General features: G+C 72.4%; 96 protein-coding genes and 3 pseudogenes (2 of these 99 running past the window's edge). 55 read left to right on the top strand and 44 right to left on the bottom strand.

Annotated elements, in window-relative coordinates; translation table 11 throughout:
* Window positions 1–865 carry the 3' portion of an allantoicase gene (gene alc, locus ASC60_RS10835; RefSeq protein WP_055549355.1) on the top strand. 266 nt of this gene lie to the left of the window's left edge, so 865 of the gene's 1,131 nt are visible here — the last part of the coding sequence; its start codon lies off the left edge, out of view; it ends in the stop codon at window positions 863–865.
* A 23-nt stretch (window positions 866–888) separates the two neighbouring features.
* On the opposite strand, the gene ASC60_RS10830 is transcribed toward alc, so the two are convergent.
* Window positions 889–1,683: an SDR family NAD(P)-dependent oxidoreductase gene (locus ASC60_RS10830; protein WP_055549353.1), complete on the bottom strand. Its 795-nt coding sequence runs from the start codon at window positions 1,681–1,683 to the stop codon at window positions 889–891.
* An 87-nt stretch (window positions 1,684–1,770) separates the two neighbouring features.
* On the opposite strand from ASC60_RS10830, the gene ASC60_RS10825 reads away from it, so the two are divergent.
* A complete protein-coding gene (locus ASC60_RS10825; RefSeq protein WP_055549351.1) occupies window positions 1,771–2,622 on the top strand; it encodes a helix-turn-helix transcriptional regulator in 852 nt (283 codons plus the stop codon).
* 52 nt (window positions 2,623–2,674) lie between these two features.
* Entirely contained in the window at window positions 2,675–3,934 is a 1,260-nt protein-coding gene (locus ASC60_RS10820) for an APC family permease (RefSeq protein ID WP_055549349.1), read from the top strand.
* Between the two features lie 102 nt (window positions 3,935–4,036).
* Here the strand turns inward: ASC60_RS10820 and ASC60_RS10815 are convergent, their stop codons facing one another.
* The 4 genes from ASC60_RS10815 to ASC60_RS10800 form a co-directional block, all read right to left on the bottom strand.
* Window positions 4,037–4,510 (bottom strand): carboxymuconolactone decarboxylase family protein, encoded by a 474-nt coding sequence (locus ASC60_RS10815; protein ID WP_055549347.1) that lies wholly within the window; start codon window positions 4,508–4,510, stop codon window positions 4,037–4,039.
* An 88-nt stretch (window positions 4,511–4,598) separates the two neighbouring features.
* Complete coding sequence (locus ASC60_RS10810; protein WP_055549344.1) at window positions 4,599–5,459, bottom strand: hypothetical protein; 861 nt, start codon at window positions 5,457–5,459, stop codon at window positions 4,599–4,601.
* Window positions 5,460–5,541: 82 nt separating this feature from the next.
* Window positions 5,542–5,727 (bottom strand): DUF6126 family protein, encoded by a 186-nt coding sequence (locus ASC60_RS10805; protein ID WP_055549342.1) that lies wholly within the window; start codon window positions 5,725–5,727, stop codon window positions 5,542–5,544.
* A complete protein-coding gene (locus ASC60_RS10800) occupies window positions 5,724–6,380 on the bottom strand; it encodes a helix-turn-helix domain-containing protein (protein WP_055549340.1) in 657 nt (218 codons plus the stop codon). Before ASC60_RS10800 ends, ASC60_RS10805 begins: the two co-directional genes overlap by 4 nt.
* A gap of 167 nt (window positions 6,381–6,547) precedes the next feature.
* Here ASC60_RS10800 and ASC60_RS10795 point away from each other — a divergent pair, with 167 nt between their 5' ends.
* The 6 genes from ASC60_RS10795 to ASC60_RS10770 all read left to right on the top strand — a co-directional run bounded on the left by ASC60_RS10795 (window position 6,548) and on the right by ASC60_RS10770 (window position 12,076).
* Window positions 6,548–6,973, top strand: a complete 426-nt coding sequence (locus tag ASC60_RS10795; protein ID WP_055550031.1) for a ribonuclease — start codon at window positions 6,548–6,550, stop codon at window positions 6,971–6,973.
* Between the two features lie 228 nt (window positions 6,974–7,201).
* A complete protein-coding gene (locus ASC60_RS10790; RefSeq protein ID WP_079038312.1) occupies window positions 7,202–8,167 on the top strand; it encodes a sugar kinase in 966 nt (321 codons plus the stop codon).
* 241 nt (window positions 8,168–8,408) lie between these two features.
* A complete protein-coding gene (locus ASC60_RS10785) occupies window positions 8,409–9,065 on the top strand; it encodes a bifunctional 4-hydroxy-2-oxoglutarate aldolase/2-dehydro-3-deoxy-phosphogluconate aldolase (RefSeq protein ID WP_055549338.1) in 657 nt (218 codons plus the stop codon).
* Window positions 9,066–9,189: 124 nt separating this feature from the next.
* On the top strand, window positions 9,190–10,038 hold the full coding sequence (locus ASC60_RS10780) for a transporter substrate-binding domain-containing protein (RefSeq protein WP_055549336.1): 849 nt from the start codon (window positions 9,190–9,192) through the stop codon (window positions 10,036–10,038).
* A gap of 92 nt (window positions 10,039–10,130) precedes the next feature.
* Window positions 10,131–10,616 carry a hypothetical protein gene (locus tag ASC60_RS10775; protein ID WP_159043233.1) on the top strand — a complete coding sequence of 162 codons (486 nt, stop codon included), beginning with the start codon at window positions 10,131–10,133 and terminating at the stop codon, window positions 10,614–10,616.
* A 173-nt stretch (window positions 10,617–10,789) separates the two neighbouring features.
* Window positions 10,790–12,076: a cytochrome P450 gene (locus ASC60_RS10770; RefSeq protein WP_234356884.1), complete on the top strand. Its 1,287-nt coding sequence runs from the start codon at window positions 10,790–10,792 to the stop codon at window positions 12,074–12,076.
* Here the strand turns inward: ASC60_RS10770 and ASC60_RS10765 are convergent.
* Window positions 12,048–14,036: a cellulase family glycosylhydrolase gene (locus tag ASC60_RS10765; RefSeq protein WP_055549332.1), complete on the bottom strand. Its 1,989-nt coding sequence runs from the start codon at window positions 14,034–14,036 to the stop codon at window positions 12,048–12,050. The two genes, ASC60_RS10770 and ASC60_RS10765, sit on opposite strands and share 29 nt — an antisense overlap.
* Window positions 14,037–14,340: 304 nt before the next feature.
* Here ASC60_RS10765 and ASC60_RS10760 point away from each other — a divergent pair, with 304 nt between their 5' ends.
* The 14 genes from ASC60_RS10760 (at window position 14,341) to ASC60_RS10695 (ending at window position 28,633) form a co-directional block, all read left to right on the top strand.
* Window positions 14,341–16,011 carry an ABC transporter substrate-binding protein gene (locus ASC60_RS10760; RefSeq protein WP_234356883.1) on the top strand — a complete coding sequence of 557 codons (1,671 nt, stop codon included), beginning with the start codon at window positions 14,341–14,343 and terminating at the stop codon, window positions 16,009–16,011.
* 17 nt (window positions 16,012–16,028) lie between these two features.
* The gene (locus tag ASC60_RS10755; RefSeq protein ID WP_055549330.1) at window positions 16,029–17,012 is read left to right on the top strand and encodes an ABC transporter permease; all 984 of its coding nucleotides are present in this window, start codon (window positions 16,029–16,031) and stop codon (window positions 17,010–17,012) included.
* Window positions 17,009–17,890 (top strand): ABC transporter permease, encoded by an 882-nt coding sequence (locus tag ASC60_RS10750; protein ID WP_055549329.1) that lies wholly within the window; start codon window positions 17,009–17,011, stop codon window positions 17,888–17,890. The genes ASC60_RS10755 and ASC60_RS10750 overlap by 4 nt, the downstream gene beginning before the upstream one ends.
* A complete protein-coding gene (locus tag ASC60_RS10745) occupies window positions 17,887–18,981 on the top strand; it encodes an ABC transporter ATP-binding protein (RefSeq protein ID WP_079038311.1) in 1,095 nt (364 codons plus the stop codon). The genes ASC60_RS10750 and ASC60_RS10745 overlap by 4 nt, the downstream gene beginning before the upstream one ends.
* Entirely contained in the window at window positions 18,978–19,973 is a 996-nt protein-coding gene (locus ASC60_RS10740) for an ABC transporter ATP-binding protein (protein WP_055549326.1), read from the top strand. The genes ASC60_RS10745 and ASC60_RS10740 overlap by 4 nt, the downstream gene beginning before the upstream one ends.
* Window positions 19,974–20,035: 62 nt before the next feature.
* A complete protein-coding gene (locus ASC60_RS10735; RefSeq protein ID WP_055549324.1) occupies window positions 20,036–20,809 on the top strand; it encodes a GntR family transcriptional regulator in 774 nt (257 codons plus the stop codon).
* 127 nt (window positions 20,810–20,936) lie between these two features.
* Window positions 20,937–21,950, top strand: coding sequence for a sugar ABC transporter substrate-binding protein (locus ASC60_RS10730; protein ID WP_199830922.1), 1,014 nt, complete (start codon window positions 20,937–20,939; stop codon window positions 21,948–21,950).
* Complete coding sequence (locus ASC60_RS10725; RefSeq protein WP_055549321.1) at window positions 21,947–22,999, top strand: ABC transporter permease; 1,053 nt, start codon at window positions 21,947–21,949, stop codon at window positions 22,997–22,999. Before ASC60_RS10730 ends, ASC60_RS10725 begins: the two co-directional genes overlap by 4 nt.
* Window positions 22,996–23,781, top strand: coding sequence for an ATP-binding cassette domain-containing protein (locus ASC60_RS10720; protein ID WP_055549319.1), 786 nt, complete (start codon window positions 22,996–22,998; stop codon window positions 23,779–23,781). Before ASC60_RS10725 ends, ASC60_RS10720 begins: the two co-directional genes overlap by 4 nt.
* 213 nt (window positions 23,782–23,994) lie before the next feature.
* Window positions 23,995–25,149 (top strand): ROK family glucokinase, encoded by a 1,155-nt coding sequence (locus ASC60_RS10715; RefSeq protein ID WP_055549317.1) that lies wholly within the window; start codon window positions 23,995–23,997, stop codon window positions 25,147–25,149.
* A gap of 32 nt (window positions 25,150–25,181) precedes the next feature.
* Window positions 25,182–25,772: a hypothetical protein gene (locus ASC60_RS10710; RefSeq protein WP_234356882.1), complete on the top strand. Its 591-nt coding sequence runs from the start codon at window positions 25,182–25,184 to the stop codon at window positions 25,770–25,772.
* A gap of 33 nt (window positions 25,773–25,805) precedes the next feature.
* Window positions 25,806–27,143, top strand: a complete 1,338-nt coding sequence (pcaC, locus tag ASC60_RS10705; protein WP_055549315.1) for a 4-carboxymuconolactone decarboxylase — start codon at window positions 25,806–25,808, stop codon at window positions 27,141–27,143.
* A 29-nt stretch (window positions 27,144–27,172) separates the two neighbouring features.
* Complete coding sequence (locus ASC60_RS10700) at window positions 27,173–27,817, top strand: MBL fold metallo-hydrolase (protein WP_055550021.1); 645 nt, start codon at window positions 27,173–27,175, stop codon at window positions 27,815–27,817.
* A gap of 36 nt (window positions 27,818–27,853) precedes the next feature.
* Window positions 27,854–28,633, top strand: a complete 780-nt coding sequence (locus ASC60_RS10695; RefSeq protein WP_055549313.1) for an exodeoxyribonuclease III — start codon at window positions 27,854–27,856, stop codon at window positions 28,631–28,633.
* Between the two features lie 37 nt (window positions 28,634–28,670).
* On the opposite strand, the gene ASC60_RS10690 is transcribed toward ASC60_RS10695, so the two are convergent.
* A complete protein-coding gene (locus ASC60_RS10690; RefSeq protein ID WP_055549312.1) occupies window positions 28,671–30,512 on the bottom strand; it encodes an SGNH/GDSL hydrolase family protein in 1,842 nt (613 codons plus the stop codon).
* 153 nt (window positions 30,513–30,665) lie between these two features.
* On the opposite strand from ASC60_RS10690, the gene ASC60_RS10685 reads away from it, so the two are divergent.
* From ASC60_RS10685 to ASC60_RS10665, 5 genes are all read left to right on the top strand, one after another.
* Window positions 30,666–31,106, top strand: coding sequence for a DUF6278 family protein (locus tag ASC60_RS10685; protein WP_055549309.1), 441 nt, complete (start codon window positions 30,666–30,668; stop codon window positions 31,104–31,106).
* Window positions 31,107–31,187: 81 nt separating this feature from the next.
* Window positions 31,188–31,934: an amino acid ABC transporter ATP-binding protein gene (locus ASC60_RS10680; RefSeq protein WP_055549308.1), complete on the top strand. Its 747-nt coding sequence runs from the start codon at window positions 31,188–31,190 to the stop codon at window positions 31,932–31,934.
* A gap of 17 nt (window positions 31,935–31,951) precedes the next feature.
* Window positions 31,952–32,860, top strand: a complete 909-nt coding sequence (locus ASC60_RS10675; protein ID WP_055549306.1) for a glutamate ABC transporter substrate-binding protein — start codon at window positions 31,952–31,954, stop codon at window positions 32,858–32,860.
* Between the two features lie 13 nt (window positions 32,861–32,873).
* Window positions 32,874–33,518, top strand: coding sequence for an amino acid ABC transporter permease (locus ASC60_RS10670; protein ID WP_055549304.1), 645 nt, complete (start codon window positions 32,874–32,876; stop codon window positions 33,516–33,518).
* Window positions 33,515–34,375 carry an amino acid ABC transporter permease gene (locus ASC60_RS10665; protein WP_055549302.1) on the top strand — a complete coding sequence of 287 codons (861 nt, stop codon included), beginning with the start codon at window positions 33,515–33,517 and terminating at the stop codon, window positions 34,373–34,375. Before ASC60_RS10670 ends, ASC60_RS10665 begins: the two co-directional genes overlap by 4 nt.
* A gap of 167 nt (window positions 34,376–34,542) precedes the next feature.
* Here the strand turns inward: ASC60_RS10665 and ASC60_RS10660 are convergent, their stop codons facing one another.
* Both ASC60_RS10660 and ASC60_RS10655 read right to left on the bottom strand, forming a co-directional pair.
* Window positions 34,543–36,132 (bottom strand): alpha/beta fold hydrolase, encoded by a 1,590-nt coding sequence (locus tag ASC60_RS10660; protein ID WP_055549300.1) that lies wholly within the window; start codon window positions 36,130–36,132, stop codon window positions 34,543–34,545.
* Between the two features lie 171 nt (window positions 36,133–36,303).
* A complete protein-coding gene (locus tag ASC60_RS10655; protein ID WP_055549298.1) occupies window positions 36,304–37,056 on the bottom strand; it encodes a hypothetical protein in 753 nt (250 codons plus the stop codon).
* A gap of 127 nt (window positions 37,057–37,183) precedes the next feature.
* Here ASC60_RS10655 and ggt point away from each other — a divergent pair, with 127 nt between their 5' ends.
* From ggt to ASC60_RS10625, 6 genes are all read left to right on the top strand, one after another.
* Window positions 37,184–39,055: a gamma-glutamyltransferase gene (gene ggt, locus ASC60_RS10650; RefSeq protein WP_079038310.1), complete on the top strand. Its 1,872-nt coding sequence runs from the start codon at window positions 37,184–37,186 to the stop codon at window positions 39,053–39,055.
* 144 nt (window positions 39,056–39,199) lie between these two features.
* Window positions 39,200–40,726, top strand: coding sequence for a hypothetical protein (locus ASC60_RS10645; RefSeq protein WP_370592904.1), 1,527 nt, complete (start codon window positions 39,200–39,202; stop codon window positions 40,724–40,726).
* Window positions 40,727–40,932: 206 nt separating this feature from the next.
* On the top strand, window positions 40,933–41,775 hold the full coding sequence (locus ASC60_RS10640) for a nitrilase-related carbon-nitrogen hydrolase (protein WP_055550019.1): 843 nt from the start codon (window positions 40,933–40,935) through the stop codon (window positions 41,773–41,775).
* On the top strand, window positions 41,772–43,142 hold the full coding sequence (locus ASC60_RS10635) for an aspartate aminotransferase family protein (RefSeq protein WP_055549291.1): 1,371 nt from the start codon (window positions 41,772–41,774) through the stop codon (window positions 43,140–43,142). The genes ASC60_RS10640 and ASC60_RS10635 overlap by 4 nt, the downstream gene beginning before the upstream one ends.
* Window positions 43,142–44,542, top strand: coding sequence for a dihydropyrimidinase (gene hydA / locus ASC60_RS10630; RefSeq protein WP_055549289.1), 1,401 nt, complete (start codon window positions 43,142–43,144; stop codon window positions 44,540–44,542). The genes ASC60_RS10635 and hydA overlap by 1 nt, the downstream gene beginning before the upstream one ends.
* Before the next feature lie 183 nt (window positions 44,543–44,725).
* On the top strand, window positions 44,726–45,727 hold the full coding sequence (locus tag ASC60_RS10625; protein WP_055549287.1) for a TIGR03842 family LLM class F420-dependent oxidoreductase: 1,002 nt from the start codon (window positions 44,726–44,728) through the stop codon (window positions 45,725–45,727).
* 61 nt (window positions 45,728–45,788) lie between these two features.
* On the opposite strand, the gene rph is transcribed toward ASC60_RS10625, so the two are convergent.
* The 6 genes from rph to ASC60_RS10595 form a co-directional block, all read right to left on the bottom strand.
* Window positions 45,789–48,443: a rifamycin-inactivating phosphotransferase gene (rph, locus tag ASC60_RS10620; protein ID WP_055549285.1), complete on the bottom strand. Its 2,655-nt coding sequence runs from the start codon at window positions 48,441–48,443 to the stop codon at window positions 45,789–45,791.
* Between the two features lie 476 nt (window positions 48,444–48,919).
* Complete coding sequence (locus tag ASC60_RS10615; protein WP_055549283.1) at window positions 48,920–49,348, bottom strand: hypothetical protein; 429 nt, start codon at window positions 49,346–49,348, stop codon at window positions 48,920–48,922.
* Window positions 49,349–49,485: 137 nt separating this feature from the next.
* Window positions 49,486–50,295: a hypothetical protein gene (locus ASC60_RS10610; RefSeq protein ID WP_055549281.1), complete on the bottom strand. Its 810-nt coding sequence runs from the start codon at window positions 50,293–50,295 to the stop codon at window positions 49,486–49,488.
* A 106-nt stretch (window positions 50,296–50,401) separates the two neighbouring features.
* Window positions 50,402–51,031 (bottom strand): bifunctional 2-polyprenyl-6-hydroxyphenol methylase/3-demethylubiquinol 3-O-methyltransferase UbiG, encoded by a 630-nt coding sequence (locus tag ASC60_RS10605; RefSeq protein WP_055549279.1) that lies wholly within the window; start codon window positions 51,029–51,031, stop codon window positions 50,402–50,404.
* Between the two features lie 122 nt (window positions 51,032–51,153).
* Window positions 51,154–52,269: a Gfo/Idh/MocA family protein gene (locus tag ASC60_RS10600; protein ID WP_055549277.1), complete on the bottom strand. Its 1,116-nt coding sequence runs from the start codon at window positions 52,267–52,269 to the stop codon at window positions 51,154–51,156.
* Between the two features lie 171 nt (window positions 52,270–52,440).
* Window positions 52,441–53,718, bottom strand: coding sequence for an ROK family protein (locus ASC60_RS10595; protein ID WP_055549275.1), 1,278 nt, complete (start codon window positions 53,716–53,718; stop codon window positions 52,441–52,443).
* Between the two features lie 174 nt (window positions 53,719–53,892).
* Between ASC60_RS10595 and ASC60_RS10590 the strand changes: the two genes are divergently transcribed.
* Genes ASC60_RS10590 through ASC60_RS10580 form a run of 3 tightly spaced genes read left to right on the top strand, consistent with a single transcriptional unit; the run spans window position 53,893 to window position 56,816 of the window.
* The gene (locus ASC60_RS10590; protein WP_370592907.1) at window positions 53,893–55,050 is read left to right on the top strand and encodes a Gfo/Idh/MocA family protein; all 1,158 of its coding nucleotides are present in this window, start codon (window positions 53,893–53,895) and stop codon (window positions 55,048–55,050) included.
* Between the two features lie 4 nt (window positions 55,051–55,054).
* Complete coding sequence (locus ASC60_RS10585; RefSeq protein ID WP_055549271.1) at window positions 55,055–55,975, top strand: sugar phosphate isomerase/epimerase; 921 nt, start codon at window positions 55,055–55,057, stop codon at window positions 55,973–55,975.
* Between the two features lie 25 nt (window positions 55,976–56,000).
* The gene (locus ASC60_RS10580) at window positions 56,001–56,816 is read left to right on the top strand and encodes a sugar phosphate isomerase/epimerase (protein ID WP_055549269.1); all 816 of its coding nucleotides are present in this window, start codon (window positions 56,001–56,003) and stop codon (window positions 56,814–56,816) included.
* 54 nt (window positions 56,817–56,870) lie between these two features.
* On the opposite strand, the gene ASC60_RS10575 is transcribed toward ASC60_RS10580, so the two are convergent.
* The 9 genes from ASC60_RS10575 to ASC60_RS10535 form a co-directional block, all read right to left on the bottom strand.
* Window positions 56,871–57,638, bottom strand: a complete 768-nt coding sequence (locus ASC60_RS10575; protein ID WP_055549267.1) for an SDR family oxidoreductase — start codon at window positions 57,636–57,638, stop codon at window positions 56,871–56,873.
* Between the two features lie 41 nt (window positions 57,639–57,679).
* Entirely contained in the window at window positions 57,680–58,711 is a 1,032-nt protein-coding gene (locus ASC60_RS10570; protein ID WP_079038307.1) for a sugar-binding transcriptional regulator, read from the bottom strand.
* A 7-nt stretch (window positions 58,712–58,718) separates the two neighbouring features.
* Window positions 58,719–60,200 carry a sugar ABC transporter ATP-binding protein gene (locus tag ASC60_RS10565; RefSeq protein ID WP_107097039.1) on the bottom strand — a complete coding sequence of 494 codons (1,482 nt, stop codon included), beginning with the start codon at window positions 60,198–60,200 and terminating at the stop codon, window positions 58,719–58,721.
* A gap of 35 nt (window positions 60,201–60,235) precedes the next feature.
* The gene (locus ASC60_RS10560) at window positions 60,236–61,213 is read right to left on the bottom strand and encodes a sugar ABC transporter substrate-binding protein (RefSeq protein WP_234356881.1); all 978 of its coding nucleotides are present in this window, start codon (window positions 61,211–61,213) and stop codon (window positions 60,236–60,238) included.
* A gap of 127 nt (window positions 61,214–61,340) precedes the next feature.
* The gene (locus ASC60_RS10555; RefSeq protein ID WP_055549265.1) at window positions 61,341–62,363 is read right to left on the bottom strand and encodes an ABC transporter permease; all 1,023 of its coding nucleotides are present in this window, start codon (window positions 62,361–62,363) and stop codon (window positions 61,341–61,343) included.
* Between the two features lie 35 nt (window positions 62,364–62,398).
* Complete coding sequence (locus ASC60_RS10550) at window positions 62,399–63,187, bottom strand: glucose 1-dehydrogenase (protein WP_055549263.1); 789 nt, start codon at window positions 63,185–63,187, stop codon at window positions 62,399–62,401.
* On the bottom strand, window positions 63,184–64,788 hold the full coding sequence (locus tag ASC60_RS10545) for an FGGY family carbohydrate kinase (RefSeq protein ID WP_055549261.1): 1,605 nt from the start codon (window positions 64,786–64,788) through the stop codon (window positions 63,184–63,186). Before ASC60_RS10545 ends, ASC60_RS10550 begins: the two co-directional genes overlap by 4 nt.
* On the bottom strand, window positions 64,775–65,746 hold the full coding sequence (locus tag ASC60_RS10540; RefSeq protein WP_055549259.1) for a transketolase family protein: 972 nt from the start codon (window positions 65,744–65,746) through the stop codon (window positions 64,775–64,777). The genes ASC60_RS10545 and ASC60_RS10540 overlap by 14 nt, the downstream gene beginning before the upstream one ends.
* Window positions 65,743–66,624, bottom strand: a complete 882-nt coding sequence (locus ASC60_RS10535; protein WP_055549256.1) for a transketolase — start codon at window positions 66,622–66,624, stop codon at window positions 65,743–65,745. Before ASC60_RS10535 ends, ASC60_RS10540 begins: the two co-directional genes overlap by 4 nt.
* Window positions 66,625–66,814: 190 nt before the next feature.
* On the opposite strand from ASC60_RS10535, the gene ASC60_RS10530 reads away from it, so the two are divergent.
* The 3 genes from ASC60_RS10530 to ASC60_RS10520 all read left to right on the top strand — a co-directional run bounded on the left by ASC60_RS10530 (window position 66,815) and on the right by ASC60_RS10520 (window position 70,151).
* Window positions 66,815–67,642, top strand: coding sequence for an inositol monophosphatase family protein (locus ASC60_RS10530; protein WP_055549254.1), 828 nt, complete (start codon window positions 66,815–66,817; stop codon window positions 67,640–67,642).
* 62 nt (window positions 67,643–67,704) lie between these two features.
* On the top strand, window positions 67,705–69,111 hold the full coding sequence (locus tag ASC60_RS10525) for an NAD(P)/FAD-dependent oxidoreductase (protein ID WP_199830935.1): 1,407 nt from the start codon (window positions 67,705–67,707) through the stop codon (window positions 69,109–69,111).
* Between the two features lie 242 nt (window positions 69,112–69,353).
* Window positions 69,354–70,151 (top strand): CPBP family intramembrane glutamic endopeptidase, encoded by a 798-nt coding sequence (locus ASC60_RS10520; protein WP_234356880.1) that lies wholly within the window; start codon window positions 69,354–69,356, stop codon window positions 70,149–70,151.
* 72 nt (window positions 70,152–70,223) lie between these two features.
* On the opposite strand, the gene hemC is transcribed toward ASC60_RS10520, so the two are convergent.
* The 5 genes and pseudogenes from hemC to ASC60_RS10490 form a co-directional block, all read right to left on the bottom strand.
* The gene (hemC, locus tag ASC60_RS10515) at window positions 70,224–71,159 is read right to left on the bottom strand and encodes a hydroxymethylbilane synthase (RefSeq protein ID WP_055549248.1); all 936 of its coding nucleotides are present in this window, start codon (window positions 71,157–71,159) and stop codon (window positions 70,224–70,226) included.
* A 30-nt stretch (window positions 71,160–71,189) separates the two neighbouring features.
* The gene (locus tag ASC60_RS40695; RefSeq protein ID WP_267892787.1) at window positions 71,190–75,500 is read right to left on the bottom strand and encodes an SAV_2336 N-terminal domain-related protein; all 4,311 of its coding nucleotides are present in this window, start codon (window positions 75,498–75,500) and stop codon (window positions 71,190–71,192) included.
* 36 nt (window positions 75,501–75,536) lie between these two features.
* Window positions 75,537–76,532 (bottom strand): MoxR family ATPase, encoded by a 996-nt coding sequence (locus tag ASC60_RS10505; RefSeq protein ID WP_055549246.1) that lies wholly within the window; start codon window positions 76,530–76,532, stop codon window positions 75,537–75,539.
* Window positions 76,533–76,604: 72 nt separating this feature from the next.
* Window positions 76,605–78,751 (bottom strand): annotated as a pseudogene (locus ASC60_RS10495) (trypsin-like peptidase domain-containing protein).
* A 3-nt stretch (window positions 78,752–78,754) separates the two neighbouring features.
* Window positions 78,755–79,147, bottom strand: coding sequence for a CU044_2847 family protein (locus ASC60_RS10490; protein WP_055549240.1), 393 nt, complete (start codon window positions 79,145–79,147; stop codon window positions 78,755–78,757).
* A 151-nt stretch (window positions 79,148–79,298) separates the two neighbouring features.
* On the opposite strand from ASC60_RS10490, the gene ASC60_RS10485 reads away from it, so the two are divergent.
* Together ASC60_RS10485 and ASC60_RS10480 are read left to right on the top strand one after the other, a co-directional pair.
* Window positions 79,299–80,771 (top strand): AlkA N-terminal domain-containing protein, encoded by a 1,473-nt coding sequence (locus tag ASC60_RS10485; protein ID WP_055549238.1) that lies wholly within the window; start codon window positions 79,299–79,301, stop codon window positions 80,769–80,771.
* 49 nt (window positions 80,772–80,820) lie between these two features.
* A complete protein-coding gene (locus tag ASC60_RS10480; protein WP_055549236.1) occupies window positions 80,821–81,327 on the top strand; it encodes a methylated-DNA--[protein]-cysteine S-methyltransferase in 507 nt (168 codons plus the stop codon).
* 71 nt (window positions 81,328–81,398) lie between these two features.
* On the opposite strand, the pseudogene ASC60_RS10475 reads toward ASC60_RS10480, so the two are convergent.
* Window positions 81,399–81,839: pseudogene (locus ASC60_RS10475) on the bottom strand (NAD-dependent deacetylase); the annotation flags it as partial.
* A 36-nt stretch (window positions 81,840–81,875) separates the two neighbouring features.
* Window positions 81,876–82,736, bottom strand: a complete 861-nt coding sequence (locus ASC60_RS10470) for an amidohydrolase (protein ID WP_055549234.1) — start codon at window positions 82,734–82,736, stop codon at window positions 81,876–81,878.
* A 64-nt stretch (window positions 82,737–82,800) separates the two neighbouring features.
* Between ASC60_RS10470 and ASC60_RS10465 the strand changes: the two genes are divergently transcribed.
* The 5 genes and pseudogenes from ASC60_RS10465 to ASC60_RS44000 all read left to right on the top strand — a co-directional run.
* Window positions 82,801–83,583 carry a GntR family transcriptional regulator gene (locus ASC60_RS10465; protein ID WP_079038304.1) on the top strand — a complete coding sequence of 261 codons (783 nt, stop codon included), beginning with the start codon at window positions 82,801–82,803 and terminating at the stop codon, window positions 83,581–83,583.
* A gap of 43 nt (window positions 83,584–83,626) precedes the next feature.
* Complete coding sequence (locus ASC60_RS10460) at window positions 83,627–84,910, top strand: MFS transporter (RefSeq protein ID WP_055549232.1); 1,284 nt, start codon at window positions 83,627–83,629, stop codon at window positions 84,908–84,910.
* Window positions 84,907–86,349 carry a GntP family permease gene (locus ASC60_RS10455; protein ID WP_055549230.1) on the top strand — a complete coding sequence of 481 codons (1,443 nt, stop codon included), beginning with the start codon at window positions 84,907–84,909 and terminating at the stop codon, window positions 86,347–86,349. Before ASC60_RS10460 ends, ASC60_RS10455 begins: the two co-directional genes overlap by 4 nt.
* 76 nt (window positions 86,350–86,425) lie before the next feature.
* Window positions 86,426–87,136, top strand: a complete 711-nt coding sequence (locus ASC60_RS42735; protein WP_107097038.1) for a hypothetical protein — start codon at window positions 86,426–86,428, stop codon at window positions 87,134–87,136.
* Window positions 87,137–87,299: 163 nt separating this feature from the next.
* Window positions 87,300–88,334 (top strand): annotated as a pseudogene (locus ASC60_RS44000) (PQQ-binding-like beta-propeller repeat protein); the annotation flags it as partial.
* A gap of 66 nt (window positions 88,335–88,400) precedes the next feature.
* Here the strand turns inward: ASC60_RS44000 and ASC60_RS10435 are convergent.
* Window positions 88,401–89,468, bottom strand: coding sequence for an ADP-ribosylglycohydrolase family protein (locus ASC60_RS10435; protein ID WP_055549224.1), 1,068 nt, complete (start codon window positions 89,466–89,468; stop codon window positions 88,401–88,403).
* A 180-nt stretch (window positions 89,469–89,648) separates the two neighbouring features.
* On the opposite strand from ASC60_RS10435, the gene ASC60_RS10430 reads away from it, so the two are divergent.
* From ASC60_RS10430 to ASC60_RS10420, 3 genes are all read left to right on the top strand, one after another.
* Window positions 89,649–90,782 (top strand): glycerate kinase, encoded by a 1,134-nt coding sequence (locus ASC60_RS10430; protein WP_055550004.1) that lies wholly within the window; start codon window positions 89,649–89,651, stop codon window positions 90,780–90,782.
* An 80-nt stretch (window positions 90,783–90,862) separates the two neighbouring features.
* The gene (locus ASC60_RS10425) at window positions 90,863–91,120 is read left to right on the top strand and encodes a hypothetical protein (protein ID WP_055549223.1); all 258 of its coding nucleotides are present in this window, start codon (window positions 90,863–90,865) and stop codon (window positions 91,118–91,120) included.
* Window positions 91,117–91,500, top strand: coding sequence for a hypothetical protein (locus ASC60_RS10420; protein ID WP_199830918.1), 384 nt, complete (start codon window positions 91,117–91,119; stop codon window positions 91,498–91,500). Before ASC60_RS10425 ends, ASC60_RS10420 begins: the two co-directional genes overlap by 4 nt.
* Before the next feature lie 84 nt (window positions 91,501–91,584).
* Here the strand turns inward: ASC60_RS10420 and pssA are convergent, their stop codons facing one another.
* The 8 genes from pssA to ASC60_RS10380 form a co-directional block, all read right to left on the bottom strand.
* On the bottom strand, window positions 91,585–92,445 hold the full coding sequence (gene pssA / locus ASC60_RS10415) for a CDP-diacylglycerol--serine O-phosphatidyltransferase (protein ID WP_199830917.1): 861 nt from the start codon (window positions 92,443–92,445) through the stop codon (window positions 91,585–91,587).
* Window positions 92,432–93,079, bottom strand: a complete 648-nt coding sequence (locus tag ASC60_RS10410; protein WP_009714172.1) for a phosphatidylserine decarboxylase — start codon at window positions 93,077–93,079, stop codon at window positions 92,432–92,434. Before ASC60_RS10410 ends, pssA begins: the two co-directional genes overlap by 14 nt.
* A 180-nt stretch (window positions 93,080–93,259) precedes the next feature.
* A complete protein-coding gene (locus ASC60_RS10405; RefSeq protein WP_055549219.1) occupies window positions 93,260–94,462 on the bottom strand; it encodes an acyl-CoA dehydrogenase family protein in 1,203 nt (400 codons plus the stop codon).
* A 1-nt stretch (window position 94,463) separates the two neighbouring features.
* On the bottom strand, window positions 94,464–94,970 hold the full coding sequence (locus ASC60_RS10400) for a MaoC family dehydratase (protein WP_055549999.1): 507 nt from the start codon (window positions 94,968–94,970) through the stop codon (window positions 94,464–94,466).
* Window positions 94,971–94,975: 5 nt separating this feature from the next.
* A complete protein-coding gene (locus tag ASC60_RS10395) occupies window positions 94,976–95,953 on the bottom strand; it encodes a CoA ester lyase (protein ID WP_055549217.1) in 978 nt (325 codons plus the stop codon).
* A complete protein-coding gene (locus ASC60_RS10390; RefSeq protein ID WP_055549215.1) occupies window positions 95,950–97,968 on the bottom strand; it encodes a protein meaA in 2,019 nt (672 codons plus the stop codon). The genes ASC60_RS10395 and ASC60_RS10390 overlap by 4 nt, the downstream gene beginning before the upstream one ends.
* Window positions 97,968–99,305: a crotonyl-CoA carboxylase/reductase gene (gene ccrA, locus ASC60_RS10385; RefSeq protein ID WP_055549213.1), complete on the bottom strand. Its 1,338-nt coding sequence runs from the start codon at window positions 99,303–99,305 to the stop codon at window positions 97,968–97,970. The genes ASC60_RS10390 and ccrA overlap by 1 nt, the downstream gene beginning before the upstream one ends.
* Before the next feature lie 389 nt (window positions 99,306–99,694).
* Entirely contained in the window at window positions 99,695–102,571 is a 2,877-nt protein-coding gene (locus tag ASC60_RS10380) for a Tat pathway signal sequence domain protein (RefSeq protein WP_079038303.1), read from the bottom strand.
* 171 nt (window positions 102,572–102,742) lie between these two features.
* Here ASC60_RS10380 and ASC60_RS10375 point away from each other — a divergent pair, with 171 nt between their 5' ends.
* Complete coding sequence (locus ASC60_RS10375) at window positions 102,743–104,602, top strand: glycoside hydrolase family 97 protein (protein WP_055549205.1); 1,860 nt, start codon at window positions 102,743–102,745, stop codon at window positions 104,600–104,602.
* 50 nt (window positions 104,603–104,652) lie between these two features.
* Here ASC60_RS10375 and ASC60_RS10370 read toward each other — a convergent pair whose 3' ends face one another.
* Window positions 104,653–105,474: a TetR family transcriptional regulator gene (locus ASC60_RS10370; RefSeq protein WP_055549203.1), complete on the bottom strand. Its 822-nt coding sequence runs from the start codon at window positions 105,472–105,474 to the stop codon at window positions 104,653–104,655.
* An 85-nt stretch (window positions 105,475–105,559) separates the two neighbouring features.
* A complete protein-coding gene (locus ASC60_RS10365) occupies window positions 105,560–107,398 on the bottom strand; it encodes a 3-hydroxyacyl-CoA dehydrogenase family protein (RefSeq protein ID WP_079038302.1) in 1,839 nt (612 codons plus the stop codon).
* Between the two features lie 409 nt (window positions 107,399–107,807).
* Here ASC60_RS10365 and ASC60_RS10360 point away from each other — a divergent pair, with 409 nt between their 5' ends.
* Entirely contained in the window at window positions 107,808–108,461 is a 654-nt protein-coding gene (locus tag ASC60_RS10360) for a PBS lyase (protein WP_055549201.1), read from the top strand.
* Between the two features lie 548 nt (window positions 108,462–109,009).
* On the opposite strand, the gene ASC60_RS10355 is transcribed toward ASC60_RS10360, so the two are convergent.
* Both ASC60_RS10355 and ASC60_RS10350 read right to left on the bottom strand, forming a co-directional pair.
* Window positions 109,010–109,516: a GNAT family N-acetyltransferase gene (locus ASC60_RS10355; RefSeq protein ID WP_107097037.1), complete on the bottom strand. Its 507-nt coding sequence runs from the start codon at window positions 109,514–109,516 to the stop codon at window positions 109,010–109,012.
* A 277-nt stretch (window positions 109,517–109,793) separates the two neighbouring features.
* Window positions 109,794–110,822, bottom strand: coding sequence for an Rv2578c family radical SAM protein (locus ASC60_RS10350; RefSeq protein ID WP_055549994.1), 1,029 nt, complete (start codon window positions 110,820–110,822; stop codon window positions 109,794–109,796).
* A gap of 146 nt (window positions 110,823–110,968) precedes the next feature.
* Here ASC60_RS10350 and ASC60_RS10345 point away from each other — a divergent pair, with 146 nt between their 5' ends.
* The 3 genes from ASC60_RS10345 to ASC60_RS10335 all read left to right on the top strand — a co-directional run.
* Entirely contained in the window at window positions 110,969–111,424 is a 456-nt protein-coding gene (locus ASC60_RS10345) for an SRPBCC family protein (RefSeq protein ID WP_055549197.1), read from the top strand.
* 193 nt (window positions 111,425–111,617) lie between these two features.
* A complete protein-coding gene (locus tag ASC60_RS10340; protein WP_079038301.1) occupies window positions 111,618–114,185 on the top strand; it encodes an MFS transporter in 2,568 nt (855 codons plus the stop codon).
* Window positions 114,186–114,361: 176 nt separating this feature from the next.
* On the top strand, window positions 114,362–115,080 hold the 5' portion of the coding sequence (locus ASC60_RS10335; RefSeq protein ID WP_199830916.1) for a SpoIIE family protein phosphatase. Its footprint extends 1,750 nt past the window's final position; only the first 719 of its 2,469 coding nucleotides appear in the window; it begins with the start codon at window positions 114,362–114,364; its stop codon lies beyond the right edge, outside the window.

Raw genomic sequence — 115,080 nt, 5'->3', positions numbered from 1 at the left:
CGGGGCCTCCGCCGCCACCCCGCACCCCACGGACGAGGACCACGACTGGGCCCTGATCAAGCTGGGCGCACCCGGCGTCATCCACGGCATCGTGGTCGACACCGCCCACTTCCGCGGCAACTACCCGCAGGCCGTGAGCGTGGAGGGCACCTCGGTTCCGGGCACCCCGTCCCCGGCGGACCTGCTCGCCGACGACACCGAGTGGACGACCCTCGTCCCCCGTACGCCCGTCGGCGGCCACGCGGCCAACGGCTTCGAGGTCACCCCCGGCCGCCGCTTCACCCACCTGCGCCTCAAGCAGCACCCCGACGGCGGCATCGCCCGCCTCCGCGTGTACGGCGAGGTCGTCCCCGACCCGGCCTGGCTCACCGTCCTCGGCACCTTCGACCTGGCCGCCCTGGAGAACGGCGGCGCCGCCGAGGACGCCTCGGACCGCTTCTACTCCCCGCCCGCCAACTCGATCAAGCCGGGCCGCTCCCAGAAGATGGACGAGGGCTGGGAGACCCGCCGCCGCCGCGACCAGGGCAACGACTGGGTCCGCTACCGCCTCACCGCCCAGGCCCTGATCCGCGCCGTCGAGATCGACACCGGCTGCTACAAGGGCAACTCGCCCGGCTGGGCCGCCCTGTACGGCCGGGACGCCACCGTGGACGCGGACGCCCCGTGGACCGAGCTGCTGCCCCGCAGCCCCCTCCAGCCGGACACCGTCCACCGCTTCCTCCTCGGCCAGGTCCCGCCGGTCACCCACGTCCGCATCGACATCTACCCGGACGGCGGCATAGCCCGCCTGCGCCTCCACGGCTCCCTGACGGCCGACGGCGCGCAGCGGCTGGCCGCGCGGTACGCCGAGCTGGGCGGCGCGTAGGGCGGCGGGCCGCGCGGGGTCCGTCAGGCCCACGCGCCGCCGTCGACCCGGAGGACCGTGCCGGTCACATACGAGGCCCGGTCGCTGAGCAGCCAGGCGGCGGCCTCGGCGACCTCTTCGGGGTCGGCCGCGCGGCCCAGCGGGGTCCGCGCCGTGAGCCGGTCCAGGAGACCGGGCGAATCCGCTTCCCAGGTGCGGATCATCTCGGTCAGCGTGGAGCCGGGGGCGATGGCGTTGACCCGGATGCCCTCCGGGCCGTAGGTGACGGCGGCCGACTCGGTGAGGCTGTTGACCGCCCGCTTCATCGCCCCGTAGGCGGGCAGTTCGGGGTTGCCCCGCAGGCTGCCGACGCTGGAGTTGTTGACGATGGCCCCCGTTCCGGCGGTGGCCCGGATGGCGGCGACCTCGGCGGCCATGGCCAGCCACGAGCCCTTGAGGTTCACGGCGTAGAGGTGGTCGAAGTCGGCCTCCGGGACGTGCTCCAGCGGGCCGGGCGGAGTGACCGTCGCGCCGTTGTTGAAGGCGACGTCGAGCCGGCCGTACAGCTCCACGGCCCGGTCCACGGCGGCGCGCACGCTCGCCGCGTCGGCCAGGTCGCACACCACGTGCTCCGCGACGCCGCCCGCCGCCCGGATCTCCTCGGTCACCGCCTTGAGCTGGGCCTTCGTCCGGGCCGCGAGCAGCACCCGGGCGCCCTCCCGGGCGAACAGCCGCGCCGCGGCGGCGCCGATACCGCGCCCGGCGCCGGTGACGAAGGCGACCTTGCCGGCCAGCAGGCCCGGTGCGGCGGTTGTCTCCATGGTCGATGTGTTGTCCATGGCAGCGAGCCTGCGCCCGGCCGCGGAACCCATCCAGGCACCGGCGGTACCTGGATACGCCTCGCGGCCCCGCGCACACTGGGGGCCGTGGACAGACGAGAACTGGCGGCCTTCCTGCGCAGCAGGCGCGAGCGGATCACCCCCGCCGAGGTGGGGCTGCCCGCCGGGCCGCGGCGCCGCACCCCGGGGCTGCGCCGCGAGGAAGCGGCGCAGCTGGCGTTCATCTCGACCGAGTACTACACGCGGCTGGAGCAGGCCCGCGGCCCGCGCCCCTCGCGCGAGGTGCTGGCCGGGCTGGCCCGTGCCCTGCGCCTGCCGGACGCCGAGCGCGCCCACCTCCACCACCTCGCCGGCGCCCCGCCGGCCCCTCCGTCCGGGCCCTCGCGCGAGGTGCGGCAGAGCATCCTCGACCTGCTGCACCGGCTGCCGCAGGCCGCCGCGATCGTGACGTCCGCGACGCTTGAGGTGCTCGCCTGGAACGATCTCGCGGCCGCCCTCATGGAGGACTTCTCCGCCCTGCCGCGGCGCGACCGCAACCTCGTGCGCCGTGCCTTCCTCGGGCCGCATCCGCACGGGCGGCGGCTGTACGGAGTCTCGGACGCGGACGCTTTCGCCCGTACCTCGGCCCAGCGGCTGCGCGCCACCGCCGCCCGCTACCCCGACGACCCCGAGGTGGCCGAACTGATCGCCGAACTCCTCGCCGGGAGCGAGGAGTTCGCCCGGCTGTGGGCCTCCCACGACGTGTGCGTCGAGCCGACCCTGTGCAAGACCTTCCGGCACCCGACGGTCGGCCCCATCAGCGTCAACTGCGATTCCCTCGACATCGCCGACCGCGACCAGCGGGTCGTGATCTACACCGCGACGCCCGGCTCGTCCTCCGAGGAGGCGCTGCGGCTGCTCTCGGTCATCGGCACACAGCGCATGGACGTGAGCAGCTGACCCTCCCCTATCGTGTGCGGACCGACGCCCGGCCGTGCTGAGGAGCCATGCGATGCGAACGCCGACCGAACCCGCCGCTCCCCGGGAGCTGCGGCGCCACCTCGGACTGTTCGACGCGGTGGTGATCGGCCTCGGGGCGATGATCGGCGCGGGCGTCTTCGCCGCGCTCGGACCGGCCGCCGCGGCGGCCGGGTCCGGACTGCTGCCGGGGCTGGCACTGGCCGCCGTGGTGGCGTACTGCAACGCGACCTCCTCCGCCCGGCTGGCCGCCCGCTACCCGCGCTCCGGCGGCACCTATGTCTACGGGCGCGAGCGGCTGGGGGACTTCTGGGGCTATCTGGCCGGGTGGGGTTTCGTCGTGGGCAAGACCGCCTCCTGCGCGGCGATGGCCCTCACGGTGGGGTCCTACGTATGGCCCGGGCAGGCACACGCGGTCGCCGTCGCGGCCGTGGTGGCGCTGACCGCGGTGAACTACGCGGGCGTGCGGAAGGCCGCCTGGCTCACCCGGCTGATCGTCGCCCTCGTGCTGGCCGTGCTCGCCGCCGTGGTCGTCGCCTCCCTGACCGGCGGCACCGCCGAGCCCGCCCGCCTCGACATCGGCGCCGACGCCACCGTCGGCGGCATCCTCCAGGCCGCCGGGCTGCTGTTCTTCGCCTTCGCCGGGTACGCGCGCGTCGCGACCCTCGGCGAGGAGGTGCGCGACCCGGAGCGCACCATCCCCCGCGCGATCCCCCTCGCCCTCGGCATCACGCTGGTCACGTACGCGGCCGTCGCCCTCGCGGCCCTCGCCGTCCTCGGGCCGGACCGGCTGGCCCACACCACCGCGCCGCTCGCCGAGGCGGTCCGCGCCGCGGGCGCCCCCGGGCTCGCCCCCGTCGTCCGGACCGGCGCGGCGGTCGCCGCGCTCGGCTCCCTGCTCGCCCTCATCCTCGGCGTCTCCCGCACCACCCTCGCGATGGCCCGCGACCGCCATCTGCCGCCCGCCCTCGCCGCCGTCCACCCCCGCTTCCACGTCCCGCACCGCGCCGAACTGGCCGTCGGCACGGTCGTCGCCGTCCTCGCCGCCACCACGGACGTCCGCGGCGCGATCGGCTTCTCCTCGTTCGGCGTGCTCGTCTACTACGCCGTCGCTAACGCCTCCGCCCGGCCCCTCACCCCCGCCGAGGGCCGTCCCGTCCGCGCCGTCCCCGCCGTGGGCCTGATCGGCTGCGCGGTCCTGGCCTTCGCGCTGCCGCTCACCTCCGTCGTGGCGGGAGCGGCGGTGATGGCGGCGGGCGCGGTGGCGTACGGCGTGCGGCGGGCCGTCACTTAGGCGCCGCGAGCGCGGCGTCGTCCCCGTCCTCGCCGAATCCGCGGCCCACTACGGCAGGAACGACGCCCCGGGCCCCGTGAGAGGGGCCAGGGGCGGGCGCCGCTACCCGAACTGGCCGACCCGGTACTCACCGGCGGGCTGCCGCACGATGACGTTCAGGCGGTTGTAGGCGTTGATCAGGGCGATGAGGGACACCAGGGCGGCGAGCTGGTCCTCGTCGTAGTGCTTGGCGGCGTCTGCCCAGGCCTCGTCCGTGACGCCACCGGCCGCGTCGGCGATGCGGGTACCCTGCTCGGTCAGCTCCAGCGCGGCGCGCTCGGCGTCGGTGAAGACCGTGGCCTCGCGCCAGGCCGCGACCAGATGGAGGCGCACCGAGGTCTCCCCGGCGTGGGCGGCCTCCTTGCTGTGCATGTCGGTGCAGAAGCCGCAGCCGTTGATCTGGCTGGCGCGGAGCTTGACCAGCTCCTGCGTCGCGGCCGGCAGGGGCGAGTCCGAGACGGCCCGGCCCGCCGCGTTGACGCGCTTGAGGAACGCGGCCGCGGTCTGGTTGCCGAACAGGTTCAAGCGAGCGTCCATGGTGTGCTCCTCGGGTCCTCGTAGGTCGTTACACCTCCTTGACGGAACGGAGCGGCGAAGTGTGACAGGGGCGGGTGTGGCGCGCGTCTCACCCGCCGCCCGGGTTCGGCAGGCCGATCGGGTTCGGGAAGCGGAGTGCCGTGGCGCAGGCGCGGGAGACGGGGGTGAGGAGGGCGGTCAGGTCCTGGACCGCGTCCGGGGTGAGGGCGCGCCAGGGGCGTTCGGCCGCGCGGTCGGTGGCCGACTCGACGGCGCGCAGCAGGTCGCGCCCGTCCCGGCTCGCGGTGCCGTCGGGGAGGAGCAGGCCGCGTTCGGTGAGGTGGAGGCGGGCCGTCTCCCACGCCTGGTCGGTCCAGCCGCGGTAGGGCTGGAGTTCGGCGCGCGGGATGTCGGTGCCCGCACGGAGGGCGAGGGCTTCGCAGCCGTCGAGCCCGGCGGCGACGAGGGCGGCGACATGGCCGTCGCCGCGGTGTTCGCGCAGCAGGGTGGCGGCGTGCCACAGGCGGTCCAGGGGCTGGTCGGGGAAGTCCAGCGAGGCGTGGGCGGCGGCCAGGACGCGCCCGGAGGTGTCGAGCCCGGCGGCCCGGGGGACCAGGGCCTCGGCCGCCCGTTCGGCCTCGCGCTCAAGGCCGGTGAGCAGGCGCCGCAGGGCGGCCACGGTGCCCGCGCGGCGTACCTCCAGGGCGCGTTCGGGGGCGGTCAGCTGCCATGCGTCGGGCAGGGCGCGGGCGACCATGGCGGGCGCGAAGGAGAAGAAGGCGGCGGCGACGGGCTCCGGCCCGACCGGGCCCAGCGGCGCGGCACGGCACGCGAAGTAGCCGCGCCAGAAGCCGCGCAGGCCCGCGTCCTCGTACGCCGCCAGGGCCTCGGGGGCGAAGTAGGTGACGGCGTGGATGGGCTCGAACAGCGTCCACATCGTGCGGGCGGTCGACGCCGCGCGGTCCTCCATGGGTGGGCTCCCTTCCCGGGCGGGGTGGTCACGGGACCGTATGCCCGGCGTACGCCCGGACCCCTCACGACGGGTCGGCGGACTACTTGGAGGCGCCCAGGTAGAACAGCAGGTAGAGGAAGCCGGCGAAGACGTGCACGCCGATGACGTAGATGAAGACCCGCACGGCGACCGGGATGGGCGCCCGGTCCTGCTCCCGCGTCGTCCTCGGGGGCGTGCTGCGGGCCGGGTCCGCGGGGGAGTGGTTCGGGGTCGGGTGGTCGTTCATGGCATTCCGGGCCTTCCTCCGCGGCGGGCGGCGTCGCCGAGGCACAGCTCGGCGGCCCCGCTCTGCAGCAGGGTGTGGACGAAGAGCAGATCCGTTCCGCCCGGCGAGGCGGCGGCGATGCGGTGCGGGGTGAGCGAATCGAAGTGGGCCGCGTCGCCGGGGGCGAGCAGATGGACGGCGTCGCCGAGGGTCAGCCGCAGCCGCCCGTTGACGACGTACAGCCACTCCTCGCCCGGGTGGACGCGCACCAGTTGGTCCTGGGCGCCCGAGCCCTCCGGTACGTGCAGCCGCAGGGCCTGCATCGCGCGGCCGGAGCCGCCGGCCGGCCAGTAGGTCCAGCCGCCCGCCTCCTGCGCCTCCATCCGGTCGGCGCGGACGATGGGGTCCTGGCTCGGCGGCACCTCGCCGAGGAGGTCGGATACCGTTGTTCCGTAGGTACGGGCCAGGGTCAGCAGCATGGGCAGCGACGGCTGGCGGCGGCCGGTCTCCAGCCGGGACAGATGCGCGGGGGAGAGTCCGACGCGGTGCGCCGCCGCCTCCAGGGTCAGACCGCTGCCGCGCCGCAGGTCCCGCAGGCGGGGAGCGACGGTGGGCAGCTCGCCGGAGGGTTGGGCGGGCGGCTGCGCGGGGTCCCCCTCGGGGAACGGGTTCATGCATCCGGTATACGAGGCCCTCGCCTCTGAGGCAAAAAGCTTGCCTCAGAGGCAAATAACGGTCCGGTCACGCCCCCTCGGGCTTCATCCGCATCATGTGAACTCGGCGAAAACTCCCGTGACTTGGCATTGACATGCCATGGTCTACGCGCGTCATGCTGGATGCCATGAAAATCCCCCCACGGATTGCCCGCATCGGCGCCCTCGGCGCCCTCGCCGCGTCGCTGGTCATCGGCGGTACGGCCGTCACGGCCACCGCGACCCCGGCCGCGCCCGCGACCGTCGCGTCGGTCCGGGCCCTCGCGGACGTCGGCGACATCTGTTACTCGAAGCTGCCGTCCCAGGCCGATGACACCCTCGACCTGATCGAGAAAGGAGGCCCGTACCCGTTCCCGCAGGACGGCACGGTCTTCCAGAACCGCGAGGGCATCCTCCCGGCCCAGTCCTCCGGCTACTACCACGAGTACACCGTCATCACCCCCGGCTCCGACGACCGCGGTGCCCGCCGCGTCGTCACCGGGAAGAAGACGGACGAGGACTACTACACCGCGGACCACTACGAGTCGTTCGACCTGGTGGACCGCGGCTGCTGAACCGCCGTCACCACCGCCGCCCGGTCGTACGGGCGGTACCCCGCGAGACCCGCCACCCCCCACGCACAGCGGCCGCCGCCCCACCGGGCAGCGGCCGTTGTGCTGTGCCGACGCGCCGGTCCGGACAAGATCCCGGTCTCTTCGCGAACGATCTCCGCCCCCCGCCCCGCCATTTGTCGGTGGTTGCCGATACCGTTCCGGTAGAAGTGGACGCGCGGGGAGGCAGCGGTGGCGAACGGTCCGGAAGTGGTCACGTGCGGCGAGGCGATGCTGCTGCTGCTCGCAGAGCCGGGAATCCCGCTCGACAGGGCCGTGCACTTCCGCCGCTCCGTGGCGGGTGCCGAGTCCAACGTGGCCGCCGGGCTGGCCCGGCTCGGCCACGGTGTGCGCTGGCTCGGCCGGGTCGGCGCGGACCCGGCGGGCGAGGCGGTGCTGCGCGAGCTGCGCGCCGACGGGGTCGACGTCTCGCAGGCCGTCGTGGACGAGCAGGCGCCCACCGGGCTGCTGCTGCGCGACAGCCATCCGCACCGCGCGATCGACGTGCAGTACTACCGCATGGGATCGGCCGCGTCCCGGCTCACCCCCGACGAGATCAGCCCGGACGCGCTGGACGGCGCCCGGCTGCTGCACATATCCGGGATCACGCCGATGCTCTCGCCGACCGCCGCGGCCGCCAGCCGCCGCCTGGTGGAGCTGGCCCGGGAGGCGGGCGCGAAGGTGTCGTTCGACCCCAACGTCCGGAGCAAGCTGGGCGGCGCCGCCCAGTGGGCGCAGACGGCGGGGCCGCTGCTGCGCGAGGCGGACCTCGTCCTGGCGGGGGAGGACGAGCTGGAGCTGCTCACCGCGCAGCCGGCCGACGAGGCCGCGCAGGAGCTGCTGGAGGGCGGCACCCAGGAGGTCGTGATCAAGCGCGCCGATCACTCCGCCACCGTCATCACCTCGGACGGCCGCTGGCAGCAGGCGCCGTACGCGGTCCCGCTGGTCGACCCGATCGGCGCGGGGGACGGGTTCGCCGCGGGGTACCTGTCGGCGAGGCTGCGCGGGCTCTCCGAGCCCCGGGCGCTGGCCGAGGCCGCGTGCGTGGCCGCCCTGGTCGTCCAGGCCGCCTCCGACACGGACGGGCTGCCGTCCGCGCTCGCGCGGGACCGGGCGCTCGCCGAGCTGGTCAACGGCGGCGGCGGGGTACACCGCTGAAAACGGGACCCCGCCGAAAACGGGACCCGCTCATCGGGACTCGCTGAGAACGGGACCGCTGAAAACGGGACCCGCGTGCCGGGCCTGACGGCCCGGCGCGCGCGTCCGGTTCGGAACGAATCAAGATCATCAACCACAGCACCACACCGCACCCACCCCGCACACCGCCGCATATCCCGGAGGCACAGGGGTGCGGCACGATCAGGCAGTAGACCCTAGGAGAGGAAAGGCGGCGACTGCCGTGTACCGCTGGGAGATCACCCGGGCCGCTCTCGCGCAGCGCGTCCTCGCCATCGTCCGCAGCGACACCTACGACCACGCCACGGCGACGGCGGACAGCCTGCTCTCCGCGGGCATCGCCAGCCTGGAGATCTCGCTGACCACGCCCTTCGCGCTGGAGGCGGTCACCACCCTGATCCGGGAGGTCGGCGACGACGCGGTGATCGGCGCGGGCACGGTGCTCGACGGCGCGTCGGCCCGGATGGCCGTCGACGCGGGCGCCCGCTTCCTCGTCTCCCCGAGCCTGGACCCCGAGGTCATCCGCACCGGCCACCGTTACGGCCTGCCGGTCTTCCCCGGCGTCTCCACCCCCACCGAGGCGGTGCGCGCGATGGAGCTGGGCGCGGACGCGCTGAAGCTGTTCCCCGCCGCGGCGTACGGGCCGCGCTGGATCAAGGACGTACGGGCCGCCCTGCCGCAGGCCGCCTTCGTGCCGACCGGCGGGGTGACCGTGGCCGACGCGCCGGACTGGATCGCCGCCGGGGCGGTCGCCTGCGGGATGGGCTCGGCGCTGTCCGAGGGCGACCGGGACACCGTGTCCAAGCGCGCCTCCGAGCTGCTGGCCCGCCTCGCCGAGGTCGGCCCGCCGCTGGACGACCCGGGCCCGGAGCGGTACTGACGGCGGCTCGGCCCGGCGGATCGTCACGTTCGGCCGATCCCAGCAGGTGGTCGGCGGGTTCACCTGAACGGCGTCTTCTGCCACTCTGAGCGCGCCGTGATCATGCCGCTGCCGAGGAGTCCCCATGAGACGCGCCGCCACGCTCGCCACCGTCGCCGCCGTGCTCGCCGCCACCGCCACGGGGTCGGCCCTGGCCGACGCCACGGCGGCCCGGCCCACCGCCCGCTCCGCGGCCGGCTCCGCCGCGGGGCAGGGCACCGCGCTGGACCGGGTGCCCCGGCGCGGGGTGCTGCGCGTGTGCACCACGGGCGACTACCGGCCGTTCAGCCATCGGGACGCCAAGACCGGCGCCTACACCGGGATCGACATCGCGATGGCGGGCGACCTGGCGAAGAGCCTCGACGCCAAGCCGGAGTTCGTCGCCACGACCTGGGCGAAGCTGGTCGACGACCTCGCCGCCGGGCGCTGCGACATCGGCATGGGCGGGGTGTCGGTGACGCTGGCCCGGGCCCGTAAGGCGGCCTTCAGCGAGCCGTATCTCACCGACGGCAAGACGCCGATCGTGCGCTGCGAGGACGAGAAGAAGTACCAGACGCTGGAGGACATCGACCGGCCGGGCGTCCGCGTGGTGGTCAACCCGGGCGGTACCAACGAGGAGTTCGCCCGCGCCCACATCAAGCGCGCCACCCTCACCGTCCATCCCGACAACACCACGATCTTCGACGAGATCATCGACGGCCGCGCCGATGTGATGATGACGGACGCCAGCGAGACGCGTTACCAGTCGAAGCTCCACCCCGAACTGTGCGCGGTCCACCCGGACAAGCCGTTCTCGTTCTCGGAGAAGGCGTACGCGCTGCCCCGCGCCGACGCGCAGTTCAAGGGTTACGTCGACCAGTGGGTGCACCTGGCGACGCACGACGGGACGTACCGGAAGTACGCGGACCAGTGGCTGGCGCGCCCAGTTGAGTGAAAACGTGAGCCCGTCCGACCGAATTCATATTTTTCCGGGTAAGCCTCCGTTGCCAGGTTACGAACCGCTTTCTCCAAAGAGGAGCGAATCGAATGAGGCAGAAGCGAAAGCTTGCCATAGCCATGACCGTCGCGGCCCTCGCGACGGCCATCGGAACCAGCGCGGCCGCGACCGAGCCGCAGCCCGAGCCGGACAACACGACGCAGTCCGTCCGCACCGGGCACGACGGGCACGAGAAGCCGAAGGGCTGCACCGACGTCGACTCCGCGGGTAACGAAGGTGTCATTACGGCCGGAGTCGGCGCGAAGTACATTTCGACTGTGTGCAACGGCCGTGTCTACGTCCTGTCGGTCGACGAGTCGACGAATCCGGGTACCCCGGTCGGCGGATGGGTGGCCGTGGGCGGCCCCCGTGACGTCCTCGAAGCCACGCTGGCCTCCAACACCGACGATGTCCAGGGCGGCCCGGTGTTCGTCACCGTGCTGACCCGGTCGCAAGAGGTGTGGGAGGGCCGCTGCCCCAACACCCGGCCGATCGGGACCTGCACCTTCACCCAGCTGCCCGATCCGCCTCAGTAACCGGGCACCCCGTTTCGTGCCAGAACCCCGGCGCGCTTCGTCTCGCGCCGGGGTTCGCCGTGTCCGGACAGCGGGCGCTGCCTGGAAGAATCGTTGCTGTCCAGGCTCATGAGTGGCTTATGCAATCTATTCTGGCCAGGCTCATGTCCGCTCGTGCACAAGGATCCCGATCGATGACAGCCAGCCCCGCATCGCCCTCCGAGAACGCCGCGGCCACCTCCGCCGCACCGCCGCCCGGATGCCCCGCCCACCAGGGCGCGCGGCCGCTGAGCGGGCCCGGCTTCCAGACCAACCCCTTCGGGGTGTACGGGGAGATGCGGGGCGAGCACGGGCCGGTGGCGCCGGTGCTGCTGGACGGGGACATACCCGGCTGGCTGGTGCTCGGCTACCGCGAACTGCACCAGGTCACCAGCGACGCCGAACTGTTCACCCGGGACGCGAACCAGTGGAACCAGTGGGCCAACATCCCCGAGAACTGGCCGCTCGCGCCCATGATCAGCCGCGATCAGACGTCCGTGGTGTACGCGACCGGCGAGGACCACCAGCGGCGCGCCGAGGCCATCGCGGAAGCCCTTGTCACAGTGGACCCGTACGAACTGCGCCGCCATGCCGAGCACATCGGCGACGGGCTGGTGGACGAGTTCTGCCACCAGGGCGAGGCCGAGCTGATCGCCGACTACGCCCGGCTGCTGCCGCAGCTGGTCCTCGCCCGCATCTACGGCATCCCCGACGGCGAGGGCCCGGCCCTCGTGCAGGCGACGAACGACGCGGTCGACGGCACGGGGAACCCCGTCGAGGCCTACCAGTACGTCTACAGGGTGATGAATCAGCTGGCGTCGGCGAAGCGGAAGGAGCCCGCGCCGGACGTGGCGTCCCGGCTGGTCGCCGCGTACCAGGGGTACCCGGACGAACTCGTCGTCCATGACCTGATCGTCATCATGACGGCGGGTCACCAGCCGACGGCCGACTGGATCGGCAACACCCTGCGGCTGCTGCTCACCGACGAGCGGTTCGCGCTCTCGCTCTCCGGCGGCCGTCACAGCGTCGGGCAGGCGATGAACGAGGTGCTGTGGGAGGACACGCCGGTCGCCAACCTCGCCGCCCGCTGGGCGACGAGGGACACCACGCTGGCGGAGAAGCACATCCGCAAGGGCGATCTGCTGATCCTCGGCTTCCACGGCGCGAACACCGACCCCCTGATCCGCCCGGACACCCATGCCTTCACCGAGGGCAACAACGCCTTCCTCTCCTTCGGCCACGGTGAGCACCGCTGCCCGCACCCGGCCCAGGAGATCGCCGAGACGATCGCGAAGACGGCCGTGGAAGTGCTCCTGGACCGGCTGCCGGATGTGCGTCTCGCCGTGTCGCGCGACACGCTGCTCTGGCGGCCCTCGGCCTGGGTGCGCGGACTGTCCGCGCTGCCCGTGACCTTCAGCCCGGCGCCCCGGGGCGGCCGGTGAGCCGGCCGGTCTGCCCCTGAGCCGTGCCCAGCCGCAGCACCCGCACCCCGTACGGCGGCAGGGTGACGGTGTCGGCCGGGCCGCCGGCCAGGTCCAGCAGGGGCGCGCCGCCGGTGACGGACGGTTTGACGGTCAGCTCCTCGGCGGCCTGGCTGACCAGCCAGACGAAGGTGCGGCCGTCCTCGTGGTCGAGGCGGTCGACCGCGACGCGCGGATCGCCGACGGTGACCGGGCGGTGGACTCCGGCGTGGGCGGCGAGGGCGTCGTACAGGGTGGCGGTGGCCTCGGGGTTGACGCGCGGGGTGACCGCGGCCATGTGCTCGACCGGGTAGACGCAGAAGACGACGGAGCCCTCGCCCACCGTGCGCAGCAGCAGCGCCGGGCGGCCACGGCCGTCGACGGCCAGGACCTCGGCGCCGTCGGGTTCGACGGGGAGGAACGCCCGGGCGCCCGCGGCGCGGAAGGTGAGCCCGGCCCCCTCGGGGAGGGTGCCGAAGGGGCGGGTGAGGGTGAGGGTGACCTCGTCGTCCTCGATGGGGTCGAGCAGCCCGTACTCCAGCTGGTGGCGGACGCCGAAGAGCTGGTTCAGATGGGCGTACCAGGGGCCGCGCTGCTCGTCGTGGGCGCCGGGGGAGTACGAGACGTAGACGGTCGCGCCCTCGCGGGCCAGCCGCTCCAGTTCGTACCAGGTGGGGGAGAGCAGCTGCTTGGTGGAGGGGACGAGCCACAGCCGTACACCGGCGGGCAGCGGGCCGTCGCTTTCGCGCACCACCGCCGCCGGGGTGTCCGCGAGGCGGGCGGCGACCCACGCCTGACGGCAGGTCTGCTGGACGTAGCCGCGGTCCTCGGCGCGGGTGAAGGGGTAGAGCGTGTCGAGGTAGGAGGAGACCAGCAGTGCCGTGTCGGTGGGGCCGCGGTGGCAGCGGGGGAAGTCCACCTCCTCCAGGACCCGGGCGAACTCCCTCAGTTCGAGGAGCTGCGGTTTGGGGGCGCCCTCCGAGGTGGTCAGGCCGAAGTGCATCTCGAAGGCGTGGTGGCGGTACGGGTCCTGGCCGCGCAGCCCGTCGTAGTCGCTGTTGTTCCAGGCGATCCAGCCGGTGGCCCCGGCCAGCAGGCTGTTGTGCAGGGTCTGCCGGTAGTAGCGGGCCGCGCCCGGTCCTGAGGCGAAGTCGGAGCTGACGCCGAACTCCTCCAGGATCACGGGCCGTCGATAGGTGCCGGTCAGCTCGCACACCCAGGCCGCCGCGTAGTGCTGGCGCACCGGGTCGTCCTCCATGCGGTAGACGTGCGGGCCGAGGAAGTCGCACAGGTCGGCGGTGTCGCGGACCCGGAAGCCGTTGTCGTAGCCGGAGTTCTCCAGTCCCCAGGCGCCGTCGCCGAGCGAGACGGGCTGGGTGCCGCCCCCGGCGCGGACCGCGTCCACGACGAGCTGGGCCCAGGCGGCGACGGTCTCGCGGGGCGCGGGCGGGGCGGCGGTGCCGGGCTCGCGCCCGTAGATCGGCATCTCGTTGGAGACCAGCCATCCGGCGACGGCCGGATGCGCGGCGAAGCGGCGCACCGTCTCGCGGGCGAACCACGCCTGCCGGGCGACCAGCCAGACGTCGCCGTACAGGTCGCGTTCGCCGCGCCAGGACGGGTCCCAGTTCTCGCCGGACATGTGGCCGACCAGGAAGGTGGGGACGGTGGTCATGCCGAGGGCACGGTGCCGGTCGAGGAAGTCGGCGAAGCGCGCGCACATGTCTTCGTCGAGCCGGTCGGGCGCGGGATGGAAGTCGGGCCAGTAGAAGAACGAGCGGGTCATGGTCAGCCCGTGGTCCCGCAGCACCCGCAGCTCGGCGTCGATCACCTCGCCGTCGTAACTCCGCCACATCAGCGGGCCGCCGGTCCTGGACCAGAAGTTGGCGCCGAGCCAGGTGACGGGGCGGTCGTGGACGGTGAGCCGGGTGGAGGGGCGCTGCATCGACGGACTCTCCCTTGGCCGATGGGGAAGCGGGCAGTGCCGCGCTACTCAAGCAGTGAAGGGCTAAACCGGTTTAGCGTCAAGGGCTCCGACGAGGGTCGTACGAGGGCCGATTCCGCCGTTCAGATCACCCCAACACGGCTCTGTACGGCCGGACCTGGGTATTCGACGGATTCGACGGGGGTGCCACTAAGCCGGTTCAGCCGAAAGGCGCTGCCGGCTCTATTGACACCCTCTGACGGAGCCCCTTAATTTCACGGCGCCGGGGGTGCGCGGGCATACCGAGGGGGACACCATGACGTTGATGAGCACGAGCCGTCCGCGCCGCGCGATCACCGCGGCGGCCGCATGCGCACTCTCCGGCACGCTGGCCGCCTGTGGCGGTGGCGGCGGTGGCGGAGGCGGGGCCGGCGAGGTGCTGACCGTGTCCTCCGGGGCCGGCGGCAACTTCGTCCGCAACTTCAATCCGTACGCGCCGCAGCCGCTCCAGGCGACCAACGGAATGATCTACGAGCCGCTGTTCCACTTCAACGCCGCGAGAACCGGCGAGGTCGACCCCTGGCTGGCCACCAAGTACACCTGGGCGGACGGCGGGAAATCCATCCGCATCCAGTTACGGACGAATGTCACCTGGAACGACGGAAAGCCCTTCACCGCCGAGGACGTCGCCTACACCTTCCGGATGACGAAGGACAACAAGGCGCTCAACATGTACGCCCTCCCGGTGGCCTCCGCGACCGCCGAGGGCAAGCACACCGTGGTCGTCACCTTCACCAAGTCCGCCTACACCAAGGAGTACTTCCTCCTGGGCAAGATGAAGATGCTGCCCCGGCACATCTGGTCCCAGCTCTCCGCCAAGGAGAAGGCGACCACGCTGAATCCCAACCCGGTGGGCACCGGGCCCTGGAAGGTGAAATCCGTCAAGGGCACGACCCTCGATCTCGTCGCCCGCAAGGACTACTACATCAAGGGCCTTCCACACTTCAAGATCTTGCGGTATCGCGCCTTCACCGGGAACAACGCCGCCAACGCCGCGGTCACCTCCGGGCAGATCGACTGGGCGGGCGGCTTCATTCCCGACATCAAGAAGAACTACCTCGCGAAGAACAAGAAGTTCGACCTGGTCAACATTCCGCTGGCCACCACGTCCTTCGTGCCCAACGCCCAGCGCGGCCCCACCGCGGACGTCAGGGTCCGCAAGGCGATCAGCGCCGCCCTCGACCGCGACTTCATGAACAAGAGCGTGTACGACGGCCAGGCGCCCGCGGCCAACCCCATGGCGCTGCTGCTCCCCAACTACCAGTCCGTCCTGGACCCGTCGCTGAAGGACGCGACGGTGGAGACCGGGCAGGAGAGGGTCGACGGCTATCTCACCGACTCCGGCTACACCCGGGGGCCGGACGGCATGTGGCGGAAGAACGGGAAGAAGCTGTCCGTGTCGGTCGAACTCGTCTCCGGCTGGACGGACTACGTCAGCGTCGCCCAGATGGCGAAGGACCAGCTGAAGAAGGCCGGTATCGACCTCGTCGTCAAGGCCGAGTCGTACAGCCAGTGGTCCAACAACCGCGCCCGGGGCCAGTTCCAGATGCTGCTGGACAACGCCGGATACACCCCCGACCCGCGCGCCTACTACGCCCAGATGCTGGACAGCTCCATCCCGCCGAAGATCGGTGAGACCACCAACGTCGGCAATTTCGGCCGCTACGCCAACGCCACGATCGACCACGCCCTCGACAAGATCGGCGAAACCACCGACCTGGCGAAACAGAAGCCCTGGTACTACACGATCCAGCGGGAATTCATCAAGGACATGCCGCTGATCCCGCTCTTCTCCGCGCAGAACGAGCAGGAATTCAACGGCAACCGGGTCACCGGCTATCCCACCGAGGCCGATCTGTACGCCGCGCCCTCCATCTGGCTCGACCCCGACGGCGGCTGGGTCGCCGCCCGTATCAAACCGGCCGCGGGCAAGTAGCGGCGGGGGCGGGACGCGTGCGCTACCTCCTGCGCAAGCTCGGCTTCTACGCCATCGCCGCCTGGATGGCGGTCACCGTCAACTTCTTCCTCCCGCGTCTCATTCCCGGCGACCCGGTGCAGCTGATGCTCGCCCGCCAGGCCCAGTCCGGGCCCGTCGAACCCGGCCAGGAAGAGGCCCTGGCCGCCATGCTGGGCCTCGGCCACGGCAATCTCCTCGTCCAGTACGGCGACTATCTGCGCGCGCTGGCCCACCTCGACTTCGGGCTCTCCGTCACGTACTTCCCGAGCCCGGTCACCGAGGTCGTCGGCGACGCCGTGCCCTGGACCCTCGTCCTGGTCGGCGCCGCCACCCTCCTCAGCGTCGCCCTCGGCCTCACCCTCGGCACCCTGGCCGGGTGGCGGCGCGGCAGCTGGTTCGACTCCCTCGTCCCGTCCACCACCTTCCTCGCCGCGATCCCCTACTTCTGGCTCGCGCTGCTGCTCCTGTACCTCTTCGGCCAGGTGTGGGGCGTGCTGCCGCTGGGCGGCGGCTACGACGAGACGCTGGACATCGGCCTCAGCGGCGCCTTCCTGACCTCCGCCGCCGAACACGCCGTGCTGCCCGCCGCCACCATCGTGCTCAGCTCGGTCGGCGGCTGGATGCTCGGCATGCGCAACATGATGGTCTCCACCCTGGCCGAGGACTACGTGGTCGCCGCCGAGGCCAAGGGGCTTCCGCCGCGCACGATCATGGTCGGCTACGCGGCCCGCAACGCCGTGCTGCCCTCGGTCGCCGGATTCGCCATCTCGCTCGGCTTCATCGTCAGCGGCTCGCTCGTGATGGAGATCGTCTTCTCCTACCCCGGCATGGGCTTCACCCTGCTCCAGGCCGTCCAGAACACCGACTACCCGCTCATGCAGGCGGTCTTCCTCGTCATCACCTTCGGCGTCCTCGCCGCCAACTTCCTGGTGGACCTGGTGTACGGCTTCGTCGACCCCCGCACCAGGCAGGCCCGATGACGCCCCCTGTGATCACCCCGCGCGCGGGCGGCCGCGGCTGGCTTCGTCCCGCGCTGCGCTCCCGCCGCTTCGCCACCGGCCTCGCCCTGCTCGCCGTCTTCGTCCTCACCGCGCTCCTGGGCCCGTGGCTGATCCACGACCCGAACGCCTTCACCACCGACCTCGGCCAGGCCCCCTCCGGGGCGCACTGGCTCGGCACCACCCAGACCGGGCAGGACGTCTTCGCCCAGCTGGTGGTCTCCGCCCGCGGCACGCTCGTGATCGGCGTCGCCTCCGCCCTCATCGCGACCGTCGTCTCCGTCGTCGTCGGGATCGGCGGCGGCTTCCTCGGCGGGCTCGCGGACGAGGCGCTGTCCCTGATCAGCAACGTCTTCCTGGTCATCCCCGGGCTGCCGCTGGTCATCGTCGTCTCCGCGTACGTCAAGGGCGGCGGCTCCTGGTCCACCATCCTCGTCATCGCCCTCACCAGCTGGGCCGCATCCGCCCGGGTGCTGCGCGCGCAGACGCTGTCGCTGCGCAGCCGCGACTATGTGCTGGCGGCGCGGGTGTACGGGGAGAAGCGGTGGCGGATCGTGCTGGTGGAGATCCTGCCAGGCGAACTGGCGATCATCGTCTCCCAGTTCATCTTCGCGGTGATCTTCGCGATCCTCACCCAGGCCGGTCTTGCCTTCCTCGGCCTGGCCGATCCGTCCCATCTCACCTGGGGCACGATGCTCTACTTCGCCCAGAACGCGGAAGCGCTCACCAGTGGGGCCTGGTGGTGGTTCATCCCGCCCGGGCTGTGCATCGCCGCGCTCGGCACGGCCCTGTCCCTGATCAGCTTCGGCCTGGACGAGGTCCTCGACCCGCGGCTGCGCGTACGAAAGGCGGGACGATGACGGAAGACGTGGTGCTGCGCGCCGAGCACATCAGCGTGACGTACGAGGGCGACCGCCCCACCCGTGCCGTCCGCGACGTCGGCTTCGAGCTGCGGCGCGGCGAACTCCTCGGCATCGCGGGCGAGTCCGGCTGCGGCAAGTCGACCCTCGCGTACGCCGTCGCCCGCATGCTCGGGCCACCGGCGCGGCTCACCGAGGGGCGGGTCGTGCACCGCGACCGCACCGGCACGGAAACGGATCTGCTCGCGCTCCGGGGGGAGGCGCTGCGGGCGTTCCGCTGGTCCCGGCTGTCGGTGGTCTTCCAGAGCGCCATGAACGCGCTCAACCCGGTGACCACCGTCGGCAAGCAGTTCGACGACATCTTCCGCGCCCACCGCCCCCGCATGCGCGGCCCCGAGCGGTACGAGCGCGCCCGCGCCCTCCTGGACATGGTCGGCATCGACCCGGCCCGGGTGCGGGCGTATCCGCACGAGCTGTCGGGCGGCATGCGGCAGCGCGTCGTCATCGCCATGGCGCTCGCGCTCGAACCGGAGATCGTCATCATGGACGAGCCGACCACCGCGCTCGACGTCGTCGTCCAGCGCGAAATCCTGGACGAGGTGCAGCGGCTCCGCGACGAACTGGGCTTCAGCGTCGTCTTCATCACCCACGACCTGTCGCTGCTGCTGGAGATCAGCGACCGGCTGGCGGTGATGTACGCGGGCTCGATCGTCGAGTACGGCCCCGCGGAGCGCGTCGCCGCCGCCCCCGCCCACCCCTACACCCAGGGCCTGCTGCGCTCCTTCCCCGACCTGGCGGGCGAACGCCGCGCCCTGCGCGGCATCCCCGGCTCCCCGCCGGACCTGCGCGAGGCCCTGCCCGGCTGCCCCTTCGCCGCCCGCTGCGAGCACGCCTTCGACCCCTGCGCCACGACGACGCCTCCCCTTCTCCCCCTCGCCCCGGGCACCTCGGCCGCCTGCCACCTGCACACGGTGGCGCGGACCGGGGCGGCCCCCCGGGCCCCTCAGGCCCCTGAGTCCCCTCAGGCCCCTCAGGCCCCCCGGGCCCCTCAGGCCCCTCAGGCTCCTCGACCGGAAGGGCGGCAGCCGTGACCGCACTGGAGGTAACCGGCCTCACCGTCGACTTCCCGCAGCGCGGCCGGGTGCCGTTCCGGGCCGTGGACCGGGTGTCGTTCGCGCTGCACGCCGGGCGGACGCTCGCGCTCGTGGGCGAGTCCGGGAGCGGCAAGTCGACCGTCGTCCGCGCCCTGTCGCGGCTGGTTGTGCCCACCGACGGGGAGGTGCGGCTGGGCGGGGCGCGGCGGACCCGGGGCAAGGACTACCGGCGGGCCGTGCAGATGGTGTTCCAGGACCCGTTCGCCTCGCTCAACCCCGCGCACACCGTGGGCCACCACCTCACCCGTCCGCTGATCGTCAACGGCCGGGCGCGGCGCGGGGCGGACGCCGAGGAGCAGGCGCGGGAGCTGCTGCATTCGGTGAACCTCACCCCCGCCGCCGACATGGCGCACAAGCGCCCCCACGAGCTGTCCGGCGGGCAGCGGCAGCGCGTCGCGATCGCCCGCGCGCTGGCGCCGGGGCCGGAGGTGCTGCTGGCCGACGAGCCGGTGTCGATGCTGGACGTGTCGATCCGGCTGGAGATCCTGGGGCTGCTGGACCGGCTGAAGGACGAGCGCGGGCTCGCCCTGCTGTACGTCACGCACGATCTGGCCACCGCCCGGCACTTCGCCTCCGAGGTGATGGTCATGTACCGGGGGGAGATCGTGGAGCGCGGCCCCAGCGACGAGGTGATCCTCGCGCCCCGCCACCCCTACACCCAGGCGCTGGCCGCCGCCGCGCCCAGCTCGGCCGCGGGCCGTGAGCGGGCGCGGGCGGCCCGCGCGGAGCGGCTGGCGGCGCGTGCGCGGCGGGACGCGGAGCGGCGGGAGGTGGTGGTGGGGGACGGCTGCCGGTTCCGGCCGCGCTGCCCGTACGCCATGGACGCCTGTACGCGGCGGCCGCCCGAGACGGAGGTGGGACCGGGCCACCGGTCGCTCTGCTGGTTACGGACGGAGACGAACGACAGCGTTGTCGACTCCTCTGCGTAGTTTGTCCGGACAACCGAACTTCACGACTTCCCGTCATCTGTTCATCCGGCTACGCTCGCCCCGTGGCTAAGCAGGAAGAAGACTCCTCCGGCGGGGCGGATGCGCTCCAGTTCAGCGTCGACCGCAGCAGCCCGGTCCCGCTCTACTTCCAGCTGTCCCAGCAGCTGGAGTCGGCGATCGAAAAGGGACGGCTGGCACCGGGGAGCCTGCTCGGCAACGAGATCGAGCTGGCCGGGCGGCTCGGGCTGTCCCGCCCCACCGTCCGCCAGGCCATCCAGTCGCTGGTCGACAAGGGCCTGCTGGTGCGGCGCCGCGGCGTGGGCACCCAGGTGGTGCACAGCCAGGTCAAGCGCCCCCTGGAGCTGAGCAGCCTCTACGACGACCTGGAGGCCGCGGGCCAGCGCCCCGCCACCCGGGTGCTGCTGAACACCACCGAGCCCGCCACCGCCGAGGTCGCCGCCGCGCTCGGCATCGCGGAGGGCACCGAGGTGGTGCTGATCGAGCGGCTGCGGCTGGCGCACGGCGAGCCCATGGCGCACCTGTCCAACCGGCTCCCGGCCGGGCTGCTCAAGCTGGACAGCGCGGAGCTGGAGGACACCGGCCTCTACCGGCTGATGCGCGCCGCGGGCATCACCCTGCACAGCGCCCGCCAGGCGGTCGGCGCCCGCGCGGCCACCGCCGACGAGGGCAAGCAGCTCGGCGAGCCCGAGGGCGCGCCGCTGCTGACCATGGAGCGGACGACCTACGACGACACGGGCCGGGCCGTCGAGTTCGGCTCGCACACCTATCGCGCCTCGCGCTACGCGTTCGAGTTCCAGCTGCTCGTACGCCCCTGAGCCACCCCCTGGCCCCCCCACCACCACCCCGGCCGCGCCCGGTGACGGATACTTGGCGGCGGCCGGGGCCGAACATGTCGCTCCCGGCCGCGGACATGAAACGGGACGAGAGGGACGAGGCTTCTTCGTGGCCAGAGTTGGGACAGGGGCACGCGCGCTGACCGCCGCCGTGCTGGCGACACTGCTGGGCGCGGCCCTGGCCGGGTGCAGCAGTACCGGCGGGCTGCGGGCCGAGAAGCGGGCCGCGCAGGCGGCCTCGGGGCACGCCGCGGTCAACACCCCACGGATGACCTTCGCCATGGTCACCCACTCCGGCGACGGCGACACCTTCTGGGACATCGTGCAGAACGGCGCCGAACAGGCCGCCGTCAAGGACAACGTCAAGTTCCTCTACGCCCACAACGAGGAGGGCAAGGAACAGGCCCAGCTGGTCCAGTCGTACATCGACCAGAAGGTCGACGGCCTGATCGTCACCCTCGCCAAGCCCGACGCCATGAAGGCCGTCGTCAAGCGCGCCGAGAAGGCCGGAATACCGGTCATCACGGTCAACTCCGGGTCCGCGGAGTCCAAGAAGTTCGGCGCGCTCACCCACGTCGGCCAGGACGAGACCATCGCGGGCGAGGCCGTCGGCGACGAGCTGAACAAGCGCGGCCGAAAGAAGGCCCTGTGCGTCCTGCACGAGCAGGGCAACGTGGGCCATGAGCAGCGCTGCGACGGCGCCGCCAAGACCTTCGACGGAAAGCTGGAGAAGATCTACGTCGAGGGCACCAACATGCCCGACGTGCAGTCCTCCATCGAGGCCAAGCTCCAGTCCGACCACGGCATCGACACCGTCCTCACCCTCGGCGCGCCGTTCGCCGACACCGCCGCCCAGGCCGCCGACCAGGCGGGCAGCAACGCGGAGATCGACACCTTCGACCTCAACCCGAAGGTCGCGGCCGGGCTGCAGGACGGCACGCTCGGCTTCGCCGTCGACCAGCAGCCGTACCTCCAGGGCTACGAGGCCGTGGACCTGCTCTGGCTCCAGCGCTACAACGCCGACGTGCTCGGCGGCGGCAGGCCGGTCCTCACCGGCCCGCAGATCGTCACCAAGGACGACGCCAGGAAGCTGGCCGCGTTCGCGAAGCGGGGCACCCGATGAGCGCGGACACGCTGCCGCGGAAGGACGAGACCGACGCGCGCCCGGTGGCGCGCACCCCGCTGCTGCGCCGCCTGGCGGGCCGCCCGGAGCTGGGCGCGGTCGTCGGCGCCGCCGCCGTCTTCGTCTTCTTCTCGATCGCCGCCGACGCCTTCCTCCAGTGGTCCAGCTTCAGCACCGTGCTGTACGCCTCGTCCACCATCGGGATCATGGCGGTGCCGGTCGCGCTGCTGATGATCGGCGGCGAGTTCGACCTGTCGACCGGCGTCCTGGTCACCTCCTCCGCGCTGATCTCGTCGATGTTCTCGTACCAGATGACGGCGAACGTCTGGGTCGGCGCCGGGGTGTCCCTGCTGGTCACCCTCGCCATCGGCTTCTTCAACGGCTATCTGCTGGTGCGCACCAACCTGCCGAGCTTCATCATCACGCTCGGCACCTTCCTGATCCTCCAGGGCTGCAACCTCGGCTTCACCAAGCTGATCAGCGAGACCGTCTCCACCAAGAGCATCGCCGACATGGAGGGCTTCCCCTCCGCCCGCCAGGTCTTCGCCTCCCAGCTGACCATCGGCGATGTGGAGCTGCAGATCACCGTGGTGTGGTGGCTCGCCCTGATCGCGCTCGCCACCTGGATCCTGCTGCGCACCCGAGCCGGGAACTGGATCTTCGCGGTGGGCGGCGCCAAGGAGGCGGCCCGCGCGGTCGGCGTGCCCGTGGACCGCACCAAGATCGGGCTCTATATGGGGGTCGCGCTGGCGGCCTGGATCTCCGGCCAGCACCTGCTGTTCAAGTACGACACGGTGCAGTCCGGTGAGGGCGTCGGCAACGAACTGCTGTACATCATCGCGGCCGTCATCGGCGGCTGCCTGCTGACCGGCGGCTACGGCTCGGCGGTCGGCGCCGCCGTCGGCGCGTTCATCTTCGGCATGACCAACAAGGGCATCGTGTACGCGCAGTGGGGCGCGGACTGGTTCAAGTTCTTCCTCGGGGCGATGCTGCTGCTCGCCACGCTGCTCAACTGGTGGGTCCGCAAGCGGGCGGAGGCAAGCGCATGAGCACCACACCGGACGTGCCGTTGATCGCGCTGCGCGGCATCGGCAAGTACTACGGCAACGTCAAGGCCCTGGAGGACGTCTCGCTCGACGTCCACGCCGGGCAGATCACCTGCGTCCTCGGCGACAACGGCGCGGGCAAGTCCACCCTCATCAAGATCGTCGCCGGGCTGCACCAGCACGACGAGGGCACCTTCGCCGTCGAGGGGGAGGACACCCGGCTCGGCTCGCCGCGCGAGGCCCTGGACCGCGGCATCGCCACGGTCTACCAGGACCTCGCCGTCGTCCCGCTGATGCCGGTGTGGCGGAACTTCTTCCTCGGCTCCGAGATCCGCAAGGGCCGCGGCCCCTTCAGCCGCCTCGACGTGCCCGCCATGCGCGAGACCACCCACCGCGAGCTGCTGCGCATGGGCATCGACCTGCGCGACGTCGACCAGCCCATCGGCACCCTCTCCGGCGGACAGCGCCAGTGCGTGGCGATCGCCCGCGCCGTCCACTTCGGCGCCAGGGTCCTCGTGCTGGACGAGCCGACGGCGGCGCTGGGCGTCAAGCAGTCCGGGGTGGTGCTCAAGTACGTCGCCGCCGCACGTGACGCCGGGCTCGGCGTGGTCCTCATCACGCACAACCCGCACCACGCCTACCTGGTCGGCGACCGCTTCGTCCTCCTCAAGCGCGGTGCGATGGCGGGCAGCCACGCCAAGGACGAGATCGCGCTGGACGACCTGACCCGCCAGATGGCGGGCGGCAGCGAGCTGGAACAGCTCACCCACGAGCTGGCCCGCTGAGGGCGGCCGGGCCCGGCTCACCATGCACCGTGAGGGGCGGTTGAGGCACAATCGCACGGCGGGCTCCACCCGCATCGCACGGCGGGCCCCACCCGCGTCATGACCACCGCACGCCGAGGCCCCGGCCTCCCGAGACCCCCGCAGGGACGACGAACTCTTGCGAGCACGCACCCGCAGCGACCGCATCCCCCGCACCGGTGAAGGGGCCGGCCGATGAGCATCTACCGCGAAAGAGTGCACCGCGGCTCGGCCCGGGCCACCGTGCTGCGGACCGTCGGCACGCGTGAGCGCCGCTCGCACCTGAGCGCGCCCAGGGTCCCCACGGTCGGCATCGACATCGGCGGCACGAAGGTGATGGCCGGGGTCGTCGACGCCGACGGCAACATCCTGGAGAGCAAGCGCACCGAGACGCCCGACAAGTCCAAGAGCCCCAAGGTCGTCGAGGACACCATCACCGAACTCGTCCTGGACCTGTCCGACCGGCACGATGTGCACGCCGTCGGCATCGGGGCGGCGGGCTGGGTGGACGCGGACCGCAACCGGGTCCTGTTCGCGCCGCACCTGTCCTGGCGCAACGAGCCGCTGCGCGACCGGCTCGCCGACCGGCTCGCCGTGCCGGTCATGGTCGACAACGACGCGAACGCGGCCGCGTGGGCCGAGTGGCGGTTCGGCGCCGGACGCGGCGAGGACCATCTCGTCATGATCACGCTCGGTACCGGTATCGGTGGCGCGATCCTGGAGGACGGCCAGGTCAAGCGCGGCAAGTACGGGGTCGCCGGCGAGTTCGGCCATATGCAGGTCGTGCCCGCCGGACACCGTTGCCCCTGCGGCAACCGGGGCTGCTGGGAGCAGTACAGCTCCGGCAACGCGCTGGTCCGGGAGGCCCGTGAGCTGGCCGCCGCCGAGTCGCCGGTGGCGTACGGGATCACCGACCGGGTCGGCGGCAACATCCACGAGATCACCGGGCCGCTGATCACCGAGCTGGCCCGGGACGGCGATGCCATGTGCATCGAACTCCTCCAGGACATCGGCCAGTGGCTCGGGGTCGGCATCGCCAACCTCGCCGCCGCCCTCGACCCCTCCTGCTTCGTGATCGGGGGCGGCGTCAGCGCCGCCGACGACCTGCTGATCGTCCCGGCCCGGGACGCCTTCCGGCGCACCCTGACCGGGCGCGGCTACCGGCCGGAGGCCCGTATCGTCAAGGCGCAGCTGGGGCCCGAGGCGGGGATGGTCGGCGCCGCCGACCTCGCCCGGCTCGTGGCCCGCCGCTTCCGCCGCGCCACCCGCCGCCGGGTCGAGCGGTACGAGCGCGCCGGGTCCTCCTCCCCGCTGCGGCTGGCGCCGCGCGGTCAGGCAGGCCGCGAGTGACCGCCGCCGAGCAGCGCCCCGGAGGTGCCCCCGTGTCCGAACGCCCCGTCGGGTCCGGTACATCCGGTACGTCCGCCGCGACCGGTGTGTCCGGCGGGCCCGGCGGTGGCCGTCCGCGGCGCCGCTGGCTCAAGGCCGTGATCGTCTTCCTGCTGATCACGATCCCGGCCGGCTATCTGGCGATCTCTGCGGCGCAGAGCCGCGACGGCGGCGAGGAGAAGGCGGAGGCCGCCAAGGCCAAGGGCCTCTCCGCCGGCTATCCGTCCCGGGTGCAGCGGCGCATCTACGACGTGCCGGTCCCGCAGCACTCGCGGAAGGTCGCCTCGTACGAGACGAACTCCTGGAAGGTCAGCTCGCTGTACGTGCAGTTCGTCACCTCCCGCGACGGACTCGACGGCTTCCTGGCCAAGCTCGGCACCCGCCGCTCCGCGCTGGAGAAGGACGCGGTGACCATCACGCGCGAGCAGGCGAAGAAGGTCGGCTGGCAGGTCGGAGCCGCCGGTCACGACTGGTCCGGAATGGTGATCAAGCAGAAGGATCCGCAGCCCAAGCTGAGAATCACGGTCAGAAACGACAACCCGGCCCGTCCGAAGGTGTACGTGGTCTCCACCATTACGCCCTAGGGACCGCTACGACCTTCGGGATACCGTTTCCGGGTGAGCGAGACCAAGACACTTCAGTACCGGACCGACGGCCCCGAGGACGGGCCCGTACTCGTCCTCGGCCCGTCGCTGGGCACGACCTGGCATATGTGGGACCGCCAGATACCCGAGCTGTCCCGCCACTGGCGCGTCCTCCGTTTCGACCTGCCGGGCCACGGCGGCTCGCCGGCCCACCCCGCCCCCTCCGTCGCGGAACTCGCCGCCCGGCTGCTGGCCACCCTCGACATGCTGGGCATCGACCGCTTCGGCTACGCGGGCTGCTCCATTGGCGGGGCCATCGGCGCCGAACTGGCGCTGCGACATCCCCTGAGAGTGGGCTCACTCGCGCTCGTCTCCGCCTCCCCGCGCTTCGGCACCGCCGACTCCTTCCGGCAGCGCGGCGTCGTGGTCCGCACCAACGGCCTCGACCCGATCGCCCACGCCACCCCCGAGCGCTGGTTCACCCCCGTCTTCGCCGCCGCCCAGCCCGCCATCGTCGACTGGGCCGTGCAGATGGTCCGCACCACCGACCCCGGCTGCTACATCGCCGCGTGCGAGGCGCTGGCCGCCTTCGACATCCGCCCCGAGCTGGGCCGGATCGGCGTCCCCACGCTCGTCCTGGCCGGGGCCGAGGACCAGGTCACCCCGGCCGCCGACGCCCGCGTCCTGGTCGCGGGCATACCCGACGCGCGGCTCGCGCTCGTCCCCGGTACCTCGCACCTGGCGCCCGTCGAGCAGCCCGCCGCCGTCACCGACCTGCTGGTACGCCACTTCTCCAGCTCGTGGCGGTCCTCGGACCACCCGACCGGGATGACCGCGGTCTCCGCCCCGCCCGTCAAGCCCGTGCTGACACCGGTGCCGCCGCCGGCCACCGCCCCGGCCCCGCCGCGTACCGCCCCGACCGCCGCGCCCGCAGGTCCGCCCGTCGAGATCGGCTACACCCGGCCGCCCGAGCCGGGTCCTGACGGCCGCGCCGACACCTACGCCCAGGGCATGAAGGTCCGGCGCGAGGTGCTGGGCGACGCCCATGTGGACCGCGCGGAGTCCCAGGTCGACGACTTCACCGGCGACTTCCAGGACTTCATCACCCGCTATGTGTGGGGCGAGGTGTGGACCCGGCCCGGTATCGACCGCCGCACCCGCAGCGTGATCACCCTCACCGCCATGGCCGCCCGCGGCCACCTCGACGAACTCGCCTTCCACACCCGGGCCGCGCTGCGCAACGGGCTGACGCCGGCCGAGATCAAGGAAGTGCTGCTGCACACCGGGATCTACTGCGGGGTGCCCGCCGCGAACTCCGCCTTCGCCGTCGCCCAGCGGGTCATCCGCGAGGAGACCAGCCCCGAGGAGTGACGCGGGCAAAAGGGAGGACAATGATCCTCATGAAGCTCACGAAGAAGGGCCACGCCTGCGTCCGGCTGGAGAAGGACGGACAGCTGCTGGTCATCGACCCCGGAGGTCTCGGCGAAGAGGACGCCGCGGTCGGCGCGGACGCGATCCTCGTCACCCACGAGCACTTCGACCACTTCAACGAGGAGCGGCTGCGGGCGGCGCTCGACGCCAACCCCGCCGCCCATATCTGGACCCTCGCCAGCGTCGCCGGCCAGATCTCGGCGGCGTTCCCCGGCCGGGTCCATACCGTCGGCGAGGGCGACACCTTCACCGCGGCCGGATTCGACATCGAGGTGCACGGACAGCTGCACGCCGTCATCCACCCCGACATCCCGCGCATCACCAACGTCGGTTACGTGGTCGACGGCGCGGTCTTCCACCCGGGCGACGCCCTCACCGTCCCGGACCGCCCCGTGGAGACCCTGCTGCTGCCGCTGCACGCCCCCTGGAACAAGTTCTCCGAGATCCTCGACTACGTGCGCGAGGTCGCCCCGCGGCGCGCGGTCGACATCCACGACGCCCTGCTGTCCGACCTGGGCCCCATGGTGTACGGCCGGATGCTGGGCCCGGAAGGACCGGGGACCGGCGGCACGGAACACATCCGGCTGACCCCCGGCGAGACCCTCCCGCTCTGAGCGGGCCTGTCCGACCCGGGAGGTAAGTTGTCCCCCATGCGCATCGCGACCTGGAACGTCAATTCGATCACCGCCCGGCTGCCCCGGCTGCTCGCCTGGCTGGAGAGCAGCGGCACGGACGTGCTGTGCGTCCAGGAGACCAAGTGCGCCGAGACGGCCTTCCCCTTCGAGCCCCTGCGCGAGCTGGGCTACGAGGCCGCGGTCAACGCCACCGGCCGGTGGAACGGGGTGGCCGTCGTCTCCCGGGTCGGCCTCGGCGACGTGGTCTCCGGCCTCCCCGGCGGCCCCGATTACGACGGCGGCCAGGAGCCCCGCGCGATAGCCGCCACCTGCGGCCCCGCCCGCGTCTGGTCGGTCTACGTGCCCAACGGCCGCGAGGTCGGCCACCCCCACTACGACTACAAGCTGCGCTGGCTGGACGCCCTGCGGGAGGCCGTGACCGAGGACGCGAAGGGCTCCCGGCCCTTCGCCGTCCTCGGCGACTTCAACGTGGCCCCGACCGACGACGACGTCTGGGACCGCACCCGCTTCGACGGCCTCACCCACGTCACCGACAAGGAGCGCGAGGCCCTGGCCGCCCTGCGCGAGGCCGGCCTGTCGGACGTCGTCCCCCGCCCCCTGAAGTACGAGCACCCCTTCACGTACTGGGACTACCGGGAGCTGTGCTTCCCCAAGAACCGCGGCATGCGGATCGACCTGGTCTACGGCAACGCTTCGTTCGCCGGTGCCGTCGGCGACGCCTACGTGGACCGCGAGGAACGCAAGGGCAAGGGCGCGTCCGACCACGCCCCGGTGGTGGTGGACCTCCAGCCGTGACGGTGCCCCCGGTCTCGGGAGGGGGCGGGGTGGGGGATCAGCCCGCCACCAGCGACCGCAGCGGCACGGCGTCCGCCATCGCCTTCAACCCCGCGTCCCCCGGGTGCAGATGGTCGCCGCTGTCGTAGGCCGGGAGGATGCGCGACGGGTGCGCGGGGTCGCGCAGGACCGCGTCGAAGTCCACGACCGCGTCGAACACCCCGCCGCCCGCGCGGATGAAGGCGTTCACCACGGAACGCCGGGCGTCCGCGTCGGCGGTGCACAGCGACTCGCCCTCGCAGGGCGTGATCGTCCCGCCCAGCACCCGCAGCCCCCGCGCGTGCGCCCGGGCGGCGATGGCCTTCAGGCCCGCGATGACGTCCTCGGCCGAGGTGCCCCAGCGCAGGTCGTTGATGCCCTGGAAGACGACGACCGTACGGGCGGAGGTCTGGGCCAGGACGTCCCGCTCCAGGCGGCTGCCCGCGCTCACCCCGCTGGTGACCGTGGAGACCCCGTCGCCGGGGTAGACGTCCGTGACCACGCGGTTGGCGGAGATGCCGCTGTTGACGACGCCGTACGCGGGCACACCGGACTCACCGGACTCACCGGACTGGGCGCGCAGCCGGCGCGCGAGGACGTCGGGCCAGCGCCGGTTGGCGTCCATGGTGGACTTGGTGCCGTCGGTGATGGAGTCGCCGAGGGCGACCACCGACCCCGGGCCGCCCCGGACATCGACGCCGGTGAGGAACGGCCAGGTGGTGAGGGTGCCGGTGTACGCGTCGGCGCCCGTCTCGCCCGTACGGTCACCGCTGCCCGGCGCGCTCAGATAGGAACGCTGGGTGGCCTGGGTGTGCACCGGCACCGCCGCGACGGGCCCGGGAAGGTGAATGCTGACCAAAAGGTTCGCGTCGGCGGGGACGGCGAAGTCCACAGGATCGCTGAAGGCCTGCGCGCCCGCCGGGATCGATGTACCGGCCCGGCCCCGGAAGGTCAGCGGCACCGGGGTGCCGCTCGCCGCCGCGCCGCTGCCCTGGAGGGCGACCGTGGCGTGGCCGATCCCGACGGGGGCGGCGGCGAAGGTGTTCTCCAGCCGGATCCGGGCGCCCGGCCCGCCCGCGCTGGTGTGCACGACGAGCCGCAGCGTCTGGTCGGTCCACGGCCCGACCTTGGTGTACCCGGCGGTGCTCGCCGCCCAGCTGCCGGTCCAGCCCCGCGCGGGCTGCCGCAGCGAGGCGGCGAAGACGTGCAGATCGGACCCCGGGCCCGGGTCCTTCGGCAGGGTCACCGACGCGACCTGCCGGTCGCCGCGCAGGGGCACCGTCACCGCGTACAGCCGGGCCGCCTCCGCCCGCTGCCCGTCGGCGGTGTTGACGTGCGGGAGGCCGACCGCCTTGGTGGCGGCGGGGCCCGCGCGCCAGTCGGGGGCGCTCAGGGTGTACGTACCGTACGAACCGTCCCGGTAGCGGATGCGGCCGGTGCCGCTCGCCCCGGCGCCGGGGCCGCCCGGGGAACTGCTCGCGACCAGGAAGGTGAGCGCGTCGCCGCGTCCCCGCAGCCGCACCGACTGCCCGTCGGCGATCACGTTGTCGGGCCGGACGGGCCGGGACCCGGCGCTGCGCGGCCAGGTGAGCCGCGCCGCGTCGAGGGCGATGGCGCGGCCGGGGGTCCAGCCCGCGGCCCGCAGGTCCTGCGCGGAGAGGGAGTTGCCCGCCCCGTCGAAGTCCGCCGTGCCCGGCGTGGTGTCGTCACCGACCGCCCGGTTGTCGAAAAGCCGCTCCAAAGGGAGCGGCTCGGAGGGGGCGGCGTCTTGCGCCACCGAGGGTGCGGCCGGTGCGAGGAGTACGAGGGTGGCACCTCCCGCGACGATCCCGGCCACCGACCATGGTCTGCCGACGCGCATAGGTGTCCCCTCTCGTAACCGACCCGACCGGCGATTCGACAGGTGCATGGCGAACGTAGGGAGACGGCCGGGTGTCGTCAAGACAAGCAACGGGTCACGGACGCCGCCGCGCGCCCTGTGGTGTGCCCGTGCACTTGGTGCGACGCTGGCGGTATGAACATCCCCTTCCTGGACAACTGGCGCAAGCGGCACGGTGCGGCCTCCGGTACGGCTCTGATGAGCGCCCAGGAGGCGGACCCCCAAGGCGTGGCGCAACTCCTCTCCGAATGCGAACTGCTGCGGGCCCGGGCCGCGCGGGCGGGCATCGTGCTGGACGACTCGGCCGGCTCCCTGGAGGCGCTGGACCAGCTGGTACCGCGCTGGCGCGACGACCCGGAGGAGCTGCCCTGGCTCGGTAACGACGCCGGGCTGTATCTGGGAACGGTCATCGTCCGCACCGTGCCGGGTGCCGTCTGGCAGGTGTGGCCCAATGGCCGCCCCGTGGTCCGGCTCGACTCCGGCCGGGAGGTCGACGTGGTCGAGGCGGGCCACCAATGGGCCACCGACGGCGCCCCCGAGCTGTCCCAGCTGTACGCGGAGGTCTCGGAGGGCTGAGCGGGCCACTATCGGGCGTTATCCACCCATTGGTGCGTGTCCTGACCGAAGTGCCGCTTTGGTGTGGATAGTTTGCGCGGCATGGCCGTGGGTGAACCGCTGATCGAGCTGCGCAACGTCAACAAGTACTTCGGCGCGCTCCACGTCCTCCAGGACATCGACCTCACCGTCGGCCGCGGGGAGGTCGTGGTGGTCATCGGGCCGTCCGGGTCCGGGAAGTCGACGCTGTGCCGGACGATCAACCGGCTGGAGACCATCGAGTCCGGTTCGATCGTGGTGGACGGGCGGCCGCTGCCCGAGGAGGGCAGGGAACTGGCGCGGCTGCGGGCCGAAGTGGGGATGGTCTTCCAGTCGTTCAATCTGTTCGCCCACCGGACCGTGCTGGACAACCTGACGCTCGCGCAGGTGAAGGTCCGCAGACGCGGCAAGGCGGAGGCCGGGCGGCGGGCCCGGGAACTGCTGGACCGGGTGGGCCTCGCGGACCAGGCGGACAAATACCCCGCGCAGCTCTCCGGCGGCCAGCAGCAGCGGGTGGCCATCGCCCGCGCGCTGGCCATGGACCCGAAGGTGATGCTCTTCGACGAGCCGACCTCGGCCCTCGACCCGGAGATGATCAACGAGGTGCTGGAGGTCATGCGGCAGCTCGCCCGGGACGGGATGACGATGACCGTCGTCACCCATGAGATGGGCTTCGCCCGGTACGCCGCGAACCGCGTGGTCTTCATGGCCGACGGCCGCATCGTGGAGGACCGCAGCCCGGAGGAGTTCTTCAAGGCGCCTCAGTCCGCCCGGGCCAGGGACTTCCTCTCCAAGATCCTCAAGCACTGAGCCGGGTGACGACGCACATGAGGCGCATCCTCACCGCCGTCCTCGCGCTGCTCCTCGCCCTCACCGGCGGCGCCCTCGCCGGCTGCGGCAGACAGGGCAGCCCGCCCGCCAAGGGCCCCGAGCCCGAGGCGCTGCCGCGCTACCGGGTGGCCACCGGCTTCCGGCTGCCGTCCTCGCCGACCTGGCGGAAGGCGAAGCGGCGCGGATACCTGATCGTCGGGGTCAAGGAGGACCAGCCGTATCTGGGCGAGAAGGACCCGGCCACCGGCCGCTACTCCGGCTTCGACATCGAGATCGCGAAGATGATGGCCGCCTCCCTCGGCTTCCCGCCCCGGACCATCCGGTTCCGGACCATCGCCTCCGTCAACCGGGAAACCGCGCTCCAGAACGGGCAGATCGACATCTACGTCGGCACCTACACCATCAATCCGCTGCGCAAGAGGCTGGTCGGCTTCGCCGGTCCGTACTACATGGCCGGGCAGTCGCTGCTGGTGCGCACCGATACGGACGACATTCACGGCCCCCGCGACCTGGAGGGCAAGACCGTCTGCTCGGTGGCCGGTTCCACCCCGCTGCAGCGCATCCAGCACGACTACCCGGGGGCCCACGCGGTCGCGTACGACACGTACTCGGTGTGCGTCGACAACCTGCTCAGCTACCAGGTCGACGCCGTCACCACGGACAACGTCATCCTGCTCGGCTACGCGGCCAAGGCGCCCAAGGAGCTGAAGGTGGTGGGCAGGCCGTTCTCCAAGGAGCCGTACGGCATCGGCGTGCCCAAGCGGGATGTCGCGCTGCGCTTCGCGCTGGACGATGCCATCGAGGCCCATGAGCGCGACGGCGACTGGAGACGGGCGTACAACGCGACCCTCGGCCTGTCCGGTGTGCCCGCCCCGAAACCGCCCGCCGTCGACCGCTACCACTGAAGGCCCCGCGCTCATGGACGTGCTCACCCAGAACTTCTCCCTCTACGGCCGCGGTCTGCTCGGCACCGTCGAGCTGACCGTCTACGCCTCACTGCTCGCCCTCGCCCTCGGCGTCCTGATGGCGGCCTTCCGGGTCGCGCCGGTCGCCGGCCTGCGTGCCTTCGGCACCGCCTGGGTGACGGTGCTCCGCAACACCCCGCTGACGCTGCTGTTCTTCGCGGTGATGCTGGGTCTGCCGCGCTTCGGGCTGATCCTGCCGTTCACCGTCTTCGCGGTGCTCGCCCTCGGCTGCTACACCTCGGCGTTCATCTGCGAGGCGGTGCGCTCGGGCATCAACACGGTGCCGGTCGGGCAGGGCGAGGCCGCCCGCAGCCTGGGCATGACCTTCGAGCAGACGCTGGGGGCGGTGGTGCTGCCGCAGGCGTTCCGCGCCGTCATCCCGCCGATCGGCTCGACGCTGATCGCGCTCGCCAAGAACTCGGCCATCGCCGGGTCGTTCAGCGTCACCGAACTGCTCGGCACGTACAAGCCGCTGGGTGAGATGGGCTACAGCATCGTCTGGTCCTTCGTCTGGATCGCCGTGGGCTATCTGCTCGTGACCCTGACCATCAGCGCGATCTTCACCGTGCTGGAGAAGCGCTGGGGAGTGCCGCGTTGACCGCCACCGCCGTCCTCTACGACGTCCCCGGGCCCCGCACCGTCCGCCGCCACCGCCTCTACGGGCTGATCGCCACGCTGGCGCTGCTGGCCCTGATCGCCTGGGTGATCTATCTCCTTGTCGATACGGGGCAGTTCGCGTACCGCAAGTGGATGCCCTTCGAGTACGTCGGCATCCAGGAGCTGCTGCTGCGCGGGCTGGGCAACACGCTCAAGGCGTTCGGGCTCGCCGCCGTCCTCTCGCTGGCGCTGGGCGGGGTGCTGGCCGCCGGGCGGCTGTCCGACCACCGCCCGGTGCGCCGGCTCGCCACGCTGATCGTGGAGTTCTTCCGCGCGATGCCCGTGCTGGTGATGATCTTCTTCGTCTTCGTGGCCCTGAAGGCGCAGCCGCTGACCGCCCTGGTCACCGGGCTGACCCTGTACAACGGCTCGGTGCTCGCCGAGGTGTTCCGCGCGGGCGTGGCGGCGGTGGACCGCGGGCAGCGGGAGGCGGCGTACTCCCTGGGGCTGCGCAAGACGCAGGTCATGACGTACGTCCTGATGCCGCAGGGGCTACGGGCGATGCTGCCCGCGATCATCAGCCAGCTGGTGGTGGCCCTGAAGGACACCTCGCTCGGCTTCCTCATCACCTACGAGGAGTTCCTGCACGCGGGCAAGCTCATCGCGTCCAACCTCGACTACGACCTGCCGTTCATCCCGGTCGTGATGGTCATCTCACCGGTCTACATCGGGATGTGCATGCTGCTGTCGTGGTGTGCGAACTGGGTGGCCAGGCGCGAGCGGCGCAGCGTGAAGACGGAGAAGGTGCGGGTGGCGCCGCCCGGCCCGGTCGCGCCGCTGCCGGGCGACACCCGCTAGCGCGCTAGTGCCGCGTCAGCCAAGGTTCACCCCGCTCGCCGCCCTGGCACGGCCATCTGCGGCGTTGCCGAATCGACCGAGTAGGCCCACTACGAGGCCGATCCGGCGCCTTGCATCTGACCGCACCAGGACGCCTCGCTACCGGGCAAACCTTGACTGACGCGGCACTAGTCGCGCACCGGGACCGACAGGTACGAGGGGTCGGCGTCCGGTGAGGAGAAGGTGAGGTGGGCGCCGTCCGGGTTGTGCTCGATGTAGAGCGGGTCGACGGTGTCGACCACCAGCGCGAGCTTGTGCCCGGCCGGGACGTCGTACGCCGTCGAGAACAGGTCCAGGTCGACGGGGAAGGGCTTGCCCGGGGTGCGGTCGTGGAAGGTGACGGGGGCGTTGGTGATGAGCTTGCCGACGCCGAGCGGGCCCACGTCGTAGAGGTAGGCGACCGCGGTGCCGTCGGGCTTGTCGCTGGTGAGGGTGGTGTGCAGGGACACCGTGCCGCGGACGCGCTGCTCGGTGGCGTACGCCCCGGTCTGCCAGACCGCGGCGTACGAGCGCGGCAGCAGCGGGATCGAGGCGAGCGGCGGGAGCCTCAGGAACTGGTCGAGCGCGCCGGTCAGCATGACGGTTCCGGCGTTGGCGCCCGAGTCGTGGTTCGCGGTGACCGTCTCGGCCCGGTCGAGCGCCACCCGGCGTCGCTCCGAGGGCACCGCGGACCAGCTGGCGTAGCCCTCGTAGCCGCCGCCGGTGCGGGACATGAGCTGCACCGGCCGCTCTTGGTCGATGCCGTTGCGCTCGCCCTTGAGGTAGCGGTCGAGCCAGCGCCTGCTGTGCTCCCAGGTGTCGTTCGGCAGCCCGAAGAGCCCGCCGAACTCGGCGGTGGCGTGGTCGCCCGGCCGGAACTCCAGCCGCTTGGGGCCGGTCAGCTTGTCGTAGAAGTCGGCGTAGCTGTTGGGCGGGAAGATGGAGTCGCCCCAGGCGTTGCCCAGCATGATGGCCGCGCCATTGGCGTTGATCTTGTCGAGATAGGTGGCCGCCGAGCGCTTGCGGCCCCACTCGATCATCTCCGGTTCCTTGGCCAGGTTGGAGCCGAGGAAGTCCTCCAGGGTCTGCTTGAGTTCGTCGCTGGGGCGGCCGGTGAGCGCTCCGGCGCCGCCGAGCAGCCCGGCGGCCTGGGCGTGCTGGGTGCGGCCGCTGTAGATGGACCCGATGAGATCCGCCCAGCCGCTCATCGAGACGACGGCCTTGACGCGCTTGTCGGAACCGGCGGCGAGCAGGCTGATCCCGGCGCCGTACGACACCCCCGCCATGCCGATGTGGCCGGGGTCGGCGGCGGTGTGGGCCAGGGCCCAGTCGATGACCTTGGAGGCGTCGGCGACGTCGGGCGGCCCGGCCGTCTCGATGCGGCCGCCCGACTGCCAGAAGCCGCGGGTGTTGTAAGTGACCACCACATAGCCGGAGTCGGCGAGCTTCCTGGCCTGCGCGAGGTATTCGACCTGCGGCATGGACCAGCTGGTGGGCAGCACGACGAGGGGGAGGCGGCGCGAGGTGTCCGCGGGGGCGACGACGTTGGCGGCCAGGGTGACGCCCCCGTCGCCCGGGATGTCGACGAACCGTACGGAGGTGTCGGCGGCGGCTGCGGACGCGGGGGCGGCGGGCGCGGCCTGGGCGCCGGGGGCGAGGACGAAGGTCGCACCGGCCAGGACGGTCGCCGAAAGGGAGGCGGCGGCGGTCGTACGCAGTGCTCGGCGGGCAGGGGTCACTGTCGCTCCAGACGTGGATGCCGTGGGGGGCTGGGGAGCACCGGTGCAGGCCTAAGTGACCTGACGGTAACTCGACGCCCTACCGCTGGTAATAGGGCGGTAAGTTACGCCTGGGTAACGATGCGGGTGCGGAGGACCCGGACACCGTCCGCGATGCGATATCCGGCCCGCTCACCCCTCCTTGAGGAGCGTCTTCGTGGCCGCCCGGCCGCTTCCCGTGGTGGCGGGCTTGGTGACGTCCGCGACCAGTTCGACCACATCCGGGCCGTACGCCTGGGAATTGATCACCTTCAGCAGCAGACAGAACGAGCCCTGCGCCCCGTACTTGCGGGCCAGCTTGGCGCGGTTGCGCACCAGATGGCGTACGGCGGCCCGGTGGGTGACCGGGCGCTGCCCGGCGGCCAGGAAGACCGGACGGCCGCCGTCGCCCGCCGTCAGCCGGGCCACCAGGACGTGCTCGACCGCGCCCGGCTCCGGGCGGTACTCGGTGCCGCCGATGGTGAACGCGCCCCGGTTCGCGCCGGACTCGTCGCCCTGGTCCACGGTCACGCCCGGCAGCAGGTTCGCCATGTGCGCGGACAGCCTGCGGTGCGCGATCGGATCGCCCACGCAGAACTCGGTGCGCGCGCCGAAGCCCTGCAGCCCCGTGTCGTGCGGGGCCACCTCCGCGTGCGCCCCGCAGTTCTCCACCACGGAGGCGAGCCCCAGCAGCGCGAGGGCGTCATGGCGCGGGATGGACCAGTGCGCCGTGGCGCTGTCCCGGTGGGTGACCAGCACACATTCCGAGCCCTCCGGCAGGCCGAAGAAGCGCTGCTCACGGGCGCGCCCCCGGCGTCCGGCGGCCGCGTGCACGGCCCAGCCCAGCGCCACGCCCACGATCAGGGCCGCTCCGGAAGCGATCAGGTCCTGCACGGTGTCACTCATGGCCGCGCATCGTAGCCGCCATCCGGAGCCGTGTTCGAGCGAATGTGGAAGGGCACTCGCCCCCCTGTCGTGAACATGAGCGTCGCGGGTAGGCTCCGCTCTCTCTGTCGCCTGCTTGGAGGTCCGGATGGGGCACGCCGCACGACCAGCCGCAGCAACGAGGTCCACGGCACGAGCCGCCCGGCGCGCGCTGCCCGCGCTCGCCGCCGCGGCCGGCATGGTCGCCGTGCTCGGCATCGCCCCGGCCGGTGCGCACGCCTCCAGTGGCGCCGAGACCGCCGCTGGTACGCCCGCCAAGACCCCCGTGGCCACCGGCTACGGCGGCGCGGTCTCCAGCGTCGACCCGGACGCCTCGGCGGCCGGGATCGAGGTCCTGCGGCACGGCGGCAACGCGGCGGACGCGGCGGTGGCGACGGCGGCCGCGCTGGGGGTCACCGAGCCGTACTCGGCGGGCATCGGCGGCGGCGGATACTTCGTCTACTACAACGCCAAGCGGCACACCGTCTCCACGCTCGACGGCCGCGAGAGGGCCCCGCTCAGCGCGGACCGGAACCTCTTCCTGGGCAAGGACGGCAAGCCGCTGCCGTTCGACGACGCCGTCACCAGCGGGCTCAGCGTCGGCACCCCCGGCACCGCGGCCACCTGGCGGGACGCCCTCGACGACTGGGGCACCCGGTCGCTGGGCCAGGTGCTGAAGCCCGCCGAGAAGCTGGCCCGCGACGGCTTCACCGTCGACGAGACCTTCCGCCGGCAGACCGCCGACAACGAGGACCGCTTCAAGGACTTCCCGGCCACCGCCGAGCTGTTCCTGCCCGGCGGAAAGCTCCCGGCCGTCGGCTCCACCCTCCGCAACCCCGACCTCGCCCGCACCTACGCCCTGCTCGCCAAGAAGGGCGTCGGCGCGATCTACCAGGGCGAGGTCGGCCGTGACATCGTGTCGACGGTGCGCAAGCCCCCCGTCGACCCGACGGCGCGGCGCGTCGTGCGCCCCGGCGACCTGCGGACCGAGGACCTGCGGGCGTACGACACGAAACGGCAGGCCCCGACCCGCACCTCCTACCGCGGCCTGGACGTGTACGGCATGGCGCCCTCGTCCTCCGGCGGCACCAGCGTCGCCGAGGCGCTGAACATCCTGGAGCGCACCGACCTCTCCAAGCTCGGCGAGCGCGACTATCTGCACCGCTACATCGAGGCCTCCCGGATAGCCTTCGCCGACCGCGGCCGCTGGGTCGGTGACCCGGCCGCCGAGGACGTACCGACCAAGGCGCTCACCTCGCAGCGGTTCGCCGACTCCCGCGCCTGCCTCATCAAGCCCGACGCGGTGCTGAAGAGCCCGCTCGCCCCCGGCGACCCGAGGAACCCCGGCGCCCCCGGCACCTGCGACACGCGCGGACACGCCGCCCCCACCACCTACGAGGGCGAGAACACCACGCACCTGACGACCGCCGACAAGTGGGGCAACGTCGTCGCGTACACCCTCACCATCGAGCAGACCGGCGGCAGCGGCATCACCGTCCCCGGCCGGGGCTTCCTGCTCAACAACGAGCTGACCGACTTCTCCTTCGCCCCCGCCGACGCGGGCGTCCACGACCCGAACCTGCCGGGCCCCGGCAAGCGGCCGCGCTCGTCCATGTCGCCGACCATCGTGCTCGACGGCCACAAGCCGGTGCTGGCGCTCGGCTCACCCGGCGGCGCCACGATCATCACCACCGTGCTGCAGACCCTGCTGAACCACCTCGACCGGGGCATGCCGCTGGTCGACGCGATCGCCGCGCCGCGCGCCAGCCAGCGCAACGCCGCCCAGACGGAGCTGGAGCCCGGGCTGTGGAACAGCCCGGAGCGGGCCCGGCTGGAGGCGCTGGGCCACGCCTTCAAGGAGAACCCCGAGATCGGGGCCGCGACCGGTGTCCAGCGGCTCGGCGACGGCCGGTGGCTGGCCGCCGCCGAGACGACACGGCGCGGCGGCGGCTCGGCGATGGTGGTACGGCCCGCGGGCTGACCAGCATGTGGACCACGGTGGCGGTCGGGCACCGCCCGGACCGCCACCGTAAGATCCCCGCAGGAATCCGTACAACCTTGCCTGGCATGTGCGTATCCGGAAATGTGTGCTAGCGCGCCGGTACCCGGGTCCGTAACATGCGGGGTGTCGAATGCGGGGGTGGCGATGGCGGGCAGACAACTCCCGGCGGCGATCGAGGAGTTCGCGAGCTATCTGCGTGCCCTGGCCCGGCGGATCGACCCTGACCAGGGCTGGTACGCCGTTTTCGCGCAACGTGACCCCGATGGGTTGCGCGCGTGTCTGGCCGGTCAGGAGATCCCGCCCTGGGACGTCGTCCAGGCCCTCCTGCAGGACCTCTCCGCCCAGCGCGGCGCCCAGACGGCCAACGTGGCCGCGGCTCGCGCGGCCACCCTGTACCGCGCCTCGATCATCGTCCACGACGCGGCCCCCGGCGCCCGTGAGGCGCTGAGCGCCCGGCTGGCCGCGATGCGCCGCGAACGGCTCGCCGCGGCCGACCGCGAAAGCGACCTCCTCGAGGCCCGGCGCGCCGGAGCCGACACCAGCCCGGACGGAGACCCCATCGAGGCGGCCCTGGCCTGGGCCCAGGACGACCACTACCGCGCGACGGCCCGCTGCGAAGAACTCACCGCCCGCCTGGCCGCCCTCTCCACCGACGGCCCGCCCCCCGGGACTCCGCCCGGTACCCCGCCCGGTGCCCCGGCCAGTGGCCTGCCCGGCGCTCCTGGCGGTGGCCCGTTCGGCACGGCGCCCGGTGGCCAACCCGGTGCCCCGGCCGGTGGCCAACCCGGTGCCCCGGCCGGTGGCCTGCCCGGTGGCCCGCCCGGCTCCCTGCCCGGTGGCCCGCCCGGCGCGGCGGGCGCGGGCCGGGCGGCCGGGGGCGGGCGGTCGGGCTGGGCGGCGGGGGTGCTGCAGGATCCCTCGGCCGTGGGGCTGGCCGGACGTCTTCAGCCGGACGGTGGCGCGCCCGCGCCCGCGCCCGCGTCCGCGGGGGAGGGCGCGCCACCCCCGCCGCCACGACCGCGCGGGGCCCGGTTCCCCGGGGTGCGCGGCGGGGCGCGGAAGCGTGAGCGGGAGGCCGAGCAGCGGGCCCGGGCCCAGGAGCAGCAGGAGCTCGCGGAGGCCCGGCGGGCGGCCGGTGGGGCCGTCGCACGGCTGGGGCGGCTGCGGGCGGAGGGGCGCAGCGGGGAGGCGCACGCCGTGCTGTGCGAGACGGCGCTGTGGCCCGCCGTGCGGCTGCCGGTGCTGGCGGCCGAGCTGGAGCGGGCGGGGCTGGGCGTCGACGTGTCCACGCTGCTGTGGGAGATGGCCTGTCTGCCGCCCGAGCGGCTGGCCGCCGCCGCGGAGGCGCTGATCGCGGCGGGGCGCGAGGCGGACGGGGAGCGGCTGCTGCGGCAGAGCGTGTCGCGGCCGCTGTCCGAGGTGGCGCACACCGCGCTGGTGCTGCTCGGGAACGCGGCGCACCGCGAGGTGGCGCTGCTGCTGACGGCGTTCGTACGGGCGCGTACGCCCGCCGAGGTGGCCGAGGCGGCGGCCGAGGACCCGGGCGCGCTGGTGCCCCCGCTCCTGGACGCGGCGAGCGCGGTCTCCCCGGGCAGCCAGCACGACCTGGCCCACGCCCTCCGCGTGGCGGGCATACAGGGCACCGGCTGACCCGGCCGCGGCTGACCAGGCTGGCCCGGCTGACTCCCGCCAAATCCGACATCACGCGAAAAGTGATGGTCTTCGTTGAGTAACGGCGGCGGTATTGCCAGAGTGGTGAGTGCGCTTCTACGTTCTTCCCACAGCCACATTCTACGTGCGTAGACACAGGTTGACGACGGGGCAAGCCCCGGAGCACTGCTGTGAAGGAGCTGATCATGGCCAACCTCGTACGAGCCGCGCTCGTCCAGTGCACCTGGACCGGCGACACCGAATCGATGATCGCGAAGCATGAGGAGTACGCCCGGCAGGCCGCCGCCCAGGGGGCCAAGGTGATCGGCTTCCAGGAGGTGTTCAACGCCCCGTACTTCTGCCAGGTGCAGGAGCCGGAGCACTACCGGTGGGCGGAGCCGGTCCCGGACGGGCCGACGGTGCGGCGGATGGCGGCGCTGGCCCGGGAGACCGGGATGGTGATGGTCGTACCGGTCTACGAGGTCGAGCAGTCCGGCTTCTACTACAACACCGCGGCCGTGATCGACGCCGACGGCAGCTACCTCGGCAAGTACCGCAAGCACCACATCCCCCAGCTCAAGGGGTTCTGGGAGAAGTACTACTTCAAGCCGGGCAACCTTGGCTGGCCGGTGTTCGACACCGCCGTCGGCAAGGTCGGCGTGTACATCTGCTACGACCGCCACTTCCCGGAGGGCTGGCGCGCCCTGGGGCTGGCCGGCGCGCAGCTCGTCTACAACCCGTCGGCCACCTCCCGTGGGCTGTCGTCGCACCTGTGGCAGCTGGAGCAGCCCGCGTCGGCGGTGGCGAACGCGTACTTCATCGCGGCGATCAACCGCGTCGGCACCGAGGAATACGGCGACAACGACTTCTACGGCACCAGCTACTTCGTGGACCCGCGCGGCCAGTTCGTCGGGGACGTGGCCAGCGACAAGGAAGAGGAACTGGTCGTCCGCGACCTCGATTTCGGCCTCCTCGACGAGGTGCGGCAGCAGTGGGCCTTCTACCGGGACCGCCGCCCCGACGCCTACGACGAGCTGGTGAAGCCATGACCGGCGAGCACACGACCGGCGAGGACCTGTACGCACGCCACCGGGCCGTCCTCCCGGACTGGCTGGCGCTGTACTACCAGCGCCCGATCGAGATCACCCACGGCGAGGGACGCCACGTCTGGGACGCGGACGGCAACCGCTACCTCGACTTCTTCGGCGGCATCCTCACCACGATGACCGCCCACGCGCTGCCCGAGGTCACCAAGGCCATCGCCGAGCAGGCGGGCCGGATCCTGCACAGCTCCACGCTCTACCTCGACCGTCCGATGGTCGACCTCGCCGAGCGCGTCGCGCATCTGTCCGGCATCCCCGACGCGCGGGTCTTCTTCACCACCTCCGGCACCGAGGCCAACGACACGGCGCTGCTGCTCGCCACCACCTACCGCCGCTCCAACCAGGTCCTGGCGCTGCGCAACAGCTACCACGGCCGGTCGTTCTCGACGGTCGGCGTCACGGGCAACCGCTCCTGGTCGCCGACCAGCATCTCCCCGCTGCAGACGCTGTACGTACACGGCGGGGTGCGGAGCCGGGGGCCGTTCGCCGGGCTGTCGGACGGCGCGTTCATCGACGCGTGCGTGGCGGACCTGGAAGACATCCTCGGCCAGGCGCACGGCAACGTCGCCGCGCTGATCGCCGAACCCGTCCAGGGCGTGGGCGGCTTCACCTCCCCGCCCGACGGGCTGTTCGCCGCCTTCCGCGAGGTGCTGGACCGGCACGGCATCCTGTGGATCAGTGACGAGGTGCAGACCGGCTGGGGCCGCACCGGCGACCACTTCTGGGGCTGGCAGGCACACGACGCGGCGGGCCCGCCGGACGTGCTCACCTTCGCCAAGGGCATCGGCAACGGCATGGCGATCGGCGGAGTCGTGGCCCGCGCGGAGGTCATGAACTGCCTGGGCGCCATGTCCATCTCCACCTTCGGCGGCAGCCCGGTCACCATGGCCGCCGGTCTCGCCAACCTCAACCATCTCGTCGAGCACGACCTCCAGGGCAACGCCCGCCGGGTCGGCGGACTGCTCATCGAGCGGCTGCGCGCTGTCTGCGCCGGGCTCGACGCCGTACGCGAAGTACGCGGCCGGGGACTGATGATCGGCGTCGAACTGGTCGAGCCGGGCACCGGCGACCCGGCGCCCGAGGCCGCCTCGGCCGTGTTGGAGGCCGCCCGCGAGGGCGGGCTGCTCCTCGGCAAGGGCGGCGGCCACAACAGCAGCGTCCTGCGCATCGCCCCGCCGCTGAGCCTCACCGTGGCGGAGGCGGAGGAGGGCGCGGACATCCTCGAAGCCGCCCTGCAAGCCACCCAAGGTCAGTCGGGCACCCAGTCCGGTCAGTCCACCCAGTCCGGTCAGTCGGGAAGGAGTGCGGGCTGATGCCTCGTACCGTGATCCGCGGCGGGCTCGTCGTCACCGCCGCCGAGGAGACCCACGCCGACGTCCTGGTCGAGGACGAGCGGGTGGTGGCGCTGGCCGCGTCCGACAGCGACATCGCGCGCGGCTGGACCGCCGACCGTACGATCGACGCCACCGGCAAGTACGTCATCCCGGGCGGGGTCGATCCGCACACCCACATGGAGATGCCGTTCGGCGGCACCTTCGCCGCCGACACCTTCGAGACCGGCACCCGCGCCGCGGCCTGGGGCGGCACGACCACCATCGTGGACTTCGCCATCCAGACCAAGGGGCACGCCCTGCGGGAGGGCCTGGACGCCTGGCATCTGAAGGCGGGCGGCAACTGCGCGATCGACTACGCCTTCCACATGATTCTCTCCGATGTCGACGACGGCTCCCTGAAGGAGATGGACCTCCTCGTCGACGAGGGCGTGACCTCGTTCAAGCTGTTCATGGCCTATCCGGGCGTCTTCTACAGCGACGACGGGCAGATCCTGCGCGCCATGCAGCGCGGCGCGGCGGGCGGCGGGCTCATCATGATGCACGCCGAGAACGGCATCGCCATCGACGTCCTGGTCGAACAGGCCCTCGCCGAGGGCAGGACCGACCCCCGCTACCACGGCGAGGTCCGCAAGGCGCTGCTGGAGTCCGAGGCCACCCACCGTGCCATCCAGCTGGCCAGGGTGGCCGGGGCGCCGCTGTACGTCGTCCACGTGTCGGCCGAGGAGGCCGTCGAGGAACTGGTGCGGGCGCGTGACAAGGGGCTGCCGGTGTTCGGCGAGACCTGCCCGCAGTATCTGTTCCTGTCCACCGACAACCTCGCCGAACCGGACTTCGAGGGCGCCAAGTACGTCTGCTCGACACCGCTGCGGCCGCGTGAACACCAGGCGGCGCTGTGGCGGGGGCTGCGGACCAACGACCTGCAGGTCGTCTCCACCGACCACTGCCCGTTCTGCTTCACCGGCCAGAAGGAGATGGGCCGCGGCGACTTCTCCAAGATCCCCAACGGGATGCCGGGCGTCGAGCACCGCATGGACCTGCTCCACCAGGCCGTCGTGGACGGCCACATCACCCGCCGCCGCTGGATCGAGATCGCCTGCGCCACCCCGGCCCGGATGTTCGGCCTCTACCCCAGGAAGGGCACCATCGCGCCCGGCTCGGACGCCGACATCGTCGTCTACGACCCGGCCGCCCGGCAGACCATCTCCGCCGAGACCCACCACATGAACGTCGACTACTCGGCCTACGAGGGCAAGCGGATCACCGGGCAGGTCGAGACCGTGCTCTCGCGCGGCCTCCCGGTCATCGACGGCCGCGCCTACACCGGCCGCGCCGGCCACGGCCGGTACGTGCGCCGCTCGACCTGTCAGTACCTCACCTAGGGGGTGTCTTCCGGATCATGCCGGGCTCGCGGGCCCTGGCACGCACGCTCGCCGCGTTGTCGTCGTCGCGCGCAGCGCCGCTGTGCTCTCCTCCTCCGCCTTGCGATCGCACGCACCGGACCCCGCTCCCTGATCCGACCTGATCCGACCTGATCCGAAAGACACCCCCTAGGAGACCACGCCATGGACTTCGGACTCGTGCTGCAGACCGATCCGCCCGCGTCGGACGTCGTCGAGCTGATGGGCCGCGCCGAGCGCAATGGCTTCCGCTACGGCTGGACCTTCGACTCCGCCGTGCTCTGGCAGGAGCCGTTCGTCATCTACAGCCGCATCCTGGAACACACCGAGCGGCTGATCGTCGGCCCCATGGTCACCAACCCCGGCACCCGCACCTGGGAGGTGACCGCCTCCACCTTCGCCACCCTCAACGACATGTACGGCAACCGCACCGTATGCGGCATCGGACGCGGCGACTCCGCCCTGCGGGTCGCGGGCCGCACCCCCAACACCCTCGCCCGGCTGAGCGACGCCATCGACGCCATCCGCGACCTTGCCGAGGGCCGGGAGGCCGTGGTGGACGGCAGCCCGCTGCGCATCCCCTGGATCAAGGACGGCCGGCTGCCGGTGTGGATGGCCGCGTACGGGCCCAAGGCGCTCGCCCTCGCGGGCCGCAAGGCCGACGGTTTCATCCTCCAGCTCGCCGACCCGTTCCTGACGGAGTGGATGGTCCACGCGGTCCGCACCGCCGCGTCCGACGCCGGCCGCGACCCGGACGCGATCACCATCTGCGTCGCCGCCCCCGCGTACATCGGGGACGACCCGGCCCACGCGCGCGAGCAGTGCCGCTGGTTCGGCGGCATGGTCGGCAACCACGTCGCCGACCTGGTCACCCGTTACGGTGAGCACTCCGGAGCCATCCCCGAATCCCTGACGTCGTACATCGCGCAGCGCGAGGGCTACGACTACAGCCACCACGGCCGCGCCGGGAACCCGGACACGGCCTTCGTCCCGGACGACATCGTCGACCGCTTCTGTCTGCTGGGCCCGGCGGAGGCCCACATCGAAAAGCTGCGCGCGCTACGGGGGCTGGGCGTGGACCAGTTCGCGGTCTACGCGATGCACGACGCGAAGGAGACGACGATCGACACCTATGGCACCGAGGTCATCCCGGCCCTGACCGCCTGACCGCCTGACCGCCTGACCGCCTGACCGCCTGACCGCCTGACCGGTCAGGGCGTAGGGCCGGTCAGGACAGGATCTCGACGTACCCGTCGGTTCCGTGCACGCGGATCCGCTGCCCGTCCCGGATCAGCCGGGTGGCCTGCTCCACGCCCACGACGGCCGGCAAGCCGTACTCCCGGGCGATCACCGCGCCATGGGTCATCTGGCCGCCCACCTCCGTCACCAGGCCCGCGATCCCGACGAACAGCGGCGACCAGCTGGGGTCCGTGAAGGCCGTGACCAGGATGTCGCCCGCGTCGAGATCCGCCTCCGCCATGTCGAGGATGACGCGGGCCCTCCCCTCGACGGTCCCGGCGGAAACCGCTACGCCGACCAGGGCACCGGCCGGCACGTCGTCGCGCCGGTACGCGCCGGTGAGGGCCTCGCCGTCGGAGGTGAGCACCCGGGGCGGGGTGAGCGCGTGGTACGACCGGAACGTGTCCTTGCGCCGCTGGATGAGCCGGTCATCCACCCGCTGCGAGCGCACCGCCTCGTGGAACTCCTGGAACGTCAGGTAGAAGACGTCCTCCCGCTCGGGAAGCACACCGGCCCGCACCAGGCGCCCGGCCTCCTCCAGCAGGGCCTGCTTGTAGACGAAGTAGCGGCTGATGATGTCGTACTTCGGGTACTCCCGGTACCCGATGAAGGCCCTGACCCGGTCGATCATCCGCTTGGTCTCGTCGGCCTTCCGGTCCCCGTCCGGCAGGGCCCGCAACCGCGCCAGCACGTCCTGTTCCTTCCGCAGTGCCTTCTGCCGCCCCTCCTCGAAGCGCCGCCCGGCGGCGCCCGGCTCGAAGTTCCTGACGTTGTCGAGGACCGCGGGCACGAGCGTGGTGGGGCGCTCGCGCCACCGTGGCCTCGTGATGTCGATCTCCCCGGCGCAGCGCATGCCGTACCGGTCGAGGTAGGTCTCCATGGCCTCGCGCGCCTCGGTCCCGCCCGGGAGCTTCGCCAGCTCCTCCAGGAAGGCATCGTCGAAGTTCCCGACGCCCTGGAGGAACGCCACCACCTCCGGATGCGGGCGGATCACGTCCGCGACGTCGAGCAGCTCCAGCCCCATCTCCGAGGTGATGTTGCCGGGGGCGGACAGAGTGAGCGTGTCAGCCGCGTTCTTCTCGCCCAGCCACTCGTGCAGCTTGTCGTTGAGCCACCAGGTGGCCTTCATCCCCGCCATGATCGCCTGAATGTTCAGCGGGTCACCGAGGACCCGCTTGTGCTCCTCGAAGGCCTCGCCCAGGAGGAAGTCGAACAGCGCCGGTCCGGTCTTCGTCCGGATGTCGCGCTCCAGGGCGGCGATGGACGCCCGGCTGCGCTCGATCAGCTGGGCGACGACGGCCGGATCGGCCTCGGCCGGGGCGGACGCGCCGCCGGCGGCCGGCGGCCTGCCGGACTGTGGGTTGCCGAACTGCGGGTTGCCGGACTGCGGGTTGCCGGGAGGGGCGTCCGGGAGCGAGGGGACGAAATCGTCACGGTCGAGGACGGTCTCCAGCGCGTCCCTGACCAACGGATCGCCCCTCCCCATCATTTCCAGGAGAGCGGCGCGGCCCGCGGGCGTGGCCAGGCGCTGGGTGATGTCGACGAACAGCCTCCCGCCGGCCTCGTGCATCGCCACCATGGCCGTCAGCTGCCACATGGAGAGCCCCAGGGGCTTCATGGGGTCGGTCATCATCTGCTGGTGGCCGACGGAGACGTAGAGGTGGTTGTCCTGGTCGCCGGTCTCGGGGATGGGGAACAGCGTCGTGATCGGCCGGCTCTGCACGATCTGGAAGCCGTCGTCGACCAGGCACCATTCGATGTCCTGCGGGTTGCCGAAGTGCGCTTCGATCCGCCGCCCGAGCCGTACGAGCCACACGACCTGCGCATCCGTCAGCGCCGGCTGCTGCTGCCGTCGCGAGTCGACCGCCACTTCCCGCGTGCCGCCGTCCGGCAGGGCGTGGACGGCACGCTGCTTGGCGCCGATCGTCTTGGCGACGACTTCGCCGTCTCGCACCGTGAAGACGTCCGGGTTCACCAGTCCGGAGACCAGGGCCTCGCCGAGGCCGAAGCCGGCGTCCACGGTGGCGACCTTCCGGTTGCCCGTGACGGGGTCGGCCGTGAACAGGATGCCGGCCGCGTCCGGGAAGACCATCTGCTGCACGACCACGGCCATGTGGACCGTACGGTGGTCGATGCCGTTCCGCCGGCGGTAGGTCACGGCCCGCTCGGTGAACAGCGAAGCCCAGCACCGGCTGATGTGCCGGAGGACCGCCGTCGGCCCCACGACGTTCAAATACGTGTCCTGCTGACCGGCGAAGGAGGCCGTCGGCAGGTCCTCCGCCGTCGCGCTGGACCGGACGGCGTACGCGGCATGCTCGCCGAACCGGGTGAGCGCGCGGGTGACCGCCGCCGCGAGATCGTCCGGGATGGCGACCCCCTCGATGGTCCGGCGCAGCTCCGCGCTGAGCGCGCGGATCGCCTCCCGATCGTCCGCATCCGAGCGCGACAACTGATCGAGCAGAGCGTCGACCGACGGCGCTTCCGCCATGATCCGCCGGAAGGCGTCCGTCGTCACGCAAAAGCCCCCCGGCACGCGGATGTCTTCGATCCGCGACAGCCCACCCAAGTGCGCGCCCTTGCCGCCGGCGACCGCGATCCGCGTCTCGTCGATCTCTTGAAGGTCCAGCACATACCGCTCGGTCATCGCGATCCCTCCGAGGCAGCCGTGCTCCGTCGAACCCCACACGTCGTGCCCCCCATTTCCGCAGGTTGTGGGCGTAGGCCGACGATTCTGCGCCGCGCCCCGGGGCTTGTGGCAAGCCCCCCAGTGCGCTATAAATTAGGAGAGGCAAGGAGAGCTCTCTCCTTGCCTTTGCGTTTTGGGCCGGAGCCCGGATCGGATCGTGGCCCGGTTGGCCCGCCCTGCCGGCGGGGAAGATCCTGCGGGATGCCGCGTTCGCGACCGCTCCCGGCGGAGACTGTCTGTCCGACGCCGTGTTCACACCGGTGGCCTCTGATACGACGGCTTCGTAAAGGCCGCATCATCCACCGGGGCGCCCGGCCCGAAATCATGAACGATCGAGGCCGGCCCGCCCGGGAATCGCGTTTCTCCGCCGACTGGCGCGGTCCCGCCCGGGAAATCAGTGGGGGCGGGACCATGTGTTCCCGCCCCCGCGGCGACTAGCTCGCGCTCGGAGAAGTCGCGGCCGCCTTCTTGGCGGGCCGGCCGCGCTTCTTGGAAGTCGCCTCCTCCGCCGGCCTGGACACCGCCGCGAACGGCTGCAGCGCCTTCTGGAGGGCCTTCAGCGCGTCCGGCCCCAGATCCACGGTCCGGCGCTCCGACTTCAGGGCCGACCGCACGCCGATGGCGTTGCTGCCGTCCTCGTTCGTTTCCCCGGTTTCGTATTCTTCCTCGACCCAGGTCGGAACCAAGATCTCCACCGAATGCACATCGTCGGTGATATCGGTTTCGAGATCGCAGTGAAGAACCGTACGTCCGTAGATTCGCGTTTCGACCGTCTGTCCGTTGACGACAACCGGCGTGACGGTTTCCTGAACTCCTTCCTCGTCCTTCTCGGTTTCCGCAACCTGCACAAAGCGAACTGCCACTGCTTCCCCTTTTCTTGGAACCGCTCAAATTCTAGCGGGGCAGCGGCTGTTGACGCCAATCCGGAAATGCCGAAAGCCCCTTCCGGTCGGAAGGGGCTTTTCCGGCGCGCACCGGTGGTAAATGCGTGCGCGCGGCCTCAGCCGCAGCCGTTGCGGGCGGTGCCCACGGCCACGTCGTCGTACCAGAGGGTGTCGTCGCCCTCGCCGTAACTCTCCCAGCCCAGCCGCAGATCGGTCGGGGCGGGCCGCCAGCCGCCGCGGGCCAGCCACTGCTGGTCGACGTCCTGGGTCGGGGTGCCGTCGACGACCAGGCCGGTGACGAGCGCGCCGTTCACCCAGGTGTCGAGGCGGCCCGCGCCGCGGTCGAGGCGGAACTCCAGGCACGTCCAGGTGTTGACGGGCAGTGGGGTGCTGAGCGCGACGCCCGCCGGGCTCTGGGCGGGGAGGGTGGCGTCGTCCGATTCGCGGTTCCACTGGAGCGCCTTGTTCTGGCCGCCCATGCGCAGGTCCTTGCCGTTGTCGTTCGGATCCTTCATGGCCGCGAAGGTGACGTGCTGAGTGGGCAGCGCGGTGGTGTGGCGGACCCAGAAGCGCACATAGAGGTCGCCGGTCGCCGGCAGGGCGGACAGGGAGGTCCCGGCGAAGGCGTGGTTGCAGTAGCCCGCCCGGCCGGTCACCCGCACCGACTTGGTGCCGGTGTGGGCCATCGTGGAGTCGACGGTGGCGGCGCCGGTACCCGAGCAGTTGGCCACCGCCGTGGTCCAACGACCGGCGGGGGTGGTGCCGGTCTGGGACTCGAAGTCCTCACAGAGTCCAGTGGCGTTGCAGGCGGCCACCCGGGTGTCCGGGGCGGGGAAGGCCGAGGCGGCGGGGGCGGCGAGGCCCGTCATGGCCAGGGCGGCGACGGCGGCTGACACGGTGCGGCGGCGGTGCGACACGAGGGTCATCGGGTCCTCCGGCGGGGGTGAGAGGGGAGTGGGAGCGCTCCCAAGCTCCGTCGCCACATTAGCCGAGCCATGACAAGCCCGGAACCCGTCCGCCGGGCCCTTCGGCTCAGCCCGGCGGCTTGCGCCAGACGACGCTGTAGCGGAACAGCGCATGGCGGCGATACGCGGAACCGGGCAGCAACTCCGCTGCCAGCACCCGCATCTGCCGGTACGTCACCGGCGGCGGCCACACGATGGGGGAGGGGTGCTGCCAGATGCCCTTCACGGCGCGGTGGACGGTGCCGACGGCGGCCCCGGCGAGCACGTAGGGCAGGTCGCGCGGCATGGTGTCGCGGGCGAGGCCGACGACGGCGAGGACACCGCCCGGGCGCAGCAGCTCGCGCATACGGACCAGCCCGGCGGCGGCGTCCATGTGGTGCAGGGTGGCCACGGACGCGATGAAGTCGAACGAGGCCGGTTCGAAGGGATGGGTGAGGAAGTCCCCGAGGACGTAGTCGATGTCACCGGAGCCGTCGGCGTCACCGGTATCGGCCGGGTGGGCGCGGGCCTGGTCGATGCTGTCCGCGTGGAGGTCGATGCCGGTGACGTCCGGGACGGTCCGCCGGAGTTCACGGGCGAGCATGCCCTCGCCGCAGCCGACATCGAGGGCGCGCCGGGCGCCGTCGGGAACCGCGCCCAGGATGCGGGGGTGGTAATGGATGTTGTGGTTCCATCGCCTGCCGTTCTTCACCGTCATGCGGTCATTCTGCTGGGACCCGGCCCCCCGGTCCCGGTTATCGCGCACCAGGCGGATGCCGAACGCGCCCGCGACGCGGAGGGCCAGGGTGATGGAGGCGGGGGCGGCGCTGAGCTACGCGGTCAGAGTCCCGTTCCGGCGCCGAGGACGGGCGCCGGACGCTTCACCGTGCTGGTGATCTCGACGGCGCCGTCGGCCGGTGATATGCCGTTCAGCCGCTCCAGGACCTCCAGGACGTGGAACGCGAAGTCGGCGGAGGCCCGGTGGAGGTCTCCGCCCAGGTGGCGTACGAGGTCCAGCACCCCGGGGCCGCGGATGGCCCTGGCGCCCGCGGGGGTCACCGGGGCCATGACGGCCGGGAGTTCGCTCCACGCGTCATCGCCGCGCCGCTTGAGCAGTACGGGGTCGTCGAAGCGGTTGGGGTTGGGCACCTGAAGGGTGCCCTCCGTGCCGTAGACCTCCAGGTGCGGAAGGGCGGTGTCCCATACGTCGAAGCTGTACATGGCCGTGGCCAGGGCACCGGAGGCGAACTGCAGGATCGCGGTCGCGTGGGTGTCCACGGTGACGCCGACGCGCTCGACGCGGCGCTCGGGAGCCGTCACGGTCAGCTCGTCGGCGGCCCGGGTGGTCGCCCCGACCACCCGGCTGACCGGTCCGAGCAGGTTGACCAGCGCGGCGATGTGGTACGGGCCCCAGTCCAGGACCGGGCCGCCGCCCTCGGTGAACAGGAACGTGGGGTCCGGGTGCCAGGTCTCGGCGCGCGAGGAGCGGACGAAGGAGGTCGCGGCGAACGGCCGCCCGATCAGCCCGGCGTCGACGGCGGCGCGGGCCGTCTGCCCGGAGGGGCCGAGGAACGTGTCCGGCGCGCCGCCGAGCAGCTTGCCGGTCTCCCGGGCGGTCTCGATGTTCCGCCGGGCTTCCGTGACCGTGGCGGCCAGTGGCTTCTCGACGTACACGTGCTTTCCGGCGCGCAGGGCCGCGTCGGTCAGCGCCGCATGGGCGTTGGGCGGGGTGATGTTGACGACCACCTGCACCTCGGGGTCGGCGAGCAGCTCCTCGGCCGTGCCCCACGCCGGGATGTTCCACTCCTCGGCGGCGGCGCGGGCGCGCTCGCCGTCGAGGTCGGCGACGCGCACGATGGGCAGCCGCGGGATCGTCGAGAGACCGAGTGCGTAGGCGTTGAAGATCGAGCCGGTACCGATGACGCCGACGGGGACGCGCTGTGTGGTTTCGTCCATGGTTCTCTCCCGGTTCGGTGGGCGCCGACCGCTTCGATGGCTGTGGAACGCGGCGGAAGGACGCCTCGGGGCAACGGAGTTGGACGAAACCGCTGTCGCTGAAACCGCTCACATGCAAGCACCGGCTTCCCGGCAGGGTCAAGGGGGTCGGCAGGTTCCCAGGGGGGCCGCTCAGGAGGAATGCGCCAGCACGTCGCCGATCCCCTCGGGTGAGAGCACATGCTCCACACCCACCACGGTCCCGCCGACGACACCGGCGGACGTCCCGAGCACGCTGTGGGCCAGCGAGAGCCGGCGGGTGGCCAGGGGCAGCGCCCGCCGGTAGACGACACCGCGGATCCTGGCCAGCAGGTCGTCGCTGGCGGCGGCGATCGCCCCGCCGATGACGATCCGCGCCGGGTTGTAGACGTGGACGAGCAGCGCCACCACCTCGCCGATCGTCACCGCGGCTTCGCGGACGACGCGGACGGCCCCGGGGTGGCCGTCGCGGACGAGCCGGGCCAGGTCCGCGGCGCCGCGCGGCCTGTCGTGCTCGGCGAGGCCCGAGTCCTCCCGGCCGAGCCGGGCCGCCATCGCGGCGGCCGACGCCACGGCCTCCACGCAGCCGATGTTCCCGCAGCTGCACACGGTGTCGTCGGCGCCGGGCACCCGCAGATGCCCGATGTCGCCCGCGGCCCCTTCCGCTCCGCGGTGCAGTTCCCCCGAGGCCGAGATGAGGCCGCCGCCGATACCGGTGCCGATCTTGATGAAGAGCAGCGGCGCCTCGCCCTCCGGCAGGGCACGGGCCTCACCGAGAGCCATCAGGTTCACATCGTTGTCGACGAAGGTCCGGCAGCCGAACCGCTCGGTCATGGTCCGGCCGACCGGGAAGCCGTCCCAGCCCGGCATGATGGGCGGCCGTACCGGAGTTCCGGCGCGCGCGTCGACGGGCCCCGGGAGGCCGACGACGAGGGCGGAGGGGCGGCCGGGCGTGGCCCCGGCGGACGCGGCCGCGGACTCGGCCAGCATGCGGCGCAGCCGCTCGGTCAGCAGATCGAGCGTCGCCTCGGGGCCCCGCGCCACCTCCAGCGCGATCTCCTCCTGCGCTACGAGGTTCTGCGACAGGTCGGCGAGGGCCAGGCGGGCGCTGTGGGCGCCGACGTCGGCCACCGCGACCACCCCGGCCCGGGGGTTGAGGGCCAGCCGGAGCGGCGGCCGGCCGCGTCCGGGGCGGCTGACGGCTCCGCCCTCGGTGACCACCCCGGCGTCGATCATGGTGTCGAGGTGCCGGGCCACCGTGGACCGTGCCAGGCCGGTGGCCTTGACCAGGTCGGCACGGCTGTCGGCGATGCCCGAGGCGATGAGGCGGGCCAGCGAGCTGTGGACGGGGCCGCCGGTGTTCTGCGGCCGGAGTCCGGCGACCGAGAGCCGGGGGATCGGGCGGGGGTCCGTCGTCGTCTGCGCTCCCATGGCCGGTCACCGTACAGCAATGCAGACCGCTTTTATGACTCACAAGATGCGGAATTCAATGTCTTGTGAGGCGCTAATCGCTGTCTTAGGCTCACGGCCGGACGAAACCGAGGTCGGACCGTCGAGCCCTCGACAGCAGGCAATCCCGTACACGTCCCTCATGGGAGGGCTGTCATCACATCTCCACCACCACGCCGCTGCGGACCCCTCGGCACCGCCATCGTCGGAGCCGGGATGATCGGTGCGATCCACCGCAGGGCCGCGGCCCTGGCCGGCGCCCGGATCGCCGGCGTACTGGCCTCCACACCCCCACGCACCGAGCAGGTGGCCGTGGAATGGGGGGCTCCTGCCTTTCCGTCCCTGGACGCGCTCCTCGACGACGACTCGGTGGACGTCGTCCACATCTGTTCGCCCAACGCCACCCACGCGCCCTTCGCGATGCGCGCCCTCGCTGCCGGGAAGCATGTGGTCTGCGAGAAACCGCTGGCCGTCTCCGTCACGGAGGCGGAACGCCTGGCGGAGACGGCCCGCGGCGCCGGGCTGGTGGCCACCGTCCCCTTCGTCTACCGCTACCACCCCCTGGTCCGGGAGATCCGGGCGCGCCGGATCGACGGCGAGTTCGGGGGCTGGCATCTGATCCACGGCAGCTATCTGCAGGACTGGATGCTCTCGCCGCAGGTGTCGGGCTGGCGTGTGGACCCGGTGGCCGGCGGCCCGTCCCGCGCCTTCGCGGACATCGGCTCCCACTGGTGCGATCTGGTCGAGTGGGTGTCGGGCGAGCGGTTCGCCGAGGTCGTCGCCTCGACCTCGATCGCCGTGGACAAGCGGCCCGCCGCCGGGGCGGCGCGCACCTTCGAGGCCGCGGACCCCACGGACCACTCGGACCACGCGGAGTACATGGACGTACGCACCGAGGACTGCGCCGCGCTGCTGCTGCGCACCGCCTCCGGTGTCCTGGCGTCCACCACCGTCTCCCAGGTCTCCGCCGGGCGGAAGAACCGGCTGTGGTTCGAGCTGGACGGCGCGCGGGCCAGCGCGGTCTTCGACCAGGAGAACCCGGAGACCATCTGGCTGGGCGGCGAGGACGGCGCGCGGGTCATCAGCCGCGACCCCGGCCGCGGCTCGGCCGAACAGCGGCGGCTGTCGGTCCTGCCCCCGGGGCACCCCCAGGGGTACGCGGAGTGCTTCGAGGCGTTCGTCGCCGACACCTACGCCGCGATCGGCGGGCACCGGCCGGAGGGCCTGCCGACCTTCGACGACGGACTGCGCGCCGCCCGCATCACCGAGGCGGTTCTCCGATCCTCCCGCAACGGCTCCTGGACAGAGGTGTGAACGCATGAAACTCGGCTTTCTGACGGCGTGTCTCCCCGGCTGGTCCCTCCCGCGCATCGCGGAGTGGGCGAGCGGCAACGGCTACGAGGCGTTGGAGGTCGCCGTCTGGCCGAGGACCGGGGGCCGCGACTTCGAGGCGAGCCACCTGCCCGTCGCCGACTTCCCGGCGGCGCGCGCGGAGGAGACGCTCGCGCTGTTCGCCGGACACGGCCTCGAACTGTCCGCGCTCGCCTACTACGAGAACCATCTGCACCCCGACCCGCAGCGCCGGGCGGAGATCCGTACCCACTTCAAGCACGCGGTGGACGCGGCCGCGGCGCTCGGCGTCCCCTACGTCGGCACGTTCATCGGCCGGGACTGGACCAGGCCCGTCGCGGACAACCTGAAGGAGGCCGAGCGCGTCTTCCCCGAACTGGTCGACTACGCGGGCGAACGCGGCGTGAAGGTCATCATCGAGAACTGCGTCATGGAGGGCTGGCACCCCGACGGCTACCCGGGCAACCTGGCCTACTCCCCGGAGCTGTGGGAGTGGATGTTCTCGCTGGACCTCTACCTCAACTGGGACCCCTCGCACCTCACCTGGATCGGCATCGACCCGGTGAAGACCATCGCGCCCTACATCGACCGCATCGTGCACGCCCAGGCCAAGGACGTCGAGCTGGGCAGCGGGGACATCGACCGGTACGGCTTCTTCGGCAAGGCGGTCGGCCGCCCCGACCCCTGGGACAACGGCTGGTGGCGCTACCGGGTGCCGGGGCTCGGCCAGGTCGACTGGACACGCGTCGTCGACCGCCTCTACGAGCACGGCTTCACCGGGACGCTCTCCGTCGAGCACGAGGACCCGGTCTGGGGCGGCACCGAGGAGAAGGTCGTCCAGGGGCTGCGGATCGCCCACCGCACCCTGCGCCCCCTGGTCATCGGCTGAGCCCACCCCCTACGAGAGGAGCACCATGGACCGGCAAGACGACCGGCACGGCCTGCTGTCCGTGCAGCTGTACAGCGTCCGGGACGCGCTCGCCGAGGACCGGGACCGCACCCTTGCCCGGCTGGCGGAGATCGGCTTCCGGTACGTCGAGCCCTACGGTCTCGGATCCGCGGACAAGAGCGCCGAGGAACGGCTGGTGGCCGCCAAGTCCCTGCGGCGCGGCCTGGACGCCGCGGGCCTGCGCGTCTCGGCCACCCACGCCGGGCTGCCCGACGAGGTGGGCTCACTTGCCGAGGAGTGCGCCGAGATCGGCGCGGACACGGTGTTCGTGCCGCACCCCCGTATGGTCGGCGGCTTCGGCGAGGACGTCTTCGGCGACCCCGGCCGGCTCACCGCGTTCGCGGACGCCGTGAACGCGGCCGGGGAGGCCCTGGCCGGTGCCGGGCTGCGGCTGGGCTACCACAACCACGACTTCGAATGGGCGAAGCTGCCCGACGGGCGCAGCGGCTACGACGCCTTCTGGGCCTCGGTGGACGACGCGATCCTGGCCGAACTCGACGTCTACTGGGCCACCGTGGCCGGAGCCGACCCCACCGAGGTGCTGACCCGTCTCGGCGCCCGCGCCGTGTCCGTCCACCTCAAGGACGGCCCCGCGCGGCGCGGCGAGCCGCAGACCCCGATCGGCACCGGCGACGTCGACGCCCCGGCGGCCGTCCGGGCCGCCGGGCCCGGTCTGGTCTGGCACGTCGCGGAGATCGACATCACCGACCACGACCCGTTCGACCTGCTGGCCGCCAACGCGGGGCTGCTGGCCGAGTCGGGTCTGTCGCGCTGGGCCTGAACGCGGCGGGCGCTGGGCCTGAACCGCGGCGGGCGGGGTCCCGGCCGGCCGCCGCTACCAGCAGGTGACCCCGCCGTCCACCAGCAGGTCCGCGCCGGTGACAAAGCTCGCCGCGTCGCTCAGCAGGAATACGGTCGGGCCCACCATCTCGTCCACCGTCGCCATCCGGCCCAGCGGGGTGTCCACCTCGAACTGGGCGACGCGTGTCGCCACCTCGGGGCGCAGGTTCATCGGCGTGGCCGTGTAGCCGGGGCTCACACTGTTGACCCGGACGCCGCGGGTGCACCACTCCGTGGCCAGGCTCTTCGTCAGGTGCATCACGGCGGCCTTGGAGGAGTTGTAGTGGGCCTGGGTGAGCCCCCGGTTGGCGATGGTGCCCGACATGGAGGCGATGTTGACGATGGCGCCGCCCCCATTGCGCAGCAGCGCCCTGCCCTCGGCCTGGCAGGACAGGAACACTCCGGTGAGGTTCACGTCCACGACCCGCTTCCACTGCTCCAGCGGCATGTCCTCCGCCGGGGCGGCGTCGGCGATGCCCGCGGCGTTGACCGCCAGCCGGAGGGGGCCCAGGTCGCGTTCGGCCACGGCCACCGCTTCCGCCAGGTCCTCCGCCCGGGTCACATCGGCGGGGAGGGCGACCGCGCGCCGTCCCGTGGCCTGGATCGCGGCGACCGTGCCGGCCAGATCGCTGCCCGGCAGATCCAGGCATCCGACATCAGCCCCGGTCTCGGCGAGCCCGATCGCCAGCCGTCGGCCGATGCCGCTGCCGGCCCCGGTCACCAGGGCCACGCTGTCGTCCAGGCGGAAGGAGGGGACAGGCATGGAGGACTCCTTGAGGGATACCGCCGCGGCGCTCGTCGACGCTACGGCGCTTGTCGTTCGGTTCGGTCGGGCCGGCCCGCCAGCCTGCGGGCCACTCCCAGGTCGGTGATCAGGACATCGACCCAGCCGCCCAGCAGGGCGGCGCGTATCGCCGCGTACTTGCGGTCGCCGCCGGCCACCGCGACGCGGCGCGGCACGGCGCGGTAGGTGTCGGGGGTGATGCCGATGACCCGGTCGTTCAGCTCGGTGTCGAGCAGGGTGCCGTGCTCGTCGAAGAAGTGCAGGCAGATGTCGCCCACCGCGCCGAGCGCGCGCAGCTGTTCCTGGTCGTCGTCGGAGAAGATGTTGCCGCTGCGGCGCAGCAGCGGCGAGGGGTCGAGGCTGCCGATGCCCACGATGGCGATGGTGAGGTTCTTCCACGCCGCGGCCACGCTGCTCACCTTGGGGTCGGCGAGGATGGCGTCCCGCACGGTGGCGCCGGCCACCAGCCCCGGCGCCGACATGAAGACGGGCTCCGCGCCGGTCAGCTCCGCGAGCCGCCCCATCAGCCGGGTCGCCTGGACCTGGACCTGCGGATCGCCCACCCCGCCCATCAGCTGGACGACCTCCTCCAGGAACCGCCCGCCCGGCCGGGACCGCATGGCCTCCACCGCCGCGAGCAGAGTGGCGCTCCACGAGGAGATGCCCAGCCGGTCGCCCTCCATGAGCGTGGTCTCCAGATAGACCGCGGTGGCCGCGCCGAGCGCGGGGATGACGGAATCGGCCTCGCCCTCGACATCGACGACCACCACGTCGCGCAGCCCGTAGCGGTCTGCGATCTCCTCCTCCAGCTCGGCGAAGACCCCCTCGGGCGGCACCACGATGGTGCGCACGATGCCGAGCTTGGCGGCCTGGGTGAGCAGCCTGGAGACGCGCGCCTGGGAGATGTGCAGTTCCTCGGCGATACGCGGCTGCCGCATCCCCTGCTCGTGGTAGAGCCGGGCGATCCGGGTCATCAGCCGCAGTTGCTCGTCGCTGGTCGCCATGCGCGTGGTGCGGGTCGCGGGGGTGCCGGTCCGGTTGTGGGGATTCATAGCCGCATCATGCCGTGGCGAGGCGCATGACGGCGGCGTCGGTGGCCTCCTCCGCCGGAAGGATGCCCCGCTGCCGTCCCCGGCTGAGGACGAGCACCCGATGGGACAGGCCCAGCACCTCGTCGAGGTCGGAGCTGACCACGACGACCGCCATGCCGGAGCGGGCCAGGTCCGCGATCACCTCGTAGATCGCGGCCCGCGCGCCGACGTCGATACCGCGGGTCGGCTCGTCCAGGATGACCACCTTGGGCTTGCGCTCCAGCCACTTGGCGATGACGACCTTCTGCTGGTTGCCGCCGGACAGCGTCCGCACCGGCTGCCCGGCCCGCCCCTTGACGGTCATCAGGCTGATGGCCTCACCGGCCACCGCCGCCACCCGGCGCGGGCTCAGCCAGCCCCGGCGGGCGATGCGGTCGAGGTTGGCGAGGGCCACGTTGTCGCCGATCGACAGGTCCAGGACCGCGCCTTGGCCCTTGCGGTCCTCGGGCACCAGCACCATGCCCGCCGCGATGGCGTCCCGGGGCCCGCGCAGCCGCAGCTCCCGTCCCTCGACGGCCACCGTGCCCCCGGTCACCGGGTCGACGCCGGCGACGGCCCGCACCAGTTCGGTGCGGCCCGCCCCCACGATGCCCGCGATGCCGAGGACTTCGCCCTCGTGGACGCTGAACGACACGTCCTGGAAGGAGGCCCCGGCCAGGTTTCGCACCTGGAGCACCTCCCGGGCGCGGGCGGTTCCGGTGTCGGGGAAGATGCGCTCGATGCTGCGCCCGACCATCTCCTCCACCAGCTGTACCACCGGTACCTGCGCGGTGTCGTGGGCGGCGACGAGCTGTCCGTCGCGCATGACCACGACGCGGTCGCAGATGCGGGCGATTTCCTCCAGCCGGTGGCTCACATAGACGAACGACATCCCCTCGGCGCGGAGGGCGCCGATCCGCTCGAAGAGGTGATCGGTCTCCTCGCCGCCGAGGGCGGCCGTGGGCTCGTCGAGGATCAGCAGGCGCGCGTTCAGGGTCAGCGCCTTGGCGATCTCGACCTGCTGCTGCTCGGCCACCCGCAGGGTGCGCACCAGGCGCGTCGGGGAGATGTCCAGGCCCAGCCGCCGCAGCTGTTCCCGGGCCCGCCGGTTCATCTCGCCCCGGTCGATACGCCCGCCCCGGCGCAGCAGCCGCCCGAGGAACACGTTCTCGGCCACGGACAGGTCCGGCAGCAGGCGCATCTCCTGGTGGATGAGGCCGATGCCGTGACCGATGGCGTCTTTGGGGGTCTTCGGCTCGTACGGCCGCCCCTGCCAGGTCATCTCGCCGGTGTCGGAGGGGAAGGTGCCCGCGATGATGTTGGACACGGTGGACTTGCCCGCGCCGTTCTCGCCGAGCAGCGCCACCACTTCCCCGGGGCGCACCTCCAGGTCGAAGCGGTCGAGCGCCTGGGTCGCCCCGAACCGCTTGGATATCCCCCGTACGACCAGGCCCTGGGACCCGTTGTCCATACCGTCTCTCCTGTCCATGCCGTCCATGCCGCCGTTTACGGGTGGGAGTTGATGAACTGGGTGGCCTTCTTCTTGTCCTTGCTGGTCAGGAGGAAGGCGGGCTGAAGCTGCTCGGCAGGGACCTTCTTGCCCTTGAGGATGTCCACGGCGGTGTTCACCGACATCCGGCCCATCTTGCGCGTCTGCTGCACCATGGTGGCGTCCACGGTGCCCCGGCGGACGGCCTTGAGCCCGGCGATGTCGCCGTCGAAGCCGACGATCAGGTGCTTCTTGTGCGAGCCGGACGCCTTGACGGCCTGGGCGGCGCCGAGCGCCATCGCGTCGGCCTGGCCCCACAGGATGTCGATGCTGGGGTGGGCCTGCAGCATGTCCTGGGCGACGGAGTACGCCTTGTCCTGCGCCCAGTCGGCGGGCTGCTGGGACACCACCTTGATGCCGGGCGCGTTCTTGAGGGCCTGCCCGAACCCCTTCTGCCGGTCCACCTGCGGGGTGGTGCCGATCTGGCCCTGGAGAATGGCGAGCTGACCCTTGCCACCGGACTCCTTGACCACGTAGTCGCCCAGCGTCCGCGCGGCCGCGACGCTGTCGCTGGCGATGAACGACTTGCCGGGCTGGCCGGGCGGGTTGCGGTCCACGGTGACCACGGGGATCTTGGCGCGGTTGGCCGCCTTCACGGGGACACCGGCCGCCGTCGCGCCCGCGGGGATGTAGATGATGGCGCTCACCTGACGGCTGATGAAGTCCTGGATCTGGTTGACCTGGGTGGCCGCGTCGCCGTGCGCGTCGGAGACGATGACCTTGATGCCCTTCTTCTTCGCCTCGGCGGTCACGGACTGCTTGATCTGGTTGAAGAAGTCGGCCTGGAGGTTGGCCACGGCCAGCCCGATGGTGATCTGCTTGCCGTCGGCGGTCTTCGCACCGCTGTTGCCGCGTCCGCAGGCGGTGACGCCGACCACCATGGTGGCCGCGATTCCGGTGGCTATCACGACGCGTGTCGTCACTCGTGTCTTCATGGGAACCACTCCTTGGCTTGTGCCGGGGGAAGAGAGGAGAAGCGGAGAGGGAAAGGGAGGGGGAGAGGGAGAGGGAGAGGGGAGAAGCGGAGAGGGGATGGGAGAGGGGGGGGAGAACCGGGGTGCGTCAGCGCGCCTCGCGGCGGCGGAGCACATCGAGCATGACGGCCAGCGCGATCACCAGACCGATGACGATCTGCTGGATGAACGGCGAGACGCCCAGCAGGTTGAGGCCGTTGCGCAGGACTCCGATGATCAGAACGCCGAACAGGGTTCCGGTGACCGAGCCGACACCGCCGCTGAGGCTGGCCCCGCCGATCACCACGGCGGCGATGGTGTCGAGTTCGTAACCGGTTCCCGCGCTCGGCTGGGAGGAGTCCAGGCGCATCGTCAGGAAGACCCCGGCCAGGCCCGCCAGCAGACCGGTCACGGTGTAGACGAGCACGGTCCGCTTCTTGACGGCGATGCCGGCGAGCCGGGCGACCTCGGCGCTGCCGCCGATCGCGTACAGCGCGCGGCCGCCGCTCCGGTAGCGCATGTACGCCCACCCCGCCACGTACAGCGCGGCGAGCACGGCGGTGCACGCGGTGAAGATGCCGACGTACCGGGTGGTGGACAGGTTGTCGAACCAGTCGGGGAACCCGACGATCTGCTGCCCGTCGGTGATGACGTTGGCCAGGCCGCGGGCGATCGACATCATCGCCAGGGTGGCGATGAACGGCGGCAGCCTGGTGTAGGTGATGCCGAGCCCGTTGGCGAGCCCGCATGCGCCGGCGACACCGATCGCGGCCACCGCGCTCAGCCACAGCGGCCACCCCTGGTCGTGCGAGAGCCAGCCGACCACCATGGTCGCGAGGGCCAGCACGGCGCCGACGGACAGGTCGATGCCGCCCATCACGATGACCGCGGTCATGCCGAGCGCGAGCAGGCCGAGGACGGCGGTCTGGTCGACGATGTTGAGCAGATTGCTCTGGGTGAGGAAGTACGGCGTCGCGATGAAGAAGACGACGCACATGCCGATCAGGCCGAGGGCGGGACCACGCGATCCGGTGAGGACACCCGTCACCCAGGACGGCAGCCGGGCGTGGTGGGTGTCCGTAGGGGGTGGGGTAGCGTCAACGGCCGTTGCGGCGTTGCCGGTCGTGCTCATCGAAACCTCCGAGTGTGCCTCCGACGTCGTCGGAGCTAGTTCATGAACATCCCGCCGTCGACGTTGATCGTCTGGCCGGTGATGTATTCCGCCTCGTGGGAGGCGAGGAAGAGCAGCAGGTTGGCGATGTCGTCATGGGTGCCGGCGCGTCCGAGGGGGATGCCCGCGATCCACTCGGCCATCAGCTCCCCGGGGGCGTAGTCGCCGAGCAGCCGGCCCCACGCGCGGTCGTTGTAGTCCCACATCTCGCTGCCGACGATCCCGGGGCAGTAGGCGTTGACCGTGATCCGGTCCCCGGCCAGCTCCTTGGCCAGGGACTGGGTGAGGCCGACCACCCCGAACTTGCTGGCCGCGTAGTGCGGTGTGTAGACGAACCCCTGCCGCGCCTGTCCCGAGGCCGCGTTGAGGATGCGCCCGCCGCGTCCGTAAGCCCGCATGGCGGCCGCCGCGGCCTGTGCGCACAGGAAGGTGCCGGTGGTGTTGACGGCGAGGACCTTCTGCCAGTCGTCCAGGGTCAGGTCCTCGAGCCTGCTGATGGTGATGACGCCCGCGTTGTTGACCAGGACGTCCAGCCGTCCCCATGTGGAGTCGGCGAGCGCGAAGGCGCGGGCCACGTCCTCGGGCGAGGTGACGTCCGCCCGGACGCCGAGGGTACGGGTGCCGCTGTCGGCGGCCAGTTCCGCGGCCGCGTCCTCGACGGAGGCGGCCGCGTCCACCAGCAGGACATCGGCGCCCTCGCCGGCGAATCGGGCGGCGATCCCGAGGCCGATACCGCGCGCGGCCCCGGTGACCACGACGCCCTTTCCCGCGTATCGCATGGTCATGACGCTCCTTGGGCGGCCGAGGGCTCGGGTGTTTCAGGCGGTGCGGCGGTGGCCCGCGGCGGGGGTGCCGGGAGGTGGCCGTGCTCCTCGCCGGAGCGGCCTTCCTCCTCGCCGGTCCGGCCGTCGTCGCAGGGGGCGGCCTGGAGGCGGGCGCGTCGCACCGCTGTGTGCCAGTGCGCGAGCCGCCGGGCCCGGGCGGTCTCGTCACCGGTCGGCGCGTAGCCCTCCCGGGGGCGGGCCAGCCGTTCCAGGGCGGCCCGGTCCCACACCCCGCGGGTCAGCCCCGCGAGGTGGGCGGCGCCGAGGGCCGACAGATCGCGGGCCAGGGCCCGTTCGACGGTCCGCCCGCTGGTGTCCGCCTGGAGGCGCATCAGCACCGGGTTGCCGGTCGGCCCGCCGTCCGCGAGCAGCCGGGTGACGGGGCCGGTCTCCCGCTCGACCGCCGCCACCACGTCCTCGACCTGGAACGCGATCGACTCCAGCGCGGCGCGAGCGAGGTGCCCGGCGTGGGTGCCCAGGGTGAGCCCGCTGATCAGGCCCACCGCGTTCTCGTCCCACCAGGGGGCGCCCAGCCCGCCGAAGGCGGGGACGACGACCACGCCCTCGCTGCTGTCCGCGGCCAGTTCCGCCAGTTCGGCGGGGTCGCGGCCGAGCACGCCCGCCAGCCAGTTCACGGTGGCTCCGGTGGAGCGGACGTTTCCCTCCACCGCCCAGGTCGGGGTACCGCGGGTCTGCCAGGCGACGGTCAGGCACAGCCCGGAGGAGACCCGGGTCGCGGAGGGGACCACCGCCATCACCGAGGACCCGGTGCCGTAGGTCGCCTTGACCGTCCCCGGCGCCCATCCCGCGTGGGCGAACAGCGCGGCGTGGGAGTCGCCGAGCACCGCGGTGACCGGCACTCCGTCGGGCAGCGGCGCGAGCCCGCGGGTACCGGGGAACGGGCCCTGCGACGGTACGACCTGGGGCAGCACCTCCGGCGGTACGTCGAAGATCCGGGTCAGCCGCCGGTCCCAGGTACACCGGCGCACGTCGAGCAGCTGGGTGCGCGCGGCGTTGCCGATCTCGATGAGATGGGCGCCACCGAGCTTGAACAACAGCCAGGAGTCGACGGTGCCCAGGCACAGCTCGCCCGCACGGCTGCGGCGCCGGTCGGGGTCGTACCGGTCCAGCAGCCAGGCGGCCTTCGGGGCCGAGAACATCGGGTCCAGCGGCAGCCCGCTGACCTCGCGGACCAGATCCGCGTGGGGCACGGCCCGCAGCAGCGCCGGATCGCCCGCGGTGCGCTTGTCCAGCCAGCTCACCAGCGGACTCAGCGGCTCCCCGGTCGCCCGGTCCCACAGCAGCAGCGACTCGCGTTGGGTGCTCAGCCCGATGGCGGCGACGCGCGAGGCGTCCTGGCCGTCGAGGCACGCGGCGACGGCCCGCCCGCAGCCGGTCCAGATCTCCTCCGGCGACTGCTCGACCCAGCCAGGGGACGGGGTCGACAGACCCAGCGGGGCCGAACCGCGGGCGACGATGTCTCCGCGCCGGTCGACCAGCACCGCCTTGGTCGCGCTGGTGCCCTGGTCGATGGCGAGGACGAGCGGTTCAGCGCTGCTCATGGGACAGCAGCTCCCGGACGGCGACGGCGATGCCGTCGGCGGTCAGACCGAAGTGTTCCAGCAGGAAGGAAGCGCTGCCGGTGGGCGCGAACCGCCGGTGCACTCCCAGGATCCGCATGGGCACCGGACGGTTCTGGGCGACGACGCTGGCCACCGCCGCCCCGAGCCCGCCCGTGGTGGTCGCCTCCTCGGCGGTGACGATGCCCCGGGTCTCGCGGGCGGCGCGCAGCACCGCGTCTGTGTCCATCGGCTCGACGAAGGTCATGTTCAGCACGCGGACGCCGATGCCCTCCGCGCGCAGGGTCTCGGCGGCGGTGAGCGCCCGGGAGACCATCGTGCCGACGGCCATGACCGTCACGTCGTCCCCGTCGGTGAGCTGGAGGGAGTGCCCGGGGCGGAACGGCGCGTCCTCGGGGGTGACGGCGGGGATCTTGAACCGTGGGATGCGCAGGTAGACCGGGCCGTCGTGGGCGGCTGCCCAGCGTACGGCGGCGCGGGTCTGGGCCGGGTCGGCCGGGACCGCGACGGCCAGGTCGGCGATGGCCCGCATCCACGACAGGTCCTCGATCGAGTGGTGGGTCGGCCCCAGCTCCCCGTACGCCATGCCGGGGCTCTGGCCGCACAGGATGACGGGCAGTCCGTTGTAGGCGGCGTCGGTCTTGATCTGCTCGGTGGCCCGGCCGGTGAGGAACGGGCCCGCCGCGCTCACGAAGGGGATGAGCCCGCCGTTGGCCAGCCCGGCCCCGACGCCGACGAGGTCCTGCTCGGCGATGCCGACGTTGATCAGGCGATCGGGGTACAGCTCCCGGAAGCGCACCAGGTTGCTCGATCCCACGGAGTCGTTGCAGACGGCGACGACGCGCGGGTCCTCGGCGGCCAGGGCGATCAGTTCCTCGGCGAAGGCCTGGCGGCAGTCGTAGGTCCGGGCGGTGTTCTCGGGTATGAGTCCGGCGGTCATCGGCTCAGCTCCTCCAGTGCGGTGCGCACCTGGCCGTCGTCGGGCACTTTGTGGTGCCACTCGACCCGGTCCTCGATGAACGACACACCCTTGCCCTTGACGGTCCGCGCGATCACCGCGACCGGTCGGCCGGTGGGGGAGGGGCGCAGCGCGGACAGCAGTCCCGCGTGGTCGTGGCCGTCCACCTCGCGCGCCTCCCAGCCGAAGCTGGTCCACTTCTCCGCCAGCGGCTCCAGGCGCTTGGTCTCCTCGGTACCGGCGCCCTGCTGGAGGCGGTTGCGGTCGACGATCGCGGTGAGGGAGCCGAGGTCGTAGTGGGCGGCGGTCATGGCGGCCTCCCAGTTGCTGCCCTCCTGCAACTCTCCGTCGCCGAGGACGACGTACGTGCGGTAGGAGCGGCCCGAGAGCCTGGCGGCCAGGGCGCAGCCGACCGCGACGGGGAACCCGTGGCCCAGGGGCCCGGTGTTGGTCTCGACCCCCGGGACCTTGGTCCGGTTCGGGTGGCCGTTGAGCGCGGAGAGCGGGGCCATGAAGGTGGACAACTCGGACACCGGGAAGTAGCCGCAGTGGGCGAGCGTGGCGTACAGGGAGGCGGCGCAGTGCCCCTTGCTGAGGATGAACCGGTCGCGGTCGGGGTTGCGGGGCTGTGCGGGATCCACGTCGAGCACCCGCCCGAAGAGGGTGACGAGGATGTCGGTCACCGACAGGTCGCCACCGATATGGCCGAGTTGTGCCTTGTCGATCATGCGCACCACGGTCCGGCGCACCTCGGCGGCCAGTTGCCGGAGCTCGCGGACCTGTTCGTCCGGGGTTTCGTCGGCGATGCGGCGGCGGCGCGCCCGGAACCGTTCGGCGCCGGCTGGGTCTGTGCTGAGCATCTGAACGTCCTTGGCGTGAATATTTATTCACTAGTGAATTGTGTTGCCTGGAACGTAGGTCGTGTTTCAGCCAGGTGTCAATGGGTTACGCAGGGGTCCTTCGCGGCTCCCCGGGAACGGTTCACGCCGATGCCATCGTCCGGCCGCCGCCGGGTCACCGGTTGTCGGCGGCGCGTGATTCGATGACCACATGTTCGATGACTTTCTTGCCAGTGGTCTCTCCGAGGTGGAGCAGGCGGTGCGCACGGCGGCCGCGGCGGAGATCATGCCGCGCTACCGGCAGCTCGCCGCCCACGAGATCGTGGAGAAGAAGGGCCCGCACGACCTGGTGACCACCGCCGACCGGCAGGCCGAGGAGCATCTGACCGCCTCGCTCACCGCGCTGCTGCCCGGTTCGGTCGTGGTGGGCGAGGAGGGCGTGCACGCCGATCCCGGCCTGCTGAAGCACCTCGGCGGCGAGGCGCCCGTGTGGATCGTCGACCCGGTGGACGGCACCCGGCAGTTCGTCCACGGCGACCCGGGCTTCGCGACCCTCGTCGCCCTCGCCCACCACGGCGAACTCCTCGCCTCCTGGACGTACGCCCCCGCGCAGGACCTGATGGCCGTCGCGCGCCGGGGCGGCGGCGCCGTGCTGAACGGGGAGCCCATCCGCGCCGGGGTCCCGGAGCCCGGCAAGCCCCTCGAAGTGGCCATCTCCCACTACGACTTCACCACCGACCCGGAGAAGCGCGCCCTGGCCGGACTGCAAACGGAAGGCGTGGCACCGCGCCCCTGCGGTTCGGCGGGTCTGGAGTATCTGAACATCGCCCGCGGGCGGCTCGACGCGATCGCCTTCACCTGGGAGAACGCCTGGGATCACGCCGCCGGGCTGCTGCTGGTCGCCGAGGCGGGCGGGGCGAGCGCCACGCTCGCGGGCGAGCCGTTCCGTATCGCCGGGGGCAACGCGCTGCCCTTCACGGCGGCGCGGAACGAGGCGGCCGTACGGCATATCCTGGGCCTGCTGGCCGCCGCCGGCTGAGTGGATCCACCGGTCCCGGAGGGCCGGGCCCGGGCGACGAGGAGGAGGCCGACGTGCCGTCGATGCTCGACGCGGTAGTGGTGGGTGCCGGTCCGAACGGCCTGACCGCGGCGGTCGAACTCGCCCGCCGCGGCTGCGCGGTGGAGATCTTCGAGGCCGCCGACGCGATCGGCGGCGGCTCCCGCACCGAAGAGCTGACCCTGCCCGGCTTCCGGCACGACCCCTGCTCCGCCGTGCACCCCCTCGCCATCGGCTCCCCGGCGTTCGACCGGATGCCGCTCGGCCGCCACGGCCTGGAGTGGCTGCACCCCGAGCTGCCGCTCGCCCACCCCTTCCCCGACGGCAGCGCCGCGGTGCTGGCCCGCTCGGTCGGCGAGACCGCCCGGTCGCTCGGCCCGCGCGACGCGGGCGCGTACCGGCGGCTGGTCGCGCCGTACGTCGGCAACTGGGCCACCTTCGCCCCCGATGTGCTGCGCGCCCAGTGGGACGGGGTGCCGCGCGACCCGCTGACCTGGGCCCGCTTCGGGCTGAACGCCGTCCTGCCGGTCTCCCTCCTCAGCCGCCGCTTCCACGGCGAGAAGGCGCGGGCCATGCTCGCCGGGCTCGCCGGTCACGCCATCGCGCCCACCAGCGCCCCGGCCACCGCCGGCCTGGCCCTGATCTTCGCGGTCGCGGCCCATGCGGTCGGCTGGCCGATCCCGCGCGGCGGCTCGCAGTCGATCGCGGACGCGCTCGGCTCGTACCTGCGCGAACACGGCGGGGTCATCCACACCGGCGTGGAGGTCAAGCGGCTCGACGAGCTGCCCCCGGCCCGCGCGTACGTCTTCGACACCTCACCGCGCGCCCTGGCCCGGATCGCGGGGCTGGGCAACGTCTACCGCCGGTATCGCTACGGGCCCAGCGCCTTCAAGATCGATTACGCCCTGGACGGCCCGATGCCGTGGACCGCGCCGGAGGCCCGCCGCGCCGGGACCGTCCACATCGGCCCGACCGCGGGCGAGATCGGCACCGCCCTGCGCTCCGCCTTCGACGGCCACCCCCCGGCCGTGCCCTTCCTGATCTCCGCCCAGCCCAGCCTGGTCGACCCGGCCCGGGCCCCCGAGGGCAAGCACACCTTCTGGGTCTACGGCCACGCCCCCAGCGGCTGGACGGGCGACCTCACCGACGCCATCGAGCGCCAGCTCGACCGCTTCGCCCCCGGCTTCCGCGACCTGGTGCTGGCGCGGGCGGTCGCCGGGCCCCCCGAGATCGCCGCCCGCAACGCCAACTACATCGACGGCGACATCGCCTGCGGCGCCTTCGAGGGTCTGCAGTCCGTCATCCGCCCCCGGCTCGCCCGCGTCCCCTACGTCACGCCCCACCCCGCGGTCTTCCTCTGCTCCGCCGCCACCCCGCCGGGCCCCGGCGTCCACGGCATGTCGGGCCACCACGCGGCCCGCGCGGTCTGGCGGCGGCTGCGGGGCAGGTAGGAGCGGACCGACGCCCTGATCGGCACGACGTCGAGTACAGCCTGCTGTACCCGCTTTCGGGGCGCTCGCTGCAATGATTCGGCGGCGCGCCAGTGGTCGGATGAGAACTCCTCAACCGATCCGGCCAAAGGCTCGCCATGACCATGCGGACACACCCGACGCCTTCACAGGGGCAGGCACCCGGCACAGCACACAGCGGTGCGCGAAGCGCCCTGGGGCGGTACCCCCTGACCTCGTTCTTCGTGCTGGCCTACACACTGAGCTGGCTGGCCTGGACACCCTACGTGCTGTCCCGGAACGGCCTGGGAATCTGGGATTTCACCTTTCCCGGTGGGCAACTGGGCAGCCAGCTCACCGGCGTTCTGCCGGGCGCCTACCTCGGCCCGATATGCTCGGCCCTCCTGATCATCACGCGGACCGAAGGGCGTGCCGGACTGCGCGTCTGGCGCAAGCGCATGACCAACTTCCGCGCCCCTTGGCTCTGGTACGTCCTGGTGGTCCTCTCGGTCCCGGCAGCCCTCACTCTCGCCACCGTCGCCGTCTCCGGCGAGAGCCCGGCCATGCCGTCCACGGTGGTGCTCGTCGCCTTGTTGCCCGGCCTGCTGCTGCAGATGGTCACCACGGGCCTGGCCGAGGAGCCGGGCTGGCGCGAGTTCGCCATGCCCCGGATGCAGCACCGGTACGGACCGGTGAACGCCACCCTCATCGTCGGGCCGCTGTGGGGCGCCTGGCACCTCCCGCTGTTCCTCACCGAATGGGGCGGCGGCCCGGCCGACAGCGTGCTGGTGCCTGTTGAATTCCTGGTCACCGTGGTCGCGTTCAGTTTCGTGATGACCTGGGTGTTCAACCGCACCCACGAAAGCATGCCGCTGGTCATGCTGGTCCACACCAGCGTCAACAACTTCATCTCCGTGGCCTGGTCGGACGTGTTCCCGTCGGTTGACGCCGATGACGCCGCCCACGCCTTCCTGCTCGGCTCGGTGGTGGCGGCCGTCATCCTCGTCGCCACGACACGGGGCAGGCTGGGAACGACCCCGTAGGGTCAGGACGTCCGGGTGAGCAGGTCCCGCCGGCCACGGACCTGCTCACCGCGCACGGCGAATCCGCCCGCCTCAGTGCGGGATGCGGTCGATGACCTCGCGCGCGCCCTGCCGCAGCAGCGCCACCGCGACCGACGTCCCCAGGGTGGCCGGGTCCAGCGGGCCCGCCCACTCGTGGGCGTCCAGCACCGTCTTGCCGTCCGGGCTGAAGACCCGGGCGCGCAGCGACAACCGCCCGTCGCGCTCGGCCTTGGCGTAGCCCGCGATGGGCGAGTTGCAGTGTCCCTGGAGCACGTGCAGCAGCATCCGCTCGGCGGTGATCTCCTTCCACACGTCCGCGTCACCGAGCCCGGCGACCGCCTCGATCGTGGCGGTGTCGTCCTCCCGGCACTGCAGCCCCAGCACCCCGGCACCGATCGGCGGGCACATCGTCTCCACGGGAAGGATCTCGCTGATCACGTCCGCGCGGTCGATCCGCTCCAGCCCCGAGACGGCCAGCATCAGCGCGTCGCAGTCGCCCGCCGCCAGCTTCTCCAGCCGCCGGTTGGCGTTGCCGCGCATCGGAACGCACGTCACGTGCGGGTGGGTGACGGCCAGTTGGGCGACGCGCCGCACCGATGAGGTGCCGATCCGGGTCCCCTCCGGCATCCGGTCCAGCGTCAGCCCCTCGGGATGGATCACGGCGTCCCGGATGTCGTCCCGCTTGAGGTACGCGGCGAAGACCGTGCCCGCGGGCAGCGGCCGGTCGGCGGGCACGTCCTTGATGCAGTGCACCGCGAGGTCCGCCTCGCCCGCCAGCAGCGCGGCGTCCACCTCCTTGGTGAACGCGCCCTTCCCGCCCAGCTTCGACAGATCGCCCATCCACCGGTCGCCGGAGGTGGTGACCGGCACGACCTCCGTACGGATGCCCGGCCGCAGCGCGGCCAGCTCGGTGCGGACCCGCTCGACCTGGGCGAGGGCCATGGGGGAGGAACGGGAGACGATGCGGATGAGTTCGGCGGACGACATGGCGTAGAGGATAGGCCCTCCGCGAGGGCGCTATGGTCCGGCCCCGGGGAACCCCTCCGCGACCAGCGCGGCAAGGTCGACGTACGCGTCGCGGGTCTTGGGGGCGAGCTGTTCGAGGTCGATCTCGCCCTGGGCGGCCACATGAGCGTCGTACGGTACGACGACCACGCCGCGGCAGCGGGCCCGGTACTCCTCGACCAGGTCCTCGCTCGGCCCGGTCCCGGTCTCGCTCGGCGTCGTGAACACGGTGATGGCGTGACGCGCCAGGTCCGGGTGGCCGTCCCCGGCCAGTCGGCTCAGGATGGTGTGCGCGCTCCTCGTACGGCCCTCGGACGGGGAGGTGACGATGATCAACTGGTCGGCGAGGTCGACCACTTCGCGCCTGCGGGTGTGGAGATCATCGGCGGCCCAGTCGGTGAGGATGAGCGGATAGAACCCGCTCAGCGCCTCGATGACACGGCGGTACTCCTCGTCGGTGAGCGCGTCCCTCCCCGCGAGGACGTCGAGCCCGGACGGCAGCCGGGTGGTGTAGTGCCGGATGGACTGATGGACCAGCATCGGGCTGTTGTGCGCCAGATCACGGACGTTCGCCGTGGTCTCATGCCGGATACGGCGACTGAGACTGTTGCCGAAGGTGGCCGCGTCGACCGCGAGGACGTTGCCCTGGCGCTCGACCGCCAGCGTGGCGCCGAGCGCGAGCGTCGTGGCGGTGCTTCCGATCTCGGCCCGGCGGCCGATCACCGCGACGCGGTGGGCGGCCGTCAGCGGCGTGCGGATCAGGTCCGTCCTGCGTTGCCGCTCGGCCTCACGGGCCCTTGCGCCGAAGCGGAAACGGGACGCCACGCGGCGGGGGCGGGCCGGAGAGACGGGGGCGGGTGCGGCCGTGTCCGGTGCCTCGTGTGGGACTTGGGTGTCCGAGGGACCGATGTCGTACGGATAACTGTGGGGCACGGACGGCAGGCACTGCACGAACACGTCCGCCACGTGCCCCGCCGTCGGGCGTCGTTCGGGGCGTTCGTCGAGGCACGCGCCGATGATCGCGAGCAGCTGGGGTTCGCGCCACAGCGCGTCCGTCTGGCTGAGCCGGGCTGTCGGCTGCGCGTCGCTGACGGCGCGGAGGATCTCGCCCAGGGCGTAGATGTTGTCCGCGCGGGTGGGAGCCTTCGGGCTGCGGACGTTGTCGAGGGACGCGTCCGTCCAGCCGATCAGCTTCACCGTACGGCCGACGACGAGCACGCTGTCCGCTGTCAGCCTCCTGAGCACGATGCCCTTGAGCGCGCACATGTTCACCGCCTCGGCGAGGCGCAGGCCGATGGTGGCGGCGTGCACGGGGTCCAGCCGGGGGCCGCCGCCGGTCAGGAACGAGGACAGCGGCGGGGCCGGGGAGCCGTCGGGGAGGGAGACGCACTCCGTCACGATCCAGGGCGGGGTGTGGTGGAACGCCCCGGCGATCCACCGGGGCGCGTAGTGCCCGGACATCCGCCGCAGCGCCTCCACCTCGGCGCGCAGGTGCCGCTCGGCCTCCGGGGCGGTGCGGATCACCACATCGCGGGACCTGCGCTCGTCACGGGCCAGATAGACGTCGTAGCCGCCGCTGCCGCCGAGCCTGCGGTAGCTCTGGTACTCCGCGAACGACGGCAGACCACTGCTCGGTTCAAAACCGTCGGCGGACGACGTCGACCGTGGTGGTGCCGTGGTCAGATCCGCGCCGCACGCGTCGCAGAAACGGTCGCCCGCTTCGAGGGGGTTGTCGCAGAGCGAGCAGACGTCGCCCCTCGCGGCGAGCCGGAGGCGCCTCTTCGGCGCCCTGGGGGCGTCCGGCCGGAACTCCGTGAGGAATTCCCAGACCTGCCGCGCGGTGTGCTGTCCGGGCCTCTCCCGGCACGACATCACCAGGGCGCGCACGGGCTCCCAGACGGCGCTGCTCCAGCGCGGCATGAAATACAGCCCCGGGCCGGGCCGACGCGTCCGCGCCCCGCCGCCGAGCCACAGCAGGATGTCGCCCAGCGCCCTGACGTTGTCCTCGGCCGTCGGCGCACGGTCCCCGAGGAACGCCGGGGACGGCACACCGTCGATGCAGGCCGATGACCAGCCGGTCAGGAGAATGTCCTCACCGGCGACATGCACGGTGCTGACCGTGAGGTCACCGTGCGCCATATCCGCCTCCCCGCACAGGCGCACCGCGTCCGCGACCTGGCGGGCGAGCGCGAGGGCGGTATGCCCGTCCCAGTGCTCGGGGCCGGTACGGAGGGCATCGTCCAGCCGGTCTCCCCACTGCTCGGCATCGCCGCGCAGGACGTAGTCCAGTCGTTCCCCGACGAAGGGCTCCTCCGCCAGCCACGGAACGTCGTCGTCCAGGCCCTCGCGCAGCAGGCGGCGGGCGTAGCGCCCGTCCATCCGGCGCAACGCCTCCACCTGCACGTTCAGCAGGGCGACGGAATCCTGCCCGCGTACTCGGCGGGCGGTCTGGACGACGGCCTGCGCACCGTAGGCGTCCTGGCCCAGATAGGGCGTGAGCCGCGCTCCCGGTGGTCCGGCCATCGTCAGCCGGTACGGGCCGATCGCGCGTGGATCGCCGGGTTCCAGGCGGCGCCAGTGCTGCGCCGCCGCACGGGTCGCGAACGCCGAGGGCAACGGCGGTGGCGCGCCCAGCCGGGCCGCGAGCCGTCGTTCCACCGTGCTGAAGGGGCGGGCGCCGGGTGGGAGGCGGTCGGTGCCCGCCGTGTGCGCCAGCCAGGCCGGGAAGTCGGGGGAGCGGCCCGCCAGTTCCTCAAGCCGCCGCCCGATCGTCCGGCTGGTGGCGACCAGTTCGGCCAGCGGCACCGCGCCCAGCAGCGCCTGCTGGGCGGCGTCGGTGAAGGCGAAGGGCCGGTGCTCGGGCGGCAGCGGGTCCGGGCCCGCCGAGGCGGGCGGCGGGGCCGGGCGCATCAGCCCGCCGAGGAACACCTCGGCCAGCCGCCCGGTGTCGGACCGCCCGTCCACCGCTTTCTGCACCATCCGCATCACCGGCACCGGCAGCGGGGCCACGGCGGACAGATGGGCCGCCAGACGGTACGCCTCCGGGGACGCCGCGTCCCGGAACAGCTGGACGCGGCCCAGCTCATCGGCCGGGGAGGGGGCCGGGCGGGACGCGGGGGCCACGGGCCCGCCGCGCGGCGGGGCCAGCAGGGGCAGGACGGCGGTGCCGCTCGCGGAGGCGATCAGCCGGGCCCAGTCGGCCAGCGGCGCGGCCTCCGGTTCCAGGACGGGCACGGGCACCCCGTCGAACCGGGCCAGGGCGGTGGGCAGCACCGGGTCGGCGACCGCCCAGTCCGCGTTGGCCGAACCGGGCCTGCGGGTCCGTACCTGCCAGCGCCGCGTCCGGATGCCGGAGCTGTCCCACAGCCGGGGCGGCAGGGCGTGCACGACGGCGGTGGGCCCCACCCCCGCCCAGCGGGCCAGCACCTGGGCCATCCGCCCGTCGCGCCACGCGGACCCCACCCCGTCGCTCACCACCAGCACCAGCGTGTGCCCCGACGGGTCCGACAGCGCCGTCGTGGGGAGGCGGGGCGCGTCCGGGTCGTACGGCCGGGTACGCAGCGCGGGGGCCTCGGCGCCGCGGGTGTGCAGGCCGAGGACCCGTACGACGCGGAAGGCGCCCGAGCGCTGCAGCACCGTGCGCAGCTCGACGGCCAGCCGCCGCCACAGCAGCATCGACGTGCCGTCGTCGACGACGAGCGCGAGGTCGAGCCAGCGCTCGCGGGCGGGGCGGGTGACCACATCGGGCAGACCGGTCTCGGCGAGCGCCGCCGCGGTGGCGACCTCGTCGAACTCCCGCTTGAGCGGATTGGGGCGGTGCTGCTTGAGCGGGCGCAGGGCGCGTCCGATGGACAGTTCGTGGTGCAGCGCCTTGTCCTCGGGCACGCGCAGCGGCAGCCCGCGCCGCGCCTCGGGGGACTCGGCGTCCGGGCCGGGCCCGCCGGGGGTGTGGCCGCCGCCGTAGAGGCCGCGCAGGGCGCGGTCGGCGGGGCGGCGGTCCGGACGCGGACGCGTCGGCGGTGCTTCGTGCGGCTGCGGCCGAGGAATCGGCGGGGTGTCCTGCGGCGGGGCCCCGGTCCGCGGGGCGGGGCCGGGCGGTGTGGTGGCGGCGGGCACGGCCGGGGTGGCGGGAGGACGCGCGGGCCCGGGGCGCGCGTCGGGCAGGGCGCCCCCGTGGCGCGCCGCCGGGCGCTCCAGGGGCGCCCCCTCGGCGTCGCTCTCGGGCAGCCGCCCGGCCAGCCAGAGGGCGTCGAGCAGCTCCTCCCGGGACATGTACACGCCCCCGGAGGCGAGGACCGTGATGGCCTCGTCAAGCCGTTCCAACCGCCGTTCCAACCGCCCCGCGCCGCCGCCCATGGGTCACACCGCCCCGCCCAGCCGGTGCAGCACGGCCTCCAGCAGCCCCTCGCCCGTCACGTCCACCCCGCCCGATCGCAGGAACACCGCGTTCAGCAGCTGGTCGGTGGCCAGCTCGCGCGCCGAGCGCCGCCGCAGGAAGACCTCCAGGAGCTGATCCACCTCTTCGAGCGCTTCCTCCCCCAGATGCGCGGTGACGATCGCCCGCAGCCGCTCCTCGTCGGGTGTGGGCAGCTCCAGCCGTACGCAGCGGCGCAGGAAGGCGGGCGGGAAGTCGCGCTCGCCGTTGCTGGTGATCACCACGACGGGGAACTCCTCGCACGCCAGCCGGCCCCGCCGTACCGCGGCCCGTTCGCCCGGCCGTTCGGTGAGCACCTCCACCACCGACTGGTCCTCCGGCAGCCGGGCCAGCTCGGGGATCTCGAACTCGCCCTCCTCGAACACCGTCAGCAGGTCGTTCGGCAGGTCGACATCGCCCTTGTCGAGTTCGTCGACGAGCAGCACCCTGGGCCGCATCCCCGGCACCAGCGCGGTGCCCAGCGGGCCGAGCCGTACGAAGCTGCCGATGTCGGGTTCGGCCTCGTCGCGGTCCCGGCTCAAGGTCGTCTCGCGCAGCCGCCCGATCGCGTCGTAACGGTAGAGCGCGTCCTGCACGGTGGAGCGGCTGTTGACCGGCCAGCGCAGCACCTCGCCCAGGCCCATTTCGTGCGCGACCGCCCGCGCGAGGGACGACTTGCCGGTGCCCGGGCTGCCGGTGACGAGCAGCGGACGGCGCAGATGCAGGGCCGCGTTGACCACGTCCGCGTGCTCGGGCGAGATCAGATACGGCGACGGCCGGGCCGGGCCGGGCGCCGCGGACTCCCGCTCCTCGCCGGTCGCGGCGCCGCCGGTCGCGGCGCTGCCGAAGCGGCGCCACGGCGGGGCGGGCGGCATCTCCACCCGCCGGGGTACGCCGTCCCCCCGGAACAGCCGCCAGCCCTGCTGCTCCCGTGCGTTCATCGGGGAACCTCCCTTTCGGTCCGCCTCAGCGGACATCGCGCGCGTGTCGCCGTCCTGTCGGTCCACGAGCCGTCACTCCGTGGGGTCCACGAGGTCCAGCCGGGGCAGCGCCCGCCCGGCGTCGGCCCAGGCCAGGACCGGCCGCCCGGGGTAGTCGGCCGGTCTCTGCAGGGTCTTGGTGCGGTATCTCCGTACCGCCTCGGGCAGTTCACGCGCCCGCGTCCCGGCCGCGTGCCGCACGGCCGGTGACCCCGGCTGCCCGCCGCGGTCCCACAGCACCACCGGAACGCCCGCCGCGAGGCACATCTGCACCACCCCCGCCCGCCGGTGCGCCGCGACGTCGACCGTGACATGGGCGGTCAGCCGCTCCATGAGCAGACCGCACACCGCTCCGGGTCGGGGGCCGTGGCGTCGTCGATGTGCACCGGCTCCTCGGAGTCCAGCCGGGCCCAGCGCTCCCGCCACTGGTCCAGCATCGCCTCGCCGTTCAGCTCCCGCAGCTCGGGGCAGTTGACGACCAGCGGATACGGCGCGCCGAGCGGGACGGGGAGCAGGGCCCCCGCCCCGGCCGGTTTCCAGGAGTCGGCGGGCACCTCCAACGCGTCCCGGTCCACGACCAGTTCGATGACGAAGCGCGGGCCCGCCGGATCCGGACGGCGCAGCGAACCGACCGCGTCCAGGATCTCCCGGGCCGCCTCCTCCGCGCTGCGCGGCCGTTCACTGTCGTCCGACACCTGGCGCAGGCCCTCCCCGTCGTCGCACCACAGCCGCAGCCGGTAGCGCTCTTCGCCGTCCGGCACCGGCGCGCTCCCGCAGGACGACAGCTTCGCCACGACCCGGGGCGGCGCGGTGCCCCGGGACGCGCCCCGGGCCCACTGCTCGGCGTCATGGCGGCGGTCCCGCAAGGCCGCCTCGTGGACGCCGAGACGGCGGGCCACGGCCGCGCTCCACCCCCACAGCTCGGCGCGCTCCGCCGCCGTCGGGCAGCAGCCCGCGGCCACGAACTCCACCGCCCGCAGCAGCGCCGGGACGGCCGGGCGGCCGTCGTCGGTCGGCGCGCTGTCGCCGTACAGGCCCTCCAGATGGGCGATCAGCGCTTCGAAGGGACCGCCGTCACCGTGGCCGTCGCCGCCGAAGCCGGCCAGCAGCGCGCCGGGCAGGGCGGCCAGCGAAAGCGCCGCCCGTACGGCCCCGGGGACACCGGCGGCCGAGGCCGGGGGCAGGGCGCGCAACCGCCGCAGCAGCCGCTCGTACTCGCCCGGTGTGAGCAGCTTCGGCAGGCCGTGACGGCGGCCCAGGGCGAGGAGGTCGTCGGCGATCGGCTCCGACGTCGGGCGCACGGCCTCGACCAGCGCCGGGAGGGCGCGCCCCCGGGTGAGCAGCAGCCGGGCGAACTCCTCGGCGCTCGGCGCGCCGTCCGCGCGGTGGTCCAGGCCGCACTGGCGGGCGACCGCGCGGCAGCACCGCACCCAGCCCTCGGACAGCGACAGCGGCCCGTCCAGCAGGGCGGTCAGCTCCCCGTAGAGCGGATGGTCGGTCACGTCCTCCTCGGCCCGGGGCAGGAGGTGGTCCACCCCGGCGTGCCGCAACTCCCGGGCCACGCGCTGCCAGGGGATGCCCCAGGCGCGCCGCAGCTCGCCCCGTACCCGCAGCTTCGCCGTCACCAGGCCGACGACGGCACTCTCCTCGTTCGACCACAGCGGGCCGCCGCTGTAGGCGGGTTCGATGTCGAGGGTGCGCTCGGCCCCGTCGAAGTATCCGAACCGCCCGTCGCATTCGCTCACTTCGGCGTCGGCGAAGACCCCGGGCTCGCCGCTGCCGTGCCAGGCGCGGACGAACTGCCGCCGGGCCATGGGGTGCCAGCGCGGCGGCTCGAACACGGACGGCAGCGCTCCGGCCAGCCGCAGTACGGCGAGGTCGCCGTTCCACTCGAAGGCGCCGAGGCCCCCGTCGTCCCGCCGGGGCGGGATCCAGGCCGTCAGCTCGGCATCGGCTTCGACGGTGTGCTCCGGTCCGTGGATCCGCACCGAGACGGTGACCGAGCCCGGGTGATCGGGGGCCAGCATGTCCTTGCCGAGCGCGCTGTTGACCACATGGGCGCAGGTCAGCAGGTGCTGGCGGGGCAGCAAGACCCCCGCCCCCGCCGGTCTTCCGTCGTCCTTGGCCAGGATGGACACGGCGGGCCGGGGAGCGGACCCGCGAGGATGGAACCAGCCCATGGATCAGCCCGCGGAGTCGGGCCGGGGCGGCTGCCGCGGCGTTTGATCCTCCGGCCGCCAGGTGGCCGAAACGGTGAGACTGGCGTTCCCGTTCGCCCCCACGATGCCGAGCTTGAGGTCCTGGCCCACCTGCACCCCGAACTGGACGGTGAACTCCTGCGGCGGCCGGGGCGCCGAGCGGACCGCGTCGTGCACGTCCTGGAGCACCGCGCCAAGACCCTGGAGGACGACGCCGAGCCCGGCGTCGGCGAGCGCGGCCGCGGCCCGCGTCGCGCGCCCCACCGGGGTCACGCCGCCCACGCCCCCGTAGGCGTCCGCGGGCGCGTCCCCCACGGGGGCGAGTTCCAGCCGTACGGACGTGCCGTCGGCCAGCGGTATCTCTCGGTGTTCCGTCACCTCTTCATCATGCCGATCACCAGGCCCCCGGTCTGCTGTTTCGTCGCAAAATCCCCCGACGGGAAGCGGCCGCGCGGGGGCGCGCCCCCGCGTCGACGTCGATGTCGGATTCCCGCGAGCCCGGCGGCGCGCGGTGGCCGATGCTGGAGCCATGTACACCGATACCGACCGGTGCCTCAGGGCCGCACGGGCCAAGGACGCCCGCTTCGACGGATGGTTCTTCATCGCCGTCGTCACCACCCGCATCTACTGCCGCCCGAGCTGCCCGGTCGTCGGTCCGAAGCCCGAGAACATGCGGTTCTACCCGAGCGCCGCGGCCGCCCAGCAGGCCGGGTTCCGGGCCTGCAAGCGGTGCCGCCCCGACGCCGTCCCCGGATCGCCGCAGTGGAACGAGCGCGCCGACCTCGTGGCCCGCGCCATGCGGCTGATCGCCGACGGCGTCGTCGACCGGGAGGGGGTGCCGGGGCTGGCCGCGCGGCTCGGCTACAGCACCCGGCAGATCGAACGCCAGCTGCTGGCCGAGCTGGGCGCCGGACCGCGCGCGCTCGCCCGCGCCCAGCGGGCGCAGACCGCGCGCCTGCTGATCGAGACCAGCGGGCTGCCGATGGCGGACATCGCGTTCGCGGCCGGTTTCGCCAGCATCCGGGCGTTCAACGAGACCGTACGGGAGGTCTTCGCGCTCTCCCCGACCGAGCTGCGGCAGCGCGCCCGGAGACAGCCCGGGCCCGCCGTGCCGGGGGCACTGACGCTGCGGCTGCCGTTCCGGGCGCCGCTGTGCCCGGACAACCTCTTCGGCCACCTCGCCGCCACCGCCGTACCCGGGGTGGAGGAGTGGCGCGACGGGGCGTACCGGCGGACCCTGCGGCTGCCGTACGGGCCCGGGGTCGTCGCCCTCGCCCCGCGCCCCGACCACATCGCCTGCCAGCTGTCCCTGGCCGACCTGCGGGACCTGTCCGGCGCGATCAGCCGCTGCCGCCGGCTGCTCGACCTGGACGCCGACCCGGCCGCCGTGGACGACCTGCTGCGCGCCGACCCCCAGCTGGAGCCGCTGGTCGACAAGGCGCCGGGGCGGCGGGTGCCGGGGTCGGCGGACGCGGAGGAGTTCGCGGTGCGCGCGGTCCTCGGGCAGCAGGTGTCCACGGCCGCCGCCCGCACCCTCGCGGCCCGGCTGGTGACCGCGCACGGCGACCCCGTCGCCGACCCGGGCGGCGGCCTCACCCACCTCTTCCCGACCGCCGGGGCCCTCGCCGGTCTCGACCCCGAGGCACTGGCCATGCCGCGCACCCGCCGCGCCACCCTCACCGGGCTGGTCGACGCGCTCGCCGAGGGGCGGGTCGCGCTCGGCGTCGGCAGCGACTGGGACGAGGCCCGGGCCGGGCTGACCGCCCTGCCCGGGCTCGGGCCCTGGACCGTCGAGGTCATCGCGATGCGCGGCCTCGGCGACCCCGACGCGTTCCTCCCCACCGACCTCGGCGTCCGCAAGGCCGCCGCCGGCCTGGGCCTCCCCGCCACCCCCGGGGCCCTCACCCGGGCCTCCGCACGCTGGCGGCCCTGGCGCGCCTACGCCGTCCAGTACCTGTGGGCCAATGACGGCGGCCACGCCATCAACCGCCTGCCCGCCTGAACCGCCCGAACCGCCCGCGCCAGGCCGCACGAACCAGGAGAATCCCCCCGTGACCCGCACCCACACCGTCGTCGACAGCCCCTACGGCCCGCTCACCCTGGTGGCCACCGGCGCCGAACTCTCCGGCCTCTACATGACCGACCAGCGCCACCGCCCGCCCGAGGAGACCTTCGGCACCCCCGCCGCCCCGGGCGACGCCCCCTTCGCCGCCACCATCCGCCAGCTCACCGCCTACTTCGCGGGCGAACTGACCGAGTTCGACCTGCCGCTCCGCCTGACCGGCACGCCCTTCCAGCGCCGCGTCTGGGACGAGCTGCGCCGCATCCCCTACGGTGAGACCTGGACGTACGGCCGGCTCGCCGACCGCATCGGACAGCCCACCGCCTCCCGCGCCGTGGGCCTGGCCAACGGCAAGAACCCGGTCGGCATCATCGTCCCCTGCCACCGCGTCGTCGGCTCCACCGGCGGGCTCACCGGCTACGGCGGCGGGCTGGACCGCAAGCGGCGGCTGCTGGCGTTCGAAGCCGGGCGGCGGCAGCTCCCGGCCCTCTTCTGAACGTTCCCCCGCACTTTCTCGCACACGTCCGACTGGCGGTGATCACCCGCCGCTGAAGCCCACCGCCGGGATCAGCCGCCCTCGGCGGCGATCCGCTCCAGCAGCGCGGGCAGCGCCGTGCCGATGGGCTCGCGGACGACCGCGTCGGCGAGCGCGTCGTACGGCGTGGGTCCGGCGTTGACGATGATCAGCCGGGCGCCGCTCTCGGCGGCCATTCCGGCGAGCGACGCCGCGGGCTGTACCTGGAGGCTGGTGCCGACCGCGAGGAAGACCTGGCAGGCCCGCGCCACCGTGACCGCCTCGGTCAGCACCTCCGGGTCCAGCCCCTGGTCGAACATCACCGTCGCCGACTTCAGGATCCCGCCGCACTCCCGGCACGCCGGGTCCGCCTCGCCCGCCGCGACCCGCTCCAGCGCCTCGTCCATCCCGGAGCGCTCCTCGCAGTGGGTGCACTGCACGACGCGCGCGGTGCCGTGCAGTTCGAGCACCTTGCGCTCGGGCGTCGCGACGAGGGGCCGGCGCGTCGTCTCGCTGCTCATGCGGCGAGCCTACGCTCGCCGTGCGGCCGCCGTGCCCGTGCGGTCACCTGCCGCGACCGGAGGTGTCCAGCCGAACAGCCGGGCCGGGTTGGCGCACAGGATCCGCTGGGTTTCCGCGGCGTTCAGCTCCGTCGTGAGCCAGGTCAGGGTGGTGCCGTAGACGCGGCCCTCCTCGTGGCGGGTCCAGGGCCAGTCGCTGCCCCACACCATGCGCTCGACGGCTCCGGTGCGCAGCAGGCTCCTCAGCATCGCCGTGGCCGCCCGCGGCGCCGAGCGGTACGGTGCGGCCGCCTTCACCCACACATGCGGTGCGGCGAGCAGACGGAAGAGCGCGCCGGAACCGGGGTAGGACAGGGACGGGAGCGCCGGCAGCCCCAGGTGGTCGATGACCACCGCGCCGGGCCAGCGCAGGAGCCAGGGTTCCAGCTCCTCCCACTGCCGCTGTCGCGCCTGCACCTCCATGTGGAGCCCGCGCGCGGCGAGTTCACGGGCCAGCCGCCGCCACGGGCCCTCGCCCAGCGGGGGCACCGGACGGCCGATCAGATTGAGGCGGATCCCGCACACGCCCGCCTCCGCGAGCCGGTCGAGTTCGTCCCCCGGCGTCCGCGGGTCGATGACGGCCACGCCGCGAAACCGTTCCGGCGCCCGGCGGAGGGCGGCCAGCAGATGGGAGTTGTCCGTGCCGAGGAAGCTCGGCTGCACCAGGACCCCGGCCGCGAGGCCATGAGCGTCCAGCAGCGAGACGTAGGCGTCCACCGTGGCGTCGTAGTCCGGGCTGTATCGCCGCTCGTCCGCCAGCGGCAGGCCGCGTGTGAAGACGTGGGCGTGGCTGTCGAAGGCGGCGGGCGGCGGCGGCTCGGTGAAGGTCACCCGCAAAAGAATAGTCCTATGAAGGACTAGACGTCAGCAGGAATCCGGACCATGCTTTCTCGCCATGCACTCCGTCCCGTCCACGCCAGACAGCTCCGGAACGCCAGAGAGCCCCGGAGCGGCCGCCCTCGCCCGGACCGACCCCCGGCTGCCGCTGCACGCCCGGCTCCGGGAGGTGATCGCCGAGCGCGTCCGCTCGGGGGAGTGGTCGCCCGATGAGCCGCTGCCCGCCGAGTCCGCCCTGGTCGCCCATTACGGGGTGTCCCTGGGAACCATGCGGCGGGTGTTCCGCGATCTCGTGGACGAGGGGCTGCTCGAGCGGCGCCAGGGGACCGGGACGTTTGTCCGGAGGGCGTCGTTGGACGCCTCCCTCTTCCGCTTCTTCCGGTTCGGGGCCGCCGGGAGCGGCTTTCCGCGGAGCCGCATCCTCTCCGCCGCCCGGCAGGTGAGCACGCGGACCATCGCGTCCGCCCTCGGCATCACCCCCGGAAGCGAGGTGCTGCACCTGCACCGGCTGCGGCTGTACGGCGAGCAGCCCGCCCTCGTCGAGGACATCTGGCTTCCGCTTCCCCTGTTCGAGCCGCTGGAGCGCATCGCCGCCGACGACCTCGGCGACCTGCTGTACCCGACGTACGAGCGCCACTGCGGCCAGATCGTCGCGGCCGCCACGGAGGAGCTGACCATCGAGGCGGCCACCGCGGCCGACGCACTGCTCCTGGGCTGCGGACGCGCCGAGCCGGTGGCCGTGGTCGAGCGCGTCGCCCGCGCCCATGACGGCAAGCCGCTGGAGTACCGGCGCTCCCGCGGCCCGGCGCACACCTTCCGCTACCGCGTCGACATCCGCTGACCCGTTTTCCGCACCGCCGAGCACCACTGAAGAGAGCCGCCGCATGTTCGCCTGGTACCGGGACACCGACACACCGCAAAAACGCGCGTTCTGGGCCGCCTTCGGCGGCTGGACGCTCGAAGCCGCCGACGCCCAGATGTTCGGGCTCGTCCTGCCGACGCTGCTGGTCACCTGGCACTTGAGCACCGGAGCCGCCGGCACGCTCGCCTCCGTCACCCTCCTCTTCACGGCCGTCGGCGGCTGGCTGGCGGGCTGGGCCTCCGACCGCTACGGGCGGGTCCGGGTGCTGCGGTGGACGATCGTCGTGTACTCCGTCGCCACCGTCCTCATCGGCTTCACCGCCGACTCCTCCCAGCTGATGGTGCTGCGCAGTGTGCAGGGCTTCGGGTTCGGCGGCGAATGGGCGGCCGGAGCCGTCCTGGTCAGCGAGTACATGGGGACCCGCCACCGCGGCCGGGCACTGGGCGCCGTACAGAGCGGGTGGGCACTGGGCTGGGGGCTGGCCCTGGCGACGTACACCGTGCTGTTCAGCCTGTTCCCGGAGGACTGGGCCTGGCGGGTCATGTTCTGGCTCGGCGCGCTCCCGGCCGTACTGGTCGTCATGATCCGGCGCAAGGTCACCGATCCGCCGCTCTACCGGCAGCGGGCCGCGCGGGGTGGGAACCGGGTCTCCCTGCTGCGGATCTTCAAGCCGGACCTGCTGCGGGTCACGCTCCTCGGCGCGCTGCTCGGCCTCGGCAGCCACGGCGGCTACTACGCGCTGACGACCTTCCTGCCGACGTATCTGCGCACCACCCACGGCCTGTCGGTGCTGAAGACCAGCGGCTATCTGGCGGCGTTCATCGCCGCCTCGTTCTTCGGATACGTCACCTCGGGCGTCCTGGCCGACCGGATCGGCCGCCGGAGGAACATCATGTTCTTCGCGGTCATGTGCCTGGCCTCGGTCGTGACCTATCTGTTCCTGCCGATCAGCGACACCCAGATGTTCTTCCTCGGCATGCCGCTCGGTTTCTTCTCCGCCGGCATCCCCGCCGGGCTCGGATCGATCTTCGCCGAGCTGTACCCGACCGCGATGCGGGGCACCGGGCAGGGCTTCTGCTACAACTTCGGCCGCATCGTCGCGGCGGCCTTCCCCGCCCTCGTCGGCTTCCTCAGCGACCGGCTCGGGATGGGCACCAGCATCGGCCTGTTCGCGGGCAGCGCCTACGGGCTCGCCGTCATCGCCGTGGCCCTCCTGCCCGAGACCTCCGACCGGGAACTCGACACTCCCGGAACCGGCGCCGACGACGCGCCCGCACCATCCCTTCCGAAAGGCACCACCGTATGACCACGCACGCCTGGTCACTGCTGCTCATCCTGACCTTGGCGATCGCAGCGCTGATCCTCCTGATCAACTCCCGCCTTCGCGTCCATCCGTTCGTCGCGCTGATCGTCGTCACGATCGGCACGGGATTGGCGGCCGGCGAACCCGCCGACAAACTCGCGGCGTCCATCGAGGAAGGCGCCGGCGGCACCCTGGGCGACGTAGGCATCACGCTGGCGCTGGGCGCCATGCTCGGCCGCCTGCTGTCCGACTCGGGCGCGACCGACGCCATCGCCCACGCCATCGTCGACCGGTCCAGCACCCGACGGCTGCCGTGGCTCGTCGCGGGCGCCGCCTTCGTCATCGGCGTGCCGATGTTCTTCGAGGTCGGCCTGATCGTGCTGCTGCCGCTGATCTTCGGCGTGGCCCGCAGGCTGGAGGCGCGGGGCGGCACGAAGGGCTCCCCGTACGTCCTGCTGGGCGTGCCCGCCATCGCGGCGCTCTCCACGCTGCACGGCATGCTGCCGCCCCACCCCGGACCGCTGACCGCCATGACCGGACTCCACGCCGATCTCGGCCTCACCCTCCTGGCCGGTGTCATCTGCGCCGTCCCCACCATCGTGCTGGCCGGTCCCGTCTACGCCCGGTGGATCGCGCCCCGGCTCGCCGAAGTCCGCCCGGACCCCGCGCTGGTGGCCCAGTTCACCGGCGCCGGACAGCTGCCCGCCCCGGCCACCGCGGACGCGGGCGGCCCCGGCGCTCAGCTCCGCCCGGAGCACGACACCCCGGCTCGCTCCCACGTGCCCACCGGCCTGGCCATGACCTCGGTCCTCATCCCCGTCGTCCTCATGCTGCTGCGCACCCTCGCCGAGACCGCTTTGGACGAATCGAGTCAGCTGCGTTCCGCGCTCGTCTTCATCGGCGAACCCCTCATCGCGATGCTCGCCGGATTCCTCTTCGCCCTGGGCCTGACCGTCATGACCGGCAGCGGCCAGGGCGAGGAGACCCGCCGCTCGATGACGGGCAGCCTCCAGTCCATCGCCTCCATCCTGCTGATCATCGGTGGTGGCGGCGCGTTCAACCAGGTCCTGAAGGATTCCGGCATCGGCGACGCCATCGCGTCGGCGGCCGGGGGAGCCCATGTGAACCTGATCGTCCTGGGCTGGCTGATCGCCCTGCTCCTGTCCCTCACCACCGGTTCGGCCACGGTCGGCATCGTCTCCGCCACCGGCATCATCGCCCCGCTGATCGGCACCGGCGGCGGACTCGAGGCGTCCCTCCTCGTGATCGCCATCGGTTCGGGCTCGCTGGGCCTGAACTACGTCAACCACGCCGGATTCTGGCTGGTCAAGGAGTCGTTCGGCATGAATCTGACGCAGGCGGCGAAGACGCAGACCGTGGTGCAGACGCTGGTGAGCGTGCTCGGCCTCGGCATGGCGCTCCTCCTGTCCGCCTTCGCCTGACACCTCGCCGGTTCAACCGGACCGATAGAGTCCGCTGCGAACACCAGGTCAACGTGGCACACGGGGGAATACGGGAATGAGCCAATACCTGTGGCTGAGCGGTCAGACCCTGAGCAAGGACGAACAACCGCCGAACGACGGGCGGGTCACCCGGACGATACGCGTCTCCGACTCGGCCCCCGCGCCGGACCGCGCCGTCCGTCCCCTGGCCTTCCCCGAGCGCCGCGACCCGCCCGGCGGCGACCTGAAGGCGTACCGCGCCGCCCGCAAGGACGGCACCCGCGCCTTCACCCTCTGGGCCGACCACTACCGGCAGCAGGTGTTCGCGCACGTGGGCACCAAGTCGGCGGTCAAGGGCGGCCCGGCCACGTACGAGGTGCTGGGCGCCGCCGGTGAATCCCTCGCCCTCATCACCCGCGAACCGGCCATGCGGGGCGGTCGGGTCCGCACCCGCTGGACCGTCCGGCAGGCGGGCGCACAGCCCGCGGTCGGGCTGAAGGGGCGGCCCTTCTGGTGGTTCATGTGGTGGCTGATCTCGCCGCTCCAGCTGGCCATCGCGATCGGCAGCGTCATCGGTGGCAGCGGTGACGTCGCCCGCCCGCCGCGCCGCACCAAGTGGCGAGTCGACCGCCGGATCGTCCTGGACTTCCACAGCGGCCCCGGCAGCGCCTTCGAGCTGGACGTGCTCGCGGACTGGTGGGACCCCCGCGTCACCGCCGCCCTCGTCGCCCTCCTCGGCAGCCACGAGGGCTGGATGGGCAACGCCTGGGATCTGGCGACGGACTGACGGACTGACGGGCGCCGTGGCCTCCTGGCCTCCTCGCCGCCGGCCACCGGCGAGGGCACGACGCCGTTCCTCGTGATGGAACTGCTCCGGGGCGAGGGCCTGGACGCCGTTGTCCGGCGCGGACCGGTCGGCGAGGAGGAGGTGGCGCAGTGGGGGGGCGCAGGTGTGTGACGCCCTGAGTGAGGCGCATGCCGCTCGGATCCTCCACCGCGACACCAAGCCCGCGAATCTGTTCGTCGCGGCCTCGGGCATCCTGAAGGTGCTCGACTTCGGGATCGCCCGCGCCGCCGACCCCTCGGCTACCGGCGACCGGCTGACCCACACCGGGTTCATGGTGGGCACGGCCGCGTACATGGCGCCGGAGCAGGCACGCGGGCGCCCCGAGCAGCGCAGCGACCTGTACTCCCTCGGGTGCGTGCTGTTCGAACTGCTCACCGGACGGCTGCCGTTCGACGCCCCGGACACCCTCGGGTATGTCACGGCGCACCTTCACGATCCGCCTCCCGCGCCGAGCAGCCTCGTGCCCGGCGTCTCCGCCTGGGTCCCGGCCGGCGACCTGATCCTCTGCGGCGGCGGAAAGGCGGTCCTCGGAAGGACGGGCAAGGTGCTGTGGACACGCTCCGGCTTCCAGCCGCGGGGCGACCTCGCGCAGCCCCCGGGCGAGGGCCTGCTCTGCTACGAGGACGGCAGGACAGTCCCCGTCGACCTCGTCTGCCGCGCGGCGGACACCGGTGAGGTGATGTGGCGGAGCCCGTTCCGGAACACCGAACCGGACACCTCCACCACCGGGGCCTTCCAGCCGCTCGACGAGTTGGTGTCGGGCACCACGGTGTTCCTTCCGCCGGCCGAGGGGTCCCGCCGGAAACCGACCGCGCTGAACGGGCTCACCGGCGAGCAGACCTGGACCTACGGCCGTACGTACCAGGAGGTGGACCTGGAGGACCAGGCGACGACGAGCGTGGCGGGCGGGTTCGTCCTGACCACCGGATCGGGACCGGTGTGCCTGGCCGCCGACGACGGCACGAGGCGGTGGCGCGCCGACCCCCGGAGGGTGCGGACCACGGGCACATACGCCCTGCTCTCCAAGACGGAGCGGGCACGGGTGTTCCGGCGCTGGACCAGCGTGCGGAGCGTCGGAGCGGAGCACGGCCGCACGCTCTGGACGGGCCAGTTCGACAGCACGACCGTGAGCGAGCCTGCCGCGAGCGGCGACTCGATCGTGATTCTCGACGGCAGCGGCACACTGTGGGCGGTGCGCGTAGGACTACCGCAGCGCCAGGCGGTGGGTGCGGGCCGCGAGGTCGCTGATGCGGGCGGCGTCGAAGCCGTAGACGGCGCTGCGGATCCGGTCCTGAAGCGGCTCCGTCCACTGCGGCGGGATGGCGGCCGCGCCGCACAGCACGCCCGCGACGGATCCGGCGGTGGCGCCGTTGGAGTCGGTGTCCAGGCCGCCGCGCACGGTCAGGGCGATCGTCGTGGTGAAGTCCCCCGCGCCGTACAGGAGCCCGGCGGTGAGGACGGCGGCGTTCGGGACGGTGTGGATCCAGGGCAGGCCGCTGGTCTCGCGCTCCAGCTGCTCCAGCGCGTCCTCCCAGGCCACGCCCGCGTCGTACAGGGACGCGGCGCGGCGCACGGTACGGGCCAGGCGGCAGCGCGGCGGGACGCGGCCGAGGGCGGCCTCGACCGCCGTGCGCGGGCCGTCGGCCGAGAAGGCGGCGGCGATCAGCGCGGCCGCCCACATCGCCCCGTACACCCCGTTGCCGGTGTGCGACAGTACGGCGTCGCGGCGGGCCATGGCGGCGGCGCGGGGCGGATTGCCGGGGTTGACCCAGCCGTGGATGTCGGCGCGGATCAGGGCGCCGATCCACTCCTGGTAGGGGTTGTCGACGGTGGCGGTGAGCGGGGGCCGTACCCCGGCCGCGAGATTGCGGTACGCGGCCCGCTCGGCGGTGAAGGTCTGGAGGTACGGCAGCCGCAGCAGCCACATCTCGCCCACCTGCTCGGTGGTGAACCCGAAGCCGTGGGTCTCCAGGAGGTGCAGGCCCAGGACGGTGTAGTCGATGTCGTCGTCCCGGCAGCTGCCGTGGATCCGGCCGCGGACGCACTCCTGCCACTCGGGGCGCAGCTCGAACTCCACCGGGTCCGGTGGCGGCTCCAGCGCGGGCAGGTAGTCGGTGAGCGGGAGGGCGTCGGCGCGGCGCAGATAGCGGTCGATGCGGTCGCGGGTCCACTGGTCGCCGCGCTCGATGGGCTTGCCCAGCATGTTCCCGGCGACGCGGCCGAGCCAGCCGCCGAGGATCCGGTCCGCGAGTGCGCTGCCGCTGTGGCCCATGTGTCAGATGTACCCGGATGATGAGGGTGTACCGGGTGGCCGTTCCAGCGGATAGGGTCGGGGCGGCTTCGACTGCCTGAGCGAACAGCAAGGGGTACCAGGGTGACGGACGCTGCGAAGGCCGAGGCGGAGGCAGAGGTGAAGACGTGGGCGCAGGGGCAGGCGACGCCCCCGACGCGGGTGCTGATCGCCGCCGACAAGTTCAAGGGCTCGCTCACGGCCGTCGAGGTCGCCGAACGCGTGACGGCGGGGCTGCGGCGCGGCTGGTCCGGCGGGGCCGATCAGCTCCGTATCGACGCGCTGCCGGTCGCCGACGGCGGTGACGGCACGGTGGACGCGGCGGTCGCGGCCGGGTTCGAGCGGCGCGAGGCGCGGGTGACCGGGCCGCTCGGCGCCCCGGTCACGGCGGCGTACGCGCTGCGCGACGGCACGGCCGTGGTGGAGATGGCCGAGGCGTCCGGGCTGCGGCACCTCCCGGACGGGGTCTTCGCGCCGCTCACCGCCACCACGTACGGCAGCGGTGAGCTGCTGCGGGCGGCGCTCGACGCGGGTGCCCGCACGATCGTCTTCGGCGTCGGCGGCAGCGCCACGACCGATGGCGGCGCCGGAATGCTGAGCGCGCTCGGCGCGCGCTTCCTGCGGGGCGACGGCACGCCCGTCGCGCCGGGCGGCGGCCCGCTGGGCGAACTGGCCACGGCGGATCTCTCCGGCCTCGACCCGCGTCTGGCGGCGACGGAGCTGGTGCTGGCCAGCGATGTCGACAATCCGCTGACCGGCCCGAAGGGCGCGGCGGCGGTCTACGGCCCGCAGAAGGGCGCGAGCGAGGCCGATGTGGCGGCCCTGGACTCCGCCCTCACGCAGTACGTACGGGTCCTGGAGCGCACCGTGGGGGCCCGCGCCGCCGAGTACGCGGCCGCGCCGGGCGCGGGCGCCGCGGGCGGCATCGGCTTCGGCGCGCTGCTGGGCCTCGACGCGGCGTTCCGCCCCGGGATCGACGTCATGCTGGACGTCCTGGGCTTCGCCGCCGCGCTGGAGGGCGCCGACCTGGTGATCACGGGGGAGGGCTCGCTGGACGAGCAGACCCTGCACGGCAAGGCCCCGGCGGGGGTCGCGGCGGCGGCGCGGGCGCGCGGCATCGACGTGGTCGCGGTCTGCGGCCGCCTCGCCCTCTCCCCGGCGGCCCTGGGCGGCGCCGGTATCCGCCGCGCGTACCCCCTGACCGACCTGGAGCCGGACGCGGCCCGCTGCATCGCGGAAGCGGGCCCGCTGCTGGAGCGGGCCGCGGAGCGTCTGGCGAGGGACTTCCTGTCCTGAGGTCCGCCCCTTCCGCTCAGCCAGGGTACGGGTGCGGGTGCGTACCCGTACCCTGCGTCGAGTAGGGAAGGAGCCTCACCATGGCCGATGCCACCATCCGTATCCCGAAAGAGGCGCGAGATCGGCTTGCCGAGATAGCGGCTTCGGAGGGGCTCTCCCTACGCGCCTATCTGGCGCGCCTGGCCGACACCGTGCTGACCCCCGCCGAGCGTGCCGAGCGCGCCGAGCGGGCTCGCGCCGTTCTGCGGGAGTGGAACGGTTACGACCCCAGCGAGGCCGACGTGGCCGACTTGGACGCTGAGCTGGATCGGCGTCTGGCGGAGGCGACTCCCCGGTGACCGATGCTCTGCACGTCGTGCTGGACGACACGGCCATGGTGGCCGCCGGGCGTGGCAGCATCCTGCTCTCCCGCCTGATCCACCGAGCTCACGCCGAACCGGGCTGGTTCCTCTACGCCCCGGCCTGTGCCCTCGTCGAGGCCGATCGGGCCCGCCCCGGGACGGCTGAGCACATGGCCGCCTTGCCCGGCCTCACGGTCCTCGACTTGGACCTTCCAGCCGTACTCGCGGTAGCGGGCGATACCGCCGGATGGGCGATCGCCCACACCGCCTACGTGGCCCAACCGACTCCTGAGCGCCCCGACGGCGCGAGGGTCGCGACGGCCGCGGCGGACGAGTGGAAGGGGCGGCCGGTGCGCGTCCTCGACGTGGGGCCGTAGTTTCGGTCGCAACCCGGAAAACGCCGTGGGGCCCGAGCGAGAAGCCCGGGCCCCACGGCGTTTTTCCGACCGCTGCGACAGCCGCTACGGCAGCTGCGCCGCCCTCGCCTCGCGGCGGTTGTCGCGGAAGGCGTTGACGCGGCGGGCGGTGGCGAAGAGGGGGATCACCGCGCCCATGACGACCTGCAGGGCGCACGCCGACTGCAGGAGCAGCTCGCCGCCGGGGGCCTGGAAGGCCCAGGCGGACAGCAGCGCCATGCTGGTGACGATCCAGCCGAGCATGGCCACGGCGAGGCGGCCGCGCGGCTTGGGGTACTCGACGCGGCTCACCATGAGCCAGGCGATGCCGATGATCGCCAGCAGGGTCGGCACGAAGGGCAGGCCCAGCAGGACGACCGAGACGACCGTGAGCGCCCCGAAGGGGCTCGGCATGCCCTGGAAGACGCCGTCGCGCAGCGTGACGCAGGAGAATCTGGCCAGCCGGAGCACGACCGCGAGGAGCACCACGATGGCGCCCACCACCGAGACCCGCTGGTAGGCGTCGTCGGCGACCATGCCCCAGACGAGGACGAAGTACGCCGGGGCGAGCCCGAAGCTGACCAGGTCGGAGAGGTTGTCCAGCTCCGCGCCCATGGCCGAGCTGCGCAGCTTCCGTGCGACGAGCCCGTCGAAGAGGTCGAAGACGGACGCCAGCAGCATCAGCATGACCGCGGAGGCGGCGCTGTGACGGGTCATGCCGCCGTCCTCGCTGCCCGTGAGGTGCGGGATGAGGACGCCGGTGGTGGTGAAGTAGACCGCCAGGAAGCCACAGGTGGCGTTGCCGAGGGTCAGGGTGTCCGCTATCGACAGCCGGGTCGACAGGGGCATGTCGTCCGTCTCGTCGGCGGCGTCCATGTCGGCCTCGGGGACCCAGGCGGCCTGGGTGTCGGGATCAATCACGGTCAAGGCGAGTCACCCCCGCGGTGGTGGCCTGGCCGACCTCGACCGCGACATCGACGCCCTCGGGGAGGTACACGTCCACGCGCGAGCCGAAGCGGATGAGACCGATCCGCTCACCCTGTTCGACCTTGGTGCCCTGCGGCACGTACGGAACGATACGCCGGGCGACCGCCCCGGCGATCTGGACCATCTCGATGTCGCCCAGCTCGGTGTCGAAGTGCCAGACGACCCGCTCGTTGTTCTCGCTTTCCTTGTTGAACGCGGGAACGAAGCCGCCCGGGATGTGCTCCACGGAGGTCACGGTGCCGGCCAGCGGAGCCCGGTTCACATGGACGTTGAGCGGGCTCATGAAGATCGCGACGCGGGTGCGCCCGTCCTTCCACGGCATGATGCTCTGCACCACGCCGTCGGCCGGGGAGATGACGCGGCCCTGAGTGATCTCTCTCTCGGGGTCGCGGAAGAACCACAGCATGCCCGCCGCGAGCGCGGTGGCGGGCACGGCTACTGCCGCCCAGCGTCCGGAGCGACGGGCGCGGGTGAGGCTGACCGCCGCCGTGGCGACGGTCGGGAGGAGCCACGGCGACGCTCCGCGCGCGAGGCGGACGCGGCCGCGTTGTGCAGAGGATTGGCTGTGGGGCATGGATGACCTTCGTAGCGGAGGATGCCGCGACGCAAGACTGGGGACGGCGGCTTTCCCGGGATGGTATCGGTTGCGAGCGGTAACTGGGCAAGCGCCAGGGCCTGTCGGTGGCTTGTCAGTGGCCGAAGACCCATGGCGCGGTGTGACCTTCTTCTCGTGGATACCGCCCCAAAAGGGACATCAGCCGTGGGTTCGGTAATCCTCCAGCAGTCGTCGTCCAATAATCATTTTCTGAATCTCGGCGGTACCTTCGCCGATGAGGAGCATCGGTGCCTCACGGTAGAGGCGCTCGATCTCGTATTCCTTGGAGAAGCCGTACCCGCCGTGGATGCGGAAGGCGTCCTCCACGACCTCTTTGCAGTACTCGGACGCCAGGTACTTCGCCATTCCCGCTTCGAGGTCGTTGCGCGCGCCCGCGTCCTTCTTGCGGGCCGCATTGACCATCATCGCATGAGCCGCCTCGACCTTTGTTCCCATTTCGGCCAGTTTGAACTGGATGGCTTGATGCTGGGCGATCGGCTTGCCGAAGGTGTGCCGCTGCTGTGCGTACGCAACGCCCAGCTCGAATGCGCGCTGTGCCACGCCACAGCCCCGCGCGGCCACATTGACCCGGCCGACCTCCACTCCGTCCATCATTTGGTAAAAACCGCGGTTGGTCTCTCCGCCGAGTACCCGATCGGCCGGAATGCGCAGTCCGTCCATGATGAGCTCGGTGGTGTCGACCCCCTTGTAGCCCATCTTCTCGATCTTGCCGGGAATGGTCAGCCCGGGCCGGACCTCGCCGAAGCCCGGCTCCTTCTCGACCAGGAAGGTCGTCATGGACTTGTGCGGAGGAACACCCTCCCGCGGTTCGCCGGTCCGGCACAGGACCGCCACCAGCGTGGAGGTGCCGCCGTTGGTCAGCCACATCTTCTGGCCGGTCAGCACGTACTCGTCGCCGTCCGGCACCGCCTTGCTGGTGATCGCCGACACATCGGAGCCGAGTGCCGGCTCCGACATCGAGAAGGCGCCGCGGATCTCCCCGAGCGCCATCTTGGGCAGGAAATAGTCTTTCTGCTCCTGGGTGCCGTGCTGCTTCAGCATGTACGCCACGATGAAGTGCGTGTTGATGATGCCGGAGACGCTCATCCAGCCGCGGGCGATCTCCTCCACGCACAGTGCGTAGGTGAGCAGTGACTCACCGAGTCCGCCGTATTCCTCCGGGATCATCAGCCCGAAGAGGCCCAGCTCCTTCAGGCCCTCGACGATCCGGGTCGGATATTCGTCGCGGTGCTCCAGTTCGGTGGCGACCGGCAGGATCTCCTTGTCGACAAACTCCCTGACCGTGGCGAGGATCTCCCGCTGGATGTCGGTCAGTCCCTCGGTCTGCGCCAGACGGCCCATATCACTGCCCTCCCAGCTCCGGGCGGCCCGGCTGTTCGCCGCCCCGCTCCTTGATGTACGCGGCGGTCGGCACCATCACCTTCCGCCGGAAGACGCACACGAGGGTGCCGTCCTGCTTGTAGCCCTTCGTCTCCACGTGCACGATTCCCCGGTCGGATTTGGACTTCGACGGCGTCTTGTCCAGCACCTCGGTCTCGCCGTAGAGAGTGTCGCCGTGGAAGGTCGGCGCGACATGCTTCAGTGACTCGATCTCCAGGTTGGCGATGGCCTTTCCGGAGACGTCCGGCACCGACATCCCGAGCAGCAGGGAGTAGATGTAGTTACCGACCACCACGTTCTTGCCGAAATCGGTCGTCTTCTCGGCATAGTTGCTGTCCATGTGCAGCGGGTGATGATTCATGGTGAGCAGACAGAAGAGATGGTCGTCGTACTCGGTGACCGTCTTTCCCGGCCAGTGCCGGTAGACGTCGCCCACCGTGAACTCTTCGTAAGTGCGGCCGAACTGCATCGTGCTCACGCCTCCGGGGGCTCGAAGGAGGACGTACGGGCCATCCCGGCCGCACGGCCCTTGCCCGCGATGACCAGCGCCATCTTGCGGCTGGCCTCGTCGATCATCTCGTCGCCCAGCATGGCCGAGCCCTTCTTGCCGCCCGCCTCGGACGTGCAGTACTCGTACGCGTCGAGGATCAGCTCGGCGTGGTCGTAGTCCTCCTGCGACGGTGAGAAGACCTCGTTCGCCGCCTCCACCTGGCCCGGGTGCAGCACCCACTTCCCGTCGAAGCCGAGCGCCGCCGCGCGCCCGGCCACCTCGCGGAAGCCGTCCACGTTTTTGATCTGGAGGTAGGGGCCGTCGATGGCCTGGAGGTCGTTGGCGCGCGCGGCCATCAGGATCTTCATCAGGATGTAGTGGTAGGCGTCCGCCGGGTAGCCGGGCGGCTGCTCGCCCACGACCAGCGACTTCATGTTGATGGACGCCATGAAGTCGGCCGGGCCGAAGATGATCGTCTCCACCCGCGGGGAAGCCTGCGCGATCTCGTTGACGTTGTTCAGGCCCCGCGCGTTCTCGATCTGCGCCTCGATGCCGATCCGCCCGACCTCGAAGCCCATCGTCTTCTCGATCTGGGTCAGCAGCAGGTCCAGCGCCACCACCGCTTGAGCGTCCTGCACCTTCGGCAGCATGACGCAGTCGAGGTTCGGCCCCGCGCCCTCGACGACGGTGACGACGTCGCGGTACGTCCACTCGGTCGTCCAGTCGTTGACGCGCACGACCCGCGTCTTGCCGGTCCAGTCGCCCTCGTTGAGGAACTTCACGATCGTGTGCCGCGCCTCGGGCTTGGCCAGCGGGGCGCAGGCGTCCTCCAGGTCCAGGAAGACCTGGTCGGCGGCAAGCCCCTGCGCCTTCTCCAGGAAGCGCGGATTGGACCCGGGTACGGCCAGGCAGGAGCGGCGCGGACGCAGCCGGTTGGGCGCGGAGCCGTCGGGGGCGGTCATGCGGGAACCTCCAGTGCGGGAAGCGTGTTCGCGGAACGGATCTCGTCGACGATACGGCCGATGATCTCCGTGATACCGAAGTCCTTGGGGGTGAAGACGGCGGCGACACCCGCCGAGCGCAGCGCGGCGGCGTCCGCGGCCGGGATGATGCCGCCGACGATGACGGGAATGTCCCGCGCCCCGGCCCGCCGCAGCCGCTCCAGGACGTCGGGCACCAGCTCGGCGTGCGAACCGGAGAGGATCGACAGGCCGACGCAGTGCACGTCCTCGGCGACGGCCGCCGTGACGATCTGCTCCGGGGTGAGCCGGATGCCCTGGTAGATCACCTCGAACCCGGCGTCCCTGGCCCGTACGGCGATCTGCTCGGCGCCGTTGCTGTGCCCGTCCAGGCCGGGCTTGCCGACCAGCAGCCGCAGCCGCCCGCCGCCCAGCTCGGCCGCGGTCTTCCCGACCTTCTCGCGTACGGCGGCGAGCCGGCTGCCCGCCTCCGCGGTGACGGCCACGGGCGCCCCGCCGACCCCGGTGGGGGCCCGGAACTCGCCGAAGACCTCGCGCAGGGCCCAGGCCCACTCGCCGGTGGTGACCCCGGCGCGGGCGCACTCCACCGTCGCGGCCATCAGGTTGTCGGTGCCCATGGCGGCCTTGCGGAGCGCCGAGAGCGCGCTCTCGGCGCGGTGCGCGTCGCGCTGCTCACGCCAGGTGTGCAGGGCGGAGGCCACTCGGGCCTCGTTCGCCGGGTCCACCGTCATGATCGCGGTGTCCAGGTCGGCGGTGAGCGGATTGGGCTCGGTGGACTCGTAGCAGTTGACGCCGACGATCCTCTCCTCACCCGCCTCGATCCGGGCCCGCCGGGCGGCGTGCGAGGCGACCAGCCGCGCCTTGAGATAGCCGGACTCGACGGCGGCCATCGCCCCGCCCATCTCCTGGATGCGCTCGATCTCGGCCTCCGCCTCCCCGGTCAGCTCGGCGACCTTGGCCTCGATGACGCGGCTGCCCGCGAAGATGTCGTCGTACTCCAGCAGATCGCTCTCCTGCGCCAGCACCTGCTGGATGCGCAGCGACCACTGCTGGTCCCAGGGCCGGGGCAGGCCCAGCGCCTCGTTCCAGGCGGGCAGCTGGACGGCGCGGGCGCGGGCGTCCTTGGAGAGGGTGACGGCGAGCATCTCCAGCACGATGCGCTGGACGTTGTTCTCCGGCTGGGCCTCGGTGAGCCCGAGCGAGTTGACCTGGACGCCGTAGCGGAAGCGGCGGTGTTTGGGGTTCTCGATGCCGTAGCGCTCCCGGGTGATCCGGTCCCAGATGCGGCCGAAGGCGCGCATCTTGCACATCTCCTCGATGAACCGGACACCCGCGTTCACGAAGAAGGAGATCCGGGCCACCACATCGCCCTTGCGCTCCTCGGGCACCTGCCCGGAGTCGAAGACCGCGTCCAGGACGGCGATCGCCGTCGACATGGCGTACGCGATCTCCTGCACCGGAGTGGCCCCGGCCTCCTGCAGGTGGTAGCTGCAGATGTTGATCGGGTTCCACTTGGGGATGTGGTGGACCGTGTACGCGATCATGTCGGTGGTCAGCCGCAGGCTCGGCCCCGGCGGGAAGACATGCGTCCCGCGCGACAGGTACTCCTTGACGATGTCGTTCTGCGTCGTCCCCTGGAGCTTCGCCGGATCGGCGCCGTGCTCCTCCGCGACCACCTGGTACAGCGCCAGCAGCCACATGGCGGTGGCGTTGATGGTCATGGAGGTGTTCATCTGCTCCAGCGGGATGTCCTGGAACAGCCGCCGCATGTCACCCAGATGGGAGACCGGGACCCCGACCCGGCCCACCTCGCCGCGGGCGAGGATGTGGTCGGGGTCGTAGCCGGTCTGGGTGGGCAGGTCGAAGGCGACCGAAAGACCGGTCTGGCCCTTGGCCAGGTTGCGCCGGTACAGCTCGTTGGACGCCTCGGCGGTGGAGTGCCCGGCGTAGGTCCGCATGAGCCACGGGCGGTCCTTGGGGCGGGGTTCGCCACCCATCAGACGTCCCTGAAGCGGTTGATGGCCTCGATGTGCTGGTCGCGCATCGCCTGGTCGCGCACGCCCATGCCCTCCTCGGGGGCCAGGCACAGCACGCCGACCTTGCCCTGGTGGAGGTTGCGGTGGACGTCGTACGCGGCCTGGCCGGTCTCGTCCATGCGGTACGTCCTGGACAGCGTCGGGTGGATCTTGCCCTTGGCGATGAGGCGGTTGGCCTCCCACGCCTCGCGGTAGTTGGCGAAGTGGGAGCCGACGATCCGCTTCAGCGACATCCACAGGTAGCGGTTGTCGTACTCGTGGGTGTAGCCGGAGGTCGAGGCGCAGGTGACGATCGTGCCGCCCTTGCGGGTGACGTACACGCTCGCGCCGAAGGTCTCCCGGCCCGGGTGCTCGAAGACGATGTCCACGTCCTCGCCGCCGGTCAGTTCGCGGATCTTACTTCCGAACCGCTTCCACTCGCGCTGGTCCTGGGTGCGCTCGTCCTTCCAGAAGCGGTAGTCCTCGGCGGTGCGGTCGATGATCGCCTGGGCGCCCATCTTCCGGCAGATCTCGGCCTTCTGGGGGGAGGAGACGACGCAGATGGGGTTCGCCCCGCCGGCCAGCGCGAACTGGGTGGCGTAGGAGCCGAGTCCGCCGCTCGCGCCCCAGATCAGGACGTTGTCGCCCTGCTTCATCCCGGCGCCGTTGCGGGAGACGAGCTGCCGGTACGCGGTCGAGTTGACCAGGCCCGGCGCGGCCGCCTCCTCCCAGCTCAGATGCTTCGGCTTGGGCATGAGCTGGTTGGACTTGACGAGGGCGATCTCGGCGAGCCCGCCGAAGTTGGTCTCGAAGCCCCAGATGCGCTGCTCCGGGTCGAGCATGGTGTCGTTGTGGCCGTCGGCGCTCTCCAGCTCGACCGACAGGCAGTGCGCGACGACCTCGGCGCCCGGCTGCCAGGCGTTCACGCCGGGGCCGGTGCGCAGCACGACGCCCGCGAGGTCGGAGCCGATGATGTGGTACGGCAGGTCGTGCCGCTTGGTGAGCGGGGAGAGCTTGCCGTACCGCTCCAGGAAGCCGAAGGTGGGCAGCGGCTCGAAGATGGAGGTCCACACGGAGTTGTAGTTGACCGAGCTGGCCATGACGGCGATCAGGGCCTCACCGGGGCCGAGTTCGGGCACCGGGACCTCGTCCACGTGCAGCGACTTACGGGGGTCCTTCTCCTTGGTGGTGAGGCCGGCGAACATCTCGGCCTCGTCCTTGCGCACGGTCACCGCGCGGTACGACTCGGGGACGCGCAGGGCGGCGAAGTCCTGGGGGCTGGTGTCCGACGCCAGGATCGCGTCAAGTATCTCGTTCATCGGTGCCTCCGGCGAAGCGTCCGGGAGGGGACGCCTGAGGGAACGCTGGGCTCGTGACGGGGGTGAAAGCTGCTGGCTGGCTGCTGTGCCGTCGGTTCGGCGGAGGTGCTCGGCCGTGGGCGCGGGTGAGCGCCGTGGCCCGCCTGGTGACGCAGGCGGTGTCCGGGCGCGCAAGGCGGCTTGCGGGGACAGCCGACGCGCGAGGTGTGCAGCGCGCCGGCCGCCCGGACACCTTCACCGTATGGCACGGTGTGCCACCTCGCAAGACACTGAGTGCCAACAAATTCTCTCAGTTGTCATCTCGGCTGCACACATGAGCAAGAAACGGCCGCCCCGGGAGGGGCGGCCGTTGCCGGTGATGTTCGGTTGTGTGGGTTGTGGGGCCGCCCTCAGCTGTTCTTCTCCAGCGAGAGCGCGAAGACATGGGCCCGGGCGGCGCCCGACGCCGGGGCGGCCAGGATGATCGAGGACAGCTCCTTGGCCGGGTCCAGGGCCACCACCTGGTGGAAGATCGCCGCCTTCGTGCCCACCGGGCCGCTCCGGGCGTGGATCTGGCTGGTCCGCACCGCCTCGGTCTCCCCGTACGCCGGCCCCGACAGCCACGCCGTCAGCCGGATGCTCAGCCTCGCGGTCGAGCCGTCCGCGTAGGAGGCCACCGCCGGGATCGTGACGTTGCCGGTGTCGCCCGCGCCCAGCACATGGAGCCGGGCGTAGCTCCCCGCCGGGACCGCGACCTTCTGGCCCGCCGCGATCACGTTGTTGTCCGAGCCCTCGCTGCCGTTGGTGAACGCGAAGGTGATCCCGTCGTCCTCGGTCTGCCCGGTCTGCGGCAGCTGGACCATGGGGTACGTGCGCCCCGTACCGTCGAAGTCCCCGTCGCCGTAGTACATCTCGGTGGTGATCGCGTCGTTGTCGAAGGCGCCCGTCAGATCGACCTGGGTGACCTGACCGGTCTGCGGCAGCTCCGGCATGCCCCACCGGCCGGCGGGCTTCGACACCTTCACCGGGGCGATCGCGAAGTCCGGGCGTGCTCCCGTGGCCGGGTAGATCACCGCCTCCTCGTCCCGGCCGATCTCCAGCTCGATCACGCCGTCCCCGAGGTCGCGCCACTTCGGCGCCGGTCCGCCCACCCCCGCGACCTTGATCCGCCCGGTCAGTGAGTGCCGCACCCGGCACGGCTCCCCGGCCAGGCTCCGCACCCGCACCCAAGCCGTCCTGCCGCCCTTGCGCACCCCGCTGACCAGGAACGCGCCCTGGGTGCGGAAGTCGTGCAGCGCCACGTCCCGCCACTCGCCCGGCACCCCGGGGAAGAAGCGGATGATCCCGCCCCAGCTCTGGCAGAGCATGTCGTGGATCGCCTGCGCGCCCGACAGCGGGGTCTCGATCACCGGACCCGCCTCGTAGTAGTGGGTGTTGGGCTGGATGAAGCGCGCCACCAGCTCGCGCAGATACGTCAGCGCGTCGTCGCCCCGCCCCATCTGGGCCGAGATCGAGGCCGCGCCGGAGAAGCTGTAGCCGCGCAGCGCGCCCTCGAAGCCGATCCAGTGCTCCAGCGACCGGGTGATCAGGTCGCGGTTCTCCTTCTGGTCCCAGTTGACCAGGTAGAGCGGGTAGACGGAGAGCATGTGCGAGTAGTGGCGGTGCGATGTGGCGAACGGGACGCCGGCGCCCACCATGAAGCCGTTCTCGTCCACCGGGTACGGGACGAGCTTGTCCAGCACCTCACGCCACCTCGGCGCCAGCGGATCGTCCTTGCCCAGCAGTTCGGCCGACTCCAGCAGCGTCCGGCACGACCAGCGCAGCAGCGCCAGGTCGTAGTTGCAGTCCGGAGCCGCGCCGTACTCGGGCGAGAAGGTCTTCGGCAGATGCAGACGGCCGTCCGCCTGCTCGGTCAGGAAGTGCAGGTAGTAGTTGGTGGAGCGGCGCAGCAGCGGATGGAGGACGTCCTCCAGCAGGCCCCGGTCCATCGAGTGCCGGTAGTGCAGCCATACGTTGTGCAGCGCCCAGGGCAGGTTGCCGACCTCCGGGGAGTCGCCGACGCCCGGCACCGCCACGGTGCCGTTGTCCTCGCACTGCGCGTCGGTGGAGCGGCGCAGCCCGGCCGAGTCGGCGCGGTACTCCGGTTTGAGGGCGCTGATCAGGACGTCGGTGTTCTCGGAGAGGGTGCGCGGGATCGCGTCCAGCTCCAGGTGGTTGGAGCCCAGCACCGGCCAGTACTCCAGCTGGACGTTGAGGTTCCACCAGACCCCCGGCCAGGGGGTGGGCTCGACCCAGGGACCGGTGGTGGCCATCACGGGGGCGTGCTCCCGGGCCGCGCAGGCGAGCTTGTACAGCTGGATCCAGTAGAAGCTCTGCAGCATCCCGTCGGGGACCGACAGGAAGCTCTTGCGGTAGAAGCGGTGCCACCAGTCGCGGTGGGTGCGCAGCAGGCTGGAGACCGGCAGCGCGGACGCCTTGCGGACCGTGGTGCGGGCCCGGCCCTCCGCGTCCGTCGTGGGGTACGAATGCGCCACGCACAGGTAGTACGAGCGCTCCCGGCCCGTGCCGCGCTCCTTGTACGCGGTCACCGTCTGCCCGCCCGCGACCATGGACTGCACGGTGATGCCGAGCCCGTCCTCGGTGCGGGTGACCGGCTTCGGGTTGGGCTCGAAGCCCTTCGGCGGGTCCTCGCGGACGATGCGCGGGCTGACGGCGGGGGAGGGCCGGTACTCCCAGCGGAACCCCTCCTCGCCCGTGCTCGCCCCGACGGTCGCCAGCAGCATCGTCCGGTCGTTGTGCACCAGCGCGCGGAGGGTGAGGCGGCCCTTGTCGGTGGTGATCGTGCCGCGTAACTCGGCGTCCCACAGGTCCAGCCGCAGATCGACGCCGGTGATCTTCCCGGCCGGGCGCAGCAGCAGATTGCCGACCGGAAGCCGCGCCACGCCCCAGTCGCTGCCGCCCTCGGTGGGGCGGTGGTCCTGGACCTCGCTGTGGTGGACGGTGAAGCGCAGGGCGTTCTCGCCGGGCTCCTGGTACACCATCGAGCCGAGCAGGCCGTTGCCCAGGAACGGGCCCTCGTACCAGGTGCGCGGCACCCGCTTCCAGACCAGGTCCTGTCCGGCCAGGAAGCGTTGCCACTCGCTGTCGGTGCGCATGCCGGTGAGGACGACGGAGCGCTCGTGCGCGGCCGCCTCCGCCTCCGTCGCGGGGAGGGCCACCCCCGCCGTCGACCCCGCGGCCGCGCCCGCGGCCACCCGGCCCAGGAAACCGCGTCTGCTGACTGTCATCGTCGACCAGCTCCGTCCCAACTGAAAGAGATTGATCCGATGATTTGGCTAGACGGGAGCGTAGGAAGCGGCTAATGATGCGTCAAGGCGCCGGATAGATCTGATGTATCGCTCTGTTTCGTCGATCTGTCATGAGCCTGACCATTGCCACCTGTCCCGTGGGAGGGAACGATGCGCGTCATTCGGTCCAGGGTCACCAGAGCCGCCGCGGGCATCGCCTGCACGGCGGCCGCCCTCGTACCGCTCCACGCCGAGGCCGCGGGCCCGACGGACGGCGGGGGCGGCCGCAGTTGGCGGCTGACGGGGCAGGGCCAGGTCAGCGGGCAGCTCAGCCTCACCCGCGACGGCGGCCTCACCCTCACCGCCCGGCACGGCTCCACCACCGTCCTGCGCCCCTCCGCGCTCGGCATCCGCACTGCCGACACCGACTTCGGCAAGGGGCTGCGCTTCACCGGGCGCGGCGACCGCGCCCTCCACGAGACGTACACGACCACCACCGGCCGCCGGACCCGGCACACCTCCGATGCCTCGGAGTCGACCTTCACCTTCCGCAAGGACGGACGCACCCTGAAGGTGATCGTCCGCGTCTCGGCCGACGGGCTGGCCTACCGCTACGCCCTGCCCGGCAAGGACACGGTCACCGTGCTCGGCGAGAGCTCGGAGTTCGCCGTGCCGCCGAGCGCCGACTCCTCTCTGCTGCCGTACGACAACGGCCGCTCGGACTACGAGTCCGCCCACGACCGCGGGAGCGTCGCCGACGCCAAGGCGGGCGACTACGGCTATCCGGCGCTCTTCCACGTCGGCACGAGCTGGATGCTGGTCGAGGAAGCCGACCTGAACAGCTCCTACGGCGGCTCCCGGCTCACCCTCGACGCCACCACCGACCGCTTCCACCTCACCCTCCCCGACCCCGCCGAGGTGAGCGGCCCGGACCTCACCACCCCGTGGCGCACCATGGTCATCGGCGACCTCGCCACCGTCACCGAAAGCGACCTTCCAACGGATCTCGCCACCCCGTCGAAGGTCGCCGACACCTCATGGATCAAACCGGGCAAGGCGGCCTGGTCGTGGTGGTCGGACGGCAACAGCCCGACCAGCCTCGCCGCCCAGAGGAAGTTCGTCGACTTCGCGGCGAAGGAAGGCTGGGAGTACGTCCTGGTCGACTCCGGCTGGAGCAACGACTGGATGCCCGAGCTGACGGCCTACGCCAAGGAGAAGGGCGTCGGGGTCTGGGCCTGGGTGCGCTGGCAGACCATCGACCAGCAGAGCGAACGGGACCGGCTGTTCCCGCAGTACAAGTCCTGGGGCATCGCCGGCCTCAAGATCGACTTCCTGGAGTCCGACGGCCAGGACCGGATGCGGTGGTACGACGCCGTGTTCAAGGACAGCGCGAAGCACCAGCTCATGCTGAACTTCCACGGCGCCACCATTCCGCGCGGCCAGGAGCGGACCTGGCCGCAGATGATGAGCGTCGAGGCGGTCAAGGGCGCCGAGGGCACCCGCCCCAAGCCGGGCCGCCAGCCCTTCCCGGCCGCCCATTACACGACGCTGCCCTTCACCCGGAACCTCATCGGGCCCATGGACTTCACCCCCGTGACCTTCTCCGGAGTGCGCCCCACCAGCGACGCCGCCGAGCTGGCGCTGTCCGTGGTGTACGAGTCCGGGGTGCAGCACTTCGCCGACAGCGTCGAGTCGTACGAGGCGCACCCCGAGGCGCTGACGTTCCTGGACCGGGTGCCCACGGTGTGGGACGACACCCGGCTCGTCGACGGCGACCCGGGCGACCGCGCGGTCATCGCCCGCCGCTCCGGCGACGACTGGTACCTGGGCGCGATCACCTCCGGCGAGGCCCGCACCCTGGACGAACCGCTGACGTTCCTGGGCGCGGGGAGGTGGCGGGCCGAGCTGTACAAGGACGGCCCGGACGGCAAGGTCGTCACCGAGACCCGCGAGGTCACGGCGGCCTCGCGCCTGTCGCTCCCGGTCGCGAGGAACGGCGGCTTCGCGGTGCGGCTGACCCCGGTGCGGTAGCGGCACGCGGCCCCCGGCCCCGCCGGGGGCCGGGCCCCGGCGGGGTGTGGCTACCGCTTCAGGGCGCGTTCGATCGTTCGCATGACTTCGTTCAGGGGGGCGTCCGTGCGGGCGACCATCACCACCACGTCCTCCTCCTCGCCCGCCGGGGACACGCTCGCCGCGGGGCGGCCCGGAGTGGGGCGGCCGGCGCCGATGCCGGTGCCGAAGGTTTCGCGCACGATGGCGAAGGCGTGGTCCAGCTGGGCCTCCACATCGCCCTCGCCCCGCGCCCGCAGCCAGCGGCGCAGCACGTGGTTGTGGGCCGTGACCACCGCGGAGGCGGCGACCTCGGCCAGCAGGGGGTCGTCGTCGCCGTCGTGGTGGGCGCCTTCGTCGAAGTGGCCCAGGAGATAGCGGGTGAACAGCCGCTCGTAGCGGGCCACCGAGGCGATCTCGCGTTCGCGCAGGGCGGGGACCTCGCGGGTCAGCCGGTAGCGCTCGACGGAGACCGCCGGGGAGGCCGCGTACATGCGCATGACCTCCTTGATGCCCCGGCACACCGTGTCCAGCGGGTTCTCGTGCGGGGGTGCCGCGTCCAGCACCGCGGCGGCCCGCACCAGGGTGTCGTCGTGGTCGGGGAAGATGGCCTCTTCCTTGGACCGAAAATGGCGGAAAAACGTGCGTCGGGCCACGCCTGCTCTGGCCGCGATCTCGTCGACCGTCGTCGCCTCGTACCCCTGCGTCGCGAACAACTCCATGGCGGCCGCCGCGAGTTTGCGGCGCATGGTCAGGCGCTGGGCGGCGGCGCGGCGGCTGCCGGCGCTCTCGCCGCCGTCGGAGGAGTTCGAGCGGTTACGCTGCGTACGAGTGGCCTTTACGGGCTGGGACATGTGGGGAACGTAACACGCCTGTGAGTGCCGGTGCGGGGGCGGACCGAAGGAGGGTTCCAGCAGTCCGCCCCAGCCCAGCGGACTGTCACGCCTTCGCATACTCGCGGAAGCCGCGCCCCGTCTTGCGGCCCAGGCAGCCGGCCGCGACGAGGTGTTCCAGCAGCGGCGCGGGCGCCAGGCCCGGGTCGCGGAACGCGCGGTGCAGCACCTTCTCGATGGCCAGCGAGACGTCGAGACCCACCACGTCCAGCAGCTCGAAGGGGCCCATCGGATAGCCGCCGCCGAGCTTCATCGCGGCGTCGATGTCGTCGGGCGTCGCGTAGTGCTCCTGGACCATCTTCACCGCGTTGTTCAGATACGGGAACAGCAGGGCGTTGACGATGAACCCGGCGCGGTCGCCGCAGTCCACCGGGTGCTTGCCGACCTCCCGGCACACGGTGTGCACGGTCACCCGCGCCTCGTCCGAGGTCAGCACCGTGCGCACCACCTCGACCAGCTTCATCGCGGGGGCCGGGTTGAAGAAGTGCATGCCGATCACGTCCCCCGGGCGCGACGTGGCGCGGGCGCAGGCGATGACCGGCAGCGAGGAGGTGGTGGTGGCGAGCACCGCGCCCGGCTTGCAGACCTTGTCGAGCGCGGTGAACAGCTCCTGCTTGACGGCCAGGTCCTCGGCCACCGCCTCCACCACCAGGTCCGCGTCGGCGAACGCGTCGAGGGAGTCGGCCGGGGTGATCCGGGCCAGCGCCCGCTCCCGCACCTTCTCCGTCATCCGCCCCTTGGCCACCGACCGCGTCAGCGACCTGGCGACCCGGGCCTTCGCCGCCTCCGCCTTCTCCCCGGTACGGGCCGCCAGCACCACCTCGTGGCCCGCCTTGGCGAACACCTCGGCGATGCCGCTCGCCATCGTCCCCGAGCCCGCGACGCCGACCGTGCGCACCGGACGGCCCAGCTCCGGGGTGGGCGCCTCGGGGGCCGCGCCGTCCGGGACGACGGTGCCGCTGCCGGGCGCCTCGTACGTATAGAAGCCGCGGCCCGCCTTACGGCCGGTGAGCCCGGCCTCGGCCAGCTGGCCCAGGATCGGCGCGGGCGCGTGCAGCCGGTCGCCCGAGGCCGCGTACATCGCCTCCAGGACGGTACGGGCCGTATCGACACCGATCAGGTCCAGCAGGGCCAGCGGGCCCATCGGCAGCCCGCAGCCGAGCCGCATCGCGGCGTCGATGTCCTCGCGCGCCGCGTACCGCGACTCGTACATCGCCGCGGCCTGGTTGAGGTAGCCGAACAGCAGGCCGTCGGCGATGAAGCCCGGCCGGTCGCCGAGCGCCACCGGCTCCTTGCCCAGCTCGCGGGCGAGCCCCGTGACCGCCTCCACGGCGGCGGGGGCCGTCAGCACGCTGGAGACGATCTCCACCAGCTTCATGGCGGGCGCCGGGTTGAAGAAGTGCAGCCCCAACACGCGCTCGGGGCGGGCGGATTCGGCCGCCAGCCGGGTCACCGACAGGGCGTTGGTGCCGGTCGCCAGGATCGTGTCCGGCCGGACGACGGCGTCCAGCGCGGCGAACACCTCGCGCTTGATGCCGTAGTCCTCGGGCACCACCTCGATCACCAGATCCGCGTCCGCCGCGGCGGACACATCGGTCGTGATGCGGAAGCGGTCGAGCGCGGCGGTCCGCTCGCGCTCGGTGATCCGCCCGCGGCCCACCGCCCGCGCGGTGGCCAGCTCCAGCGCCGTGACGGCCCGGTGGCAGGCGCTCTCGCTGATGTCGATGCCGATCACCTGACGCCCCGCACGGGCCAGGATCTCGGCGATGCCGGTGCCCATCGTGCCGAGCCCGACGACCGCGACAGTAGTGAGCGGGGCCCGGGAGGGGGAGAGATCAGAGGAGGAGGACGTGGGGCTGACGCCGGTCTGTGGGAGACGGTCCATCGCGGACTCCAGAGGGTGTTCCCCGGAAAGCGGGGATGAAGTGACGACTGAGGGGAGGCTTCGGTGAAAAGCGGAGGACCGACACCGCATTCCGGACTGTCGTCCGGCACCTGCTGCGGGATCTCCTCCGGCCGTTGCGAAAACTCCGACGGAAGGGCTTGCACGCTCCCTGGCGGACAGCGCCGCACGGAGGAAACTGCCCGTGGGAGACACACGGCGGCCCTGTCCCGGGGCCGTGCCGTACTGCTGGAACTGCCGAACCGACGTCACACAAGGCGGCTGCGTCACCAGGCCGCCCGAGCAGGGGTACTGCTCGTGTCGCCATAGTAACTCGCGGGTAACCAAGACGCCAGAGCCGACTGTGAGTCCTGCGCGATGGCGCGGATCACCGGGGAGGGGAGACCTCGACATGGACGACGAATTCCGGACGCTGACGGAGCGGGTACGGGCCTCGCTCACATCGCAGCAGGAGACGGCGGCACACGCCTCGCTGCTCGCGCTCGTACGGCAGGGGACCCCCGCCGCGCGGGAACAGCTCGCCCGCATCCTGGTCGCGCCGGAGCAGCCCCTGTGGGCCCGCGAAACCGCCGCCTTCGTCCTCGGCAGCGCGGGCGACCGGCGGGCCTTCGAAACGCTCGTCCTGCTCCTCAACTACCGCGAGCCCGCGCGCTGCGCGACCGCCGCCCGGGTGCTGGCCCGGCTCGGCGACCCGCGCACCGCCCGCGCCGCCGCCGCCCTCGCCACCAACCCGCTGCGCACTGCGTACTCCCTGCACCCCATCCGGCTCCTCGTCGAACTCCGCGCCCCCGAGTCCGTACCGGCCCTGGTCGCCGCCCTGGAACGGCAGTTGGCCGCCCGCGACCGGCACTGGCCCATCGCGCGGGCCTGCGTCGAGGGGCTGGGCGCGATCGGCGACGAACGCGCCGTCCCCGCCCTGAAGGCGGCGGCCGAGCACATACGGCTCAGCGCCGCGGCCGCCGCCGCCCTGGCCCGCATCAGCGGCGGCGGCTCCCTGGACGCCGACCCCCCGACCCCCCGCCCAGGCCGCGCGGGCGTCCGCTGACCGGGGCCCCGCCCCCCCGGCTCCGGGGGCTCGCTGCCGACCCTCGCTGCGGCTGCGTCCGCCCCGGGCCCGGAGGGGGCTCTGTCCTGGCCGCGCGGGCGTCCGCCGACCGGGGCGCTGTGCGGCCCTTCCCCCACCCCGCCCCTCCCCGAACCCGGGGTCAAGCCCCCGGCCCCCGCCGGCCCGGGGCGCTGCGGGCCGACGGGGCCCAGCCCCGCCGGCCTGCGGCCCGTGGCTCGGGCGGGCCTCGCGGCCAGGGCCACGGGCCCCGGGGCAGGCGGCACCCGCGCGGCGCGTGCCGGGCGGGTGCCGCGCGTCGGGCCGCGGGGCGGAGCCCGGTGGGGTCCGGGGCTGTGCCCCGGTTCCGGGAAGGGGCGGGGTGGGGGAAAGCCGGCGCGCCGCGGGGCACGGGCCGGGGCGGAGACCTGGCCCGGTCTCAGGGGAGGCCCCGCGGCGCGGCAGGTGGTGGGGGCGCGCCCCCGGCGGCGTCGAGGGCGGGCCGCGGGGGCCGGGGACCCGGGCGGGGTCAGGGCGGGCCCCGGGCGAGGTCAGGGTCCGGGTAGGCGTAGGGCGTAGCGCAGTTCCGGGACCGCCGCGCCCTCCACCTTGTACGTCTCCGCGCCCCCATCCGTCACGAAGCCCGCCCGCTCGTAGAAGCGACGGGCCCGCCGGTTCTCCTCCAGGACCCACAGCCGCAGATGCGGGAAACCGCGCTCGGCGACCCGGCGGCGGGTCTCGTCGAGGAGGGCGCGCCCGATGCCCGTGCCCAGCCGGGCGGGGTGCACGTAGAGGGCGTACAACTCGGCGTCCCCGGGCGGCAGATCGCGGTCCCGGTACGGGCCGAAGCACGACCAGCCGACCACCTCGCCGACGGCGTCCTCCGTCACCAGGTTGACCACGTCGCCGAGCCCCCGGGAGAAGAACTCCCGCCGCCGCTCGGCGTCCTCCTCGACGCTCAGGCCGTCCAGATACGTCTGCGGCATCAGCCCCGTGTACGCGTATCGCCACCCCCGTACCCGCACCATCGCCACGGCGTCGATGTCGGACTCGGTCATCTCCCTTACCGGTACCCATGCCCCGTCCATATGCGTCCACCGTAGGCGGCTTGACGTTGACACTGGCGGCAGGGTCACACGATCTCCGCCATGGGAAACACCTCGCGATCGAAGCCCGTCGCCCTCGTCACCGGAGCCGGTACCGGTACCGGTATCGGCCGCGCCACGGCCCGCGCGCCGGGGCCGCCGAGGACATCGTCCGGCACGCCGTCGAGACATACGGGCGCTCAGGAGGCGGCCTGAGCCAGGAATCCTCTCCCCTCAGGGAGGGGAGGGTTCAAAGCAGTGACAACTGGGCCGGGCCCGGAGGGTCGGTGGGGGCCTCGGGGGAGGGGACGGCTCGGTGGGCCCCGGCCTCGTACGGCCCGATGCCGTATTCGGCGGCGAGGTCGTGCACCATGCCGGTGATCCGCCGCTGGTACCACTTCGGCGCGTACGAGCCGCCGCCGTACAGGGCGTCGTAGCGCTTCAGCAGCCGCGGGTGGTGCCGGGTGAGCCAGGCCGTGAACCATTCGCGGGCGCCGGGGCGCAGATGGAGCACGAGCGGGGTCACGGAGGTCGCCCCGGCCTCGGCGACGGCGCGGACGGTGGCGCGCAGCTGCTCGGGGGAGTCGCTGAGGAAGGGGATCACGGGGGCCATCAGCACCCCGCAGGGGACGCCGTGCCCGGACAGGGTCCGTACGGCGTCGAGGCGCCGCTCGGGGGAGGGGGTGCCCGGTTCGACGGTGCGCCACAGCGGGCGGTCGGTGAAGCCGACGGAGACCGAGACGCCGACGTCGGTGACGCGGGCGGCACGGCGCAGCAGCTCCAGGTCGCGCAGGATGAGCGTGCCCTTGGTGAGGATGGAGAAGGGGTTGGCGCGCTCGACGAGCGCGGTGAGGATGCCGGGCATGAGCTGATAGCGGCCTTCGGCGCGCTGGTAGCAGTCCACGTTGGTGCCCATGGCGATGTGCTCGCCGCGCCAGCGCGGGGCGGCCAGCTCGCGCCGCAGCAGCTCCGGGGCGTTGACCTTGACCACGACCTGGCTGTCGAAGTCGTGCCCGGTGTCGAGGTCGAGATAGCTGTGCGTCTTGCGCGCGAAGCAGTAGACGCAGGCGTGGGTGCAGCCGCGGTACGGGTTCACGGTCCATTCGAACGGCATCCGGGACGCGCCGGGCACCCGGTTCACGATCGAACGGGCGCGGATCTCGTGGAAGGTGATGCCCCGGAACTCGGGGGTGTCGAAGGTGCGCGTCGTCACCGCGTCGGCGGCGAAGAGGGCCGCGCTGGCCGCCTCGCCGTCGCCTGTCAGGTTGTCCCAGCGCATGGCGCGCACCTCCGGGGTCTCGCTCACTACCACAATAGAACACATGTTCCCCTCGATTCCGTCAACCCCGAATTTGGGCGGGTGACCCGCAGGTGGTTGGCTTGCCAGCGCAGCGCACGGCAACGCAACCACCGGAGGAAAGAGCCATGGGCCAGGTCGAGGCCACCACGGAGCGCATCGTCACGGGCAAGCCCGAGGACGTGTTCGACGCGCTCGCCGACTACCGCGAGGTCCGCCCCCGGCTGCTCACCGAGCAGTTCAGCGAGTACGAGGTCCGCGAGGGCGGCGACGGTGAGGGCACCCTCGTGCACTGGCGGCTCCAGGCCACCAGCAAGCGGGTGCGCGACTGCCTGCTGGAGGTCTCCGAGCCGACCGACGGTCAGCTCGTGGAGAAGGACCGCAACTCCTCCATGGTCACCACCTGGACCGTCACCCCGGCCGGGGAGGGCACGTCACGGGTCGTCGTGACCTCGGTGTGGAACGGCGCGGGCGGCATCGGCGGCTTCTTCGAGCGCACCTTCGCGCCCAAGGGCCTGGCCCGCATCTACGACGGCGTGCTGGAGAAGCTGGCGGCCGAACTCCCGGCCCAGAGCGCCCAGTAGCGTCCGTCCGCCTCGGCGTCACGATCACCGGTTCGGGTGGTTTTCTCCGCAGTGCGCTTCCTAGGGCGCACATGCTCCCACTTGCGGTAAAGCCGCCCGGACCCGTCTCTTTGTCGATTCGTCGCGCTTGCCCCTAGTTGTCTCGTAATGCGAGAACTGGGCGGCGGCGCAGGCGTGACGAGGGGAGACAGACGTGGGCGGGATCACCGAGACCACCTTCGCGAAGGGCCACCGGCCGGCAGGCGCACCCGCCCGCGCCTCCGGCGGAACCGGCTCCGGGCCCGGCTCCGGGCCCGGGACCGAGTCCGGGCCCGGTGACGGACCCGGCGACGGCGACAGACCCGGCACCGGCACCACCACAGGGGCGGCGGGACCGCACACCGACGTCGCCCCCGGCGGGGCCGGGCTCAGCCCGGCCCGGGTGCGGACGGTCTTCCTCGGGCTGATGCTCGCCCTGCTGCTGGCCGCCCTCGACCAGACGATCGTCGCCACCGCCCTCCCCGAGGTCGTCGGCGAGCTGCACGGCCTGGACAAGATGTCCTGGACCGTCACCTCCTACCTCCTGGCCGTCACCATCGTGCTGCCGGTCTACGGCAAGCTCGGCGATCTCCTCGGCCGCAAGAGCGTCTTCGTCTTCGCGATCGTCGTCTTCGTCGCGGGCTCCGCGCTCGCCGGATGGTCGCGCACCATGGACGAGCTGATCGTCTTCCGGGCCGTGCAGGGCGTGGGCGCCGGTGGGCTGATGATCGGCGTGCAGGCGATCATCGCGGACATCGTGCCGCCGCGGGAGCGCGGCCGCTACATGGGGCTCATCGGGGCCGCGTTCGGCCTCGCGTCGGTGGCCGGGCCGCTGATCGGCGGCTTCTTCACCGACCACGCCTCATGGCGCTGGTGCTTCTACGTCAACGTGCCCTTCGGCCTGGTCACGCTCGCCGTCGTGGCGGCCGTCCTCAAGGTGCCCGAACCGCTGCGGCGGCCGCGCTTCGACTACCTGGGCGCCCTGTTCCTCACCATGTTCTCCACGTGCGCGGTGCTGCTGACGAGTTGGGGCGGCACCGAGTACGGCTGGCACTCGCGCGTCATCCTCGGGCTCGCCCTGGGCGCGGCGGGCTCCGCGATCCTCTTCGTGGTCGTCGAGTGCGTCGTGCCCGAACCGCTCATGCCGATGCGGATGTTCCGCGATTCGGTCTTCTGCGTCTCCGGGCTCATCGGCGCGGTCATCGGCGTCGCGCTGTTCGGCGCCGCCAGCTATCTGCCGACGTTCCTGCAGATGGTCGACGGCGTCTCCGCCACCGAGTCGGGGCTGCTGATGGTGCCGATGATGGGCGGCATGGTGCTGGCTTCGATCATCTCCGGCCAGTTGATCAGCGCCACCGGCCGCTACAAGGTCTTCCCGATCCTCGGCGGCCTCATCTCGATCGGCGGCATGTGGCTGCTGTCCCGGCTGGAGGAGAACACCTCACGCCAGGACTACAGCCTCTGGATGGGCGTCCTCGGGTTCGGCATCGGGCTGGTGCTGCCGGTGCTGATCCTCTCCGTGCAGAACTCCGTGTCGCCCGCCGACCTCGGCTCGGCCACCAGCGCCAACAACTACTTCCGGCAGATCGGCGGCAGCGTCGGGGCGGCCATCTTCGGCACCCTCTTCGCCCATCGGCTCGCCGACCGCCTCGCGGAGGAGTTCCCCAAGGGCACGGGCGGCCGGGCGGTCGGGGGCGGGCCGGAGCTGCCCGACCCCGACTCCGTCACCCCGCAGATCGTCCACGCGATGCCGCGTGCCCTGCGCGACGGCTACATCACGGCGTACGCCGACGCCATACCGCGGATCTTCCTCTACCTCGTGCCGGTGCTCGTCCTGGGCTTCCTGCTCGCCTTCCTGCTGAAGGAGAAACCTCTGGTGTCCCACACCGACTACGCCGTCCAGCCAGACCCCGGCGTCCAGCCGGACCCCGTCGTACCGGCGGCGCGTTCGGTGCCCCGGCACGCCGCCTCGCCGCCGCCCGTCGCGGGCATCCCGGTCTGCGGCACCGTCCAGCACCACGACGGCACCTCGGTCCCGCGGGCCGCGCTCACCCTCATCGACGTCAGCGGCCGCCAGATCGGGCGCGGCGCCACCGGCGAGGACGGGCGGTACGCGCTGAGCACGCCCGGCACCGGGGCGTACGTCCTGATCGCGGCGGCCGGCGGCCACCAGCCGCGGGCGGTCAGCGTCACGGTCGGCGACCGGCCGGTCGAGCTGGACGTCGTCCTGGGCGGCGCGGGCCGCCTCGCCGGGTCCGTCCTCACGGCCGACGGCACGCCCGTACGGGACGCGACGGTCACCCTCACCGACGTGCGCGGCGAGGTGGTCGCCTCCACGCGCAGCGGACGCGAAGGGGGCTATGTGATGACGGAGCTGGTCGCCGGGGAGTACACCCTGGCCTCCAGCGCGCCCGCCTTCCGCCCCGCCGCGCTCCCCGTCACCGTGCAGGCCGACCGCGAGACCCGCCAGGACATCGAACTGGCCGGTGGCGCGGTGCTGCGCGGCGTCGTCCGGGCCGGTGGCGGCCGCCTCGTCGAGGACGCCCGGGTCACGCTGCTGGACGCGGCCGGAAACGTGGTCGACACCGCGACCACCGGCGCGGACGGGGCCTTCCGCTTCATCGACCTGTCGGCGGGGGAGTACACGGTCATCGCCGCGGGCTACCCCCCGGTGGCGACGGTGCTCCAGGTGGCGGGCGGCGGCCGTACGGAACGCGATCTGCACCTGGGCCACGAGGACTGACCACCGAAACGCCCCGCCCCGGCCCCCGCCTTCCGCCGGGGACCGGGGCGGCGGCATGTCCGTTACGGATCGGCCCGGATGACACCTATTCGGGTATTGGCCCGCGCCGTGGCCCACCCCCGCCGTACCGTGGAAGACGGTGTCGCAGATCTTGCGTGCGAAGGAGTCTTCCGCCTATGGAGCAGGGCACGTCGCGCGGCGACGGCGGGCAGGACGGGGCGCCCAGAGTTCCGGCGCGGCGCACGGAGGTGTCCGGCCGGATCCCGCTCGCGGTGGTCGTCGTCGACGCCGACGGGCTGGTCACGCACTGGAGTTCCGGCGCCCGCAAGCTCTTCGCACACACCCGTGAACAGGCCATCGGCGCCCCCGCCGTCGATCTCATGCCGGTCTCGGGCGCCCTGCGCGGCGCGGACCTGCCGGACGAGGCGTACGAGACCCACCGGGCGGAGCAGGACGACACCCTCGACGGCCCGCGCACCTACCCCACCGCGGGCCGCGCCCGGATGACCCTCGCGGCCGACGCCGCCCAGGTCGACGTCCTGTGGTGGGCGTACCCCCTCGCGGGGCCGGGCCCCGAGCGGCTGCTGGTGCTGGCGGCGGACGCCACGGCGCTCACCGGGGCCGCCCCGGACGAGCGGTACGCGCCGGGTTTCGCGCTGCACACCGAGTTCCCCGGCGCCGAGCTGCTCGCGGACCGGCTGCCGGACATCCTGCCGAACATGGGCCCGGCCACCGGCGGCCGGATCGTCGCCCAGATCCTCGATCTCGGCTACCCCGTGCTGGAGATCAGCCACCACGAGCGGGTCCCGGTGACCCCGGACTGGGGCATGCCCCGCTACCGCGAGCGCCAGGCCCGCCGGGCGGTCCGGCGCCGCGCGGCCGAGCAGCCGCCGCC

The sequence above is a fragment of the Streptomyces sp. NBRC 110028 genome, assembly GCF_001417735.1.
Classification (GTDB): Bacteria; Actinomycetota; Actinomycetes; order Streptomycetales; family Streptomycetaceae; genus Streptomyces.
The sequence above is the reverse complement of the archived record's forward strand: the minus strand, read 5'-3'. Positions and strand labels throughout refer to the sequence as shown.

Bases quoted from the DNA above. Each gene is read 5' to 3' on its own strand.
- ASC60_RS10760 (WP_234356883.1), top strand. From the start codon at position 14,341: ATGAGCACGAGCCGTCCGCGCCGCGCGATCACCGCGGCGGCCGCATGC.
- ASC60_RS10595 (WP_055549275.1), bottom strand. From the start codon at position 53,718: ATGGGAGCGCAGACGACGACGGACCCCCGCCCGATCCCCCGGCTCTCG.
- ASC60_RS10395 (WP_055549217.1), bottom strand. From the start codon at position 95,953: ATGACCGCCCCCGACGGCTCCGCGCCCAACCGGCTGCGTCCGCGCCGC.
- ccrA (WP_055549213.1), bottom strand. From the start codon at position 99,305: ATGAACGAGATACTTGACGCGATCCTGGCGTCGGACACCAGCCCCCAG.
- ASC60_RS10625 (WP_055549287.1), top strand. From the start codon at position 44,726: ATGGACTTCGGACTCGTGCTGCAGACCGATCCGCCCGCGTCGGACGTC.
- ASC60_RS10465 (WP_079038304.1), top strand. From the start codon at position 82,801: ATGCACTCCGTCCCGTCCACGCCAGACAGCTCCGGAACGCCAGAGAGC.
- ggt (WP_079038310.1), top strand. From the start codon at position 37,184: ATGGGGCACGCCGCACGACCAGCCGCAGCAACGAGGTCCACGGCACGA.
- ASC60_RS10525 (WP_199830935.1), top strand. From the start codon at position 67,705: ATGCTCGACGCGGTAGTGGTGGGTGCCGGTCCGAACGGCCTGACCGCG.
- ASC60_RS10535 (WP_055549256.1), bottom strand. From the start codon at position 66,624: ATGCTCAGCACAGACCCAGCCGGCGCCGAACGGTTCCGGGCGCGCCGC.
- ASC60_RS10800 (WP_055549340.1), bottom strand. From the start codon at position 6,380: ATGAACCCGTTCCCCGAGGGGGACCCCGCGCAGCCGCCCGCCCAACCC.
- ASC60_RS10585 (WP_055549271.1), top strand. From the start codon at position 55,055: ATGAAACTCGGCTTTCTGACGGCGTGTCTCCCCGGCTGGTCCCTCCCG.
- ASC60_RS10715 (WP_055549317.1), top strand. From the start codon at position 23,995: ATGAGCATCTACCGCGAAAGAGTGCACCGCGGCTCGGCCCGGGCCACC.
- ASC60_RS10370 (WP_055549203.1), bottom strand. From the start codon at position 105,474: ATGTCCCAGCCCGTAAAGGCCACTCGTACGCAGCGTAACCGCTCGAAC.
- ASC60_RS10605 (WP_055549279.1), bottom strand. From the start codon at position 51,031: ATGACGGTGAAGAACGGCAGGCGATGGAACCACAACATCCATTACCAC.
- ASC60_RS10780 (WP_055549336.1), top strand. From the start codon at position 9,190: ATGAGACGCGCCGCCACGCTCGCCACCGTCGCCGCCGTGCTCGCCGCC.
- ASC60_RS10815 (WP_055549347.1), bottom strand. From the start codon at position 4,510: ATGGACGCTCGCTTGAACCTGTTCGGCAACCAGACCGCGGCCGCGTTC.
- ASC60_RS42735 (WP_107097038.1), top strand. From the start codon at position 86,426: ATGAGCCAATACCTGTGGCTGAGCGGTCAGACCCTGAGCAAGGACGAA.
- ASC60_RS10560 (WP_234356881.1), bottom strand. From the start codon at position 61,213: ATGAAGACACGAGTGACGACACGCGTCGTGATAGCCACCGGAATCGCG.
- rph (WP_055549285.1), bottom strand. From the start codon at position 48,443: ATGACCGAGCGGTATGTGCTGGACCTTCAAGAGATCGACGAGACGCGG.
- ASC60_RS10505 (WP_055549246.1), bottom strand. From the start codon at position 76,532: ATGAACGCACGGGAGCAGCAGGGCTGGCGGCTGTTCCGGGGGGACGGC.
- ASC60_RS10550 (WP_055549263.1), bottom strand. From the start codon at position 63,187: ATGACCATGCGATACGCGGGAAAGGGCGTCGTGGTCACCGGGGCCGCG.
- ASC60_RS10770 (WP_234356884.1), top strand. From the start codon at position 10,790: ATGACAGCCAGCCCCGCATCGCCCTCCGAGAACGCCGCGGCCACCTCC.
- ASC60_RS10540 (WP_055549259.1), bottom strand. From the start codon at position 65,746: ATGACCGCCGGACTCATACCCGAGAACACCGCCCGGACCTACGACTGC.
- hydA (WP_055549289.1), top strand. From the start codon at position 43,142: ATGCCTCGTACCGTGATCCGCGGCGGGCTCGTCGTCACCGCCGCCGAG.
- ASC60_RS10600 (WP_055549277.1), bottom strand. From the start codon at position 52,269: ATGGACGAAACCACACAGCGCGTCCCCGTCGGCGTCATCGGTACCGGC.
- ASC60_RS10455 (WP_055549230.1), top strand. From the start codon at position 84,907: ATGACCACGCACGCCTGGTCACTGCTGCTCATCCTGACCTTGGCGATC.
- ASC60_RS10640 (WP_055550019.1), top strand. From the start codon at position 40,933: ATGGCCAACCTCGTACGAGCCGCGCTCGTCCAGTGCACCTGGACCGGC.
- ASC60_RS10545 (WP_055549261.1), bottom strand. From the start codon at position 64,788: ATGAGCAGCGCTGAACCGCTCGTCCTCGCCATCGACCAGGGCACCAGC.
- ASC60_RS10830 (WP_055549353.1), bottom strand. From the start codon at position 1,683: ATGGACAACACATCGACCATGGAGACAACCGCCGCACCGGGCCTGCTG.
- ASC60_RS10750 (WP_055549329.1), top strand. From the start codon at position 17,009: ATGACGCCCCCTGTGATCACCCCGCGCGCGGGCGGCCGCGGCTGGCTT.
- ASC60_RS10635 (WP_055549291.1), top strand. From the start codon at position 41,772: ATGACCGGCGAGCACACGACCGGCGAGGACCTGTACGCACGCCACCGG.
- ASC60_RS10375 (WP_055549205.1), top strand. From the start codon at position 102,743: ATGCGCGTCATTCGGTCCAGGGTCACCAGAGCCGCCGCGGGCATCGCC.
- ASC60_RS10435 (WP_055549224.1), bottom strand. From the start codon at position 89,468: ATGGGCCACAGCGGCAGCGCACTCGCGGACCGGATCCTCGGCGGCTGG.
- ASC60_RS10350 (WP_055549994.1), bottom strand. From the start codon at position 110,822: ATGCGCTGGGACAACCTGACAGGCGACGGCGAGGCGGCCAGCGCGGCC.
- ASC60_RS10795 (WP_055550031.1), top strand. From the start codon at position 6,548: ATGAAAATCCCCCCACGGATTGCCCGCATCGGCGCCCTCGGCGCCCTC.
- ASC60_RS10530 (WP_055549254.1), top strand. From the start codon at position 66,815: ATGTTCGATGACTTTCTTGCCAGTGGTCTCTCCGAGGTGGAGCAGGCG.
- ASC60_RS10675 (WP_055549306.1), top strand. From the start codon at position 31,952: ATGAGGCGCATCCTCACCGCCGTCCTCGCGCTGCTCCTCGCCCTCACC.
- ASC60_RS10565 (WP_107097039.1), bottom strand. From the start codon at position 60,200: ATGGACAACGGGTCCCAGGGCCTGGTCGTACGGGGGATATCCAAGCGG.
- ASC60_RS10405 (WP_055549219.1), bottom strand. From the start codon at position 94,462: ATGGGCCGTCTGGCGCAGACCGAGGGACTGACCGACATCCAGCGGGAG.
- ASC60_RS10805 (WP_055549342.1), bottom strand. From the start codon at position 5,727: ATGAACGACCACCCGACCCCGAACCACTCCCCCGCGGACCCGGCCCGC.
- ASC60_RS10400 (WP_055549999.1), bottom strand. From the start codon at position 94,970: ATGCAGTTCGGCCGCACTTACGAAGAGTTCACGGTGGGCGACGTCTAC.
- ASC60_RS10690 (WP_055549312.1), bottom strand. From the start codon at position 30,512: ATGCGCGTCGGCAGACCATGGTCGGTGGCCGGGATCGTCGCGGGAGGT.
- ASC60_RS10610 (WP_055549281.1), bottom strand. From the start codon at position 50,295: ATGACCCTCGTGTCGCACCGCCGCCGCACCGTGTCAGCCGCCGTCGCC.
- ASC60_RS10410 (WP_009714172.1), bottom strand. From the start codon at position 93,079: ATGCCCCACAGCCAATCCTCTGCACAACGCGGCCGCGTCCGCCTCGCG.
- ASC60_RS10360 (WP_055549201.1), top strand. From the start codon at position 107,808: ATGGACGACGAATTCCGGACGCTGACGGAGCGGGTACGGGCCTCGCTC.
- ASC60_RS10720 (WP_055549319.1), top strand. From the start codon at position 22,996: ATGAGCACCACACCGGACGTGCCGTTGATCGCGCTGCGCGGCATCGGC.
- ASC60_RS10460 (WP_055549232.1), top strand. From the start codon at position 83,627: ATGTTCGCCTGGTACCGGGACACCGACACACCGCAAAAACGCGCGTTC.
- ASC60_RS10765 (WP_055549332.1), bottom strand. From the start codon at position 14,036: ATGCAGCGCCCCTCCACCCGGCTCACCGTCCACGACCGCCCCGTCACC.
- ASC60_RS10695 (WP_055549313.1), top strand. From the start codon at position 27,854: ATGCGCATCGCGACCTGGAACGTCAATTCGATCACCGCCCGGCTGCCC.
- ASC60_RS10425 (WP_055549223.1), top strand. From the start codon at position 90,863: ATGGCCGATGCCACCATCCGTATCCCGAAAGAGGCGCGAGATCGGCTT.
- hemC (WP_055549248.1), bottom strand. From the start codon at position 71,159: ATGTCGTCCGCCGAACTCATCCGCATCGTCTCCCGTTCCTCCCCCATG.
- ASC60_RS10745 (WP_079038311.1), top strand. From the start codon at position 17,887: ATGACGGAAGACGTGGTGCTGCGCGCCGAGCACATCAGCGTGACGTAC.
- ASC60_RS10775 (WP_159043233.1), top strand. From the start codon at position 10,131: ATGAGGCAGAAGCGAAAGCTTGCCATAGCCATGACCGTCGCGGCCCTC.
- ASC60_RS10345 (WP_055549197.1), top strand. From the start codon at position 110,969: ATGGGCCAGGTCGAGGCCACCACGGAGCGCATCGTCACGGGCAAGCCC.
- ASC60_RS10485 (WP_055549238.1), top strand. From the start codon at position 79,299: ATGTACACCGATACCGACCGGTGCCTCAGGGCCGCACGGGCCAAGGAC.
- ASC60_RS10575 (WP_055549267.1), bottom strand. From the start codon at position 57,638: ATGCCTGTCCCCTCCTTCCGCCTGGACGACAGCGTGGCCCTGGTGACC.
- ASC60_RS10820 (WP_055549349.1), top strand. From the start codon at position 2,675: ATGCGAACGCCGACCGAACCCGCCGCTCCCCGGGAGCTGCGGCGCCAC.
- ASC60_RS10685 (WP_055549309.1), top strand. From the start codon at position 30,666: ATGAACATCCCCTTCCTGGACAACTGGCGCAAGCGGCACGGTGCGGCC.
- ASC60_RS10700 (WP_055550021.1), top strand. From the start codon at position 27,173: ATGAAGCTCACGAAGAAGGGCCACGCCTGCGTCCGGCTGGAGAAGGAC.
- ASC60_RS10555 (WP_055549265.1), bottom strand. From the start codon at position 62,363: ATGAGCACGACCGGCAACGCCGCAACGGCCGTTGACGCTACCCCACCC.
- ASC60_RS10670 (WP_055549304.1), top strand. From the start codon at position 32,874: ATGGACGTGCTCACCCAGAACTTCTCCCTCTACGGCCGCGGTCTGCTC.
- ASC60_RS10390 (WP_055549215.1), bottom strand. From the start codon at position 97,968: ATGGGTGGCGAACCCCGCCCCAAGGACCGCCCGTGGCTCATGCGGACC.
- ASC60_RS10380 (WP_079038303.1), bottom strand. From the start codon at position 102,571: ATGACAGTCAGCAGACGCGGTTTCCTGGGCCGGGTGGCCGCGGGCGCG.
- ASC60_RS10580 (WP_055549269.1), top strand. From the start codon at position 56,001: ATGGACCGGCAAGACGACCGGCACGGCCTGCTGTCCGTGCAGCTGTAC.
- ASC60_RS10810 (WP_055549344.1), bottom strand. From the start codon at position 5,459: ATGGAGGACCGCGCGGCGTCGACCGCCCGCACGATGTGGACGCTGTTC.
- ASC60_RS10725 (WP_055549321.1), top strand. From the start codon at position 21,947: ATGAGCGCGGACACGCTGCCGCGGAAGGACGAGACCGACGCGCGCCCG.
- ASC60_RS10680 (WP_055549308.1), top strand. From the start codon at position 31,188: ATGGCCGTGGGTGAACCGCTGATCGAGCTGCGCAACGTCAACAAGTAC.
- ASC60_RS10655 (WP_055549298.1), bottom strand. From the start codon at position 37,056: ATGAGTGACACCGTGCAGGACCTGATCGCTTCCGGAGCGGCCCTGATC.
- ASC60_RS10570 (WP_079038307.1), bottom strand. From the start codon at position 58,711: ATGAATCCCCACAACCGGACCGGCACCCCCGCGACCCGCACCACGCGC.
- ASC60_RS10365 (WP_079038302.1), bottom strand. From the start codon at position 107,398: ATGGACCGTCTCCCACAGACCGGCGTCAGCCCCACGTCCTCCTCCTCT.
- ASC60_RS10355 (WP_107097037.1), bottom strand. From the start codon at position 109,516: ATGACCGAGTCCGACATCGACGCCGTGGCGATGGTGCGGGTACGGGGG.